General features: G+C 39.2%; 93 protein-coding genes, 3 tRNA genes and 1 riboswitch. Of the genes, 48 read left to right on the top strand and 48 right to left on the bottom strand.

Translation table 11 applies throughout. The features are described from left to right. Positions 1 to 114 precede the first annotated feature (114 nt). The 3 genes from ACYVHJ_RS15970 to ACYVHJ_RS15960 form a co-directional block, all read right to left on the bottom strand. Positions 115 to 468, bottom strand: coding sequence for a four helix bundle protein (locus ACYVHJ_RS15970; protein ID WP_460516563.1), 354 nt, complete (start codon positions 466 to 468; stop codon positions 115 to 117). A gap of 345 nt (positions 469 to 813) precedes the next feature. Continuing rightward, entirely contained in the window at positions 814 to 1,872 is a 1,059-nt protein-coding gene (locus ACYVHJ_RS15965; protein WP_460516560.1) for an aminotransferase class I/II-fold pyridoxal phosphate-dependent enzyme, read from the bottom strand. Positions 1,873 to 1,886: 14 nt separating this feature from the next. Next, entirely contained in the window at positions 1,887 to 2,897 is a 1,011-nt protein-coding gene (locus ACYVHJ_RS15960) for a dipeptide epimerase (protein WP_460516557.1), read from the bottom strand. 108 nt (positions 2,898 to 3,005) lie between these two features. Here ACYVHJ_RS15960 and ACYVHJ_RS15955 point away from each other — a divergent pair, with 108 nt between their 5' ends. Together ACYVHJ_RS15955 and ACYVHJ_RS15950 are read left to right on the top strand one after the other, a co-directional pair. After that, positions 3,006 to 4,478, top strand: coding sequence for a M14 family metallopeptidase (locus ACYVHJ_RS15955; protein WP_460516554.1), 1,473 nt, complete (start codon positions 3,006 to 3,008; stop codon positions 4,476 to 4,478). A 153-nt stretch (positions 4,479 to 4,631) separates the two neighbouring features. After that, positions 4,632 to 5,348: a class I SAM-dependent methyltransferase gene (locus ACYVHJ_RS15950; protein ID WP_460516551.1), complete on the top strand. Its 717-nt coding sequence runs from the start codon at positions 4,632 to 4,634 to the stop codon at positions 5,346 to 5,348. 76 nt (positions 5,349 to 5,424) lie between these two features. Here ACYVHJ_RS15950 and radA read toward each other — a convergent pair whose 3' ends face one another. Further along, complete coding sequence (gene radA, locus ACYVHJ_RS15945; RefSeq protein WP_460516548.1) at positions 5,425 to 6,801, bottom strand: DNA repair protein RadA; 1,377 nt, start codon at positions 6,799 to 6,801, stop codon at positions 5,425 to 5,427. Positions 6,802 to 6,864: 63 nt separating this feature from the next. Continuing rightward, positions 6,865 to 9,681 carry a DNA polymerase I gene (polA, locus tag ACYVHJ_RS15940; RefSeq protein ID WP_460516545.1) on the bottom strand — a complete coding sequence of 939 codons (2,817 nt, stop codon included), beginning with the start codon at positions 9,679 to 9,681 and terminating at the stop codon, positions 6,865 to 6,867. 321 nt (positions 9,682 to 10,002) lie between these two features. On the opposite strand from polA, the gene ACYVHJ_RS15935 reads away from it, so the two are divergent. Beyond that, positions 10,003 to 10,317 carry a hypothetical protein gene (locus ACYVHJ_RS15935; RefSeq protein ID WP_339903631.1) on the top strand — a complete coding sequence of 105 codons (315 nt, stop codon included), beginning with the start codon at positions 10,003 to 10,005 and terminating at the stop codon, positions 10,315 to 10,317. A 104-nt stretch (positions 10,318 to 10,421) separates the two neighbouring features. Here ACYVHJ_RS15935 and ACYVHJ_RS15930 read toward each other — a convergent pair whose 3' ends face one another. The 3 genes from ACYVHJ_RS15930 to ACYVHJ_RS15920 form a co-directional block, all read right to left on the bottom strand. Then, positions 10,422 to 10,868 carry a hypothetical protein gene (locus ACYVHJ_RS15930; RefSeq protein ID WP_339903630.1) on the bottom strand — a complete coding sequence of 149 codons (447 nt, stop codon included), beginning with the start codon at positions 10,866 to 10,868 and terminating at the stop codon, positions 10,422 to 10,424. Between the two features lie 72 nt (positions 10,869 to 10,940). Continuing rightward, a complete protein-coding gene (locus ACYVHJ_RS15925; RefSeq protein ID WP_339903629.1) occupies positions 10,941 to 11,393 on the bottom strand; it encodes a hypothetical protein in 453 nt (150 codons plus the stop codon). A 143-nt stretch (positions 11,394 to 11,536) separates the two neighbouring features. Continuing rightward, positions 11,537 to 12,142 (bottom strand): hypothetical protein, encoded by a 606-nt coding sequence (locus tag ACYVHJ_RS15920; protein WP_339905561.1) that lies wholly within the window; start codon positions 12,140 to 12,142, stop codon positions 11,537 to 11,539. Between the two features lie 138 nt (positions 12,143 to 12,280). Between ACYVHJ_RS15920 and gltX the strand changes: the two genes are divergently transcribed. From gltX to ACYVHJ_RS15905, 3 genes are read left to right on the top strand one after another with little or no spacing between them, the layout of a single operon-like run. After that, complete coding sequence (gltX, locus tag ACYVHJ_RS15915) at positions 12,281 to 13,816, top strand: glutamate--tRNA ligase (RefSeq protein ID WP_460516540.1); 1,536 nt, start codon at positions 12,281 to 12,283, stop codon at positions 13,814 to 13,816. A 32-nt stretch (positions 13,817 to 13,848) separates the two neighbouring features. After that, positions 13,849 to 14,043: a hypothetical protein gene (locus ACYVHJ_RS15910; RefSeq protein ID WP_303614068.1), complete on the top strand. Its 195-nt coding sequence runs from the start codon at positions 13,849 to 13,851 to the stop codon at positions 14,041 to 14,043. Between the two features lie 45 nt (positions 14,044 to 14,088). After that, the gene (locus tag ACYVHJ_RS15905) at positions 14,089 to 14,727 is read left to right on the top strand and encodes a porin family protein (protein ID WP_460516536.1); all 639 of its coding nucleotides are present in this window, start codon (positions 14,089 to 14,091) and stop codon (positions 14,725 to 14,727) included. On the opposite strand, the gene ACYVHJ_RS15900 is transcribed toward ACYVHJ_RS15905, so the two are convergent. From ACYVHJ_RS15900 to ACYVHJ_RS15880, 5 genes are all read right to left on the bottom strand, one after another. Beyond that, the gene (locus ACYVHJ_RS15900; RefSeq protein ID WP_460516533.1) at positions 14,703 to 15,461 is read right to left on the bottom strand and encodes a hypothetical protein; all 759 of its coding nucleotides are present in this window, start codon (positions 15,459 to 15,461) and stop codon (positions 14,703 to 14,705) included. The two genes, ACYVHJ_RS15905 and ACYVHJ_RS15900, sit on opposite strands and share 25 nt — an antisense overlap. A 73-nt stretch (positions 15,462 to 15,534) precedes the next feature. Further along, the gene (locus tag ACYVHJ_RS15895) at positions 15,535 to 16,362 is read right to left on the bottom strand and encodes a tetratricopeptide repeat protein (protein ID WP_339905886.1); all 828 of its coding nucleotides are present in this window, start codon (positions 16,360 to 16,362) and stop codon (positions 15,535 to 15,537) included. Then, positions 16,359 to 16,763: a membrane protein insertion efficiency factor YidD gene (gene yidD, locus ACYVHJ_RS15890; RefSeq protein ID WP_460516529.1), complete on the bottom strand. Its 405-nt coding sequence runs from the start codon at positions 16,761 to 16,763 to the stop codon at positions 16,359 to 16,361. Before yidD ends, ACYVHJ_RS15895 begins: the two co-directional genes overlap by 4 nt. Next, positions 16,714 to 17,409 (bottom strand): hypothetical protein, encoded by a 696-nt coding sequence (locus ACYVHJ_RS15885; protein ID WP_460516526.1) that lies wholly within the window; start codon positions 17,407 to 17,409, stop codon positions 16,714 to 16,716. The genes yidD and ACYVHJ_RS15885 overlap by 50 nt, the downstream gene beginning before the upstream one ends. Next, complete coding sequence (locus ACYVHJ_RS15880; protein ID WP_460516523.1) at positions 17,409 to 17,855, bottom strand: hypothetical protein; 447 nt, start codon at positions 17,853 to 17,855, stop codon at positions 17,409 to 17,411. The genes ACYVHJ_RS15885 and ACYVHJ_RS15880 overlap by 1 nt, the downstream gene beginning before the upstream one ends. A gap of 767 nt (positions 17,856 to 18,622) precedes the next feature. Here ACYVHJ_RS15880 and ACYVHJ_RS15875 point away from each other — a divergent pair. Then, entirely contained in the window at positions 18,623 to 19,216 is a 594-nt protein-coding gene (locus tag ACYVHJ_RS15875) for a hypothetical protein (RefSeq protein ID WP_460516520.1), read from the top strand. Positions 19,217 to 19,222: 6 nt separating this feature from the next. Here ACYVHJ_RS15875 and queG read toward each other — a convergent pair whose 3' ends face one another. Continuing rightward, positions 19,223 to 20,149 (bottom strand): epoxyqueuosine reductase, encoded by a 927-nt coding sequence (gene queG, locus ACYVHJ_RS15870; protein ID WP_460516517.1) that lies wholly within the window; start codon positions 20,147 to 20,149, stop codon positions 19,223 to 19,225. Positions 20,150 to 20,180: 31 nt separating this feature from the next. Next, positions 20,181 to 21,218 carry a Holliday junction branch migration DNA helicase RuvB gene (gene ruvB, locus ACYVHJ_RS15865; RefSeq protein WP_460516514.1) on the bottom strand — a complete coding sequence of 346 codons (1,038 nt, stop codon included), beginning with the start codon at positions 21,216 to 21,218 and terminating at the stop codon, positions 20,181 to 20,183. Positions 21,219 to 21,375: 157 nt separating this feature from the next. Between ruvB and ACYVHJ_RS15860 the strand changes: the two genes are divergently transcribed. After that, positions 21,376 to 22,434 (top strand): FAD:protein FMN transferase, encoded by a 1,059-nt coding sequence (locus ACYVHJ_RS15860; RefSeq protein WP_460516511.1) that lies wholly within the window; start codon positions 21,376 to 21,378, stop codon positions 22,432 to 22,434. A gap of 24 nt (positions 22,435 to 22,458) precedes the next feature. Continuing rightward, positions 22,459 to 23,193, top strand: coding sequence for a ZIP family metal transporter (locus ACYVHJ_RS15855; RefSeq protein WP_339903082.1), 735 nt, complete (start codon positions 22,459 to 22,461; stop codon positions 23,191 to 23,193). Positions 23,194 to 23,707: 514 nt separating this feature from the next. On the opposite strand, the gene ACYVHJ_RS15850 is transcribed toward ACYVHJ_RS15855, so the two are convergent. The 5 genes from ACYVHJ_RS15850 to ACYVHJ_RS15830 all read right to left on the bottom strand — a co-directional run bounded on the left by ACYVHJ_RS15850 (position 23,708) and on the right by ACYVHJ_RS15830 (position 30,412). After that, positions 23,708 to 25,219, bottom strand: coding sequence for an ArnT family glycosyltransferase (locus tag ACYVHJ_RS15850; protein ID WP_460516508.1), 1,512 nt, complete (start codon positions 25,217 to 25,219; stop codon positions 23,708 to 23,710). A gap of 345 nt (positions 25,220 to 25,564) precedes the next feature. Then, positions 25,565 to 27,988 (bottom strand): alpha-glucuronidase family glycosyl hydrolase, encoded by a 2,424-nt coding sequence (locus ACYVHJ_RS15845; RefSeq protein WP_460516505.1) that lies wholly within the window; start codon positions 27,986 to 27,988, stop codon positions 25,565 to 25,567. 58 nt (positions 27,989 to 28,046) lie between these two features. Continuing rightward, positions 28,047 to 28,655 (bottom strand): DUF6134 family protein, encoded by a 609-nt coding sequence (locus ACYVHJ_RS15840; protein WP_460516502.1) that lies wholly within the window; start codon positions 28,653 to 28,655, stop codon positions 28,047 to 28,049. A 93-nt stretch (positions 28,656 to 28,748) separates the two neighbouring features. Continuing rightward, positions 28,749 to 29,525: an alpha/beta fold hydrolase gene (locus ACYVHJ_RS15835; protein WP_460516498.1), complete on the bottom strand. Its 777-nt coding sequence runs from the start codon at positions 29,523 to 29,525 to the stop codon at positions 28,749 to 28,751. Positions 29,526 to 29,782: 257 nt separating this feature from the next. Beyond that, positions 29,783 to 30,412, bottom strand: coding sequence for an SGNH/GDSL hydrolase family protein (locus ACYVHJ_RS15830; protein ID WP_460516496.1), 630 nt, complete (start codon positions 30,410 to 30,412; stop codon positions 29,783 to 29,785). Between the two features lie 101 nt (positions 30,413 to 30,513). On the opposite strand from ACYVHJ_RS15830, the gene ACYVHJ_RS15825 reads away from it, so the two are divergent. Both ACYVHJ_RS15825 and ACYVHJ_RS15820 read left to right on the top strand, forming a co-directional pair. Beyond that, the gene (locus ACYVHJ_RS15825) at positions 30,514 to 31,359 is read left to right on the top strand and encodes a UbiA prenyltransferase family protein (protein ID WP_460516493.1); all 846 of its coding nucleotides are present in this window, start codon (positions 30,514 to 30,516) and stop codon (positions 31,357 to 31,359) included. Positions 31,360 to 31,408: 49 nt separating this feature from the next. Continuing rightward, a complete protein-coding gene (locus ACYVHJ_RS15820; RefSeq protein WP_460516490.1) occupies positions 31,409 to 32,062 on the top strand; it encodes a class I SAM-dependent methyltransferase in 654 nt (217 codons plus the stop codon). Here ACYVHJ_RS15820 and ACYVHJ_RS15815 read toward each other — a convergent pair. The 6 genes from ACYVHJ_RS15815 to ACYVHJ_RS15790 form a co-directional block, all read right to left on the bottom strand. After that, entirely contained in the window at positions 32,011 to 33,339 is a 1,329-nt protein-coding gene (locus ACYVHJ_RS15815) for a neutral/alkaline non-lysosomal ceramidase N-terminal domain-containing protein (RefSeq protein WP_460516487.1), read from the bottom strand. The genes ACYVHJ_RS15820 and ACYVHJ_RS15815 overlap by 52 nt on opposite strands. Positions 33,340 to 33,362: 23 nt before the next feature. Beyond that, positions 33,363 to 34,532, bottom strand: coding sequence for an AIR synthase family protein (locus ACYVHJ_RS15810; RefSeq protein WP_460516484.1), 1,170 nt, complete (start codon positions 34,530 to 34,532; stop codon positions 33,363 to 33,365). A gap of 45 nt (positions 34,533 to 34,577) precedes the next feature. Next, positions 34,578 to 36,527, bottom strand: a complete 1,950-nt coding sequence (locus tag ACYVHJ_RS15805; RefSeq protein WP_460516481.1) for an OmpA family protein — start codon at positions 36,525 to 36,527, stop codon at positions 34,578 to 34,580. Between the two features lie 21 nt (positions 36,528 to 36,548). Then, positions 36,549 to 37,037: a hypothetical protein gene (locus ACYVHJ_RS15800; protein WP_339903061.1), complete on the bottom strand. Its 489-nt coding sequence runs from the start codon at positions 37,035 to 37,037 to the stop codon at positions 36,549 to 36,551. 179 nt (positions 37,038 to 37,216) lie between these two features. Then, on the bottom strand, positions 37,217 to 38,011 hold the full coding sequence (locus ACYVHJ_RS15795; RefSeq protein WP_460516478.1) for a (Fe-S)-binding protein: 795 nt from the start codon (positions 38,009 to 38,011) through the stop codon (positions 37,217 to 37,219). Between the two features lie 12 nt (positions 38,012 to 38,023). Next, positions 38,024 to 39,355, bottom strand: coding sequence for a 4Fe-4S dicluster domain-containing protein (locus tag ACYVHJ_RS15790; protein ID WP_339906204.1), 1,332 nt, complete (start codon positions 39,353 to 39,355; stop codon positions 38,024 to 38,026). Positions 39,356 to 39,443: 88 nt separating this feature from the next. Here ACYVHJ_RS15790 and ACYVHJ_RS15785 point away from each other — a divergent pair. The 12 genes from ACYVHJ_RS15785 to ACYVHJ_RS15730 all read left to right on the top strand — a co-directional run bounded on the left by ACYVHJ_RS15785 (position 39,444) and on the right by ACYVHJ_RS15730 (position 51,085). Continuing rightward, positions 39,444 to 39,516: transfer RNA gene (locus ACYVHJ_RS15785), tRNA-Phe, on the top strand. 323 nt (positions 39,517 to 39,839) lie between these two features. Next, entirely contained in the window at positions 39,840 to 40,325 is a 486-nt protein-coding gene (locus ACYVHJ_RS15780) for an RNA polymerase sigma factor (RefSeq protein ID WP_460516474.1), read from the top strand. After that, complete coding sequence (locus ACYVHJ_RS15775; RefSeq protein WP_460516471.1) at positions 40,315 to 40,737, top strand: hypothetical protein; 423 nt, start codon at positions 40,315 to 40,317, stop codon at positions 40,735 to 40,737. Before ACYVHJ_RS15780 ends, ACYVHJ_RS15775 begins: the two co-directional genes overlap by 11 nt. Before the next feature lie 2 nt (positions 40,738 to 40,739). Further along, a complete protein-coding gene (locus tag ACYVHJ_RS15770) occupies positions 40,740 to 41,270 on the top strand; it encodes a DUF4252 domain-containing protein (RefSeq protein WP_303614096.1) in 531 nt (176 codons plus the stop codon). Between the two features lie 25 nt (positions 41,271 to 41,295). Continuing rightward, the gene (locus tag ACYVHJ_RS15765) at positions 41,296 to 41,784 is read left to right on the top strand and encodes a DUF4252 domain-containing protein (RefSeq protein WP_460516467.1); all 489 of its coding nucleotides are present in this window, start codon (positions 41,296 to 41,298) and stop codon (positions 41,782 to 41,784) included. A 221-nt stretch (positions 41,785 to 42,005) separates the two neighbouring features. Then, a complete protein-coding gene (locus ACYVHJ_RS15760) occupies positions 42,006 to 42,614 on the top strand; it encodes a superoxide dismutase family protein (protein ID WP_339903297.1) in 609 nt (202 codons plus the stop codon). 421 nt (positions 42,615 to 43,035) lie between these two features. After that, positions 43,036 to 44,190, top strand: coding sequence for a N(5)-(carboxyethyl)ornithine synthase (locus ACYVHJ_RS15755; RefSeq protein ID WP_460516463.1), 1,155 nt, complete (start codon positions 43,036 to 43,038; stop codon positions 44,188 to 44,190). Positions 44,191 to 44,271: 81 nt separating this feature from the next. Then, complete coding sequence (locus tag ACYVHJ_RS15750) at positions 44,272 to 45,345, top strand: class I SAM-dependent methyltransferase (protein WP_460516460.1); 1,074 nt, start codon at positions 44,272 to 44,274, stop codon at positions 45,343 to 45,345. 258 nt (positions 45,346 to 45,603) lie between these two features. Then, positions 45,604 to 45,969, top strand: coding sequence for a VOC family protein (locus tag ACYVHJ_RS15745; protein WP_460516457.1), 366 nt, complete (start codon positions 45,604 to 45,606; stop codon positions 45,967 to 45,969). Between the two features lie 180 nt (positions 45,970 to 46,149). Then, entirely contained in the window at positions 46,150 to 49,302 is a 3,153-nt protein-coding gene (locus tag ACYVHJ_RS15740; protein WP_339903293.1) for a DUF3427 domain-containing protein, read from the top strand. A 327-nt stretch (positions 49,303 to 49,629) separates the two neighbouring features. Next, on the top strand, positions 49,630 to 50,103 hold the full coding sequence (locus ACYVHJ_RS15735; RefSeq protein WP_460516454.1) for a DUF7000 family protein: 474 nt from the start codon (positions 49,630 to 49,632) through the stop codon (positions 50,101 to 50,103). 349 nt (positions 50,104 to 50,452) lie between these two features. Continuing rightward, positions 50,453 to 51,085: a hypothetical protein gene (locus ACYVHJ_RS15730; RefSeq protein WP_460516451.1), complete on the top strand. Its 633-nt coding sequence runs from the start codon at positions 50,453 to 50,455 to the stop codon at positions 51,083 to 51,085. Between the two features lie 816 nt (positions 51,086 to 51,901). Here the strand turns inward: ACYVHJ_RS15730 and ACYVHJ_RS15725 are convergent. Together ACYVHJ_RS15725 and ACYVHJ_RS15720 are read right to left on the bottom strand one after the other, a co-directional pair. Next, entirely contained in the window at positions 51,902 to 53,146 is a 1,245-nt protein-coding gene (locus ACYVHJ_RS15725; RefSeq protein ID WP_460516448.1) for a PQQ-binding-like beta-propeller repeat protein, read from the bottom strand. A gap of 108 nt (positions 53,147 to 53,254) precedes the next feature. Next, on the bottom strand, positions 53,255 to 55,243 hold the full coding sequence (locus tag ACYVHJ_RS15720) for an alpha-amylase family protein (protein WP_460516445.1): 1,989 nt from the start codon (positions 55,241 to 55,243) through the stop codon (positions 53,255 to 53,257). Positions 55,244 to 55,515: 272 nt separating this feature from the next. Between ACYVHJ_RS15720 and ACYVHJ_RS15715 the strand changes: the two genes are divergently transcribed. From ACYVHJ_RS15715 to ACYVHJ_RS15705, 3 genes are all read left to right on the top strand, one after another. Continuing rightward, the gene (locus ACYVHJ_RS15715) at positions 55,516 to 55,857 is read left to right on the top strand and encodes a TfoX/Sxy family protein (RefSeq protein ID WP_460516442.1); all 342 of its coding nucleotides are present in this window, start codon (positions 55,516 to 55,518) and stop codon (positions 55,855 to 55,857) included. Positions 55,858 to 55,983: 126 nt separating this feature from the next. Next, positions 55,984 to 57,111: a DUF922 domain-containing protein gene (locus ACYVHJ_RS15710; protein ID WP_460516439.1), complete on the top strand. Its 1,128-nt coding sequence runs from the start codon at positions 55,984 to 55,986 to the stop codon at positions 57,109 to 57,111. Between the two features lie 225 nt (positions 57,112 to 57,336). Beyond that, entirely contained in the window at positions 57,337 to 59,109 is a 1,773-nt protein-coding gene (locus ACYVHJ_RS15705; RefSeq protein ID WP_460516436.1) for an alpha-L-rhamnosidase-related protein, read from the top strand. Positions 59,110 to 59,214: 105 nt separating this feature from the next. Here ACYVHJ_RS15705 and ACYVHJ_RS15700 read toward each other — a convergent pair whose 3' ends face one another. Both ACYVHJ_RS15700 and ACYVHJ_RS15695 read right to left on the bottom strand, forming a co-directional pair. Then, positions 59,215 to 61,611, bottom strand: a complete 2,397-nt coding sequence (locus ACYVHJ_RS15700) for a ribonucleoside-diphosphate reductase large subunit (protein ID WP_460516433.1) — start codon at positions 61,609 to 61,611, stop codon at positions 59,215 to 59,217. 29 nt (positions 61,612 to 61,640) lie between these two features. Beyond that, complete coding sequence (locus tag ACYVHJ_RS15695; protein WP_460516430.1) at positions 61,641 to 62,621, bottom strand: ferritin family protein; 981 nt, start codon at positions 62,619 to 62,621, stop codon at positions 61,641 to 61,643. 594 nt (positions 62,622 to 63,215) lie between these two features. On the opposite strand from ACYVHJ_RS15695, the gene rplU reads away from it, so the two are divergent. The 3 genes from rplU (at position 63,216) to ACYVHJ_RS15680 (ending at position 64,256) form a co-directional block, all read left to right on the top strand. Next, entirely contained in the window at positions 63,216 to 63,527 is a 312-nt protein-coding gene (gene rplU / locus ACYVHJ_RS15690) for a 50S ribosomal protein L21 (RefSeq protein WP_041935086.1), read from the top strand. 33 nt (positions 63,528 to 63,560) lie between these two features. Further along, positions 63,561 to 63,821 carry a 50S ribosomal protein L27 gene (gene rpmA, locus ACYVHJ_RS15685; RefSeq protein WP_014020187.1) on the top strand — a complete coding sequence of 87 codons (261 nt, stop codon included), beginning with the start codon at positions 63,561 to 63,563 and terminating at the stop codon, positions 63,819 to 63,821. Positions 63,822 to 63,947: 126 nt separating this feature from the next. Continuing rightward, a complete protein-coding gene (locus ACYVHJ_RS15680) occupies positions 63,948 to 64,256 on the top strand; it encodes an HPF/RaiA family ribosome-associated protein (RefSeq protein WP_339902905.1) in 309 nt (102 codons plus the stop codon). Between the two features lie 58 nt (positions 64,257 to 64,314). Here the strand turns inward: ACYVHJ_RS15680 and ACYVHJ_RS15675 are convergent, their stop codons facing one another. From ACYVHJ_RS15675 to lipB, 6 genes are all read right to left on the bottom strand, one after another. Further along, the gene (locus ACYVHJ_RS15675) at positions 64,315 to 64,944 is read right to left on the bottom strand and encodes a rhomboid family intramembrane serine protease (protein WP_460516425.1); all 630 of its coding nucleotides are present in this window, start codon (positions 64,942 to 64,944) and stop codon (positions 64,315 to 64,317) included. A 4-nt stretch (positions 64,945 to 64,948) separates the two neighbouring features. Further along, positions 64,949 to 65,935, bottom strand: a complete 987-nt coding sequence (locus tag ACYVHJ_RS15670) for a polyprenyl synthetase family protein (RefSeq protein ID WP_460516422.1) — start codon at positions 65,933 to 65,935, stop codon at positions 64,949 to 64,951. After that, on the bottom strand, positions 65,925 to 68,102 hold the full coding sequence (rnr, locus tag ACYVHJ_RS15665) for a ribonuclease R family protein (RefSeq protein ID WP_460516419.1): 2,178 nt from the start codon (positions 68,100 to 68,102) through the stop codon (positions 65,925 to 65,927). The genes ACYVHJ_RS15670 and rnr overlap by 11 nt, the downstream gene beginning before the upstream one ends. Before the next feature lie 81 nt (positions 68,103 to 68,183). Next, positions 68,184 to 68,918 carry a 3'-5' exonuclease gene (locus ACYVHJ_RS15660; protein WP_460516416.1) on the bottom strand — a complete coding sequence of 245 codons (735 nt, stop codon included), beginning with the start codon at positions 68,916 to 68,918 and terminating at the stop codon, positions 68,184 to 68,186. Between the two features lie 5 nt (positions 68,919 to 68,923). Next, entirely contained in the window at positions 68,924 to 69,325 is a 402-nt protein-coding gene (locus tag ACYVHJ_RS15655) for a hypothetical protein (protein ID WP_339902899.1), read from the bottom strand. Beyond that, positions 69,322 to 70,056, bottom strand: a complete 735-nt coding sequence (gene lipB / locus ACYVHJ_RS15650) for a lipoyl(octanoyl) transferase LipB (RefSeq protein WP_460516413.1) — start codon at positions 70,054 to 70,056, stop codon at positions 69,322 to 69,324. The genes ACYVHJ_RS15655 and lipB overlap by 4 nt, the downstream gene beginning before the upstream one ends. Before the next feature lie 41 nt (positions 70,057 to 70,097). Between lipB and ACYVHJ_RS15645 the strand changes: the two genes are divergently transcribed. Further along, the gene (locus ACYVHJ_RS15645) at positions 70,098 to 70,454 is read left to right on the top strand and encodes a YraN family protein (protein ID WP_339902901.1); all 357 of its coding nucleotides are present in this window, start codon (positions 70,098 to 70,100) and stop codon (positions 70,452 to 70,454) included. Here ACYVHJ_RS15645 and ACYVHJ_RS15640 read toward each other — a convergent pair. Next, complete coding sequence (locus ACYVHJ_RS15640) at positions 70,448 to 71,302, bottom strand: toxin-antitoxin system YwqK family antitoxin (RefSeq protein WP_460516409.1); 855 nt, start codon at positions 71,300 to 71,302, stop codon at positions 70,448 to 70,450. The two genes, ACYVHJ_RS15645 and ACYVHJ_RS15640, sit on opposite strands and share 7 nt — an antisense overlap. A 244-nt stretch (positions 71,303 to 71,546) precedes the next feature. On the opposite strand from ACYVHJ_RS15640, the gene ACYVHJ_RS15635 reads away from it, so the two are divergent. From ACYVHJ_RS15635 to ACYVHJ_RS15610, 6 genes are all read left to right on the top strand, one after another. Beyond that, positions 71,547 to 72,749, top strand: a complete 1,203-nt coding sequence (locus ACYVHJ_RS15635; RefSeq protein ID WP_339902903.1) for a pyridoxal phosphate-dependent aminotransferase — start codon at positions 71,547 to 71,549, stop codon at positions 72,747 to 72,749. Positions 72,750 to 72,800: 51 nt separating this feature from the next. After that, the gene (locus ACYVHJ_RS15630; RefSeq protein ID WP_460516405.1) at positions 72,801 to 73,511 is read left to right on the top strand and encodes a glycosyltransferase family A protein; all 711 of its coding nucleotides are present in this window, start codon (positions 72,801 to 72,803) and stop codon (positions 73,509 to 73,511) included. A 746-nt stretch (positions 73,512 to 74,257) separates the two neighbouring features. Then, positions 74,258 to 75,274: a DUF4421 domain-containing protein gene (locus ACYVHJ_RS15625; protein WP_460516402.1), complete on the top strand. Its 1,017-nt coding sequence runs from the start codon at positions 74,258 to 74,260 to the stop codon at positions 75,272 to 75,274. 463 nt (positions 75,275 to 75,737) lie between these two features. Next, on the top strand, positions 75,738 to 79,169 hold the full coding sequence (locus tag ACYVHJ_RS15620; RefSeq protein WP_460516399.1) for a SusC/RagA family TonB-linked outer membrane protein: 3,432 nt from the start codon (positions 75,738 to 75,740) through the stop codon (positions 79,167 to 79,169). A gap of 32 nt (positions 79,170 to 79,201) precedes the next feature. Continuing rightward, the gene (locus ACYVHJ_RS15615; protein ID WP_460516396.1) at positions 79,202 to 80,860 is read left to right on the top strand and encodes a SusD/RagB family nutrient-binding outer membrane lipoprotein; all 1,659 of its coding nucleotides are present in this window, start codon (positions 79,202 to 79,204) and stop codon (positions 80,858 to 80,860) included. A 119-nt stretch (positions 80,861 to 80,979) separates the two neighbouring features. Then, entirely contained in the window at positions 80,980 to 82,056 is a 1,077-nt protein-coding gene (locus tag ACYVHJ_RS15610; protein WP_460516393.1) for a DUF6340 family protein, read from the top strand. Between the two features lie 53 nt (positions 82,057 to 82,109). Here the strand turns inward: ACYVHJ_RS15610 and metE are convergent, their stop codons facing one another. From metE to ACYVHJ_RS15590, 4 genes are all read right to left on the bottom strand, one after another. Beyond that, positions 82,110 to 84,437: a 5-methyltetrahydropteroyltriglutamate--homocysteine S-methyltransferase gene (gene metE / locus ACYVHJ_RS15605; RefSeq protein ID WP_460516390.1), complete on the bottom strand. Its 2,328-nt coding sequence runs from the start codon at positions 84,435 to 84,437 to the stop codon at positions 82,110 to 82,112. A gap of 183 nt (positions 84,438 to 84,620) precedes the next feature. Next, a riboswitch (cobalamin riboswitch) is annotated at positions 84,621 to 84,812 on the bottom strand. A gap of 95 nt (positions 84,813 to 84,907) precedes the next feature. Further along, complete coding sequence (locus ACYVHJ_RS15600; protein WP_460516387.1) at positions 84,908 to 85,972, bottom strand: NHL repeat-containing protein; 1,065 nt, start codon at positions 85,970 to 85,972, stop codon at positions 84,908 to 84,910. Positions 85,973 to 85,981: 9 nt separating this feature from the next. Further along, entirely contained in the window at positions 85,982 to 87,445 is a 1,464-nt protein-coding gene (locus ACYVHJ_RS15595; RefSeq protein ID WP_460516384.1) for a DUF1501 domain-containing protein, read from the bottom strand. A 5-nt stretch (positions 87,446 to 87,450) separates the two neighbouring features. Beyond that, on the bottom strand, positions 87,451 to 90,714 hold the full coding sequence (locus ACYVHJ_RS15590) for a DUF1553 domain-containing protein (protein WP_460516381.1): 3,264 nt from the start codon (positions 90,712 to 90,714) through the stop codon (positions 87,451 to 87,453). Between the two features lie 186 nt (positions 90,715 to 90,900). Here ACYVHJ_RS15590 and ACYVHJ_RS15585 point away from each other — a divergent pair, with 186 nt between their 5' ends. Next, positions 90,901 to 91,584 carry a hypothetical protein gene (locus ACYVHJ_RS15585; RefSeq protein ID WP_460516378.1) on the top strand — a complete coding sequence of 228 codons (684 nt, stop codon included), beginning with the start codon at positions 90,901 to 90,903 and terminating at the stop codon, positions 91,582 to 91,584. Positions 91,585 to 91,746: 162 nt separating this feature from the next. On the opposite strand, the gene ACYVHJ_RS15580 is transcribed toward ACYVHJ_RS15585, so the two are convergent. The 4 genes from ACYVHJ_RS15580 to ACYVHJ_RS15565 form a co-directional block, all read right to left on the bottom strand. Further along, positions 91,747 to 92,313, bottom strand: a complete 567-nt coding sequence (locus ACYVHJ_RS15580; RefSeq protein ID WP_460516375.1) for a transposase — start codon at positions 92,311 to 92,313, stop codon at positions 91,747 to 91,749. Between the two features lie 98 nt (positions 92,314 to 92,411). Continuing rightward, on the bottom strand, positions 92,412 to 93,569 hold the full coding sequence (locus tag ACYVHJ_RS15575; RefSeq protein WP_460516372.1) for a DUF4221 family protein: 1,158 nt from the start codon (positions 93,567 to 93,569) through the stop codon (positions 92,412 to 92,414). A 119-nt stretch (positions 93,570 to 93,688) separates the two neighbouring features. Then, positions 93,689 to 94,843 carry a DUF4221 family protein gene (locus tag ACYVHJ_RS15570; RefSeq protein ID WP_460516369.1) on the bottom strand — a complete coding sequence of 385 codons (1,155 nt, stop codon included), beginning with the start codon at positions 94,841 to 94,843 and terminating at the stop codon, positions 93,689 to 93,691. Between the two features lie 102 nt (positions 94,844 to 94,945). Further along, complete coding sequence (locus ACYVHJ_RS15565; protein WP_460516366.1) at positions 94,946 to 96,085, bottom strand: DUF4221 family protein; 1,140 nt, start codon at positions 96,083 to 96,085, stop codon at positions 94,946 to 94,948. A 157-nt stretch (positions 96,086 to 96,242) separates the two neighbouring features. Here ACYVHJ_RS15565 and ACYVHJ_RS15560 point away from each other — a divergent pair, with 157 nt between their 5' ends. Continuing rightward, entirely contained in the window at positions 96,243 to 97,340 is a 1,098-nt protein-coding gene (locus ACYVHJ_RS15560) for a transporter substrate-binding domain-containing protein (RefSeq protein WP_339903492.1), read from the top strand. Positions 97,341 to 97,382: 42 nt separating this feature from the next. Here ACYVHJ_RS15560 and ACYVHJ_RS15555 read toward each other — a convergent pair whose 3' ends face one another. Beyond that, positions 97,383 to 97,919: an RNA methyltransferase gene (locus tag ACYVHJ_RS15555; RefSeq protein ID WP_339903491.1), complete on the bottom strand. Its 537-nt coding sequence runs from the start codon at positions 97,917 to 97,919 to the stop codon at positions 97,383 to 97,385. A 186-nt stretch (positions 97,920 to 98,105) separates the two neighbouring features. Between ACYVHJ_RS15555 and mutS the strand changes: the two genes are divergently transcribed. The 3 genes from mutS to ACYVHJ_RS15540 all read left to right on the top strand — a co-directional run bounded on the left by mutS (position 98,106) and on the right by ACYVHJ_RS15540 (position 101,090). Next, positions 98,106 to 100,706: a DNA mismatch repair protein MutS gene (mutS, locus tag ACYVHJ_RS15550; protein WP_460516361.1), complete on the top strand. Its 2,601-nt coding sequence runs from the start codon at positions 98,106 to 98,108 to the stop codon at positions 100,704 to 100,706. 135 nt (positions 100,707 to 100,841) lie between these two features. Then, positions 100,842 to 100,914, top strand: a tRNA-Gly gene (locus ACYVHJ_RS15545). Between the two features lie 92 nt (positions 100,915 to 101,006). Further along, positions 101,007 to 101,090: transfer RNA gene (locus ACYVHJ_RS15540), tRNA-Leu, on the top strand. Between the two features lie 83 nt (positions 101,091 to 101,173). Here ACYVHJ_RS15540 and ACYVHJ_RS15535 read toward each other — a convergent pair. Then, entirely contained in the window at positions 101,174 to 103,330 is a 2,157-nt protein-coding gene (locus ACYVHJ_RS15535; RefSeq protein WP_460516358.1) for a ligand-binding sensor domain-containing protein, read from the bottom strand. A gap of 322 nt (positions 103,331 to 103,652) precedes the next feature. Here ACYVHJ_RS15535 and ACYVHJ_RS15530 point away from each other — a divergent pair, with 322 nt between their 5' ends. Continuing rightward, complete coding sequence (locus ACYVHJ_RS15530) at positions 103,653 to 104,933, top strand: sensor histidine kinase (RefSeq protein WP_460516355.1); 1,281 nt, start codon at positions 103,653 to 103,655, stop codon at positions 104,931 to 104,933. 141 nt (positions 104,934 to 105,074) lie between these two features. Here the strand turns inward: ACYVHJ_RS15530 and ACYVHJ_RS15525 are convergent, their stop codons facing one another. Then, positions 105,075 to 105,458: a hypothetical protein gene (locus ACYVHJ_RS15525; protein WP_460516352.1), complete on the bottom strand. Its 384-nt coding sequence runs from the start codon at positions 105,456 to 105,458 to the stop codon at positions 105,075 to 105,077. Positions 105,459 to 106,172: 714 nt separating this feature from the next. On the opposite strand from ACYVHJ_RS15525, the gene ACYVHJ_RS15520 reads away from it, so the two are divergent. From ACYVHJ_RS15520 to ACYVHJ_RS15495, 6 genes are all read left to right on the top strand, one after another. After that, entirely contained in the window at positions 106,173 to 107,612 is a 1,440-nt protein-coding gene (locus ACYVHJ_RS15520) for a helix-turn-helix domain-containing protein (RefSeq protein ID WP_460516349.1), read from the top strand. 699 nt (positions 107,613 to 108,311) lie between these two features. Next, the gene (locus tag ACYVHJ_RS15515) at positions 108,312 to 108,998 is read left to right on the top strand and encodes a 3-keto-disaccharide hydrolase (protein WP_460516346.1); all 687 of its coding nucleotides are present in this window, start codon (positions 108,312 to 108,314) and stop codon (positions 108,996 to 108,998) included. Positions 108,999 to 109,030: 32 nt separating this feature from the next. After that, a complete protein-coding gene (locus ACYVHJ_RS15510; RefSeq protein ID WP_460516343.1) occupies positions 109,031 to 112,207 on the top strand; it encodes a PVC-type heme-binding CxxCH protein in 3,177 nt (1,058 codons plus the stop codon). A 154-nt stretch (positions 112,208 to 112,361) separates the two neighbouring features. Then, the gene (locus ACYVHJ_RS15505; RefSeq protein ID WP_460516340.1) at positions 112,362 to 112,661 is read left to right on the top strand and encodes a Dabb family protein; all 300 of its coding nucleotides are present in this window, start codon (positions 112,362 to 112,364) and stop codon (positions 112,659 to 112,661) included. Positions 112,662 to 112,675: 14 nt separating this feature from the next. Continuing rightward, complete coding sequence (locus ACYVHJ_RS15500) at positions 112,676 to 113,890, top strand: Tm-1-like ATP-binding domain-containing protein (RefSeq protein WP_460516337.1); 1,215 nt, start codon at positions 112,676 to 112,678, stop codon at positions 113,888 to 113,890. Positions 113,891 to 113,931: 41 nt separating this feature from the next. Beyond that, complete coding sequence (locus tag ACYVHJ_RS15495; protein WP_460516334.1) at positions 113,932 to 114,789, top strand: phosphoenolpyruvate hydrolase family protein; 858 nt, start codon at positions 113,932 to 113,934, stop codon at positions 114,787 to 114,789. Positions 114,790 to 115,343 lie beyond the last annotated feature (554 nt).

Genomic DNA, 115,343 nt, shown 5'->3' with positions numbered 1-115,343 from the left:
AATTCTTAAATTATAAATTATTAATGAAAATAACCAATATCGGTAATAACAAAATGGGTTCCTTTACGATATCCCTAATTAACAATTAACCATTACCAAATTAATCATTAATTATCAACCATTATTTTTCGTTGTTTTTAATATACTGGTAATTAATTTAATTAGTTCTATTGCATCAGTATAAATGATAATATATTGTTCTTCACTCAGATAATTGGTTTCTTTTAGGAGGTCGATCCAATAGATGGTTTCATTTATTTCTTTTTGGGCAATAGCTAGTTTATGTATAAAATCTTTTCTGGACTCAGCATGTTCGCTTTCTCGAATCATAGCACCCACACTTGTGCCACTTCTTAAAAGCTGTTTTGAAAGAATAAACTCTTTCCTTTGCTCACATAAAAATTGATAAATCCTAACTGTTTTGACAGCGAATGTAAAACTCTTGGATTTAACAATGTTCTCTTTCATTCTAGTTTAAACATTAACAATTATTAATTCTTTAATTATAAATTGTTAATGAAAACACCCAATATCGGTAATAACGAAATGGGTTCCTTTACGAAGTCAAATCATTAACAATTAACCATTAACAACTATTAACCATTAATAAAAACCCCCGATATAGAGAATAACAAAATGGCCTCCTTTACGCTATCCTTTTAATTAACAATTAACCATTACCAAATTAACAATTATAAATTCTTAAATAATAAATTATTAATGAAAACACCCAATATCGGTAATAACAAAATGGTCTCCTTTACGCTATCCTTTTAATTAACAATTAACCATTATCAAATTAACAATTATTAATTAATCATCAACCATTTCCTCAACCGCTTTTACCAGGGTTTGCAAATCAGTGGGCAGATGCCAGGCGGACAATATAATTCTATTTATTGGTGGGCTGTCCGGAGAAGGATAAGGAAAGGAAGAGACTATAAACCCTTTTTGGTGTAATTTATCCACCCAAGATGTAGATTCAAAAGAAATAACAGGATATTGAGGCACCATCTTAAAACCTTCTACCTTAGCTATGGCGGAGTACATATAGCTCATGTGTTTGCGCAGGATTTTCTGTTGTTGAAAATAAATATCCTGGCCTTCAATAAATGTATTCAGGAAGGCGGGAGCAGGGGGAGAGGAAGTGCGGAAAACTGCATTTTCTCTTACTTTTTGTAGTAGGGATTGATTGCCTAAGATAATTCCTGCAGGTAAGGCAAGCGCTTTTCCGAGTGAACCGCAAATCATTAACTCAACCGGTAGGTTTTTCCATAATGCAAAAGTGCCGTAAATACCTTTACCAAGCAGCCCAAATGCATGGCTGTCATCTATCAGTAAAAAGTATTTATTGCTGGGAGAAAGCAATTTTGTCCATGCAAAATCATGGATTTCAGGAATTAGTGGATTGACAGCATTGGAAAGGAGAAGAATTTTTTGCCCTATTAATTCATGGGATTTGGCGATGCATTTTTGTTGCCATTCTTGATGGGACAGTCCTATTGGCGATGAGATTCCACTACTGATGGCCGGATGGGTGTCTGGTGCCGTCCAAGTGAGATCTACCATGGGATTTAAAGTGTTATAGGCAAGTTGACCGGCCATAAAGCCACTGCTGAGAAGGGCCGCAGCCTCAGCTTCTGCTTCCGCAGCAAAATGTGCTTCAAAGGTCTCATATACCGGCAACTGTACATTGCTATTTCGGCTAGAGCCATGATTTGGTCCATGCTTTAATATACTATCAACGAGTAGTTGTCTTAATTTCGGATGGCTTCCCATGCCCAGATAAGAAGTGCCACAGAAGTGAAGATAGCCTTTCCCTTCAGAATAAATTTTTCTGTCCGGAAGCTCAGTAAAATAGGAGTAGCTCATAGCAAATTGCTGGTTTACAATAGTAAGGCACCTGTACCGTTTCTGTTGGGAAATGTTACATGGTCATCAAAAATTTTAACTCCATCCGCGATATCTTCCGACAAAAGCATGGCTCCATCCATGTCAACATAGTCAAGTAAGGGGGCAATATGAGCGATGGCAGATATTCCAACTGAGGACTCTGTCATACAACCTACCATTGTTTTCATACCCAGAGTCTTCGCCTCCTTAAGCATTCTAAGCCCGGGTGTAATACCTCCAGCCTTGACCAATTTAACATTGATTCCATGAAAAAATCCATAACATTTTGCCACATCAGCTTCGGTAATACAGCTTTCATCTGCTATGACCGGTAAAGCACTCTCTTGGTAAACTTTTTTCATACCTTCAAAGTCATCTTTAGCAAGGGGTTGCTCCATAAATTCAACATTTAAATCAGCAAGTTCATGGGAATAAGCAATTGCCTGTTCGGCATTCCAAGCACAGTTGGCATCAATTCTAAAAGCTGAGTCTGTGTGTTTTCGAAGCTCCTTAATTATTTCCATGTCATGCTCAGTGCCCAATTTAATCTTATATAGGGGCCATTGCTGCTCCTTCATTTTTTCTATCATTTTGCTGACAGGAGCAATACCAATGGTAAAGTTGGTTATGGGTATATTTTGTGGGGCAAGATCAAGCAATTCATACAGTTTTTGACCTTGCTGTTTTGCATACAAGTCCCAAGCGGCCATGTCCAGCGCACATTGTGCAAATGGATTGCCTTCAAAGAAGGGTTTGACGATTTTCCATAACTCTTCCGGATGGATGGCATCTATTGTGGAAAGTTTAGCTTTAGTTTCTTCCAAACATGCCTGCATATTCTTCAGAGATATTCCGTAAAAAGGATTGGTTGTAGATTCCCCCAGCCCATATTTATCTCCGGAGCTTAACCTAACAATTAAGGTGTCTTGTACATCCCTGCTTTGGTGAGCAATGGTAAAAGTATGCTTGAGAGGTAATTTAAAAGGAAGAATTTCTAGTTTCATATATTGGTAGCGGTTTAAATATTTTTCACCTTGGCTGTTTGTTTAACCAGAACTTGAAATTAATTAAAATTCACCATATTTACATGGTAACCAATTTTCTGTAAAGCAATGAAATCGTCCTTAGGAATTCCAGTGATTTTTATATTTCTCTCTGTTGGCCTTTACTGTTGCCAAGAAAAAGAAGGAAAGCCATCAGCTATTAATCCTGAAATTCTGGAAAGTGCTTTTGCGAAATACAAAGAACCGTCAATTGATAACAGACGCTTTGGCTATCAGCATATTGCCCCTCTGATTTCAAATAGAAATGCGCAGTTTGAAACAAAAGTGGTAGGTAAATCTATAGAAGGCAGACCCATACATTCACTTAGCTTTGGTGAAGGAGCGCGCAAAGTCTTGCTTTGGTCCCAGATGCATGGCAATGAAAGTACAGCAACGATGGCCCTGTTTGATCTTTTCAATTTTCTCGAAGGTTCAGGAGAAGATGGGTTTGAATCTATACGGCAGGCAATTCGAGAAAATTTGCGTCTACGGTTTATTCCCATGTTGAATCCCGATGGAGCAGAAAGATTTAAAAGAAGAAATGCACAGCAAATTGATATCAACAGGGATGCCGTTAGACAAAGCAGCCCTGAAGGCATCATTCTGAAAAAGGCAAGGGATGAATTTAGTCCCGATTTTGGCTTTAATCTGCACGATCAGAACAGGTATTATAATGTGGAGGGGAGTTCTCTTCCGGCCACCATTAGTTTTCTAGCTCCAGCTTATAATAAAGCAAGAGAAGTGAATGCTGTGAGAAGTAAGGCCATGAAGGTGATTGTTGGAATGAACCGCTTGTTGCAGCAACTTATTCCGGGGCAGGTAGGTAAATATGACGATAGTTTTGAACCCAGGGCTTTTGGTGACAATATCCAGAAGTGGGGGACGAGCACTATATTGATTGAATCTGGAGCTTATCCCGGGGATCCCGAAAAGCAATTTATTCGTCAGTTAAATTTTATGATTTTATTGGATGCCTTGTATGGTATTGCCACAGAAAATTACCTTAAATACACAGAGGAACAGTACATAGCGATTCCTGAAAATGATTCCAAGCTGATGGACTTGTTGATTAGAAATGTAGAAACTGTGGCCGGTGATAATAGTTATCGTACCGATATAGGAATTAAAAGTAGTGAGCGATTCCTTGATAGCCTAATTCTAATGAAAGGTAATATTGTGGATTGGGGAGATTTATCGGTTTATCATGGATACAAAGAAATTGATGCAAGTGGTATGGTTTTGGAGAAAGGAAAAATTTGGAAAGAGGAAATTCCTATGGAAAAGTTGACTCAAGGGAAGGCCATGGATCTACTTTCAGAAGGTTATTTAGCTGTTGCAACTAATAAAGCCAACCAAGGGCAAGTCCACCAATTGCCCATTGTGGTGTTTACGGAAGGAAATGAGCCAAACTTTACTACTACTTTAGATGAACCTCCATTGTTTTATCTGACCGAGGAAGGAGAGCGAAAGATTGCCATAGTAAATGGTCAAGTTGTAATGTTGGAAGAAGAAGATTTTTCTTTTTGGCAATTGATTCGATAAAAAGTTGTAAGATTTAAAATGTTCATATACAGGTATATATGGGGTCTTGTTTTCCTTTTGGATTTGTAGAATGTTGAAAAAATGTTGTTATTGTAGCTTTTAATGGCTAAAATCAAGAATGTTTAGTTTAAATAAACCCCTAAAAAATAGACCATGCAACACAAGTCTAGTGTAAAGGAAATTAAAGAAAGATTTGATCAAGATGTAGAACGTTTTTCCAATTTAGACACAGGCCAACAAGCGACAATGGATGCTCCATTGTGTATGAATTTGATAGCACATGCGACCAAAGTTTCAAACCCAAAAGCCAAAAATTTATTGGATATTGGCTGTGGTGCCGGAAACCTAAGTCTAAAGATTTTGGAAAATTTCCCCCAGATTAATAGTGATTTGCTGGATTTAAGTAAGCCCATGCTAACCAAAGCCAAAGACAGGGTGACATGGGCAACAACAGGACAGGTAAATACCATCCAAGGAGACCTACGGCACGCAAAGTTAGAAGAAGGGAAATATGATATAATTGTGGCTGCTGCAGTGCTGCACCACCTTAGAGAAGAAAAGGATTGGGAAAAAACCTTTAAAAAGATTTTTAGCCTGCTGGCACCCGGTGGTACATTTTGGATATCAGATTTGGTGCACCATGATGTTCCTGAAATTCAGGAAATGATGTGGTATTGGTATGGTAGCTATTTGGAAAAGCTCAAAGGACCTGAATACCGAAAAGATGTATTTGCGTATATAGAAAAAGAAGACAGCCCAAGATCTTTGCTTTTTCAACTTAATCTCATGGAAAAAGTAGGGTTTACCGGCATAGAGGTGCTCCATAAAAATTGTTGCTTTGCAGCTTTTGGTGCTAAGAAACCTGAATAAAATAGTTTTTTTTAAGAAAAGACCCTCTTTAGGGCTGTTGAATAATATAAAGAAAAACGAAATCATCATGTACCGACTATAGAAATATATGTCGGTACATTTCTTCCAATTTACTTACAGCAAGCACTTCTATAGGGTATTTGCTTAATTCCAGCCCTTTAATGGCATATCTGGAAAGCATGATTTTTTTGAATCCCATTTTAGCCGCTTCCGCGATTCGGTTTTCAATTCTATTAACTGCCCTTACCTCACCACCCAAGCCAATTTCTCCGGCAAAACAAATCCCCGGATCGATCGCTTTGTCTTCATAGGATGAAATGATAGAAGCCACCACAGCCAAATCAAGCCCCGGGTCATCCACCCTCAAGCCACCAGCAATATTTAAAAACACATCTTGCTGCCCCAAGCGCATGCCACCTCTTTTTTCCAATACTGCCAGCAACATATTTAACCGCTTGGCATCATGTCCTGTACTGCTCCGCTGAGGAGTGCCATAAGTGGCCGGGCTGACCAGTGATTGAATTTCAATTAGCAGAGGTCTATTCCCTTCCAGCATGGCGCCAATCGCCACGCCGTTTAATTGCTCTTCTCTTTGGGTCATCAATATCTCTGAAGGGTTGGTAACAGGCCTAAGTCCGTTGGCATGCATTTCATAGATGCCCAATTCATTGGTAGATCCAAATCTATTTTTGGAGGTGCGGAGGATTCTATAACTTAAATGCCTGTCTCCTTCAAACTGCAGGACAGTATCTACCATATGCTCAAGGATCTTAGGACCGGCGATCGTGCCATCTTTGGTAATATGTCCGATTAAAAAGACGGGGGTTCCCGTTTCCTTAGCAAATTTCATCAATTCAGCCGTACATTCCCTCACTTGGCTAACTGAGCCGGCAGCGGATTCCACATATTGGCTATGGAGCGTTTGTATGGAGTCTATGACCAGAAGTTCCGGTTTGAGCAATTCTATTTGCTGAAATATTTGTTGGGTTTTAGTTTCTGAAAGTACATAACAAGATTCTGAATGGTGTTGCATCCTATCACTTCGCATTTTAATTTGCGTTTCACTTTCTTCACCTGAAACATACAGCACCTTGGTTTTTGAAAGCATTAGTGCGATTTGCAACATCAATGTGGATTTCCCTATACCCGGTTCTCCACCGATAAGCACCAAAGAGCCGGGTACGATTCCTCCACCCAGCACCCGGTCTAGCTCAATATCTCCTGTAATCAAGCGAGCTTGTTCTTCAAAAGTTATTTCTCCCAGCGTTTTGGGTTGATTGGCCTTTTTAGTGCTTTTATTATTTGCTTTCCAGCTCCCTCTTTGGGCTTCTTCTTTCTGTACGACCTCTTCCACAAAAGTGTTCCATTCACCACAGGAAGGGCATTTTCCGGTCCATTTTGGGCTTTCTACACCGCAATTTTGACAAAAAAAGGAAGTCTTTATTTTAGCCACAGATATTTTTTTTGAGCTTTTACTGATTCATTCTTATAAATGCTGTTGTTCGCTGATAGGTTATCAATGTGCTTCCAACCAATCTTTTCCCACCCCTACTTCCACTTCCAGTGGCACTTCAATTTTAATGGCATTGCCCATAAGTTGAGGGATTTCTTTTTTCAAAAGGTCTACTTCATCCTTGTGTGCATCAAAAACCAATTCATCATGAACCTGAAGTATCATTTTGGATTTTAGTTTTTCCTTAATCATCCAATTTTGCACATGGATCATGGCTAATTTAATCATGTCTGCAGCAGAACCTTGAATGGGGGCATTGATGGCATTTCTTTCAGCAAAGCCTCTCATGGTAGCATTTCTGCTATTGATGTCTCGCAAGTATCGTCTTCTACCCAGGATGGTTTCCACGTATTCATTTTTTCGTGCTTTTTCAATGCATTCGTCCATATAAGCCTTTACAGCGGGGAATTCTTTGAAGTAGGCATCTATAATCTCTTTGGCCTCCCCTCTGGGGATTTTTAGTCGCTGGGACAAGCCAAAGGCAGAAATACCATAAATGATTCCAAAATTGGCCGTTTTGGCTTTTCTCCGCATGTCTCCGGAAACTTCCTCCAGCGGAACCTGGAAAATTTTAGCAGCAGTGGTGGCATGGATGTCACGGCCTTGTTTAAATGCCTCTATCATTGAGTCGTCCTGAGAGAATGCAGCCATTATTCGCAACTCAATTTGACTATAATCTGCTGCGAGGATAAGGTGGTTTTCGTCCCTGGGAACAAAGGCTTTCCTTATTTCTCTACCTCTTTCTGTACGGATAGGGATATTCTGAAGGTTGGGGTTGATGGATGAGAGTCTACCAGTAGCTGCCACAAATTGATTGTAAGTGGTGTGGATTCTATTGGTTTTGGGATTGATTAAAGCAGGAAGGGCATCTACATAAGTAGACTTAAGTTTTACCATCTGCCTGAAGTCCAGAATGGCCTGTGCAATTTCATGCTCTCCGGCCAGTTTGCTAAGCACCTCTTCCCCGGTAGCGTATTGACCGGTTTTGGTCTTCTTGGCTTTTGCATCCAATTTGAGTTTGTTAAAAAGTACTTCTCCAAGCTGTTTAGGGGAAGCAAGGTTAAAGGTTTCTCCTGCCATTTCATAAACCTTGGCTTCAATTTCTTTGCTTTCCTTTTCCAAGGATAAGGACATTTCTTTTAAGCTTTCCGTGTCTATTTTAACTCCCTCAAACTCCATGGCTGCCAAAACATCGATCAAAGGACTCTCTACTTCCAATAAAAGCTTTTCCAGTTTGTTTTCTTTGATGATTGGATCGAACTTGGTTTTTAATTGAAGGGTAATGTCTGCATCCTCAGAGGCATAAGGGGCCACTTCATCCGGATCCACATCTCCCATATTGCCTTGGTTTTTACCTTTTTTACCAATAAGACTTTCTATAGAAACAGGCTTATAGTTAAGGTATTGCTCCGCCAACCAGTCCATGGAATGTTTCCCTTCGGGCTCTATAAGGTAATGCGCCAACATGGTATCATAAAGCTTTCCTTTGACAGCAATACCATAGTTCATCAATACCAAGATGTCATATTTGATGTTTTGCCCAATCTTCAAAATATGTTCTGCTTCGAATACCGGCCGTAGTTGAGTCAAAATAGCATTTACCTTTTCTTTATCCTTAGGAAAAGGGATATAGTAAGCTTCTGAACTAATATAAGCAAAGGAAATCCCTACCAATAGGGCATTATTGGGATTGAGGGAGGTGGTTTCGGTGTCAAAGCATAGCTCTTTTTGCTTCAATAAGTATTCCACCAGGTCGGCTATGGCTGCCTCTCCTTCTACCTTATGATAATCATGAGGGCGACTGAATATGGTGTCCAGCGCTTCTGTCTCCGTGATGGGAGGGGCTTGCTCAGCAATTTCAGTAGTTGTATCTGCCTTGCTATCATTCCCTGTAAACAAACCCAATTGTTCGTCTACTTTTACCTTTGACTTTTTAACACCCTCACCAAAAACTCTTTTTGTCAAAGTTTTGAATTCAAGTTCTGCAAAAAGGGCCTTGAGGTTTTCTTCATCCGGAGGCTCAACAGTAAAATCATCCGCATGGTATTCAATGGGCACATCTTGGATAATGGTCGCCAACTCCTTAGACAATATTCCCTGCTCCCCATATTTTTCGACATTCTCCTTTTGCTTGCCTTTCAATTGGTCGGTGTTCTTAACCAGCTCCTCTACGCTTCCAAATTGCTTGAGTAGCTTTACTGCTGTTTTGGCTCCAATTCCCGGTATTCCGGGAATATTGTCTACAGCATCACCCATCAAACCCAAAATATCTCTAACCTGATCAACGTTTTCTATGTCCCATTTTTCACAAATCTCTTTGGGGCCCATCACATCTACAGCATTACCCATAAAAGCAGGTTTATAAAGGAAAATATGATCGTCTACCAGTTGCCCGTAATCTTTATCCGGGGTCATCATGTATACAGTATAAGAACTTTTTTCAGCTTGCTTTGCAAGGGTGCCTATGATATCATCGGCCTCATAACCGTTCAATTCAAGGGTAGGAATGTTGAAGGCCTTTACGATTTGTTTGACCCATGGGATACCTATGCTGATGTCCTCTGGCTGTTCTTGTCTATTGGCTTTGTATGCCTCAAATTGCTTGTGTCTAAAGGTGGGTGCCGGGGTGTCAAAAACTACAGCTATATGTGAGGGTTTTTCTTTATCTAAGATTTCCAACAAGGTGTTGGTAAAACCCAACATGACTCCTGTATTTAATCCTTTGCTATTGATTCTTGGATTTTTGCTGAAAGCAAAATGAGCCCTGTAAATCAGAGCCATAGCGTCCAGTAAGAATAATTTTTTATCGCCTTTAGACATTTTCAGGTAAGTTTTTGATTTTCACGCTTCGTATGGAGAGCAAATATACCAACAAATTTAATCCAAGTTAATGAATTTTAAGCCGGAATCCCCAAGAGACTTGTTACCACTTGAGCTGTTTTACTAATAAGTGGCAAAGCACCCAAATAATATCAAAAAGGTTTGAAACTATTGTTTCCTTGATAAAAAGTTTATTTACCAGCCTAAGTTTGGCTGTGCAATTTGATAAAATTGGTAAGATTATTGGTATTAAATATTTTTCATCGGTTTAACATTGTTAGACTTGGATGAAAAGTTAATGTTTAATCCAAATTATATAAAATGAAAAAAATTGCCTATTCTTTGTCCGTATTGATGCTCTTTGTCTCGTTTGTTCCCTCAGCCATTGCCAAAGAGGAAGGTCCGGAACCCAACAAGAAAGAGTTAAGTCCTGAAGACCAAGCAAGATTGGATCAGTTGGAAAATCGCTTTTTGGAAATCAAGGCCATGGATTTTAGTTCTATGGAAAAAAGTGAAAGAAAGGAAGTCCGAAAAGAATTAAGAGAGATAAATAAGGAGTCAAAAGGTTTAGGGGGAGGAGTGTACATTTCTACCGGCGCCATAATTATTATTCTTTTGTTAATCCTTATTCTATAGTTGGAGTCAATCCAATAGGGTTGGCTTTTTTGTTTCAATTAACCCATCCCTATTGGTTTGATAAGACAGAGAAATAGCAATTGAAAAAAGCTTAATTTAGTTTCTTAATCAGGGAGCGTTGCCAAGTACTTTTTTACTTTCCATGCTTTCCAGAGCATTGCTGCTATTAGGAGTAAAAATAGTGACTCATTGAAGAATAAATGAAATCCAATTCTTTTGTTCCATTCCAAATTTGGCAAATAAACCAATAGAAAAGAAATGATGGAAATAAGTTTCCCGGTAAGACCAATTGCTAATAGATAAATCCAGCTTACAGGATAGAAAGCGGAAAGAAAGAGGAGTACACCGGCAATGATTCCTATTGTTCCATACCATCCGGTATTCATCATGGTGTCGAAATCGCTTTGCATGGCTAGCCAAGAAAATAAAGCAGGGCCAAACCATTTAAAAAGTCCGGCCCATGCAATGGTATAAATACCGCATAAAAGCAGGATGCCTCGGTTGGCCATTGTAAATATTGGAAAGTTATTTTCTTCTTTGGTATTGTTCATGCTCAAAGTTAAAAAGTATCCCTTGGTAAAATTTTATTTTTCTTAAATTTTATTAAAAATAGCCTCCTCACTTTAGTTTTTGATGGTATTTGAGAAGTACCTGAAGGACCAAAGGGTTTCACAAATAAGGTTAATAGGGGAGCTGGTATCTTTGATGGTTTTTGGAATAAATGGTTCCAGCGTAACCCTAATGTTTTTAAATCGATCTTTTTCTACTACGAAAGAAAATCTAGAGGATAAAACAAGTAATTCCTTAGGGAAAAATATACGTTGCTGTAGATTAACAGGAGAGGGAAGACCAAATCTTTTTTGGCTGGCAGCATAGGTTTCCACAGCCATTTCAAAGTTTTCCGGACCAATGCTTAAATTTGAATGTGCTGTAAAGTTTGGGTTAAAGGAATGCAATAGTTTGATCTTATTTTTTTTAAATACATAAAGCACCCTTGTATCAATTTCTTTTTTCAGAAACAATTGATTCTGGGTTGCAAAGAAATGCCAGATATTGTCGATTCTTTTTAATTCCATAGGTCGTCACTTTGGGTCAATAGAATAGGTCTTTTTATTTAAAAAGTTATTTAAATTAATAAAATTTGTTGCCATTCGCAATTCAGGATAAAGAAGCTATTTGCTGGGCATACATAAAGGTTCTTTACATTTCATTTACCAAATCATTGCCGGCCCGTAATTTTTAGAAAGTCATTTAAGGTATGTAAAAATGCCTGTTTTTCTCTTTCCCCTTCAAATAAGGGTAGCCATTTATTTTCCGATAATACCTGTACAGTACCTGACTCTTGTTGGAGCCAATAGCCAATTGTTCTTGCATTTTCCAAGTGCGTTTGCCTGTTGGAAGCATTTGGCAGCAGGGTTAAGTGATCTTGCTTTTGACCCTCACCGTTTCTTAAAAGCATTTTCCTGTCCAAGTAATTTCCCTGAGATTTTAAGAACAGAAAGGCCGTTTGATTGTTTTTATTGACAATGATGTCTAAACGGACGGTGTTAAAGGTGCTGTCTTTTTGAAAGGATTTGTGGGTATAAATTTCCAGTTTGGCTTCAGCCAATCGCTTGGTACGATAATCAATTCTTCGGACATTATAGAAGAACAAAAGACCTGCATCTTTAATCGTAAAAGTAGGGTCTTCTCCAGAATTGTTGGCCCTATGCCCATCGAAAAAAGAAAGGATTAGTACCAAGGCAAGGGATGCTAGGCCAAAAATTTTAATTAGGCGAAACATTTCTGCTTGAGAGGGATCATTATGGGATACACTTTTCGGCATGTTAGGCTATTTAAACATCGAACAGTGATTTATAGTTTTGGATCTGCCTAACATTGGCAATACTTTGGGCTAGATTCAGCCAATTTCGTTTATTATTGATTATCTTTGCCCACTTAAATTGAAATTTATTGCTGTTTTATGAGTAAGGAAGTACGCGTTAGATTTGCTCCATCACCAACTGGAGCTTTACATATAGGCGGTGTAAGAACTGCATTGTACAATTATCTTTTTGCCAAAAAGAATGGCGGAAAATTTTTGTTAAGGATTGAAGACACGGATCAAAACAGGTATGTACCGGGAGCCGAAGAGTACATAAAGAATTCATTGGAATGGATAGGAATTACTCCTGATGAAAGTCCATGGAAGCCTGGAGAAGTTGGCCCATACAGGCAATCTGAGCGGAAGCCTATGTACATGGAATATGCCCAATACTTATTGGATCAAGGTCATGCGTATTATGCATTTGATACTCCTGATGAGCTGGATGAAATGAGAAAGCGCCTTACTGCTGCAAGGGTGGTATCTCCGCAGTACAATTCCATCACCAGAACTCAGATGAAAAACTCCCTTACTTTGCCTGCGGACGAGGTGAAAGCGCGTTTGGAATCAGGTGATCCTTATGTGATACGTATCAAAATCCCAAGGAAAGAAGAGGTTAGGTTAAATGACATGGTTCGTGGCTGGGTCATGGTGCACTCCAACTCATTGGATGATAAAGTACTGATGAAATCAGATGGCATGCCTACCTATCATTTGGCCAATATTGTAGATGATCATTTAATGGGAATAACACATGTCATCCGTGGTGAAGAATGGCTGCCTTCTGCTCCACTTCATGTTTTGTTGTATAAATTCTTGGGCTGGGAAGATTCTATGCCCCAATTTGCTCACCTTCCATTATTACTGAAGCCTGATGGCAATGGCAAATTGTCTAAGCGAGATGCTGAGAAACATGGTTTCCCAATTTTTCCATTAAATTGGACTAGTCCTGAAAATGGAGAGTTGGTAGACGGATTTAAGGAAGCGGGTTATTTGGCCGATGCCTTTTTAAATTTCCTTGCCTTTTTGGGTTGGAATCCCGGGGACCAACGTGAAATGTTTACGGTTGAAGAATTGATTGAAGCTTTTTCCATAGAACGTATAGGTAAGTCGGGCACTAAATTTGATATAAATAAAGCTAAATGGTACAATGAACAGTACCTTAGAAAGAAGAGTAACGCAGCATTGTCTGATTATTTACTAGCGGATATTGCAAAAGAAAATGTAACAATAAGTAAAGAAAAGGCTGAAAAGATAGTTTCTCTAATGAAAGAAAGGGCTACTTTTCCCGCAGACCTTTGGAAAGAAGGTCGATTTATGGTGTTTGCACCAAAGGAGTTTGATGAACGCATCGTGAATAAAAAGTGGAATGAGAATGTTGTGATCGTGCTAACTGCATTTAGGGATAAACTTAAAGCTAATTCTATTGAGCTTACCGCCGAGGTGGCCAAAACCATGTTGGGAGAAACTGCGGAGGAGAAAGAAATAAAGTTAGGAAAAATAATGCAAGCCGTAAGACTTGCCATTACCGGAGTAGGCGCAGGTCCGGACCTTATGCAGATATTTGAAATATTAGGTAAAGAGGAACTAATCTTAAGAATAGATTTTGCGTTAGAGAATATAAAAGCCTCTTAACTGGCACAAAACATACCTAAACCCCTTGAGTCATGGCAAAAAATTCAAAAAAGAAAGATATTCCAAAAGTAAATGAAGAATTGGAAGGCTTCAAAATGAATATTAATTCATTTGGAGAGATTTCAAGCTCATTTTCTATTGATAAAATCAATGCGTTTTTGAACAAAAATGTGGATGACAAGAAATTGAGAGATAGGGAAGAAGATATAGAAGAGAAGAAAAAATAGGTTAATGGCCCATTAGATTTGAGTCAGCAGTCCGATTATCACCTTATGAAACCTTCCTTTATCCTATTATTTCTTGTGAGCATTTTTTCTGGGGAATTAGTTGCCCAGACTAGCATTGGTATAAAAGCCGGATATACTCAGTCAAGTGCAACATACAGGACATCTCTGGGAACTTATCCCAGAGATGTTACTGGTTTTAGGGCTCCAAGTTATTCCTTGGTCATAGAACAATTTTTTGAGAAAAATGCAGGAGGACAAATAGAATTTCAGCTTTTGACTACCGGCTATCATGCTACAGATACCATCAATACCGGCAATAAAACCAGTTTCAATTATTTGAAAGTTCCTATTTTATCTAATTTCTATTTGGGTAATTCCGGACGCTTTCATATTAAGATAGGACCGCATCTGGGTTATTTAATGAATGTAGATGATGAGCTAAGGGTAATAGAAGGCGACCTCGTAATCCCCACCTATGGACAGGAAGGGGATAAGCCCAGAAAATTAATGTATGGACTTACTGCAGGGGTAGGTTTGTCTAAGTTATTTGGCAATCATACCATTCAGGGTGAAGTAAGGTACTCTTATGAATTTGGAAACCCCGAAGCTCAAGAAAGAATTTTTGACCTGAATTTTACCCAACTGGAGTTTTCTTTGTCTTATTTGTTTCGGGTGCTAGATTGAGCAAAGGCCACTGTCACAATAATTTCCTCGAAAATTTCCGCTGTCTTGTTTCGTATTTTTTCATGAGCAGCTTCTTCTGCCCGATTGTATCCACCCATATGATACCTTTGGTACCAAGGCAATATAGAAATTGCAGCATCCCATAAAGAATAATTAAACATGGTCTGTAAAGTAAGGTAAGCAAAGCCCCCATTAAGCAACAATGAGTTTATCCCATTTCTTACATCTCCGGCATAAATATGTCCCAAACCCGGGATAATCATACTCATCACTCTGGCTTTTTTGGGATTTATCTTTTCCACCTTTTTAAGTTTAGAAAAGGACTCCAATACGGCCTTTTTTTGATTTTCTTCCGATACAAGGATTAAAAAACTTTCTTTTGAGGCTTCGTAATCGCCTAAACCATAGTAAATAATGCCCTCGTAGAGGCTTTTTTTCTTGGCTAAAGGGGGAGCCAGTTTATCAGGTAAGTTTAATATTTCTACTTTGGCGAAAAGAAATGATTTTTCTCGAATGAGGCTTTCAATTTTTTTAAAAGTAAAATCTGTTTTGGCCGTATCAGTAGTTGCCGCAAAGTAGGCGAGATCATAATACCTAGCCGCTGAGGAATAATTACCCAGTAAAAAATAGCACTCAGCAATATTTGGAAATACTTTTTGTTGAAAATCTTCATCCCCAAAAAACAGTACACGCTGAAAGGCTGCGATGGCTTTTTCAGGTTGATTCAATTGCATGAGTTGCCGCCCAAAATCGAATGTTTGATGAATGGATTGGGCATAGCTCAAAAACGGCGCAAGGCAACAAAAGCTAAAAATTAGAGTAAAATAGATGCTCGATTTTATTTTGATGGAATTCATCCTTTTTAAGATTAATCAATTTTGCAGACTTGTGTGATCCAAAAATATTACCAATATGGAAGCCAAAAGAGATAGAGGCAAAGATCCATCCTCTGACACTTTTTACACCTTGTTTTTGGAAGGCTCTTTGAGCTTGCCATGCAGTGGTGCCAACAAAAAGAAGTGCTACTAAGCCATCCTTCCAATCTCCGGTATAAATTTTCCCTGAACCTGGAATGATGGTGGACATTACTGCTGCCAGTGCAGGGCTTTTTCTTTTTTCTTCAAGAGCTAGCCTAGATATTTCCATGTATTTTTGAGCAGACTGAAAATTACTGTTTTCAAGCAGACTGTAGTTTTCATAGGCAGATTTCCATTGAAATCTCAGGGCATCAGTGGTGCCGGAATAAAAATATCGCTCTTGGGCTTTGAGATTGGAATTATTTTCTGAAAAAGATTTTGCCTCATTGAACTGCTTGTTTTTAAATAGCAAAGCCAAGTATTCAAAAGCCAGTTCACTCGGCATATTATTTTCATTTGGGTAAAGATTTATAGCCCTGGTTATTCCTGTTTCCCATAATTCTGCTTCCCAATAAACTGTTAATAAGTCTTTTTCCAAAGATAAATTGCCCGGTTTCATGAATAAAAGCCTTTCATATTCGGGAATGGCAAGGTCATATTGATTGGTTTGCCTTAGATAACTTGCAAAAGCTGCTGAATTATCGAAATCGTATAAATTTTGACTATAACCGGAGAGAGCAAACAAGGGCAGTACGATTACTGCTAACAAATACTTCATTTCAATTCGTCTATCATTAAGGTTCGGTCTTCTGTCCAAGCATATTTTTCAGGGCTTAAACCATTGCACCTTGTCAACCTATCCATTGTATTTGCTGTCCCTAGCAACACCCCATATTTTTTCACTGCCAATAAGCCGTATTCAGAGCATGAGGGGTAGAACACACAATTTGATCCATCTTGAGAAGAGATAAAATTCTTGTAAACCTTGAACAATCCCGAGAATACGGTTTCAATCTCATTCTTGTTTTCATCAGCTGCTTTATAATGAACTTTCTTCTTTTTTTCAGCCAGTAAATCTTTGTATGCCAACACTTCATTATTGGATTGAGCTAAGGTTACTCCAATACAACTAAAGATCAGGAAGCATGTAATCGTAAATAACTTCATTTCCTTTTTCATTGATAACCACATTTTTATAAGAAGTGATCTGGTAATTTTGTCCCTTCTCATGATAATTTATTTGGGTGATTTCTGTTGGGACTTCACAACCTGAAACATTAATATAATTTTTGTAAAATTGCTTGCTTAACAATTCATTGTTGGGATTATAAAAAGCTATGGCTTGTAATTTTTTGTCCGAATTTGACATGATAACCTGACCCAAGGAGCTTTTCACTTTTTCTTCTTGTGGTTCCCAGGTGGTTAAAATTTGTTCTTCTTTTTTGGACACATCTATAATGGTATAACCACTATTTTTTAACCCGAAATTGGCCAATTGTCCGGACAAGGTAAAGTGGAAAAAAGAAGAGGCAGGGATAATAAAAGAAGATGTTTTGTCCAATAATTCATTGGATTGAAATCGATACAAGGTAGTGTCCTTTAAAACCCAAGTTTCCGGTTCAGGAAAGGAAATGTCATAAATTATTTTTTCTGCCGAAAGATCATAATAGACCTTCCCCATAATTAATCTGGAAGTCCCATCTGCAATTTTTTCCTTGATTGAAAAGTCGGCACTTATTCTAAAAAACTGTTGCCCAAAATTAATTTCGGGCAACAGTGTTAATATCAGTAGTATTAGTATAGGTTTTTTCAGAAGGATACTCATTAAAATGGATAAGCGGAGAAAGTAAATACTAAGGAAGCAATATATAAGAGGGCATAAACACCACCTAAGGTTACACAACCCCAAATTGCTTTTCTAGTTTGATCTTTGTCTTCAGCATCTAAATGTACAATGGCTACACCTATGGGGCCCAATACACATCCCCAAAGGAAAGAGGGTATGCCGGCCACTGGGTGGTCACCTGCATTTACAGCAAAGTTGTTCAACATGTCTGCATCAAGGTTTACATTCAAACCATTGTTTTGAGCAATCACTTCTTTCAATGTGACCCCTTCATTAGAAAGAACATATTCTTCCAGTTGATCAAGATCTGAAAATTGGGCCTCAATCAGTGCTGAATTAAAATCCAGGACTTCGGGCTTAATTTCTTCCCCAAAGGAGATGCCCGTTATCAAAAACGGGACAAGGAATGCGATAAGTTTTTTCATAATATAGATTTATTAAAGATTTGGATTATAAAGATATTAAAAAATCTAAATAATAGGCAGTATTTGAGAAATATTAAACTAGTTCATTTATTGGTAATATATTTCTACTATAAACAGGTCGGTATTTAATCTTTTCAATTTATCAGATCCCTAGAAGGATCTTGTACCGATCATTTATTAATCTTCTTCATCAATTAATATTAAATGTTTTGCTGTATCTTTTTTATTTGAAATTAATGCTTGTTGCACTAGTGGTGACTACCCTGATTAATAAATATCCTATCTTAGAAAGATTGACTGAGCTTTTTATTTGCTGAGGGCTAATGGTGTATCTATACTGAAATGAGTTTAAAGTTGTATTACTAAATGGTATTTAATTATGATTTATTAATGAAAAGATAACAATGTACAAAATTTATATAAATATATACTATTTGGGTTTAACCTATAAGAAGTTAAATTTTGGTTTGATAGGCAATTTTTTCTCATCCTCAGGCAAGAGGTTTTGACAGTTTCTACCTGGGTATTTGTTGTTTTTTATCGGCATAAGATTTTTTTGGTTTGCCAAAAAATCTTGTGTCTTTAGCTTGTCTTTTGTTATCTTGATTGTTGCGGGTTAAAGTTATTCCCTGCTATACATAAAGGTCATTATTAATTTTTAAATCTTTTTAGTTAACATTGTTTCAGTAATTTAAATTAATTTTTAGCAACTTTTAAAATTCAAATATTAGAATTCATATTATTGTGTGTACTACCAAAGAAAAATCATGAAAAAACAACAAAATTATCATTACTTATTATTTACATTATTGGCCATATTGGTAAGTAGCTGTATCGTAATTGACGATTTGGATGACGATGATGATGATACCAAGGTAGAGTCTATAACTGCAACCATAAATGGTAGTAAATTTAGTGCTACTAAGGATGGATTTTCTTTGAGTGATTTGGGGGATGATGTTGATGGAGACTTGGATATTGATGGGGATACTTATGAACTAGGTATTACTGGTGTTGATTTAAAGAACGGCATCTTTACAAGTTTAACCATTATTCTTTATGGTGAGGATTTTTCTTCATTAAATGTTGGGGACGAATTCGGCGCTATAACAGAAGAAAGCTTGTCCAATGGTTTTGGGTTCATTGGTGCAGTTGGAACTGTAGCAAGTGGTTCATTAATAGGTTCAGAAGATGAATTAGGTGGAACAACCTTAGTGAAAGGAACTATGAATGTTAAGATTACCAAGATGGACAGGGAAAATGAACTTATATCTGGAACGTTTTCTTTTGTGGCCTTTGACGGGGATGATGAACTTGCTGCAACGGTAACAGATGGTGAATTTAAAAACGTTGAATGGTAGTAGGATTTAATTGGTATTTAGAAAAGTAATGTTCCTTTGAAATCCTTCCCATTTGGTTCTTTTTAAAGCTGAGCGCTTAAAAACCTTATTAAAAGTCTCTTTTGTCATTTCTTCCCATGCTGATTTTTCTAAATCAGGATGAGGAAGAAATGCTTCTTCTTTGTGGGGTTTTGAAAACCTATTCCAAGGACATACGTCTTGGCAAATATCACAGCCGAATACCCAATTCTCCATTTTTCCTTTAAATTCTTCCGGAATGGCTTCTTTGAGCTCAATGGTCAAATAAGATATGCATTTGGAGCCATCGATTAAATTGTCCTGAAGGATAGCATCTGTTGGGCAAGCATCCAGACACCGGGTGCAAGTTCCGCAAAAATCTTTATTGGATGGATTGTCATAGACCAAAGGTAAATCGATGATTAGCTCCGCTAAAAAGAAAAAGCTACCTGAAGATTTGTTTAGTAATAGGCTGTTTTTACCTTTCCAACCTAGCCCAGCCTTTTCAGCCCATTGCCTTTCCATCACAGGAGCACTGTCTACAAACACCCTTCCATTTACTTCACCGATCTCCTCCTGTAAGCATTTTAAGAATGCTTTTAATTTGTCTTTGATTACGAAGTGATAATCTTCCCCATAGGCATATTTTGCTATTTTGAGAGAATCCCTGCGCTCATCCAGGGTTTGCTGTGGGTAATAGTTAAACATTAGGCTTACAACAGATTTTGCACCCTCTACTAGTTTTCTTGGATCTAGTCTTTTGTCAAAATGATTGGCCATATAGGCCATCTTTCCGTGGTAATTTTTGTTTAACCAATTTTCCAGCTTGGGGGCCTCCTCTTCCAAAAAAGTAGCTTCAGCAATTCCACAATAGTCAAAACCGAGTCTTGATGCTGTTTTTTTGACTATATGTGTATGCTTTTCAATCGTACTCAAGGCTTGTGGTAATTAATTGCTGTATGATGACCTAGCTTTCAAATAAATTTCCTGACTGTCCACCGGGCTTGGGTTTTATTTTAAGGTGGGTGTAAGCAAGGTCAGTTGCTGCTCTTCCTCGGCTGGTTCTTTTGAGATAGCCTTCTTTTATTAGAAAAGGTTCGTATACTTCTTCTATGGTTTCCGCCTCTTCTCCACAAGCTGTGGCAATGGTAGAAATACCAACAGGGCCTCCAGAAAATTTATTGATAATGGTAAGTAAAATTCTGTTGTCCATCTCATCCAAACCATTCTGATCCACATCCAAAGCATTGAGCGCCATTTCAGCAATTTTTAAAGTAATTCTACCATTGCCTTTTATCTCTGCAAAATCTCGGGTTCTTCGCAATAGGGTGTTGGCAATCCTCGGGGTACCTCGGCTTCTCCTGGCAATTTCAAAGGCTGCTTCGGGATCCAAGGGGGTTCCTAAAATGGCAGCAGATCGGGTAACGATGGTTGATAGTAAATGCGCGTCATAATATTCAAGCCGAGCATTGATGCCAAAACGAGCCCTTAAAGGAGAAGTAAGTAAACCAGACCTTGTGGTGGCTCCTACAAGCGTAAATGGATTCAAATTTATTTGAACTGTCCTTGCGTTGGGGCCAGAGTCAAGCATGATATCAATACGAAAATCCTCCATGGCAGAGTAGAGGTATTCTTCCACAATTGGATTCAAACGATGGATTTCATCTATAAACAACACATCCCCTTCTTCAAGGTTGGTGAGCAACCCTGCGAGATCTGAAGGTTTATCCAGAACCGGTCCGGAAGTGATCTTTAGCGTGGATTCCAATTCATTGGCGATAATATGACTCAAGGTGGTCTTTCCAAGGCCGGGAGGTCCATGAAGTAAAACATGGTCCAGGGACTCCCCTCTTTTTTTGGCAGCCAAAACAAAAATTTGGATGTTTTCCACAGTCTTTTTCTGACCGGTGAAATCATCAAAACTCAGGGGTCTTAGTGCTTTTTCTATTTCCTTGTCTCCAGGGCTTAAGCCTTCCTGGTCACCACGCAGATATTCTTCTCTCATATGAACCTTCTATGTCCCACAAATATAGAAAAATCATTGAAGCTTTTCAGGTTTTGAAGGGTTTCCACTGAAACACCTACCAAGGTTAATGACCAAATGTAATGAGCAATTGAAAAAATAGAATTAACTTTCGGAAAATTAAAACTGGCATTGTTTTATGCGAAAATCAGCCAAAAAAAATATCATTTACAGCATTTTGTTACTGTTGGTGGTGTTTATGGTTTACCTCTACAGGCAAAATAAAGAAACTGCAGTTTCTACAGATACAACCCATCCCAAAATGGTTGTAAGTGGAAAGACCATGGGGACCACTTATAGGATTGTCTATTTAGATCCGGGGGGACGAAATTTTAAAAAAGAAATTGATTCTATTCTTGTTGATTTTAACCAGTCTCTTTCTACCTATATTCCGGATTCTGAACTTAGTAGACTCAATAGGTATGATTCTCTTGTTTTTGAATCTGACTATTTTTATCCGGTTTTGAAAACCAGTAAGGAAGTGTTTTCAGTTACCGATGGTGCTTTTGACCCTACCATTGGACCCTTGGTTAATGCTTGGGGTTTTGGTCCGGATGGTCCCTCCTTGCAAGATAGTTTGGGTGTGAAACAGTTATTGGAGCAGGTAGGCTTTGAGAACTTAGATTTTAATGAAAAGGGAGTTAAGAAATCCAATACTGATGTTTACCTTGATTTTAGTGCCATAGCAAAAGGATACGGGGTTGATGTAGTTGCCGATTTTTTAAAAGAAATGGGTATAGAAAATTTCCTTGTAGAGATTGGTGGTGAATTGGTAGGAAATGGAGTGAATGATAAAGGTGAATTATGGAAAGTGGGCGTGTCTCACCCTGATGAAGAAGGCCTGGCCAATGAAATCTATAGTATAGTTGCTCTTGAAAACAAAGGCTTGGCCACTTCAGGCAATTACCGTAATTTTTATGTCAAAGACGGCATAAAATATTCTCACACAATCAGCCCATTTACAGGCTATCCTGTGGTGCATCGTTTGCTTAGTGCTACAGTGGTGGCAGATGATTGTATAGTGGCCGATGCCTATGCTACTGCCTTTATGGTTTTGGGGATGGATCGAGCAAAGGAAATACAAAAATCGGTGGAAGGTATAGAGATCTTTCTTATCTTTAATGATGACCAAGGCCAAATTCAATCCTACGTTAGTGATGGTCTCGCGCCATTTTTGACTACTGTTGGGGCTAAATAACCCAAATAACCCAAGTTATAATATATGTTGTATGTACTTTTACTTTTTTTCGCTGCCTTGGGTGCAGGATTGGTTGCAATCGTAGTGCCCGGTTGGGATGAGAAAAGCTTTAAGCTGGCATTGATATTTGCCGGTGCCTATCTGTTTGCCATTACCATATTACATATTTTCCCTGAGCTTTTTGCCAATAAAGAGTCAGCCTATTTTATGGGCTTGTATATTTTGCTTGGTTTTTTATTGCAGCAAGTGCTTGATTTTATGTCCTCGGGAATTGAACATGGGCATATTCATGACCATCATGGACATGGGGCTAGTAATACTGTATGGACTTTGATGATTGGCTTGTTTTTGCATGCATTTTTGGAGGGGACTTTACTTTCAAAACAACCCATGCTTACAGGACACCACCATGGCAGCGAAACCCTACTTATAGGGATGATCATGCATAAGATGCCCGAAGCTTTTGCCTTGGCAGCTGTTTTATTGTCTCGGCTAAATAAAACACATACAATTTTATTGTTAATCCTATTTGCCACGGCCTCACCTTTAGGTATGCTATCTACAGATTTCCTTTTTGATCGGTCATTGATAGGAAGAGAAACACTAGATATTTTGTTTGGATTGGTAGCAGGTGGCTTTTTGCATATATCTACCATCATTTTTTTTGAAAGCTCCCCACAGCATAGATTTCAATTGCATAAATTGTTAATCATATTGCTGGCGTCCGTATTGGCTATTTTGACTGAGTTTATTGCATAGGTAAGGAATTATAGGGAGGAGTCTCTTGCCTTTTAGAGGGTGAAATAATTAATACTATTACATGGTTTGGTTTTGGAATTGGTTAAAAAAAAATGCCAGGGTTTTATCATAAATAAAACCCTGGACAAACCCTACATTAAAAAATAACCAACTTCCGCTACGGATTCCAACTTCTCCAATCAACACGTTCCGCTTTCATTTTTTTTGATAGTATAAATGTACTAAAGATAAATTTATAAAACCAATTATTATTAAAGTAAATACGCGTTATACTGTACAAAGATTTTTTAATTGTATGAAATACATTATTATAAATATTAATAATTGAGAAATACAGTTTTTTGTATTTTATAGTATGAAAAATCGATCTTATTTGGTGGATCGCATGAAAAAACTGAGTTAAGAGGCTACCAATAAGCTTTTTATGTGTCGTTTTTTAAAATTTCTATAAAAACTTATATAGTTGTTTAAGTCATTATTCTTTTTGGTCATAGATAATTAAAAAAATAATGTTTCAGTAGGAAGAAGGAGTTGAAGGTGTATATTCTATTAAATTCCTACAGAACTTTATATTGATCGGCCTCCTTGGAATACCTTTAAAGGTAGTGACAAAAGTCTCTTCATAAATAAGTTCTTGAAAGACTGCCTTGCTTTTAAAATTATCAAAATTCCAGCTTACAAAAACTCCAAATTTTTCCTTTCCTAAAAATTGATCCATGCCTGGCCACAGGTCAAATTGGTTTTTACGAGCCCCCATATTTATTACATAAGTTTGTGGATTTCCGGAAAGGTAAAAGGAAAGTTCAGAAGCTGTGTGGTAAGAATCTGAGAACACGAAGGGAAGATCAATAGCCAAGCTATCAGCTAAAAAATCAATTCTATCCGCAAGTTGTTCATGCCCTAATAACCTTTTGATTAAGTTTTGCTCTGTAATAATTAATAGGTTTGAAGATTTAAATCCCAAATAATCAGGTGATAAGAAAACAACCGGAATAAATATACCGAGAAAAACCCCTGAGATTGTGATCGTTTTCCAACGTCTAGATTGCTGATCCATCCAATTTGCTAAAACAATTGCCAAGCCTATGTAAGCAAAGGCCGGCCAATTTATCATGGCCTCTTTAAAAATGCTTAAACCTGCAAATGTTAAAAAGGCTAATAATCCAGGAAGAATGAGGTAAATGGATTCAGCACCTTTACTCTTAATGGTATACAGGAAAGCTGCAACCCAAGCAGGAAGGAGGAACAAAGAAACAACTGCTATTTGACTTAGTATAAATTCTATAAAACTTCTGCTAGCTATGGATAAGTTGGTAGGTATATTATTTATACCTTCCGTACCTGATAATGCAAATAAATGTCTGAAGGTGTCAAAGTTATTTTGCCAGTTCCAAACCAATGCAGGGATGAATCCCAATAAACTCACCAAAATGAATTTCAAAAAATTTTCCTTATGGACATTAAATTTTCCAAGGTAAATTAGGTAAATAATCAAAACTGGGAATATCAAAATTATAACAACTTTTGCCATTAGCCCCATTGCAGTGGCTAATCCGGCAAGTAGCCACCACTTGGTACTATTTTCCTTAATCCCTCTGTAGCCTAGATAAATACTTAATGTCCAAAACAGGGTAAGAGAAGAATCCGTCATATGGAAGGTGGAAGCCAGCCACCATACAGGCATGGATTGAACGATTAAAGCTGCCCAAAAACCTACTTTTCTTGTATATAGATAGGATCCGAATAAAAAAGTAACCCATGCAATGCCAACTCCACTCAATATCGCATTTATTCTAACTGCCATTTCTGTATTGCCAAGTACAGAGGTACTTAAAAAGTTAATTACAGCTACCAACGGAGGTTTTGAATAATAATGCCAAGCCATGTTCTGAGACCATAGCCAATATTGTGCTTCTTCGGTAAATAAATTTACTTCCGGCCTAAGGGTGAAAAGGATTTTCGGTACCGCTAACGAAATCGTTATTATGTAGAAATAGAAAGAATATTTTTTCTGGCTAAGAACCATAAAAAATCAATTTAAGTAAATTTATAACCCCGGTTAAGAAAACTATTAAAACTAAAAACCTGTTTTTTCTCGATTAGTTCATTACGTACTCAATTAGCTAATCGAAAAAAAACGACTCGCATGGTTCAAAAATACGCTTTCTTGAAAACATATAACTTTGCTAACGGAAAGGAAGATAAGTTGTTTGTTTATTCGGCACTACTTTCGAACCGGGTCTGGAATAGGGGAGGTATTTGAATTCACATAAAATGGAATAGGTGTAATTAATTAAAATTTAATTGGAGAGAGAGGAGAATCCTCAAGTATAAATTTGTTTATTAGATTCTATTATAGACAATAAAATATTTACTCCGGATTGGGAATAATCCAAATTTCAGCCACTTGGGTCCCTCGTTCCCCTTCACCACATGTCCAGTGGAGTACCAAGTCTCCATCAGCATAGGTGCTTTGAGGCAATTCAAATTCATACAATGGTTTGGCACCAGTCTGGATGAAATCGTGAATCAACAAGCCGTCGTCTGTGGTTAATTTCATTTTTGACCTGAACCTGCCGGTATAGGCTATTTTAATTGTATAAATTTTTTTTGGATTCAGTTCTTGATATTTTATGATCAAGGGGGTGTCATAGAGGGAGGTTATTTGGTTCATCCAAGCCAGGGGAGTGGCTGTCCCTCCAAAGCCTACAGCCTGTATTTCATGTACCCATTCCTGACCTTTCAGGCCTACACCGAAGCTTTCTCTAGGACCATATAGACCTCCAGGGTCTTGACTCCATGCTTTGGTTTTAACAACTCTCTTCCAGCTTTTTCCTAGTCCGAAGTTGTCATAAAAACCACCGGGACCCGGATTGGTTCGGTTGAGCAATTGCTTTATTTTATCGTTTCTTTGTTTTTCCTCCGGTACTTGTTGAATGGCTTTGAGATTGGCCAAAAGCCAAGGAGCATCATTAAGGGTTACGGCTAGATTGTCAATAAAATTCCCTCTTCCAGAAGCTGCACCATGTGACTCAACGGTAAGCTGTGCTCCTATGCTGTTGAAAAGTGCATCAGCCAGTTCCAAACATCTTTGCTTCAAACGCGCGATATAAGGGTCTGAGATAGGCTCAGTAAGTATACTTGTAGCCTTGTCTATACTTTTTAGGCTACCAATTTTTTCTGATTCCTGCAGAATATTCATGGCTATTTGTTCCTGCTGGGTCTCGAATAGCAATTTCTGCTGAATATAGGCATCAAAATAAGCACGTATTAAGCCCATTTGAAATCTAAAATTCCCCATTAATTTATTGTCAGCTTTATCTTCCATGGCCTGCCATTGAGCCAGGGCTTGAGGAACACTGGAATTGTTAATCAACCTACCACGTAGATTTTCCTCCTGTGCCAAAAAGCCATTTGTGGCGGCATCTACCCATTTCGGGCCGAAGAAAAAACGGGAATAATCTCTTAAAGTTTCCAAGACTTTTGTTTCCGGATTCCATTCTTGATCTGTCCATATAAATTTATTTACATCGTCATTGGTTCCTTCAGAATAGCTTAAGCTCCCATTGGCATAGTGTGCCAAAGAATTGTGAATGGCCTTTTGATCCTCAGGTCGAGGATTGATAGACTCCCTTCCCAAAGTCATGGCCATGGCCAAGTCCCATTCGGGAATAGGGTACTGGGAACTTAAATTATGGGTAATGTCAGGATACCTCCGAATAGGAATAGAAGCGGCAGTTAACTCCCTTAGCTCCGGTAAGGGTATTTTAACCCAAGGTCCGAAAACCACGCCTCCAAACCATTCGTACTTTTGATTGACGTGATAGAAGAATTGGTCAAACCAAGCCTTTGTGGGCCTAAATACTTGGGGAGATACCCATATTTTTGCACTCGGGTGGAATCGGTGAAGCACTGTTGCCACTTCTTCTAGCCAATTGAACAATACATCCGGCTCAAGGTCACCGGGATCTCCACCGGGAACAAATAAATGATCCAGCCTTGGGATGGAGGCGAATACATCTTTGCGCTGTGTTAGTTCTATGGTTCTTGTTTTGGAATCCTCATAATCTTCAGCCATATTGGGATACCACATCCACACATCCAAATCCAATTCATCAGCTATCCGTGATTGTTTGCCAATCATATCAATGGCGGGAATAGTCATATGAGGGGAAGTGAAGTCATCATCTGTCCGAGGTGGCATTATTTCGATGCTGTTGGCGCCAAAAAGTGCCAGCTCTCTGATATATTGGTTAAAACGATCTACGGTAAAGGCGTCGTAGGCGTTTGTTTTGGGGCGGTAGCCCAGTTGATGTCCTCTAATGGCATATGTCGGTGAGCTTGTCTTTTCAATGGCCTTATTCAATAGTAATTGATTTTCCGACCAATCCATTTTTCTCAAAAGATGGCCTATACCAAATAACAAGCCCCTGTCATCTTGCCCTATGATAATGGCCTTAGGCTTAGCGAATGTATCATCGATGATCACCGTGTAGCCTTCAGCGGGCATGGCTTCGATGTCCTGTAATCTTTTCTTCCATTTTTTTGGAAGATTTTGGATGGCATCGAATTGAGTTAAGAGAATGCTGGGGGACTTTTTCTCCTCTTTTTGATTAATGGGAAATGTCGTATCAATCCGACTTTCCAGCTCTTCTTTCAGTATCTTGGCATAGGTTGGTAAGCGCTCACTTTCTCCATAAGGGACAATTTCTGCTCCCTTAAAGTTAAAGTCTTGGCCATAGGAAAGACCACTTACTAGAAAAATTGTTGCAATTAATAGGTGTCGTAGCAGCATCGTTTTTTGGGTTATCTTTCAATATACCCATTGTACGCGTTTAAGGCTACTTCGAGACTTATTCTCTGCGTTTTACTTCGTAATTTTTTATGGGATTGTGCATGCTAACTTTTAGCATTTTCCCATTTTGATAGTAATATTTGTTTTCATCACCTTCTATATGGGTGGTATAAATACCTTCACCATGGGATCTTATTTCCGAGAATTTACCTAAATTTTCTGCCATCATCACTTTTATCCCTTTGGGTTCCTCAAAAAATAACCTTACCGCACTATGGTGAATAAGATCTTTGATGATGTCTTTATGTTCATATTTATAACCATTTGCATCAATTTTATATTCATCCCCTTCCAGCCATATTTTACTGATAAAATTTCCCCGATTTGTTTTTGAGCTTACTTTAGAATTAATGAAAACATCTTCGTGGTATTTTACCTCCGTGTGGTAGTCTACTTTGATGGTACCGAATAACCAGAAACTAACCTTGCTGTCTAGCCTGTAAGTGGTGGTATCCTGTGCTAAGGTTTTAGTAGCTTTCATTTGTCCGATGGTGAAACCGGCCAGTTTGATATCGAAATCAATCACTTCTTGGGCTTTCAATGAGCTTGAAAGGAGAAAAAGTACGGTGGTAAAAAGAAAGGTTAAAGAAGACACATTTATGGGCATTTTCTATTGGTTTAATGGATTCTGCTGTCGGTAAGGTATTAAAAAGAGAATTCGTGCGCAAATCCCCTTAGGCGCGGCAAAGCTTTACATGGCTTAATTGGATTTTAAAAACTTTAAAGCGATGCTGTTGAAAGCTTCAGGCTGTTCTACGTTGACCACATGTCCGCAAGATGGAACTACCTCAAGCCGTGCAGATTGATGGGTTTTTACCAGTTTAGTGATGGTGGGCAGAAACATATAATCTTCCTCGCCCATAAGATATAGGGTGGGAACAGGGGTTTCTTTTATCCTGAATAGACTCAGCAAAGGGTTGACTCTGGAAGCAAGGCTAAACCATCTTATAAACTCTTTTTGATAAAGCTTTTTTGCTTCCTTAACAAATAAGTACCTAGATGCCTTGTGATTTTTTCTTGGCATTATAATAAAAGCAAAAAGCTTATATAGGAGTAAATACGGGATAACAGATTTCAGTAAAATCCCTAGACGCATCAGTACCTGCCCGCGAAGGTTAAGCTTCATAATGGCTCCTGCCAACACCATGCTTGACACCCTTTCCGGGTACCTTTCTGTTATTTCCCGAATAATAATTGTACCCAACGAGATGCCTATGAAATGAGATTTTTCAATCTTTAGGTGATTTAATACCTCCATTACTTCATCAGAAATAACAGGGAAACTGTATTTTTTTAGTTTCTCGTAAACCTTGTCTTTTGATTTTCCATGCCCTCTTAAGTCCACCAACAGTACATTATATGATTTCTTGAAATCTCTAATTTGTTTAAACCAGATGGCACTGCTGCCTCCTGCGCCATGGACAAAGGTTACCCATGGGGCATCCGGCTTTAATAGATATGTGGTGTAATGCAACATGAGGGATTATAACACGGAATTACCCTATATGGTTTAATCCCAATTTAAAAATATATATAATTGGCTAGATACCAATCTTTTGTCTGTCTGTCTATTGAAAGATTCATTGGCCTATTCAGCCGGTTTGTCTAGGGGCAAGTTAGCTTTAAAAATCTGCCAAAGTAAGGTTGGTTACCATTCAATGGGAAGGCAAATCCGGCCCAATATTATAAAGGGCCGGCTTTGCCTAATGAATTTAAATAACAGCTTTACTAAAATTATTTGATGGCTTTAGCAACCAATTTTGCCATGATTTTATTGCCTTTGGTATTGGGATGTACCCCATCAGCAAACAACTTCCCGTATTTTTCCATAGGCCTGTGTAAATCAATAAGTGTGGCTCCGGTTTGTTCAGCTGCCTGACGGATTAGCGGCACCATCTCATTGACAATTATTTCTTCAGTGATATCAAAATTGGTTTTGAACACAGGAACCGGTATACATACATAAACTTTTCCGCTAGCCGGCATACTTGCTTTATAGGTTTCTATCATTTCCACATAATCGTCAAGAAACTCATCTTTGTATTTCCAGTTCTGTGGTTTAGAATCATTGGTTCCTAATTTTATTACCAACACATCAGGTGCAAATTTTTTCACCGCTTGGAATTGTGGCTCTTCCCAATATGGGTGATCTCCCTTTTTCAATAAAGTACGTCCACTTACTCCAAAGTTGATCACCTGGTATTTATCCCCTAACCGCTCCTGCATTTGAAGGGGGTAGCTGTCGGGATTGTCTCTGCCGGGGCCTTGGGTGATACTATTGCCCACACAGGCAACTTTAATGGGTTCTTGGGCAAAAACTTGTTGACTGACAATTAACAAAAGAATATAAAATAACTTGTTCATGAATAGTAGATTTTCTTAGAAAATGGAAATTACATAATTTTTAAATGTTTTGATCCTTTCATTTCTTTAAATTGCATGTTACTAGGAATTTTTCTGTTACAATGAAATTGAAGCATTTGCTTATTTACGAAAAGTTTAACCTCCTTTCTTTGGATGTGGTGGCAGGGGCTTGTTCAGGGATGTATTTTTTTGCCGACCTTATGAAAGTGGATTTGTCCTGGAAAATTTATTTACTTCTGGCTTTGGCTGTTTGGTGTATTTATACCTTTGACCATTTATTGGATGCCAAAAAAGTGGAGGGGCCTGCCTTATCTCAAAGACATAGATTCCATCAAAACCACTTTAAATTTCTGATGGTATTGATGCTGATTGCCATTATAACGGGTTTGATTTTGGCTTTCCTGTTTTTGCCTTCCATTAAGATGCTTGGCTCGGGACTGGCACTTGCGCTGGTAATCATGCTTACCATGACTTTTTTGCGCATTGCAGGTAAGAAAATGGCTGCCGTAAAAGAGTTTTCTACAGCTTTTTTTTATGTGGCGGGATTGGTGTTGATCCCGATATTAAATCTTGATCATGCTTTCTCTTCTGCCAATTGGGCCTTTTTCTTGGCTGCGTATTTTCTGTTGGCTTGGTACAATTTGATTTATCTATCCTACAGTGACGGAGCCCAGGATCTGGCTGAAGGACAAGCTTCCATCAGCACAGTTATTGGTACGAAACAAACTAGAAAGTTACTCTGGGGGCTTTCTATTATAGGTTTGGTTTACCTTGTGGTTCTTTTCTTGATTTTGCCCTCTTATTTTCATATTTACACTTTAATTTGGGGATTGATGCTGCTGATGCATGTCATCAGCTTTATGGAATCTCCGGCTAGTAACACTATGAAAACAAGAAAGCGCCTTGAACTCAGCTTTTCTTTGCCAATCCTATTGTTATTGTTTTAATAAGGACTAAAAAACAAGTTATAAACACAAGAGGTAGAAGGAACATTTTATGAATGCTTATAATTTTGTTGCCCCATTTTATGATGCACTGGCCACTTTGGTATTAGGGCCAAGGTTTCATGGGAGCAAGTGGGCATTTTTAGATATTATTCTGCCGGGAGACACTGTTTTAGTAGTAGGTGGAGGAACTGGAGCCAATTTGCCGGATATTTTAAAAAGGTGTGGGAAAAAAGGTAAGGTAATTTATATGGAGGCTTCGGAAAAAATGCTTGAGAAAGCCAAAAAAAGAATCCCTTCAGATCAACAAGACCGTGTGGAATTTATTTTCAGGGCTGATTTTAAGCTTCCGGAAAAATACAATTTTGATATAATAGTCACGCAATTTTTATTGGATGTATTGATAAATCAAGACATCACTGCACTATTTGAGGAGGTAAACCAAAAGGTAACTTCCGATTCCAAGTGGTTGTTTTTGGATTTTTTTCCAGTGAGAGATAAAAAGTTTTTGATTCGATTGATGATCACCAGTTTTGGTTTTTTGACCCAACATCCAAGAAAAGAATTACCTGATTACGAGGGGTTTTTCACCAAGGGAGGTTGGGTAGCGGCAAAAGAAATGTCCTTTGAAAAAGGGTTTTACCAAGCAAAAGTTTATTTACCGGCACCAAAAGATATCAAATCCGATACAATTTCTTTAAAATAATCCCCATTGTAAGGACCATAGAAATTCATGTCTCTGGCTTCATAATAATCACCTGAATAGTATTTGTCAGGCGTAATATAGCCTATATATCCGCCATTAAAGGTGGTAATGAACAAGGAGAGACCAAGAGCTTGGGCTTGTTCCTCCCATGCCTTATAAAATACCCCTGAAACTTCACCGGAAGAAGAGATAAACAAGGCATTGCCTATTCTGACGACATCGAAATATGCCGGATTATCCCCAATAGCCCAGTTAAAAAGCCAAGGTCGAAGCCGAATGTTATCACTGACCCTGTAATGAGGGGAACGAAGTTTTAATGGAAGCCTTGTGGCCAAGACCTGCTTGCCTGCAAGTGCCTTTTCGCTTTTATTCTCATTGACTACTGAGTCCAATGTAGAAGCATACTGTTTGATGCTTTTGATATCATTTCCGGGTGCTTTGGGGCGGTGGCTGCCTACTGCACCTGCCGCAAAAACGGCAAAGTCATGCCTTTCTTCCATAAATTCAGAAAGGTAGTAAGGGTAGTCTCCTGAAAGCCCCATAAACTTGCTGCTAAGGCAGGTAGCGTGGGCACTGTAGGTCACCAATGAGCAGCTTTGTCCATCAGTGTTTTCCAAAATCAACTGTCGGATAAAAGGATCTATGGGGTCGGTTGCAATGAGTCTGTTGGATACAAAGTCTGCAGCTTCAGATCTTTTGGTGCGCAAGCTTACTGTGTCCATATTGGCCAGGGCTTTTTCCAGTGCCTTTAAGGTGCCGTTTTTAATGGTATTTACCAAAGGTTCATCCCATCCTCCCATGGCGATTTTTCCCACAGGTCCGGGTATGGTTCCACCCATTCCGCTATGGGTATGTGTGGCTGTAAAATAAATCTGGTCTATAGGTACTTGCTCTTTGGCTAAGGCTTCTCTTAAAGTTAGGGCAAGCTCAGGGTGGACAATGAGTAACTCATAATTTAAGAAAGCCACCTTAAATTGCGCATTGCCTATTATGATGGCCTTTACAAAGCTACTGTCTGCCACGAATTCATAAGGCCCGCGAGGTTTATAAGCCACCAAGTTGGCGGGTTTGTCAGGGGTTATATTCGCCTTGGCCCAGCCTCCCAAAAAATAGCCTTTATCAGACCCCTTAAAAGCCAGCTTGCCAACTGCTTGCTTGGTTTCTTTGTAATAAGTAGTCTCTTTATATGGCGTCCAATCAACCGTTGTGAGCGTCAGTAATCCTAAGGCCAATAAAAAAATGAAACATCCAAGGATTATTTTTAATAGGATTTTCATTGGCTCAAAGTTGGTTGGATACCTTATCCATCATAGGTGAAGGTGCCATGTTGGCTATTGACTGTAACTTTTTTCCCTTGGTAATCTGTTACCCGACCAATTACTTTGGCTTCTACACCAAAATTGGCAGCAATGGCAATGGCTTGGTCAGCATCCTTTTCATCCAAATAGACTTCCATTCTGTGGCCCATATTGAAAACCTTGTACATTTCTTTCCAATCTGTACCACTTTCTTCCTGAATGATCTTAAAGAGCGGAGGAGTATCAAATAGGTTGTCTTTGATAACGTGAAGATTGTCTATAAAATGAAGCACTTTGGTTTGGGCCCCACCACTACAATGGACCAATCCATGTATGGCGGCCCTGTTTTCTTTCAGTAAAGCGGCCATAATTGGCGCATAGGTTCGGGTAGGAGAAAGCACCAATTTTCCCATATCCAAGGGAGTGCCCGGTGCAGGGCTTGTGAGGTCATGGCTTCCGGAATATACCAGGTCTTCTGGAACGGAAGGGTCAAAACTTTCAGGATAGGCAGACATCAGCCGCTTTGTAAAGACATCATGCCTGGCAGAAGTAAGTCCATTGCTTCCCATTCCTCCGTTGTATTCAGATTCGTATGTGGCTTGACCGAATGAGGTCATGCCCACAACCACATCTCCCGCTTTTATATTGTCATTGGAAATGACTTCATTTCTTTTCATTCTGCAGGTAACCGTACTGTCCACTATAATGGTACGGACCAAATCACCTACATCTGCCGTTTCTCCACCGGTTAAAATAGCATTTACACCGTGGTCTCTCAGCATCTGCAATACCTCTTCCGTACCATTGATAATGGCAGCAATCACTTCCCCGGGCACAAGGTTTTTGTTTCTACCGATGGTGGAGGAAACCAAAATATTATTGACGGCACCCACGCAAAGCAGATCGTCTATATTCATGATGATTGCATCTTGGGCAATTCCTTTCCATACACTTAGGTCACCGGTGGCTTTCCAGTAAAGGTAAGCCAGGGAAGACTTTGTTCCTGCACCATCCGCATGCATAATGTTACAATAGTCAGGATCATTGCCCAAAACATCTGCTACAATTTTGCAGAAGGCTTTAGGATACAGGCCTTTGTCCAGGTTAGAAATAGCTTGGTGTACGTCTTCTTTGGAGGCCGAAACCCCACGCTGCATGTACCTATCGTTCATAAACTCAGATTTGGAAAAAACAGATAAGAGGCAAAGGTAAGCATTTTACTCCGTGATTTCTATAACCTTAAACTCCGTTCTTCTGTTGATTTGATGCTCTTCTTCTGTTTGGGCATTTTCTATGATCAATTGCCTTTCTCCATATCCCTTGGCTTCCAACCTGTCTGCAGCAATACCTTGGGATACAATATAAGCTACTGCAGATTCAGCCCTTCTTTGAGAAAGATCATCATTGTAGGCATCTGTGGCCCTTGCATCGGTATGGCTACTTAACTCAATGCGTATGCCCGGGTTGTCCTTAAGAATTTTCACCAACTTGTCCAGTTCAATGGCTGCATCAGGTCGGATATCAGCCTTATCCAAATCGTAATAAATGTTTTCAAGCACAATGGCTCTTTCCAGAATTAGCTGATCCAAAACTATGGTGGTATCTAGGGAAATATTGGTCACATCTTGAATTAGATCCTCTTCTGCCGGTGTTTTTCCGATGGTGGTATAAGGGATGCTTTTGGTGAAATAACCGGTTTTTGAGGCAATGATTGAATAGTTTTCATCGGGTTCTAGAGGGAATCTTAAGCGCCCTGATTGACTGCTGAGGTCACCGTCTACCGTTTCATTTTTATCATCATAAAGCATTACCCGCACTTGAGGAAGTATCTCTTCCTCACCGTTTTCAGCAATGGTTTTGGTGACTACATTTAGCATTACATTGACCACTTTTGGTGCGGGGGTCATATCTTTGAAGAAATAAATGTCATCATCCCCTTTGCCACCTTCACGGTTGGATGTAATGAATCCTTCTTCAGGATATTTGGTGAAGAAAATCCCAAAATCATCTGCAACGGAATTAAAATTGGGTCCAAGGTTTACTATTTTGTTTTGCCCTTCCACTTCTTTATAAACGAAAAGATCTAACTTACCAAAGCCGGGATGTCCGTCTGAGGAGAAATAAAATTCACCATTGGCCAAAGGTCTGGGGAACATTTCATTGCCGGGAGTATTGACTTCCGGACCGAGATTTACTCCGGCCCCAAAGTTACCTGAAGCCATCTTGGTGGCTTTATAAAGATCCGTTCCGCCATAACCTCCGGGGCGGTTGGATGCAAAATAGAGGGTTTCTCCATCCGGACTAAAAGCCGGAGTAGAATTCCAGTACTCGGGTTCTCCATTCACCCCCATAAATGCCGGCTGAGTAAATCCACTGCCGTTAAATGTGGAAGAAAAAAGGCTAACTTCAGGCAGGTCACCTTTGCGGTTACTGTTGCCACGGGCATAAACGATCCTATTTCCGTCGGGGCTTATGGCAATGGCTCCTTGATTTAGGCCCGATTCATTTTGAAACTCTGTTAGGGTTTGTACTCCTTGCACATCCACATTAATGCCGTCTGCCCTGGTTTTAAATAAACGAGTATAGCCTTGGCCTGAGCCGGTATACATGCCTCTGGCTCCTCTGGAACTGGTGAAAAACAATTGGTTTTCACTTAGCACAGGTGCGTAATCCAATCCGGATGTATTCAGTAAGGTAAAATTCTCCAATTCATGATTGGGCCAGATGGGAGTAATGTTGGCAATTGCATCAATGTTTTGTATTTCCTTATTGGCAAGTGCTATTTTCTCGTCGTCCATTGTCAGCGTCTTGGCTGCTTCAAAGGCTTCCTTAGCCGCCTCATATTCACCCTTCCCTTTCAGGCTCTTTCCCTTATGGTATTGACTGTCGAAAGTAGCATCTGCTTCATTGACTTTTTCATAGTATTCTGTGGCTTTCTCTATTCTGTTGGAAAGCCTATAGCTTTCTGCGATATAAAAATTGGCTTCACTGTTGTCCGGCTCGTTTTCTAACAGTTTGGAATAGGAAGCAATGGCCAGTTGGTATTCACCGGTGTTGAACTGGGTCTGGGCTTTTTGTTGCAAACTGGTACAAGATGCTTGTAGCACAAGCAATAAAACAGGAAGTAAACAGCGGCTTACAGGGAGGGTGAACTTTATGTTTCTCATACTATTATTTCTCTGGCAGTATTAATGAGCAAAGTATTTTTTTAGCCAACTGTTATTGGCTTCAATAAGCCATTGTTCATTCAAGTCCGAAATTTTATTGACACTGGGATTAAACATTTTGCTGGTAGACTTTAATGAACCGGCTGAAACGTGATTTTTAATTTCAGGCAAAAAGGCCACCCTAACATTTTCTCCATCCATATAGGCCACCTTGCCACTGTCTAGCAAATTCAGATTTAATTTAACTTCTATCTCCCGAATGATCCTAACAGAGCTGTCTATGGAGCATCCGCTTGCCCCCAACTTGCTTTCATCTACAGAAAGAATAATAAATTGGTCAAGCCTAATGTCAAAAGAACTTGGCATCTCTGCACCATGGGTGTTCCATTGGTTACAGAAGGCAACGAGTTTAGAAATGATCCAAACTTTCTCCTTCTCCTCAAAAGGTCGGTCTGCTTGGTAGACCCAAATTCTCGCATCTTTTGGCATATCATCAAATGGTACGTACATAATTGGCTCTTTTAATTTATTATCAGAATCAAATTTATAAATTTAACAGGCATAGTTGCTGTTTTACTATTAAACGAAGATACATTCATTATGATACAAAATCTTTTTTAAGTTCCCTCAAAAAAAGTATAAAACCTAAAAACTCATCCTGTACAAGACGAACAATATCCTTTTTTTGTCTACAATTGTTGGTCTTTTGCAATCAATTCAGCCAAATCAAGCACATTTACCTCTGCCTCTTTTTCCTTGTTTTTTACCCCATCAGTCATCATGGTCAGGCAAAAAGGACAACCTACTGCAATGGTTTTGGCCCCTGTTTGCAAGGCTTCTTCAGTGCGTTCCACATTGATGTCTTTTTTTCCGGCTTCCGGCTCCTTAAACATCTGCGCCCCACCGGCGCCACAGCAAAGCCCTTTTGATCGGCATCGCTTCATTTCCACAAGCTCCATGTCCAAGGCTTTGATGACTTCCCTGGGGGCTTCATATACATCATTGGCCCTGCCCAGAAAGCAACTGTCGTGAAAGGTGATTTTTTTACCTTTAAACTCACCCCCATCTTTCATCACAATTTTGCCCTCATTGATCAACTCTTGTAAATACTGGGAATGATGGACTACCTCGTAATTACCTCCCAAAGCCGGGTATTCATTTTTTATGGTGTTGAAACAGTGTGGGCAGGCAGTTACGATTCTTTTTACCTGATAGCCGTCCAATACCTGAATATTGCTCATGGCTTGCATTTGGTAGAGAAATTCATTTCCTGCTCTTCTGGCCGGATCACCGGTACAGGTTTCTTCGTCTCCAAGTACGGCAAAGTTTACGCCCACTTTATTTAATATTTTGACAAATGCCAAGGTTACTGCTTTGTAGCGGTCGTCAAATGAGCCGGCACAACCCACCCAAAATAAAATCTCCGGAGTATCTCCGGAAGCCATTTTTTGGGCCATAGTTGGGGCTTTATAGGTATCACTCATAATATCGTTCGTTTACTTTTCTTCTTTGTTTAAATCTGCTGCCCAGTTAAATCGGTCCGTTGGAGGGAATTTCCATGGGGCAAAGCTGGTCTCAATATTTTGGAACATGGCATTCCACTGTGCAGGGCTGCCACTTTCTTCCATGGCTGTATATCTTCTCAATTCGATAATAATGGCCAATGGATCGATGTTTACAGGACAGGCTTCTACACAGGCATTGCAGTTGGTACAGGCATTGATTTCTTCTTGGGTAATATAATCACCCAATAAAGATTTACCATCATCCAGCCCTTTTTTTCCGGCAAGCAGGTTTTGGCTCACTTCTTCAGCCCTGTCTCTGGTGTCCATCATTATTTTTCGTGGAGACAATTTCTTGCCCGTAAGGTTTGCCGGGCATTCTGCAGTACAGCGGCCGCATTCCGTACAGGAAAAGGCATTCAATAGGTTTACCCTAGACAAGTCATTGACATCTTTGGCACCAAAGCGACCTATCTCCGCCGCTTCATTGGCAGCTGGTTCTGCGGCCATGCCCAACATCATTTTGACCTCTTGGGTGACGCTATCCATATTGTCCATTTTTCCTTTCGGCTCCAAGTTGGAATACCAAGTGTTTGGAAAAGCAAGGAATATGTGCAGGTGTTTGGAGTAAGTGACATATATCGCAAATGCTAAAATGCCAATGATGTGAAACCACCAGGCAAATCTTTCTATCAATACCAGCGTTCCGGACTCTAGCCCCTCGAAAATTCCCTGGATGCTTCCGCTTATCCAAAGGCCTCCCAGTGGGATATAGCCTCCAATGCCTCGATAGGCCAAAATCTGATCAGTAGCATTCATGGTCAGGATGGCCAGCATTAAGACAATTTCAATGATGAGGATAAGGTTGGCATCCAACTTTGGCCATCCCTTTAACTCAACCATATTTAGCCTAGGCACCTTGGTGATGTTTCTGCGTACAAGAAAGACCAGGCAGGAGAGGAGTACTCCAAGGGCCAAGAATTCAAAGAAATTCATGGCAATGGAATAAAAGCCGGCCAGGAAAGGGGCAAAAACCCTATGGGTTCCTGCGATACCATCGATGATAAACTCCAAAACTTCCAAGTTGATGATCACAAAAGAAACGTATATCACCAAGTGAAGAAGGGCCGGAATTGGGTTTTTGAACATCTTCTTTTGCCCAAAGGCAACCAGCAACATGGTTTTCCATCGTTCACCGGGATTGTCATTGCGCGCTATGGGTTGACCCAGTTGGATGGTTTTTCGGATATAATTTATTCTCTTGTACAAAATATACCCTGCTGTACCTAAAACCAATAAAAAAAGCACTTGTGGTAAGCTACTCATATTGAATGTGTTAATAATTTTCCACGATTTTTTTAATTAAATTGCTTGTACAAAAGTAACAAATACCTACCTTTGCATCACTTTCAGCGGTGATGTAGCTCAGTTGGTAGAGCATCGGACTGAAAATCCGTGAGTCGGTGGTTCGAGCCCACTCATCACCACAAGCCCCGGTTTTACCGGGGCTTTTTTTTTGTCCTTTATTTCTTGTCGTTGATTTTCGCTATTATGCATGCTTATTTTTTATCTTTCCTTTGAGTAGGCAAATTAATAAATTGTTAGGAGGCAAACTATATTTTTTATTTTTAACAGGGATAATCCCTCGGATTTGTAGGGAATGCTTAGCACTGTGTTGCTAGTCTAACAAACCCTGAAACAAGGCGCTTGTTTGGATAGGTGTCTTGTAATTTCCGCCTAATGCTTTAATTTTTAAAAAATAATTTCTGAAAAGTGTAACCTTTTTGTTTTTCGATCATCATCTTACTACATGAAGTCCTTTTTTGAATCTCATTTATGGCCCTTAAAAAACCGCCTCTATCGATTTGCCTTGCTATGGTTAAAGGATCGGGATAAAGCGCAGGATGCGGTGCAGGATACCATGTACAAGGGGTTTATGCAGCAGGATTACCTTGCTACCATAGAAAATCCTACAGGGTGGATGGTGAAGACCTTAAAGCATGAAGCCCTGCAGCAAATTAGGGAAGCAGGAAGGTGGGGAGCACTGGAGGAAATTGGTGATTTGCCTATGGAAGAAGTGGAAGCAGTTGATTTCAGCAGGAAAACCCAAATGGTTTTTAAGTTTATCGAAAAACTTCCTGTGCGACAAAAAGAAATCTTCTTTCTCCGAGAGGTTGAAGGGCTGACACATAAGGAAATGGCCACTTATCTGGAGCTGAATGAAGGACAGGTAAAGGTGGAATTGCACCGGGCTAGGAAAAAATTGAAATCATTTCTGGAAAATTATGGAAAATAAGCACAAGGATTTGTGGGAAAAATACTGGAAAGGAGAAACCTCAGTTGCGGAAGAAAAAATACTTTTCGAGGCACTTGAGGAAGCGCCGGAGGATGGAGGGCTAAAAACCTTCTATTCGGGGATTCAATCCTTACGCGCAGAGCGACCAAAAGGAATTCACCTGCCTTTACAAAACTTCCCCTGGCAGAAAATGGCGGCGGTTATGCTGGCTTTTCTTACAGTGGCAGCTTGTTGGTGGGGTTACCGCAGCTATGAACAGGAGCAAGAAGCCCGCGCCTACCGGCAAGTGGTGGAGGTAATGGGTAAAATTCAGTTTAACCTCAAGAAAGGCACCAGTCACCTGGAAAGCATGGAAAAGATCAAATACCTCAATTCAGCTGCGAATTGGTATGAAAACGATAAAAACAATTAGCGATGAAAAAGACAATACTCTTGGCACTTTGCCTATTGCCCTGCTGGCTACAGGCACAGACTGAAGTGATAGAAAAGTTTTATGAGAAATACCGGCAGGATGAACGTTTTTCTCGGGTATACATCAGCCCCAAATTGATGCAAATGGCCGGAGGGTTTCTCAGTTCCAATATGGAGCAAGAGGATGAAGATGCCGAAAATCTTATGGAATTGATCACCAGAATCAAAGGAATAAGAATCCTCTCAGCAGAAAAAATAGGCGGCTTGAGCTTGTTTGATGAAGCCATGGGAGAACTGAAAAAGAACCTTTACGAGGAACTGATGGATGTGAGAGACAAGGAAAGTTCCCTGAAATTTATGGTCAGAGAAGAAGGAGGGAGGATCAAGGAATTGCTTATGGTATCGGGGTCCACCAGTGAATTTACCTTTATAAGCATGCTGGGGGATTTTACTTACCAAGACCTTAACATGCTTTCTGAAAATACTAATTTGCCTGGAATGGAAGAGTATGGCCGGGCAAAGAAACAAAAATAAACAATCAACATTTAATCACTGTATCATGAATCGAATAGCAATTATAGCAGTATTGATGCTTTGTATCGCCCTTCCTAGCGCAGTACATGCGCAAAGCAAAAGTGTAGACCAGCTTTACAAGCAATACAAGGGGCAAGAAGATTTCTTTCATCTGGATCTTGCCGGAAACATTTTGGATTTTGCCAAAGGTTGGAATCTGGAAATAGAAGAGGCCAATCTGGATGCCATTACTGAAAGCATAGAGCGGGTGAAATTCTTTAAGCTTCCAGTGAGTGGTTCTCGCGCACTGGCAGATTTCCGCAAGCTAAGCAAAGGGCTGGACAGGGAACGCTATGAGCTGATGATGGACGCCACAGACAAGGACAGTGGCTTGTCAATTTATTCCAAAGGAAAGGATGCTGTCGATGGCTTGGTATTGATGATCAGGTCAGACAATGACAAGCAATTTATGGTCATTGAGCTGGAAGGTCGTTTTGACCAAAAAACCTTGGCCAAGGTGGGCAAAGCCATTTGATTGCTCTTGGGACTGGCGCAGCCGAGCTTTTTAAGGGCCAAATGAAAGCTGCAAATTTCCCCCAAGTCCCCTTGTATGGATTATAGAGGGGATTTTCCCCCGGATGTAATCCGGTATTAGTTTTATTGTATCTGCTTATTGTTATAAAATATTTGAAAATATCGATTTTTGGCATAGTTTTTCCTTGATAGTAGTTTGTATTGAAATAAACTACTATGATTATGAAGACACTTAATTATTTTCTCTTTATCGGGGCCTTATCTTTGGCAGTTGCCTGTGGACCCGGAGCCAATAATTCCGAGGAAAGTGCTACCGATAGAATAGAAATTACAGAAAATCAGATGGACAATATGGAAAGCGAAACCGATACTGCCGAGCAGTCAGCCATGGCTGTGCTCTCAGGGGCAAATGGTAGTGAGGTTTCAGGAACGGCCACCTTTAACCAAACAGCTGAAGGAAAGGTCAAGTTGGTATTGTCAGTAAATAATTTGTCAACTGGAAAGCATGCGGTTCACCTGCATGAAAACGGAGATTGCAGTGCTGCAGATGCTACTTCAGCCGGGGGACATTGGAACCCTGAGGGGGAAGAACACGGCAAAAGAGGTGAAGGTGAATTTCATGCCGGTGATATAAATAATTTGACCGTTGGTGAAGATGGTCTGGGATCGCTTGTGATGGTGGTAGACGGATGGTCTATCGGTGATGGACAGGATTCAGATATCCTAAACAAGGCGGTAATTATACACGCTGAGGCCGATGATTTCACTTCCCAACCTTCCGGTGATGCCGGATCAAGGGTAGCCTGTGGAGTAATACAGGAATCCACCTAAACAATACCATTTAAATTAAGAAGAAATAAGCAGAGCATAAAAAAGCCCGATGGAGCAATCCATTGGGCTTTTTAAATTAATTGGTATTTCTTTTTTAATAATTTTAGATTAACGTTGTAATGGATTTAATTAAAGTACCTTTGACCAAGTAATATTGATCTTAAGTCATTTACCTACCTTTCCCAATTTTATACTGGGCTGATATTATACTTTTTTCAGTTTCTAATCCCATTGATAGGAGGTGGGATACCTTAGGATGACACCGCAGTATAGGTTATGAGGCCTATAGTTTGCCTTTTTTTACTTAACACTAGAAGCCAACTTAATGCCTGGAAGCTAGAATTACGATTGAGGAGTAATTTAAATCCAGCGTTTTGCACCTGTCATTGCCTTGCAGTTCGCTAATAAGCTTAAAAATTATATGGCGCTATTAAAAATAGGAGTAATAGGAACTTCAAAAAAAGAAGATGAAAGACGTGTACCAATTCATCCGGAACATTTAGAAAGACTTCCACAAAAAACTCGGAGACAACTTGTATTTGAGAAAGGTTATGGATTACCATTCAATAAATCTGATCAGGAGATTGCTGCACTTTCAGGTGGTATTGCTACTAGAAGTGAATTACTTTCAGATATAGGGTCTGTCATTATTGCAAAACCAATACTTGCAGACCTCGAGGAGCTCAAAACAGGTGGTCTACTTTGGGGGTACCCCCATTGTGCACAACAAAAACAGGTTACTCAAACTGCTATAGATAAAAAGCTGACTCTAATTGCTTTTGAAGACATGTATGTGTGGAGTCCAAGCGGGCAAATTGGAAGGCATACATTTTATAAAAATAATGAGATGGCTGGTTATTGTGCAGTGATTCATGCCTTGCAGCTGAAAGGCATAGATGGGCACTATGGTAACCAGAGAAAGGTAATTATTTTGAGCTTTGGGGCGGTAAGTAGAGGAGCCATATATGCCTTAAAGGCCCATGGATTCCGAGACATTACCATTTGTATCCAAAGGCCCGATCATGAAGTAAGAGAGGAAGTATTGGATGTACATTATACTCGCTTGCGAAAAGGGGAAGAAGGGGAGGCAAGATTAATTGTGGTGGAACATGATGGCAAAGAAAGGCCTTTAATTGAATTAATTAATGCCTCCGAAATTATAATTAATGGAACTTATCAGGATACTGATGATCCCATTAATTATGTGCTGGAAGAGGAAAAATCAATGCTCAACCCGGGTTCACTATTTATTGATGTCAGTTGTGATAAGGGTATGGGGTTTTATTTTGCAAAGCCCACCACTTTTAAAGATCCGATGATCAGTATTGATGGCATAGATTATTATGCTGTTGACCATACCCCTAGTTATTTTTGGGAAAGTGCTTCAAGATCTATTTCAGCTGCTTTAATTGTTCATTTACCCATTGTGGTGGAAGGTAGAGAAAATTGGGATAGGAGTAGCACCATAAAAAATGCCATCAATATAGACAAAGGAATTATTGTAAAAGAGCACATTCTTAGGTTTCAGAACCGCCAATTTTCCTATCCACATATAATTGATCCGGCTCTAGAATAACCATAGGAGAATCATAATTTTCCGCGAGCCTTAAAAATTTAACCACTATTAAATAAGCCTATACGTAAAAGAACAAAAAATATGAATAAAGCAATTCATCCTAATAAACCCGAACCCTTTGTCTTGGCAAGGGCATGTGCCAAATTTAATGAAGAGACAGATGTTTTGCTTACTATTCAATTATTAGAGGCCGGTAATCCGGTGTTGATTAGTGGGCGCTATAGCAATGGGCTAATGCTGCTAAAAGCCCTGAAAACCCACTTACAAAAAAGATTCACTCAAAAGTCATTTCAAGACCAGTGCGAGTACCGTTCTGCTTACCAGAAGCTTTCCAGCCTTGTTTTGATAGAAATTGCTGCCAACAAATTGGCACTTAAAAAGGCCCCTTTTATAGGCTGGTTGGAAGAATTGTACCCCGACAATAGTGATTTCTTGCTGACTTTTCCTCAAGTGCAGGGACTAAACAGTTCTTGGGAATGGTACAAAAATGGGATTTCCATTCCTGTACTAAGGAATAAATTGCACCCTTATTATGGCACCTATTTCCCTACACGTTTTGATCATTTGGCACAGTTTGACCAGTGGCTAAAACGATACACAGGGCCTAAAAAAACAGCCATAGACATTGGTGTGGGAAGTGGTATTCTCTCCTTACAAATGGTACAGTGTGGTTTCCAAAAAGTTTTTGGAACCGACACGAACCCGAATGCGATCCTGGGGCTAAAAGCCTATATGGGAGACACCAAATTGTCAAGGAAAATAGAATTGGATCAAGGACACCTTTTTGGAAAATGGGATAAACAAACTGAGCTGATCGTTTTTAATCCTCCATGGCTACCTTCCTCCAATGTTGTGAAAAACCTGGATACAGGCATCTATTACAATGAAAAACTATTCCCTGAATTTTTTTTAGAGGCGAAGAAACACTTGCTGCCTTATGGTAAACTGCTGCTTTTATTTTCTAACCTGGCTCAAATCACGGAGCTGACCAAAGAACATCCCATAGAAAAAGAGCTGGCTGAAGGCGGTCGTTTTCAGTTGGTAAGATGCTTTAAAAAATCCGTGAAACCAGCCTCAAAGAAAACAAAGCGAAACCAGAACTGGCGTGAAGAGGAAGTAGTGGAGCTTTGGGAGTTGATGCATAAGGAGGTATAGGTTGTTGCTTGGCTGATTCGAAAGTTGCGACCAAATGGTACAGACAATTGATGAGCGTAGGTTAAGCTAATAAACTGCTTATTGAATATCTCTTTAAAGTGAATGTTAAAGCTTAAGAAGAAAAACGCTCATCAGGAAATTACACTCCATCTATACCGAAAAAACCAAATGGAATTGACCCATTTGGTTTTTTTTAAGCTATTTCATATTATAATAATTATCTTCATTAATTCTTTCTTGGATTAATAAGCATAATTTATGGAACATACAATCAAGTCAATTCGGCCATTTATTGGGGCTAAGGATTATACCATTTCCCGGCAATTTTATCAGGACTTTGGATTTGAGGAGCTGGTGCTTTCCGAGAAGATGTCTTATTTCAAGTCCGGTACTTTTGGCTTCTACCTGCAGGATGCCTATGTCCAAGACTGGGTAGACAATACCATGGTTTTTATGGAGGTGGAGGATTTGGCCAAGCATTTGGAAAAAACAAAAGCCCTCCAACTTCCCCAAAAATACAAAGGCGTCCGCCTTTCCGAGATCGTCACCAATGATTGGGGCAGCGAATATTTTCTACATGACCCTTCAGGGATTTTATGGCATATTGGGGAGTTTTTGGGGTAGGGGGTAATGAAATGACTGAATGACAAAAGAGTTTGTCGTAGTTATTTTCAGTGGTTATAATGATTACAAATGAATTTTTTAAATTCAAATTTACTTTACTCCCCCCTTTGGGGATGTGAAAAAGTAGTTGTTTTTATTTCAAATCCTTATTAATTGTTTTATGAAAAAGTATAAGGTCTTATGAATCAGGGTATTTACGAGGAGTTAGTAACTCAGTTAGTTACTCAAAAAATAAATGAGTTAGATAATGGTGACTTTTATATCAACAAAACAAATATTGATAAAGGAGAGGCTTCAAGTTTACTGGCACAACATATCTCTCGAACCATTAAAAGTGCCCTTGATTTTGTAAAGAGTGAGAAAGACGGGGAAAGCAAGTTAGAAATACAAATTAAGATAGCCAATAAAATTATCCTTTTCTTGAAAGAAGAGCTCAAGGAAGAGGAATTTGTTAAAGATCTGATTGAAGTAGAAGGTAAGATTTTGAAAGCAGTATTTTCAAAAGTAGACTTTCATTTTTCTGACCTTAATTTACGTCTAAAGGAAATTACACCTTATACTCGATTAATTCATAGCGAACTTTTTACAGGAGGGAATACTGGGTTGTCACTAGAAAGTGAATTGAAAAAAGAAATCTTATCATCTGATAGAATTGATCTATTGGTTTCCTTCATAAAATTTAAAGGGATAATAATTCTTGAAAAAGAATTAAAAGAATTTACCCAAAGAGGAGGTCAATTGAGAGTGATTACAACGACATATATGGGTGCCTCAGATTATAAGGCAATTCAATTATTGTCAAAATTAGAAAATACCCAAGTAAAAATTTCCTATAATACTGGAAATGAAAGGTTACATGCCAAAGCCTACTTGTTTTACAGAAATACGAGCTTTCATACAGGATACATCGGATCTTCTAATTTTTCACGATCCGCTCTTACTGATGGTTTAGAGTGGAATATTAAAGTCACAACAAAAGAGGTTAGTCATATAATTGATAAGTTTCAAAAGACATTTGATTCTTATTGGCAAAGTGAAGATTTTGAATTGTTTGATGGTGAGTCGGGGAAGGAAAAACTTATTTTAAATTTAAGCCAGGGTAAAAATTCTCAAAATACCAACATAAATATTTCGTTTTTTGATGTTAAACCTTACCCTTTTCAGTCTGAGATATTAGAAAAACTTGAAGTTGAAAGGTCGGTTCATGGTCGTTATAGAAATCTAGTAGTTGCAGCTACCGGAACAGGGAAAACGGTGGTTTCAGCATTTGATTATAAGCAATTTAAAACAGAAAAAAAGTCAAGTAAACTTTTGTTTTTAGCTCATAGAGTTGAGATATTATCTCAATCACTTTCAACCTATAGAGGAATACTTAGGGATAATAATTTTGGCGAGTTATGGGTTGGTGGTCAGGTTCCTAATAGTTTTGAACACGTTTTTGCATCAATTCAAACTATCAATAATAGCTTAGATTCAATTAATTTATCTCCTGACTATTATGACTATATTGTAATAGACGAATGTCATCACCTCACTGCAAATACCTACAGAGGGATAATCAACTATTTTAATCCCAAAGTACTTTTGGGACTAACTGCTACTCCGGAGCGAATGGACGGTGGGGATATTCAAGAAGATTTTCATAACCGAATAGCTGCAGAAATAAGACTTCCTGAGGCTTTAAACAGAAAATTACTTTGCCCTTTTCAATATTTTGGAATTACAGATAATATAGACTTATCGAATGTTGGATGGGAAAAAGGAAAATATAAGGTAAGTGAGTTGACTAATATTTATACTTCTTCCGACAGAAGAGTTAGGGATATAATTAATTCATTGGAGCATTACACAAAAGATTTAAACAATGTTAGAGCCATTGGTTTTTGTGTGTCAATAGAGCATGCGAAGTTCATGGCTCAAAAGTTTTTGATTGCAGGACTAAAAGCAGCATACTTAACGAGTTTAAACAACGAACAACGAGATTCTTTAAGAAATCAAATCTTAAATAAGGAAATTAACTACTTGTTTGTGGTTGATATATTTAATGAAGGGGTGGATATTCCTGAAATTGATACAGTGTTGTTTTTGAGACCTACTGAAAGTTTGACGCTATTTCTTCAACAATTAGGTAGAGGCTTACGCCTATCAAATGATAAGGAATGTTTAACAGTTTTAGATTTTGTTGGAAATTCCAGGCCAGAGTACAATTTTGAGAATAAGTTTCGAGCATTAATTGGTAAAACTTCGACATCCGTTATCAAAGAAATTGAAGACAATTTTCCGCATTTGCCCTTAGGGTGTTCAGTCAATTTAGAAAGGAAGGCTAAAGAAATAATTTTAAAGAATATAGCTTCAGCGACTTCTTTAAACAGGTTACAACTAATACTTAAAATTCAAAATTTCAAGCATCAAACAAAACTTCCGTTAAATCTTAGAAACTTTTTAGGGTTTTATAATATCCCTATTCAATCTATTTACAAGAGAGGTAGCTGGAGTCGGCTTTGCCAAATAGCCGGAGTTGTGGAAGAATTTGATGATTTAAATGAAAAACCTATAGTCAGTGCTATTTGGAATAAATGGTTATCAACAAAATCCACTAGTTATTTTAAATTTATTCTCGATTTAGCGAGAAATAATTTTCAGGTAAATCCTGAAGAAGTGACAAAAGAAAAGCATCTCATGTTATTGATGTTGCACTATGATATTTGGCAAAAAGAAGGTGGTTTTAAATCTCTTAAGGACAGTATTTGTGAAATAGGGAAGAACAAAGTTCTCTTGAATGAAATCATTGAAGTATTAGAATTTTTGATTGATAAAATCGATTTCAAGGAGCTAAATATTTCCTTACCTTATAAACAGCCGCTTAAGGTTCATTCTAGATATACCAGGGATCAGATTTTAGCAGGATTCGGTTTAAGTACTTTTGAAAAAAAATCTTCAAGTAGGGAAGGGGTGGCCCTAAATACAGAATTAAATACAGAGTTACTTTTTGTTAACTTAATTAAGTCAGATGAAAACTTTTCATCTACCACCATGTACGAAGATTATGCAATCAATGAATATTTATTTCACTGGCAATCCCAAAATTCTGCCGGTCCTGAAACAACTAAAGGAATTTCTTATATCAAGCACCGTGAAATCAATAGGCGGATACTTTTATTTGTAAGGGAAAAGGTAAAAGATGAATATGGTAATACCATGGGGTATGTTTTTATTGGCGAAGGAAGTCTGAACGATTATTATGGATCAAAACCAATGAGTGTGAAGTGGGAATTGAGCGAACCCTTGCCACATTATTTATGGAAAGACGCTGCTAAACTAAGAGTGGGATGATAATATTTGTATTTTAATTTATTAATATCTTTAGGGGATAGTGGATCCAATTATGTATACCTATGCTAGGTTAACTTTAAATTTCAACCAATAAACCCCAAAATCCCATTTCTTTCCCATTTCGCATTGTACCTTTAGGCCGTGAAAATTTCAATCCTCGAAGACAAAACAGCATTAAGGTAGCGCGTAATGCGGAATAGTCCCTTTTTGACTGGAGGTAGGTTGATTTTGAAGTGATATCCGCGCCTAAAAGCATATCTATTTTGGCTTATAAGGTTTTGCCTATTAAATTCAATTTCATTAAACGCTTCAATAGAGAAGAAATCGATGCACGATGGTTTTTCTGAATACCAAAAACTAGTTCAAACCGGGGATATAGTGAGGGTTTACAAAGGTATAATAGACTATATGCAGTCTCTGAGAAGGCATTTAAGGGATAAACATCGGGAGTATAAAATGGGTAGTTTCAATCAGGGGGCTATGGATTTCACCTATTTTTCGCTTTCTACCAAGGAGTTAAAAGCAGAACAATTAAAACTGGTCATTATTTTTAATCATCAAAAGGCAAGTTTTGAAATTTGGCTGGCAGGACAAAATAAGCAGGTACAAAAGCAATATTTAGCCTTAATGGATGAAAAAGAAATGGGGGCTCATTACAGGGCTTCTACCCATCCCCATTCCATTTTGGAGTGGGAGGTTTTGAAAAATCCGAATTTTAATGACCTGGACACAGTCACCACTAAAATGGAACAAAGTGTAAAAGTATTTTTGCAGGACTTGAGCAAAAATGGCGACCAATAAAAAGAAAGGGCGGTGTAAAATTTGGGATGGGTAGTAGCCCATCCAAGATTAGGCAAAACTCAACCGCCTAAGGTCTGAATGGCTGTGGTAAATTTTTTTGCCATTGTTTTTGGAAGAGGGTTGAGCAAATAAATCCTAGTACCCAAGAATGTAATATTCCCTATTACCCACCTGAAACAGATCCCATAATAGGATATCCTTTTGTTTACTAAGGGATTGATCAAATAGGACCTTCCTTTTAGGAATCAAAATAAATCAAGCTTAAAGTATATTAAAAATGATTTGCCATTAGTTTTAATTGCCCCTATAATATGTTTAAATTTGGTAAGATTTTTAACTTAAAAAAACCATGAAAAACTTAAAACTAATTGCCTTAAGCCTTTTATTGCTTGCTAATTTTAGTTGTAACAATGCCAATAAAAGCACCGAAACTGAATCAGAGGTTGTAGTTGAGAACAACTTTAGTTTGGTGGAAGATTCTACCAAGGTAAGCTTTGTGGCTTATAAAACCACAGAGAAAGTACCTGTGGGTGGTCAATTCACCAAAATTAATATTAGCAATTTTGGACAAGGAGCTACCGCCTTGGAAGCCATGAATGGTACGGAATTTAGTATTCCTGTAAGCAGCTTGTTTACCAATGATGCCACCGGAACAAGAGATCCTAAAATCTTAGAATTCTTCTTTGGTGTAATGGAAAATACAGAATTGATCTCAGGCGTGTTTAAAGTAGAAGGTGGTAACAAATGTTCTATTGACGTAACCTTGAACGGATCCACTCAAAATATCCCTTTGGAGTATTCTACAGTGAATGATACCCAGTTTATTTTTGATGGTGTGATGGACTTGGAAAACTGGGATGCGCTTGATGCCGTGGCTTCTATCAATAAGGCTTGTGAAGCTTTACATACCGGTAAAGATGGTGTAAGCAAAACATGGAGTGAAGTAGCAGTACATGCAGAAGTGCTTTTGGAGAAAAAATAAATTTCTACGATTAACAGTACATACCCCCTAACAAATTTAGATTTGTTAGGGGGTTTTTTGTTTAGTTCGGATTTGTAAATAGGGTTAAATGTCGTGGAGATTTTGTCAGCATTGTTGCAGAAAAAAGCAACAATACCGCCAAAATCAATTGACGTTCAAACGCATTGACACGGGTTTTCACCCGTTTCTACAAAAGTTTCACCCCTGCCGGGGTTGCGTTTTATTTTAGGATGTAATACTTTTCAGCGATAGCCATCAAAAACTATTAAGCTTTAGTTTGAATTGTAAGGTCTCGGGGGAAATACCGTAGACAAGCGAACTAACAGAGATTTTGTCAGCATTGTTGCAGAAAAAAAGCAACAATACCGCCAAAATCAATTGACGTTCAAACGCATTGACACGGGTTTTCACCCGTTTCTACAAAAGTTTCACCCCTGCCGGGGTTGCGTTTAATTTTAGGATGTAATACTTTTCAGCGATAGCCATCAAAAACTATTAAGCGTTAGTTTGAATTGTAAGGTCTCGGGGAAATACCGTAGACAAGCGAACTAACAGAGATTTTGTCAGCATTGTTGCAGAAAAAAAGCAACAATACCGCCAAAATTATCCTGCGTTTTTAACATTTCCAATGGCGAAAGCTCTGGTTATTGGAGTTCTTCAGACTTATTTATTTACCCTACAATCAATCAGGTCTAGGCTTACCTGAAATCTATGAGATTTTATATAGATAATCACTAATAGACGTGGAGGAATTTACTTTCCGGTATATTAAAACGCGTCCCCTGAGCTTGTCGAAGGGAACGCATCAAGTAAATGTTAGTCTAACCGGGCTGAAACCAAGAGGCTTTGTTCAGTGGTGTAATAAATTTCATCTCCATAGATTCTAAAATACTTTTCACCAAAATAGTCTTCCAGGCGATTGATGGCAAAGGAAATGCTGGCGGTTTCAAATGGATAGAGTTCCTTTATTTCACGTTCCGAGATGGTCTGACCATTGTCTACATCGATCTCGTATAGAAAATTATTCTTCGTATAAAGAAAGAGTCTTTCCTTGACCAGAAATAACTGCCCAATATCCCTATTTTGAATTTGAGATTCCCATGTTTTGGATTGGGAAGACCAGTTGATGGCCACTACTTTTCCGGATTCATTGTCGTGGTAGATCAAGGACTTCTTGCTCTCCAAATGAAGCATTTGCGTCAGGTCGAGGGTATTATTATTGAAACCTTCCGGGTATTTCCATTCTGCTGCTCCTGTAGTAGGAGAACGCAAGATGAAATTATCACGGCTGACACTTAGAATAGTGCTTCCAAGATCCACGGCAAATGAATAATAGTTGAGGTGACCATAGTTGGGTTCGTCATAATTGAAAACTTCCCAGTATTCATTACAGGTATTGGGATCTATGGAAAGTAAATTCCTGCCTCCACGGATCACCATCAGTACCAGCTGCTCATCTTTAAAAAGGAAATTTCTAATATTGTCTACTGTCAGCTCCTCACAGGCGACCTCGTCATTCCCTGTTTCCAAGCTTACCTGATATAGGGAGGTTTCCCTTTTTCTTAAGCCAAACCAATTTCCATCTACCTGACCGGAGGGGAATGTTCCGGAAGGCTTTTCAAAGAGCACATTGCCATCTGAAGGATCCACTTTGATTACCGTGGGATTGTTGATATCGTAGGTCATGGCCCAAAGGTGATCCCCAATTGTTTTCATGACGTAGGGAACGCCTATACTGGCTTTTTCAATGTTCCAATTGGCCTCTTGGCTGTTTTTGTTCATAGATACAATGCCCTTGCCACTATAGGGACTGTACAAGTAAAGGTCGTTTTCAGTCAGGTGTAAAAATGGAGAAAAGGATCCTCCAATTTCATCACCTTCTTTGTTGATGGACCATTGGACGGTAAAAGGCAGGTCAGTGGGATCTTCCAGTACTACCTCTTCCTCCTCTTCTTCTTCCTCTTCGTCGTCAATGGTCTTGTTGACATCTTCCGGGGAGATGCAAAATTGAAATAGTAGCAATAACAATAGCGGAAAATAAGTGCGTAGTAAAAACTTCATGTTGGTTTAAATGTATGGTTGTAGGCGTTTTATACCTGCAAAATATAAAAAAAGACCATAAGGTTCAGGTAAACAGTATTTTAAATTTAAAAGTATTAATTAGGAGGCTTATAAAGGGTGAACGCGAAAGAGAACCGTGGATAAGCTATCCATCCTGACATTGATTAGCTTGGTGGAATCTGACATTACTTTGTTAGTCAAAGGATCAATGACTTGGGCATAATAGGGGAGTTGGATGCTTTTGTCCCCACCAGCGACACTGTGTACGCTCAGCCAATTTCTGCCCACATAAAAGATGTCTTCTGTAGCAATGTATTGGTGCACACCGGCCTTCTTCCAAATTTCCCTTAACTCGGAAGGGCTCCATTGGAATTTTTCAGGGATTAATTGGCCGGCTTTTCCCGGAAAGTATAGGCTTGTTCCTTTATCGTTTGTCCATAAAACAGTTGTTCCCCTTTCTTGCCACATTTTAATTTTAGCCTCTTCATCAGGGCTTAGCCGGAGCATGCCCATTAGCCAAATTACTTGGTAAGATTGTGCATTAATTTCAGGTAAATCACTGCGGAGAAAGAGGTCATAAACACTTCCTGTTTTGGCAATAGGATAGCGGTTGGATAGTATTTTTTCCGTAAGCCGTCCATAACTTTTGTCCCAAAAGGAAAGTTCTTCATCCACCACCAACAAAACAGATGAGGCCATTTTCTCAGGGTTTTGAGGGCTGTATTTATTGTAAAATGTCTGGGTTTTCTCCAATACTTGAAGCATCTCTGGGTCACTGAACCAGCCTCCCCACATATCAAACCACCAGCCTCCATAGCCATAGGCCAACATCCGTGCTGCATTTTTCCATAATAAAGCCACAGAAGTTTTGAGGCTTTTTGGGCCAAGCCAAACCCCTCCTTCATATTGTCCCGGAGGAGCTATTCCTTGAGATTGGTCTTTTAGCAAAGTAGTTTTTGAAGTCCGCGTATCATTTTCTGCCAACCAAAGTTTGCCATGTTTATGCACAGAATTAATGGCGACCATGGCCGGCCAGTCTTCTCCTACCACCCTGTTGTAGACATTTGGGCTAGACAAGTAATCCAAGTCCGGGCTTTCCAATAATTTGGACAAGGCTCCATGTCCCCGCCTTGGATCAGTGACAAAATAATGGTAACCATAAAAAGCCCCTGTTAATAAATTTCCCTCGCTTTTCTCTTTGACAACCTTACAGAAATAGGCAATATTATCTGCCATTACTTCCGTATGAAATCGATAGGTATCAATATAGTTGATGTCTTTGGCAGGATTTCTCCATGAGACATTGTCAACAGCCTCATCAATATTGGTCAATTGGGCATTGGCAAAAGTAATAGTGGGCTTGTTCCAGGCAATTCTTAAGGAATGGACCGTAGTATATTTTTTCTTTAACCAGTCTCGGAATGCTTGCAATCGAACCGGATTTTGGTCTTGGTACTGCTTTGGATGATAAAACCATTCTTCTGTAAAACCGCTGGCCACATGGATGCCTGCCAAGTGATTACGGTATTTGGATGTTAGCAACCAATCTAAACAATCCTCTAAGGCTACTTTGGTTTTTTCCCTCCATTCATCGGAGGCAAAGCATTGGCGATACAAGCTTCCATCCGGCAGTTGTGCTGCAGCAGAGGGGTTGGCCAAAGTCCACCAGCGAGGAGGATCCAAATATAGGCGAATGACTATCTTGGCATTTGGGTCTGCACCAAGTATTTTTTCAAAATCGGTCACTATACTTGAAAAATCATATTGACTTTCCCCTTTCCAGATCGCATTTCTAAATGCGCCTATACCTGAGGAGGTATTGATGCCTCCTTCTCCCAAATATGCAGGGAAATTGTACAGATGGATCCCTGTGGCTGCTATTTCCCTGTAGTATTTCTCTTCCCCTAAGTAAGACATATAAGCAAATGGCGGGTGGTTTTCTCCATCGATAAGTAGAGACGGGCTACCATTTTCCCAGCGGACTTCGGTTTTAATTTGAGCCCTAATAGGATGCGTAATTATAAGTAGGGAAGTAAGGACAATGAGGTGGTGAAGCTTTTTCAAGGTTTGGGTTAAAATAGGGCAATAGTTTGTCATATTAAATGAAGTAGGAATCCGGCCAAAGTGAGTAATTGTCAAAGCTTCTATTGAAAAGGTTAGCCTTGGGGATAAGTGTAAAACGATTGATTGGTTAAAAATAACTTGAAAAGGATGGTTATTCTAGAATTTATCTTCAAAATATTAGGCTTTTTGTGTAAGGTGAAAAATTATAAGGCATTATTCTCTTACTTTATTCATAGAAAAGTTTAGTATAAAGATGTGCTTCTGATCCTATTTTGGTAATTTGAGGAACACAAAAATAAAGGACCATGGCATATGATGAACAACTTGCAGATAGGGTTAGGGAATATCTTTATGAAGTTGGGCAAATGGAGGTTGAAGAAAAAAGGATGTTTGGAGGGCTAGCATTTTTAGTCAATGAAAAGATGTGTGTGAATGTAAGCGGCCCAAGGCTTATGTGTAGATTTGACCCTGAAAAACTAGAAGAGGTGGCCGAAGTAAACGGTTTCCAACCCATGCATATGAAGGGGAGGGTATATAGGGGATATTGTTATGTTGGTGAAGAAGCCCTTAGAACCAAAAGGGACTTGGCGTACTGGATAGACCTCTGCCTGGACTTCAATGTTAAAGCCAAATCATCCAAGAAATAGGACAGGGAAATCCTGTAATTGAATGGTTTAATAGAACCTGTGTCTTCCATTGTTTTTATTTTGACAACATTAATCTTGCAATCCATAAAACCTGTTGAGGAGCTTAGGGGTTAAAGGTTTATAGATATGAAACTAAAAAGTTGCTATATAAGAAATTATTTATGGCCAATTAAACTGTGTATTGCTTTCCTGGCTATGCTGTTGTTAAGTAAAGAAGGGAATGCTCAAAAAGTCAATCTAGAACCCATACCTCTACGTGTGGCTGCTCAGGTTTTTAGTCCGGATGAATATTATATTGCTCGGGTCATTGATGAAAGAGCGGACCAAAACCCTACGGCATTTGTGGTTGTTGACCTGGAGCGAGGGAATAACCTGGAAACGGTAAACTTAAAAGGCGGAACCATAGCTGCATTGGAAGGGTATATTTTGAAAGCTTATCCGGGAGATAAAAATTTGCGGCCTATAGTGATTCGGGTTAAAGACTGTAAAATTATAGAAAATCTCAAAAACCCTAAGACAGGGGCTGTAGAAGGAGACATTCACCTGGATTTTACCTTTGCCATGGAGAAAGGGGATGAACTTGTAGATTTGTTGGATTTTCAAGGGGGGATAAGTTACCAAAGAGGGATTAGACAAGTTAATTTATTGGAAGCCTTTCTAAGACGTTCGGTGAATTTGTCCATCAAGTATTTTGACGATTGGATAAAGAAAGACGCCGCCAATAATCAAAAACTGGCGAAGTCTGTTCGGTTAGAAATTAGTGATTACCAGGGGACGAATGATAAGGATACTGTTTTCTACTCCACTGATAGGCCACTTTCTTGGGAGGATTTTAAAGGAAGACCCAGGTTTAACAACTATGCAGCTTCCATTTTTGCAAGTATAGGTTACGAGTCCAATAGCAAGGTAGAAAATGGGGAGATTGTGGTCGATTTGGTTTTTAAAACATATATGTTAAAAAGTTCCTCATGGGTGAGGAGTGGAAACAACAGCTACGGCTTGAATCACGAGCAAAGGCATTTTGACATTGCCAAGATTGTCACAGAGCGACTTAAAAACACACTTGAGGCATTGCAATTAGAACCCCATAATTATGAAAGAAAAGTATCCTTTCACTATTTGGAAGCCTTTAGAGAGATGAACCAAATGCAGGAAGAATATGACCGGGAAACTTCAAATGGAACCAATGGCTCCGCCCAACAAAGGTGGAATGAAAAGATTGATTCTACATTGCGTCAATTGGGAGTAGATTGATATTGCGTAACATCTTTTCCTAATACAGCTAAGGGTCTATCATCAGACGCTTTAGATTTATCCTGGAGCTTCTGAATGGCTTGAATTTGTTAGCTGCACCTACCCTATTTAATATTTCGGGTTGAGGCAATAATTTTTCCTTAGGCAGGTAGCTACAGGACAGGACTATGGACTATTCATTTTATCTTGCCTTTTTAACCAAAATGACAAGATCTAATGAATGTGATGCAAAGACCCCTAAAGCTTGTTTTTTCCTTGACCCTGTTAATGGCAATTGGTTTCGATGCTTTTGGCCAGCTTCCTCCTGCGTTTAATAATGGCAAGGATTATAAAATTGCAGATGATTCCAGAACCAGGAAATACATCGCCCCGGTTAAAATATTTTGGAAATCTACCGAGGATAAGGGACTGATAAAGAATGAAAATCATCTATTGGGACAACCGATCGGGCAGGCCATTCTTACTTCCAACCAAGACTTTTTGGTCATGAGGAGTACTGCAACAGAAAAGCCCGGTATCCTGTTGGACTTTGGGGTTAACCTTCACGGAGGCATTCAATTGGTCACTGGCATGATTGGCTCCAAAGACCCGGTTCGGGTGCGCATAAGGTTGGGAGAATCTGTAACTGAGGCCATGTCTTCTATAGATACCCTTCAGGGAGCCACCAATGATCATGCGATGAGGGACTTTATCGTTTCCTTACCTTGGCTTGGTAAATTGGAAATTGGCAATTCGGGTTTTAGGTATGCCCGTATAGACCTGGTTGATCCGAACAAAGAGTTGTTGCTCAAAGAAGCCAATGCCATATTAACCTACCGAGACATCCCTTATTTGGGGAGTTTTAAAAGCAATGATGAGCGGCTGAATAAAATTTGGGAGATGGGTGCTTATACAGTTCATATGAATATGCAGGAGTATCTTTGGGATGGCATCAAAAGAGACCGTTTGGTATGGGTAGGTGATTTACATCCGGAAGTTTCTACCATCAATGCTGTATTTGGCTACAATGAAGTGGTGCCAAAAAGCCTTGACTTGATTCGTGACATTACACCCATGCCTGAATGGATGAATGGGATCAGCACTTATTCTATGTGGTGGATCATTATTCATCGGGATTGGTATTTGCACCATGGGGACAAGGCTTATTTGAAGGAACAAGAAGAATATTTAACTAAGCTTCTGCGTCATATGTCGAGCAGGGTAGAAGGGAACAAAGAAAAATTGGATGGTACACGCTTTTTAGATTGGCCATCAAGTGAAAATCCGGCAGCCATTCATGCCGGTTTACAATCCATGCTGATTTGGGCTTTTGATGCATCTGCAGCTATTTTTACTGTTTTGGAAAATTCAGAAATGGCCAAAGAAGCAGCAACCATGTCTGCTAAATTAAAGACTTATCGTCCCAAACACGCTGGATCGAAACAAGCGGCTTCCCTTATGTCTTTGACAGGAATTATGGATCCTGTAAAAGCCAACCGAGAGGTCTCCAAAAATGGAGTTGCTGATTTTTCTACTTTTTATGGCTATTATATGCTTGAGGCCAAGGCCAAGGCTGGGGATTATCAAGGAGCCATAGAAAATATTCGTGAGTACTGGGGAGGAATTATTGATTTGGGAGCGACTACTTTCTGGGAGGATTTTAATATTGAGTGGTTAGAAAATGCAGGGCGAATAGATGATTTTGTACCGGAGGGTAAAGTTGATGTTCATGCCTCTTATGGTGGGTATAGCTATGATAAGCTCCGACATAATCTAAGTCATGGTTGGGCTTCAGGGCCTACAGCTTGGTTGAGCAAGCATGTTCTAGGGGTGGAGGTATTAGAGCCTGGATCTAAGACCTTGTTAATTGATCCACACTTAGGGGATTTGGAATGGGTAGAAGGAACATTCCCTACACCATATGGCTTGGTTTATGTCAAGCATGTTAAGCAGGGTGATGGAAGCCTAAAGTCGGATGTTTCTGCTCCTAAGGAAGTCAATATTGTGTATACCAAATAAGCCGGCTGGGCTTAAGGTTGGGTCAGGGTTTCGTTAGGGGATAAAAAAAGGCAACTGCCCATTAAAATGGACAGTTGCCTTTTTACTTATGGATGGAATTGTGGATCAACTGCCACAAGCTTCACAATCATCAGGGTTGTCCAATGAACAAACAATGGCCTCCTGCTGTTGTTTTCTGCTTTCTGTATCATCAATTGCAGCCGGTTTGTCACCACCCAATTGAGATTTGTCAACAGTAAACTTAATGGCACTACTTGCCGCTTTAGAGCGTAAGTAATAAATTCCTGTTTTCAATCCTTTTTTCCAAGCATAGAAATGCATAGAGGTTAATTTACCGAAATTAGGTTCCTGTAAAAACAGGTTCATACTTTGTGACTGACAAACATAGGCACCTCTGTCGGCCGCCATGTCTATGATGACCTTTTGAGAAATTTCCCAGACAGTTTTGTACAGATCTTTCAGGTTCTGAGGAATGTCCGGCATGTCTTGAACGGATCCATTGGAAGCGATCAATCTGTTTTTCATTCCGTCGGTCCAAAGTCCTAATCTGATCAAATCTTTCATCAAGTGTTTGTTGACTACCACAAACTCTCCGGACAAGGTTCTTCTTGTATAGATATTGGTGGTATAAGGTTCAAAACACTCATTGTTACCCAATATTTGAGAGGTAGACGCGGTTGGCATAGGAGCCACCAAAAGTGAATTCCTTACGCCATACTTGTTTACCTTTTCTTTAAGTCCTGCCCAGTTCCATCGACCTGATTTAGGGGTTACCCCCCACATGTCAAATTGGAAAAGCCCTTTGGATACCGGTGAGCCTTCATAGGTCTCATAGGTGCCATTTACTTTTGCCAGTTCCATGGAGGTTTCCATAGAGGCAAAGTAGATGGTTTCAAAGATGTCTTCATTGAGTCCTTTGGCTTCTTCGGAATCGAAAGGCATTCTCAATAGAATAAAGGTGTCAGCCAATCCTTGAATTCCTAAACCAACTGGTCTGTGTCTGAAGTTTGATTTACGCGCTTCAGGAACAGGGTAATAATTGACATCGATTACCTTGTTAAGGTTTCTGGTGACCACCTTAGTGACTTCATATAATTTTTGATGGTCAAAGTGTTTTTTACCATCTTTTCCTGTGGTCACAAATTTAGGAAGAGCCAAAGACGCCAGGTTACAAACTGCTACCTCATCAGGAGAGGTGTACTCCATGATCTCCGTACATAGGTTAGATGATTTGATGGTTCCCAAATTTTTCTGGTTGGATTTGCCATTGGCTGCATCCTTGTACAAGATATAAGGGGTACCTGTTTCAATTTGAGATTCTAAGATCTCAAACCAAAGCTCTTGTGCTTTGATGGTTTCACGCGCTCTACCTTCTTTTTCGTATTTTTCATAGAGTCTTTCGAACTCTTCACCATGGCAATCACCCAAGCCGGGGGCTTCGTGTGGACAGAATAAAGACCATTCTTCATTGGCTTCTACCCTTTTCATAAAGAGATCGGATACCCAGACAGCATAGAATAAATCTCTAGCACGTAGTTCATCCTTTCCATGGTTCTTTTTCAAGTCAAGGAAGTCTTTGATATCCGCATGCCAAGGCTCAAGATAAATGGCAAAACTACCTTTTCTTTTTCCACCACCTTGATCAACATATCGGGCAGTCATGTCAAAGTTTCTTAACATGGGTACAATTCCATTGGAAACACCATTGGTGCCTCTGATATAAGAGCCTTTGGCCCTTACATTATGAATGGAAAGACCTATGCCTCCTGCAGATTGTGAAATTTTCGCACATTGTTTCAAGGTGTCATAAATTCCATCAATACTGTCGTCCTTCATCGTTAGCAAGAAGCAAGAGGACAATTGAGGTTTTGGTGTACCTGCATTAAAAAGAGTAGGGGTGGCATGTGTAAACCATTTTTGAGACAATAGGTGGTAAGTCTCAATGGCAGCATCGATGTCTTCCTTATGGATACCTATTGACACCCGCATCAGCATGTGTTGAGGTCTTTCCACCACTTTACCATCAAGTTTGATAAGGTAGCTTCTTTCCAAGGTTTTGAAGCCGAAGAAATCGTAGTCAAAGTCTCTGCTGTAATCAATTACTTGATCTAGTTTGGCAGCATGTTTTTTTACAATTCCATATACATCAGGAGCAATCAAAGCTGCGTTCTCATCTGTTTTTGGATTGATATAGGTATAAAGTCGTTTCATGGTGTTCGAAAACGACTGACTAGTAGTTTTGTGAAGGTTTGATATGGAAATTCTAGCAGCAAGTATTGCGTATTCCGGATGCTTTACCGTAAGGGAAGCACAAACCTCTGCGGCAAGATTGTCAAGTTCCGAGGTAGTGACACCATCGTATAGGCCATCAATTACTTTCTTTGCAACCTCAATGGGATGAATGTAGCGAGCATCCAAGCCATAACATAGGTTCTCTATTCTAGTTGTGATTTTATCAAATCTGACGGACTCTCTTCTACCGTCTCTTTTTATTACTAACATACTTACTGATTATAATGGTTAAAAAATGATTAAAAGTCTTCTTCAACAGAGAATTTTCCTGAAGAAGTGTCGTCTTTGCCTTTCATTACCCCGGCTTTTTGATAATCACCGACACGTTTTTCGAAGAAATTGGTTTTTCCTTCTAAAGAAATCATGTCCATAAAATCAAACGGGTTTTTACTGTTCCACACTTTAGAACATCCCAACTCAAGTAGCAGCCTATCTGCTACAAATTCAATGTATTGGCACATCAATTCAGCATTCATGCCAATAAGTCTTACAGGCAATGCGTCTGTAACAAATTCTTTTTCAATTTCCACAGCATCCATAATGATCTGTGTAACCTGTTCCTGAGGCAATTTATTTACCAAATGTTTGGTATAAAGGTGGCAAGCAAAGTCACAATGCAAGCCTTCATCTCTAGAGATTAACTCATTAGAGAAAGTCAAACCAGGCATCAAGCCTCTTTTTTTCAACCAGAAGATGGAACAAAATGAACCGGAAAAGAATATCCCTTCCACAGCAGCAAAGGCAATTAATCTTTCCATAAAATTCCCTTTATCAATCCATCGCAATGCCCATTCTGCTTTTTTCTTTACGCAGTCTAGGTGCTCGATGGCGTTGAACAATTGATCTCTTTCTTCAGGATTCTTTATATAGGTATCGATTAATAAGCTGTAAGTCTCACTATGGATGTTCTCCATGGCAATCTGAAAACCATAAAAGAACTTGGCTTCTGTATATTGTACTTCCGCTACAAAATGTTCTGCGAGATTTTCATTTACAATGCCGTCGCTTGCTGCAAAAAATGCAAGTACATGGGATATAAAATGACGTTCTCCATCACTTAAGTTTTTCCAATCATTTAGGTCTTGGCCCAAGTCGATCTCTTCAGCAGTCCAAAAACTTGCTTCTGCCATCTTATAATACTCCCAAATGTCATCGTGTTGGATAGGAAATAAAACAAAACGACTGTTATCTCCTTGTTCTAATATTGGCTCGGACTTCATTAGTAGAATTGGTTTAATCTGAATTAAAATTAATTTTAAGCAAGTTCACTATTTCTTCTTACCGTCTAAATCAAAGCGTTTTAGAGTGAATTGTTAATATTGCCTTAACAAATATGGGCAAGAAAAATGAAAAAGTAAAGCCCAATAATCCTAAAAAGCCTAAAAAACTGACCGCTGGTCAAATGGTTATAATAAACTGTAAATAAGCTATAAAACCTATTTGAACGGAAGTAAAGGTTTAATCTAAACAGACCAAATATGCAAGGTTAACTTTTTCGAAATATTTTTCAAATAATTAAAAAAAGTCAAAAATGGCCAAAAAATTGACCTTTGGTCAAAAAATAAACTTTCACGGCTGTTTGTAATTGGTTGTAAGTGAGTGAGAATCAGTTGTTAGAGTAGGATAATCACGGTTTAAAGACAGATAAATGAATATTACAGCTTTAAATTTGTGTTATGTGGACATTTATTAAATGATTTTTCGGTCAAATACAGTAAATAATTACAATTAAAATTAGGGAAATATTTTATCTATGCTGTTAATTTTCTTATATTTGCACCTCAATTTTGATAATTGTAATATATCAAACCATTATGTACGCAATAGTTAACATTTCCGGTAAGCAGTTCAAAGTAACAAAAGATCAGCACATCTTTGCACCAAAAATGCAAGGTGAAGTTGACGCTTCCGTAGAATTCGATCAGGTGCTTTTGGCAGAAGACGATGGCACTGTATCGGTAGGCGCACCCTTGTTGTCAGGTGCCAAGGTATCAGGGAAAATCCTTGATCATGTGAAAGGTGACAAAGTAATTGTCTTCAAAAAGAAGAGAAGAAAAGGTTACAAAAAGAAAAACGGTCACCGTCAGCAGTTCACAAAAATTTTAATTGAAAACATTACGCTTTAATCCTTCGGGAAGCAACCTTAAATAATACAAGTTATGGCACATAAGAAAGGTGTAGGTAGTTCCAAAAACGGTAGAGAGTCTGAAAGTAAAAGACTTGGTGTAAAGAAATTTGGTGGTGAATCAGTTATTGCTGGTAATATCATCGTTAGACAAAGAGGTACAAAACACCATCCTGGTGTAAATGTTGGTTTAGGTAAAGATCATACGCTTTTTGCCTTGGTTCCCGGTAAAGTTGCTTTTACAAAAAAGCATGATGGCAAATCCATTGTTACTGTGATACCTGCAGAAGCTTAAGCTTTCTAATCAATCATAAAAAAAGGTCATTCGAGAGAATGGCCTTTTTTTTGTGCTATGCTTTTAGACTTGCAGAAGCAAGAATTATCATTTCTCTCATTGGAGGGAGTTAACCTATCAATAACAATGAACTATACAGAAAATTACAAAGGAATTAAAGTTGATGTCCAATCAGTGAATATTGATATCAATAATGCTGTACAAGAGGAAATTCGTACATCCATAGACAAACTGTCTAAATTCACCCATGATATCAATGCTGTAGATGTTTATTTTAAAACAGAAGGGAGCGGGGGAAATGCGGTAAGCATCGTAGGTATGCGTGTGGGTATACCGGGACCGGATGTTTTTGCTGAAGAAAAAGGGGCACATTGGATTCCATTGCTAAAGGATGTAGTCGATAAATTGGTGCGACAATTAAAGAAAGCCAAATAATAAGTAAAGCTTCAGTCTCCACTCTAGATTAGAACTTAAGATCCAATGCTTAACCTGTTTAGAAAAGGCTGAAGTTTTTTACTTGCTCCCAAAAATGCAAGGCGTTTTCAGGAGAGATAACTACAATCACGAGGATTCCAAAGACCGCACCATAAAAATGGGCATCGTGATTGATATTGTCTCCACCTGTACGACCTTTATAAAAAGCATAACCTAAAAAGAGTATACCCAATATAAATCCAGGTAGGCAGAAAATCCCAAAAATGCAGATGTCTGACAAGGGCATTAGAATGATACTTGCAAATACCGTGGCAGAAGTTCCCCCAGATGCTCCCAAAGCATGGTAGCTAGGATTGTCTTGCTCCTTAAGGTAAGTGGGTATATCTGCAATAACAATGGCAACAAGATAGAAAATCACAAAAACCACTATGCCTAATTCCGGACCAAAAGCATAATTGAAGTAAGACTCTACTACATTGCCGAAAAAATAAAAGGTGAACATATTGAATAACAGGTGGGTACCATCTTTGTGGATAAAACCCGACGTTACAAATCTTCCATAGGCGCCATCAGCTTTTATAATATAGGGAGTGAACAAGTTTTTATTGATAAACTCCGGTTTTTTCCAACCGTAATAGGATGTCAGACAGGTAATGATAATAATGATTAAAGTTACAGATAAGTCCATGGTTCTATTTTTCTCTGTTGGCGAGATGCTGTGTTAAGTTTTGTAGTAATTGTAAACCTGTGGTATTTTTTACCTGCAATTCAGACAGCTGCTTGAAGCCTTTTTGGAAATAATTTTCCATTACAGCCATTGTTTTTTCTTTTATATGAAGTTGATCGTAGATAGTCGTTACTGCTTTTACCTTTTCGTCCGAGGAGAAAGATTTTGAATGAAGCCATTTTTCAAGCTCCTCTAGTGTGGATCCTTTGGCGGACTCTTTGGCTTTTACCAAGAGGTAGGTTTTCTTATTGGCAATAATATCTCCACCCACCTGTTTGCCAAATTTTTCCTTGTCGGCATAAACATCCAATAGATCGTCTTTTAATTGGAAAGCAATTCCAATGTTCATCCCAAAATCGTAAAGTCGCTTGGTGTCACTTTTGGGAGCTCCAGCCAAAATTGCACCGAGCTGAAGGGCAAATCCCAATAATACAGCAGTTTTCAAGCGGATCATGTTTAGGTATTCCTCTTCACTTACGAGTTCTCTGCTTTCAAAATTCATGTCGAGCTGCTGTCCCTCACAAACCTCGGCAGCGGTCTTGCTAAATAACTGTAAGCTTTCTTTCAAGTACTCAGGAGCAATTGACAAGAGCAGGTCATAGGCTTTTACCAACATAACATCTCCGGATAAGATGGCGGTGTTGTCATCCCATTTCTCATGGACTGTGGCTTTCCCTCTTCTCAGGGGAGCGTTATCCATGATGTCATCGTGCATCAGCGTAAAATTATGAAAGACTTCGACCGCAGCAGCAGGGCTTAGTACACTTTTATAGTCTTCCTTGTACAGGTTATAAGCCAGTAATGTGAGTAATGGACGTATCCTTTTGCCACCCAGGCCCATAAGATAGCTGATTGGGTTATAAAGTTCTTGAGGGTTTCCTTGAAGGTCAAGTTGCTGAATGTATTGCTCGAGGTTGGCTTTAATTTCCTCAAGCTGGTTTTCATTTATCATCGTTTACAAATTCCAAATCTATGGTTCTTCTGTCTATGTCGGTGCGCGTTACTCTAACCTCAACTTTGTCACCTAGGGTGATCATTCTTTTGTTCTTAGCGCCTATGAGTCGCATGTTTTTCTCATCAAAATCGTAATAGTCATCGGTTAGGTCTTGCACCCTTACCATGCCTTCACACTTGGTTTCAGAGATCTCTACGTATACGCCCCATTCTGTTACTCCAGTAATAATCCCGGCGTAATCCTTGTCTTCTGCAAGTTTCATGTATTCTACTTGCTTGTACTTAATGCTGGCTCTTTCTGAATCTGCGGCCCTTTTTTCACGTTCAGAAGAATGAACACACTTTTCCTCCCAGGCCTGGTTTTCAGGTGGCTTCCCACCATCCAGATAATGTTGCAAGAGTCGGTGTACCATCATGTCTGGGTACCTTCTAATTGGTGAGGTAAAATGCGTATAGTGATCAAAGGCTAAACCAAAATGCTGTTTAGGCTCAGTGGTATATTTTGCCTTTGCCATGCTCCTGATGGCAAGTTGTTCAAGTATGTTCTGCTCCGGTTTACCAACGATCTCATCCATCAATTTGTTCAGGCTGTTGGATACTTTCTTCTCGTCTAGGATTTTGATTTCATGACCAAATTTCTTCGCAAAGTTCGAGAATGTCGCCAGCTTTTCCAGGTCAGGGTAATCATGAACCCTATAAACAAAGGTGCTTTTGCCTTTATTTTTATCGTAAATATAGGTGGCCACTGTTTTATTGGCCAAGAGCATGAATTCTTCAATTAATTTGTGAACGTCTTTTCTCTCTTTGATGATAAGCCCGGTGGGTGTTCCGGATTCATCAAGTTGAAATTTCACTTCTACCGTTTCAAAATTAATGGCACCTTTTTTAAACCTTGCTCCTCTAAGCAACTTGGCCAGGGCATTGATTTTCAATAAATCCTTGGCGTAATCACCACTCTCAGCATCCATGTTTTCTTGTGCTTCCTCATAGGTAAACCGCCTGTTGGAATGAATCACCGTACGGCCAATCCAAAAATCCTTGACTTCTGCTTGGTCGGTCATTTCGAAAACACATGAAAAAGTAAGTTTGTCTTCGTTGGGTCGCAAGGAACAGAGTCCATTGCTGAGCCGCTCGGGGAGCATGGGGATGGTTCTGTCCACCAAATAGACGGAGGTGGCCCTATCGTAAGCCTCTTTTTCCATCAGTGTTTTAGGCTTGACATAATGAGTTACATCAGCGATGTGAACACCTATTTCCATGTTCCCATTGTCCAGATAGCGAAAGGATATTGCGTCATCAAAATCCTTTGCATCTGCGGGGTCTATGGTGAAAGTGTCTATGTCTCTAAAATCTTTCCTTTTTTTGATTTCTGCTTCCGGAATTACCTCAGAGATGTTCTCTGCTTCTGCTTCAATTTCCTCCGGATAGTCAAAGGGAAGTCCAAACTCAGCCATGATGGAATGAATTTCCACTTCATGGTCTCCGGCTTTACCCAAAACATGAATGATTTTTCCACTTGGGCTTTTGTCTCCTTCTTTCCATTCAGTAAGCTTTACCACTACTTTTTGGTTATGTTGAGCCCCTTCTAGGTCCGACTTCCTAACGAAGATATCGTGGTGCATCTTCTTAAAGTCCGGCACAACAAAGGCAAAACGAGGGGAAATTTCAACCCGCCCGACAAATTCATCCCTGCTCCGTTCCATTATTTCCAAAACTTTGCCTTCTCTTCGATTGCCTCTACCTCTTTTGGGTAAAATCATAACCCTGACTTTGTCACCATCAAGGGCAGATTTTAAATCTGCTTCTTTGACCATGATGTCGTCTTCTTTCTTTTCTTGATTGCTAGGAATGACGAATGCAAACCTTGGATTGACGAAATCTACTTCACCAATAATAAATTCAGGTTCAGCTGTGGAGGAATAAAGATTTCTGGGAGTGCAACTGATTTTGCCTTCATCTATAAGTTCCCGCAGGGCAGGGTTTAAAAGCTTTTTGGTGTGGGCATCCCTAAGCACCAGTTTTTTGATGAGTTGTTTTTCGGTATAGGCTTCGCCGAAATTGTTGTCAAAAAATTGCGTTAATTTTAATTTTAGTTGTTCTATGTCAGTGGGCTTACTGCCCTTCTTTTTAAATCCTGATTTTTTTCTTCCTGATTTTCTTCCCATAAAAATGTCTTGTAATTATAAAGGTAAGGATATTTATTCTATTTAATGGGCCTTCCTTTATTGGTAATGTTATTGTAATGTTTAAACTGCAGGTGAATCGAGGTTAATAATTTCAAAGGACAGGTCTCCCGGTAAACCTTGATAGGCAAGGTATATTCTCGCTGTTACCTCTACATCCCTTAGACAATATTTACGGATATTGTCCAAATCATCCTCTTTGTAATATACGGTATTGACCATACTTCCATCGATGCCTTCCTTAGAACTAGGGATATCAAAAATTGTTGCAAGCAAATCCAGTCTGGTATAATGTTTATAATCTCCAAACTTCCACAGTTCAAGGGTGTCTAAATGCTTGATTTCCCATGGCTTCTTCCCGGAGATTTGCAAAACTTTCGGAAGGGGAATTTTATTAATCAGCATTCTTCTGCAGATATATGGGATATCAAATTCCTTGCCATTATGGGCGCATATACACCATGACTTCTTCTCTAGTAATTCCCTAAACTCCAATAAAGTTTCATGTTCTGTTATTCCGGCATAGGACTTGGTCCTATAGATTAGTTGATCCTCTTCCCTTTTATAGGTAAAATATCCTACGCCGATGCAGATGATCTTGCCGAACTCCGCGTAAATTCCTGCTTTTTCAAAGTAGAGTTCCGCTGCATCTCTTTCGTCCGTTTTTTGTAATTGAAGGGCCTTTTTTTTCCATTCTTCCTGCCATCTTTCCGGTAAATCTTCAAGATTTTCGACTCCGGAGATTGTCTCAATGTCCAGAAAAAGAATTTCATTCAAATGTTCGAAAAAATCAGCCATAAGCTTTAGGTGTGTAATATCCCATGCATGTCGAGTTCCGGAATGTAGGTCATGTGTTTGTCTTGCACACTGCCCGCTACAAATATAAACTTTTTGTCAAATATTTGGTCGAGTATATAGTAACTTACCCAAAATTCATTGTTCAATACAAATAAAGCGGGGTCAATGGCTTCTATTCTTACAAAACTTGTAGCCTCTAACTTGGCAATCACATGTCTCAATATAGAGGTTTTCTTCACCTCTCCGGATACTGTGCCGTAACCTTTTGCTGTTATCATTAAGGTTTCTAGCTCAATCAAGTTATTGTTAATCAGGTAAACAGCCCAGCTTTCCCCTTTTTCAGTTTCCTCTTTTACAATGGCCATTTTCACACCGGTTACCGGATGAAATTTTATGTCTTTTTTCATTTTAATTCTTCACTTTCCAATAGTTCCATCCCAAATAATCGAACGATATGTGACTTTACTCTTTCCTTAACTTCGGGCATGGATATTTTTTTTCCCAGTTCCATTTCCATGGAGGTGACTGCTTTGTCACTGATCCCACAGGGGATAATATGGTTAAAATAACTGAGGTCTGTATTGACATTGAATGCAAATCCATGCATGGTCACCCATCTGCTGGATTTTACCCCTAATGCGCAGATTTTTCGTGGGTTTTTCTGATGAATATGGTCTAGCCAAACTCCGGTTAATCCCTCAATTCTGCCCGCTTCAATTCCATAATCTTCCAGTGTGGCAATTACTGCTTCTTCCAAATACCTCAGGTATTTGTGAATGTCTGTAAAGAAATTGTCCAGGTCCAGAATGGGATAGCCTACCAGCTGCCCGGGCCCATGATAGGTAATGTCGCCGCCACGATTAATGGGGTAATAACTGGCTTGAAATTTTTTCAGTCCAGCATCGTCCAAGAGTAGGTTCTCCGGACGGCCACTTTTGCCTAAAGTATATACATGAGGGTGCTCCACAAACAAGAGGTAATTGTCAGTGATTTGTGCCTGTTCAGGATCAAGTTTTCTGTTGTCAATTTTGGTTGCCACCGTTTGGGCAAATATTTTTTCTTGATAGTCCCAGGCCTCCTGGTAATCTTTGGTGCCTAAATCCCTGAAAATTATTTTTTTATTTATAAATTGATTCACCTTTTGCAATAGTTTTTTTCAAATATAGTCAATATCATACAATGGCTGAACACAATGACAAAGGAACCAAAGCCGAACAACTTGCCAAAGACTGGTTGGTGGCGAATGGCTACCAATTTATCACTGAGAATTACCGGTACAAGCATGCAGAAATAGATCTTATAATGGAGAAAGGAGGTATTCTGATCTTTGTAGAGGTAAAGTACCGCAGTGGTACAGGCTATGGATATGCTGAAGAATTTGTGGATTATCGGAAACGACAATTGATAATTAGGGCAGCAGACAATTATATATACGAGGAAGATTGGAAAAAGGATATAAGATTTGATATTGTGGGAGTTTATCAAAGCAAATCAGGAGGGATTGCTTTCAAGCATTTTGAAGATGCTTTTTATTGAGTGTGGTTATAGATCAAGTTTCCTTCCTTATCCCATTCTGCTCTAATATATGGTTTGAAGCTATTGTTTAATGCCTCATTTTGGTATTGAATTTCGCGTTTTTTTACCGTTTTATCATTTTCCCTTGGCCAGTATTCTGTCCAAATACCGATGCGTTCACCAAATTTGTATTCACCTGCTACTGCTACTTGTCCATCCGGGTAGAAGTGAAAAAAGTTACCTTCTTCTAGGTCATATTCAATAGGTGTTAGCTTTTCAATCTTACGTTCCCCTCGGTTGTAATAAGTTACTCTGGATGCTTTTGGCCAACCTTCTGAGTAATGTTTCTTGTCCAAAAGAATGTTTTTGGTGTCAAAAGTCATCCACCGGCCATGTTTGGTGCCGTACATATACATCCCGGTTTCTACCACATTGTCCCCAATCCGCTTTTCGTAAGGACCATGCAATAAATAGCCCTTTGAAGGTAAAAATCCCCCATTTTTAATGGCTTTGTTTTTGGTGTCATACCAAAATATATCTCTGATATAGGGATCCGGCTTTTTATTCCTGGTGGTGTAATTGAAAAATTGATAGGTGATTTGGTCTCTGAAGCTGCTTTTGATCAGGGCTCTACTGGTTTTTTCACCAAAGTGGAAGTTTTTTTTCTTCTTTTTCCGCTTCTTCTTTTTTTCTTCTTTGAGCTCATCTTCTGCGTCAGAAAACAAAAGGATAGGGGTGGAGGTTGGGAGAAGTCTGTTTTCTTCTACTCCCGATGAGTCTACCTCTGCAGTAGCGGATTCTTCTTGTCCAATACTTACAAAAGCATTAAAAAACAGCATCACAGAAAATAAGTAAATGAGTTTTTTCATAACAATATTAAAACGAAAATACAGTCCGGATATTACCGTAAAGTGTGAAATCCCAAAATGTTCCAAGCAGTTAGTTAAATCTTCCGCCATTCAAAACTAGTCAAAGATTTAGGAATCGTTGTCATTATGCTTATTTTTGCAAAATTAAAAATGGAGATGGAAGGCCATCACTTGAAATGAATTTATCTATTGGTCTAAAGTTCCTATTAATCTGATTATCAAACGTAATTTAAATAAAATATAAATGAATTCCATCCTATCTGATCGTATAAACAATATGGAAGAGTCAGCAACGCTGGCTATGGCAAAAAAAGCCAGGGAATTAAAGACTCAAGGGATAGATATTATAGGTCTGAGCTTGGGTGAACCTGATTTTAAAACGCCTAAACACATACAGGAAGCTGCCAAGTCTGCCATTGATGAAGGCAAGTATTTTTCCTATCCTCCCGTGGCGGGTTATCAGGACCTTAGAGAGGCAATCGCTAAAAAACTAAGGGAGCAAAACAATATTGCTGAAGCTAAGGCAGAAAACGTTGTGGTTTCTACTGGTGCGAAGCATTCGATTGCCAACATCTTTATGTGCTTAATCAACGAAGGGGATGAGGTTATCATTTTCTCTCCATATTGGGTGTCATATTCAGAAGTGATCAAATTGGCAGGTGGAGTTCCGGTACTTATAGAAGGAAACCTTGAAAATAATTTTAAGGCTACAGCCAAGCAATTAGAAGAAGCCATTACGGACAAAACCAAAGCGGTGATCTATTCTTCTCCTTGTAATCCTTCAGGTTCTGTTTTCAGTAAATCAGAATTGGAAGCCATTGCAGAGGTTATCAAAAGCAAAGAAAATTTAGTGGTCATTGCAGATGAGATCTATGAGTTGATCAACTTTACCGGATCGCATGCAAGCATTGCTTCCTTCCCTGGCATGTTTGAGCGAACCATTACTGTCAATGGATTTTCTAAAGGATACGCCATGACCGGATGGAGAGTTGGGTATATTTGCGCACCTTTGTTTATTGCAAAGGCTTGTGAAAAAATTCAAGGTCAGTTTACTTCAGGTGGAACAGGAATAGCACAACGTGCAGCACTTGCGGGGCTTATTGGAGACCAAAAGCCAACAGAAGAAATGGCAGCAGCCTATCTTAAAAGAAGAGATTTGGTGTTGGAATTGTTGAGAGACATTCCGGGAATCAAGACGCACGTTCCTGAAGGAGCGTTTTACTTCTTTCCTGATGTTTCTGACTTTTTTGGTAAATCTGCAGGAGATCAGAAAATTGAAACGGCGGATGATTTTTGCTTGTATGTGCTGAAAGAGGCAAACGTATCTTTGGTTACCGGAGCAGCATTTGGCGCCCCTAATTCTGTAAGGTTGTCCTATGCAGCTTCTGAAGCTGAATTAAAAGAAGCGCTCAAGCGAATAAAAGAAGTTTTGGCAAAATTGAAATAATTTTTAATAAATCCCCGGACTTAAATCCGGGGATTTTTCTTAATTTCCAAGATGCAGGCAATAGTAATCACTCCCGTTAAAGATGCGCTCGAAGCTACACTAGAGACAATCCAAGCCATAACAGAAGCCAATGGAAATTATGAGTATTGGGTTTTTAATGATTACTCCACTGATGAAACCAAAAAGGCTTTGGAAAAAGCCAGCAGTACCAAAGAATTTAACTTGGTAAACCTTGAAGAGGTCACATCCAACCCTTCTCCAAATTATAAGACCGTCCTTAAGATTGCCCAGAAAAAAGCCCTTAAAGCGGGGGTTCCCTTAATTATTGTTGAGTCAGATGTGAAAGTAAATCGAGATACCTTAGAGAAACTTTTACATTTTGCACAGCAAAATCCCAAGGCAGGTTTAGTCGGTGCAATTACCCATGATGCAGAAGGAAAGGTTAATTTCCCCTACCTGAAATTTAAGCAGTTAAAAAGCAAGGAGCCCACTAAAACAAATCGTAGCCTTAGTTTTTGCTGTACCTTAATCAATAACAATTTTTTAGAGAAATACGATTTTACCGATCTGGATACCAGCAAAGATTGGTACGATACACACATCAGCCAAAAAGCCATTGCCCTAGGCTTTGAGAATTTTATTCTTCCGGAGCTTCCTGTTTGGCATAGTCCGCATGCCAGCAGACCTTGGAAGCAACTCAAATACAAAAATCCAATCCTCTATTATTTCCGCAAATGGTTTTTAGGAAAGGATAAGATTTAGTAATTGATTGCTGTCCGAGTGCTACAAATATTTAAATAATTTTTTATACACTCGATCACCTTTTTCTCAAATTGGATTATAAAAAATTTATTGAATAATGGAGTTTTTTGGTTCGAAAACGAAAATCTATAGATGAATTTGCCAAAACTTTTGCTCTTGTGATTGGATTCACATTTTTTAGAAATGAAGCTTTTTTTTAGGTTTTTGAGGTAAGTTTTCATGATAAAGTGCTAATGTAATTTATATAATTATTTGAATAATAAATTATTTGTTTAATTTATAAGATTGAAGCGATGAGTAGATGATTTTCAGCCTAATAATATTTTTTATAATTAGGATCAAATGAATTTTATCGCTATCATTCCTATTTTATTGTTTTAATAGTTCAATTAAATCTCTGAATATATATAATTAGCGAATTGTAATATTTTGATAAAATTTCTATTCTAGCTAATGTTTAAGCTGATCTGAAAGGGGTTTTCAGGCGTTTCCTTAAGAGGTGAAATTTTGATTTGTAATTATTTCGTTAAAATATCGAAGTATACTAAGATTTTATTTTTGCTTTATTGCGCTAAATTATTGTATCTTTGTGATGGGTGATTAAGCAACTTTTTATACTTACTCTTTTTTTAGAAAATAATTGGAGGTTATTTCGAAATAATTTTTCCTAACCTCCCTTTCCTCTTTGATCTAATTTTCAGCTTTATATCTTGTTTTCATTAAATTGGAATAATTAACAAGTATTTATGAAATATAGCTTAGCATTTATCTTACTTGTTTCTACCCTTTATCTACCGGTATATTCTCAAAATACTGAAGACTCCACCGTGTATTATGAGACTTACCCTGATCAATTGGTGATACGAACCTATTTGTCAAGAAAGTATACCGGTTTGGGCCTTAATGTAGACGAGGTCCACTATTGGTACCGCCCAAACTCTACATTAAATATGGGAGTTGGAGCAACCTATGATGGTCTTACCTTAAATTTAGCTTATGGTTTTGGCTTTTTGAATCCCAATAAAAGTAGGGGAGAGACAAAATATTTTGATTTGCAGGCACATGCTTATCCAAAAGATTGGGTAGTAGATTTTTTTGGTCAATTTTATAACGGATATTATTTAGAAAGAGGAAGTCCTTCTGAAATTAGTAATGAGCTAAGGATTTTTCCGGAGATGAAACTAAGGAAACTGGGAGCCTCAGTTCAGTATTTATTCAATGGAGACAAGTTTTCATACAGGGCCGCTTTTCTACAAAATGAGTGGCAAAAGATTTCTGCAGGCTCATTTATGGCCGGGGTTGAAATGTATGGAGGACAAGTAAGAAATGCCGGAGGAATATTACATGCTCAGGCCAAGGTGAGAAATTTTGACCAAATTAAGTATTTTGAAATTGGTCCAAACTTGGGCTATGCTTATTCTTGGATCATTAAAAAACATTTTTTTGTTACCTTATCTGCTTCCACAAGCCTTGCTTTAGGCAAGACTAACTTAAATTTTGAAGATGGAACTGACCAAAGTAATTGGTCAGTTCGTCCCAATTATTTCATAAGAGGATTTACAGGGTATAATTCAGATAAATGGTCTGTTAATGTAAATTATGTTTACAATCAAGTCAATTTGGTTCCGGTAGAGGATTACCTGATTAACCTGGGTACCGGAAATTACCGATTGAATATTATTTATCGCATAAGCCCCAGGGAGGGATTATCAAAAAAGCTAAATTGGGTAAGTCGCCTCAAAAATAAATTGAGGGGTAATTAGAATGTTTTTTTAGTAATCGGGTTTCGTTCGCCAAACCCGATTAAATTGACTTGTGAAGTTAAATTTGAGTTAATTTTTTGGGCAATTTAAGAGTAAATTCCCCTGCACTTTTCTTAGATCAATTTAAGCTTCAGCAAATACTTCGCTATTTATCGGCTCATGCAGATGTGGTGTTCATTTTTAAGTGAGTGTAAATTAAAGTTTTATGCTGATGGTCTTGAGGCTGTTAATGATTTTAGGCTTTAATTGAATTAAATTTGGTAAACCCGGATAATGCTTGAAGGATGTCAGAATAAATAATCAGTTAATAATCTTATAACAAAATAGAAATATGTAATTGTGTTTAGCATATTGCTTGACCTTTTGATATGAAGTTTAATTGCCAATATATATTAGGTTTGAGTAGTATGTTTTGCAGTATTTTAGTATAATTAAAAAAAAGCATAAACTATAAAAATAATTTATGGTGAAGAGGTTTACTAAATTCAATAACTGGTATCATTTAATTATACTGTGTTTCCTGATAGGATCCATGGTTCCAGATGCGTTGGCCCAAAGCAGAAGGGTCACAGGTAAGGTCACCTCCACGGGAGATGGCCTAGGAATTCCCGGAGTAAATGTATTGCTTCAGGGAGGTCAGACAGGCACAGCCACAGATGTCAATGGAGAGTACTCCATAACTGTGCCCGACAACAATTCGGTATTGGTTTTTTCCTTCATTGGTTTTGAACCGGTAAATGAAGTGGTAGGTAATCGATCTGTAATCAATGTTTCACTTTCAGAAGACGCTTCTGAAATGAATGAAGTGGTAGTCACTGCTCTCGGAATAAAGAGGGAGGAAATTTCTTTAGGTTATTCCATCGAACGTGTGGAAGGAGAAGAAATGACCAGAGTGGCGCAAGAAAGCTTCCTGAATGCCATGGCCGGTAAGGTGGCCGGTGCTACCATCAGTACAACCGGCGGTACGGGTTCTTCCGTAAGCATGGTTATTAGAGGAGCCACTTCGCTGAGTACTGATAACCAGCCATTATTTGTAGTGGATGGTGTCCCGATTGCCAATACGCTAAATAATGTCTCGTCGGTTGGCTCTGAAAACAGGGTCGATTATGGAAACGCGATTTCGGGGCTTAACCCTGATGATATTGCAGATATATCTATACTGAAAGGACCAAGTGCCGCAGCTCTTTATGGGTCCAGAGCAGGAAATGGAGTGGTACTTATTACCACCAAAGGAGGTAATGTAGACCGATTAACAGTCAATGTAAGTACCAATACTGTTTTTGATGTGCCTTATAAATTTCTTAAATGGCACAGTAAATTTGGTGCAGGACAGTATTCTGCGATTCCTGTAGATGTTAGTGGTAATCCATTGACCAATCCTTTTGGCAGCTTGGTTCAAGAAAACGTAAATGCTGCCTTTGGGGCAGAGTTGGACAAAGGCTATGAGCAGGTGCAATGGAACAGCCCCTTGGATGAAAATGGAAACCCCATAGCGATGCCTTTGGTTTCCTACCCTAACAATGCACAAAATTTTGTACAAACAGGTATTACCTCTTCCAATAGTTTTTCAATTGCCAACAGCAATGATGCCATGAACTATAGGATCTCTTATTCCAATATGCGAAATAAAGGTATTATACCCAATTCAGACTTGTTCAGGAATACCTTGAATATTAATTCCAATATTAAGGTAAATGATAAGTTGAATATCAGTACCAATATTGATGTTAGCCGAAACAATTCCAATAATAGACCTGCGGGAGAACGTGGAACCAACCCTTTACAGTGGGCTTATGAAACCTCTCCACATGTTAATATTCTGGATCTGGAGGATTATTGGCTTCCGGGACAAGAGGGATTGGAACAAAAAACCATGGATGCGGCGTATGATGTGAGATCGACAAATAATCCATATTTCCTTGCCTATGAAGTGAACAATAGCTTTAAAAGAGACAGGGTTTTTGGAAATGTAAAAGCGGATTGGCAGATTTCTCCATCCTTGAACTTCTTTGCCCGGTATTCCTTGGACTTATACAATGAAACCAGAGAAAGTAAAATAGGCAGGAGTTACAGTCAGGAACCGGAAGGTGCCTATGGTATTACAGAGCTTCATGGCCTGGAGACCAACGCAGATTTCCTACTAACTTATAATAAGGATATTAATGATTTTGGTATTACCCTTTCGGGTGGTGGAAACATTAGGTATCAAAATGGTAGTAACTTATTTGCAGGAACCAAGTCCGGCGTAGGCCTGATCACCCCTGGCGTGTTTACACTAAGCAATATTGCTCCTGCCAATATTGAATATGGCAATAGTAGTTTTGAAAGAGGGATCCATAGTATTTATGGATTGGCTAACTTCTCTTATAAGGATATGCTTTACTTGGATCTGACAGCCAGAAATGACTGGTCGAGCACTTTGCCGGATGCAGACCCATACTTCTACCCATCTGCTGCTTTAAGTGTATTGGTCAGTGAAATGCTGGAATTACCTGAGCCTTTCAGTTTGGTAAAATTGAGAGGTGGCTATGCATCAGTAGGGAATGATGCCAACCCTTATCAGCTATTGGGGACCCTGTATAATGCAGGTGCATGGGGTGATATACCTAGACTTTCCTTACGAAGTGGTTTGCTGAACCCTACCTTAAAACCTGAGATTGCCACGTCTTATGAGGGTGGAATTGATTTGAATTTTTTTAATGATCGGTTAAGGTTTAGCGGAACTTACTATAAAGTACAGAATGAAAATCAAATTCTGGGTATTGATTTACCGCCATCCACAGGTTATACATCAAAAAGAATCAATGCAGGCTTGTTACAAAGTGAAGGTGTAGAGTTGACGCTTGGATCCGATATTATCCGAAATAACAATTGGGACTGGTCAGTCAATCTGAATCTTACCCGTAACAGGACCAAAATTATTGAACTGGCTGATAATATGCCCTATTACACCTTATGGGAAGATGCCAGAGGTGGCTCATGGACCTATGTGGGAGAAGAGATTGGGGATATTTATGATGCTGAGGTGGTAACTGTTAAAGATCCGGAATCACCCTATTTTGGTTATCCGATTTTGGATCAAACCGGCAAATGGCAAAGCATAGATGCGGTAAGTTCAAGAAATAAAATAGGTAATTTCAATCCGGATTTTGTATTGGGTATGCAAACTTCATTGTCTTACAAGAACTTTCATTTGAACTTGACCTTTGATTGGAGAAGTGGAGGTGACTTTGTGTCCCAAACTTACCGATTCGGTGAGGAGCATGGCAGGTCATCAGTATTCTTGGATAAGCTGATCAATCCGGGAGAATTGGAAGGAGAAGCATTGAAGAATTATCTTGTCGACAACAAGGAATCCATGGTTTTGATCAATGGCAACAATTTCCCACTAGTAGGGGGGCCGACTCCTGAATATGGCAGTTATCCATTCACTTATGGACCATTTACTTTACCGCATGGGGGAGTTTTCATACCGGGAGTGTATGCCACAGAATTTGATGACAATGGCAACCCTACCGCATATGCCGAAAACCTAGGTGAAAATATTGGCGAGCCGGGAGGAACTTTAACCTTGCCTTATGCAGGAAGTACCGCCTGGAGTTTTGCTAGGGCATTCTTATATGATGCATCTTTTGTGAAATTAAGAGAGGTTTCTTTTGGTTATGATGTGCCAAAAACTTTTGCCAATTCCCTAAAAATGCAAAACCTTAGTTTTTCTGTTTACAGCCGAAATATTATTCTCTGGACAGCAGCAAAAATTAACATTGATCCGGAAATGGCCTTTCAACCATCTTCAGGCACGCAAGCAGGGACTCAATTCAAGCAAGGGATAGAACGATGGAATGTGATGCCATGGGTGATGCCAATTGGGTTTAAAATAAATGCTACTTTTTAATTGTTAGTTTTCAACTGATAAACGAAATTACTATGATTATCAAAAATAAATTAATTTTCGGTTGGGCGCTTTTATTGCTGTGTACATTTTCCTGTAAGGAAGATCTCATAGAGATGAATATTAACCCAAACGGTGCGAGTCCTGAATCGGCCAATCCCAACCTAGTGCTCTCAACTGTGCTGACAGAGGCAGGTAAGTCTGTTCTTAACCTTGGCTATCAGAATATAGCAGGTGTAATGCAGCATACACAAAAAGATGGCTGGTCGGGTTCCCATAATTCCTATGATTGGAATCGGAGCAACAGTTGGTCAGGATATTATGCTATTCTAAGGAATAATCAATTCGTATACGAAAGGGCTGTAGAACTGGATCAAGAACTTCATCAAGGAGTCACTTTGGTGATTCGAGGAATGATGTTTGGACTGATCACAGACCTGTGGGGAGATGCTCCTTATACAGAAGCGCTAAAAGGTGCCGAAGGTACTCCTGAGGGTACTTTTCCTGTATATGACACCCAGGAATCCATTTATCGAGGCATTCTGGATGAATTAGAAATGGCAAATCAATTGTTGTCCAAACCTCAATCTGCTTACAATAGCTCCGTAGAAAGCGCAGACGTATATTTTAATGGAGACCCAAGCAAATGGCAAAAAATGGCCAATTCGCTCCGACTTAGATTTTATATGAGATTGTCAGAGAAGTTGCCTGATTTTGCTAAGCAAGGAATTGAAACTATACTGGCGGATCCGGCGACCTATCCTATTATTACCAGTGCCGGGGATGATGCTGATATGTCTTTTAATACCGAGAGTGAAGCAAGTAGCTGGCCTAATAATACCAAATTTGATGTGGATGCGAGTAATTATAGGCGATTAAAAATGTGCGAAACACTGGTTGAAGCCATGCGGGCAAAAAATGACCCTAGACTTGGGGTTTGGGCCAATCCTGTTGAAATCCCTTTGGTGGTGGATGCAAGTTTGCCTGAAGGAACTGATGTAATACAAGATGGAAAAAGATACCTTTCTCCGGATGTGTTGGAAACCAGAAATGTTGCCTTAGAAGACATCAGTCAAAACCAGGATTATGTAGGGATACCTCCCGGGATAGCAGGGGCACAAGTTTATAACCTAAGTCCGGATGCCAACCAAGCATCATTTAATCCACATGTTTCATGGTTGAATGACCGGTATAGAGAACCAAATGGACCATTGTTAAAAGCCAGACTAATTACTGCTGCCGAAGTTAATTTCATTTTGGCTGAAGCAGCATTGAAAGGTTGGGCTGTTGGAGGAACCGCTGAAGACTATTACAATAATGCAATCCAAGCCTCTTTTACCACTTGGGGCTTATCTGATCAAGCGGAAGCTTATCTTCAACAAGAAAATGTAATGTTTGATGGTACGGTAAAACAAATAATTGAGCAAAAATGGATTGCTTCCTGGACAGCCGCTGCTGAGTCTTGGTTTGATTACCGAAGAACAGGCTATCCTGAATTGGAGGCCGGGCCTTTTACCATAAGAGCTGCGATACCTGTTCGTTTTTATTATATGGTAGAAGAGCGCAATTTAAATGGAGCCAATTCAGAAGCAGCCATGAGTCGCTTGGAGACGACCAACTTTTCGGAGGTGGATGGTGCCAATAGTGCATGGTCAAAACCTTGGGTCATTCAAGGTACCGGCAAACCATGGTAAATAATGAATACAATTTTTCAGGAAAAAGGATTTTTCGAAAGAAAAGTCCTTTTTTTGCTTAAGGTTGGGCATTAGATTTGCTTATTCGCCTTAAATTGCAAAATAACCGCTCTTGCCTTATGAAGTTTCTACATTTAAATCCACCCCAAAGCATATCTATTATTTTCACTCTGCTAGTGATGGTTTCATGTACTAAAAATGTATCATTGACTAGGTTGATGCCTGCAGAAATTAATGTGCCAAACCATATTCAGCGTTTACTCATTGTGGATAGGACCAAACCTGAAAGCCAAGGGGTGGCCATTATCGAAGGAATTCTTACAGGTGAAATGCCCTTTGAAGTGAAGAATGCTATAGATGGAACCTTGGCTTCAGTGCAGCAAGAGTTAAGCACCTCCCCTAGGTATAAAATTGTAAGGGCTAATGAGCGGTTGACAGGCGGTTTATTTTCGCAGACATTCCCCAAACCCCTGGATCGTGAAATGGTGCGGGCTCTTTGTAGGCGTTACCAGACAGATGCTGTATTGACTTTGGAGAAATTCAGTTCTGATTTTGTCCTAACAGATAAAAAGATCACGATAAAAAAGAAAATAGGCAAAGAGGAAGAGGCCCGCACCATAGAAGTTCCCGGGATTTTGGTGGAAGGGGTGGCTACTGTACAGGTAGGGTTTAGGTTGTATGATCCTGAGAGTGGGTCAATTTTGGATCAGGATGATCTGGTGAAAAATAACCTTTGGTCTGCCGAGGCTGAGACCAAGACACAGGCAATGGCCTTGCTTATAGAAAAAGCTCAGGCTACCAGGTATGTTGGACAGATGGCAGGTGCAGCCTATGTCCGAAGAATTGCGCCCATGTACCTTGATATAAACCGTACTTTCTATGCTAAATCAAAGAAAAGCACCTCCTTAGAAAAAGGCGCACGCTATGCAGAGGTAGATAAATGGGGGAATGCCATCCAAAGTTGGGAAGAGGGCTTATCGCTTCCTGCTGACGAAAAAACCTATGGTAAGCTGTGTTACAATATTGCTTTGGGGCAAGAAGTGCTTGGCGATTTATTTTTGGCCAAGGAATGGGCAGCGAAAGCTTATACCCAGTATGGATTTAAACCCGGAAGGACCTATGCAGAGGAAATTGAGCGAAGAATGATGGAAGATGAATTGCTTCACCAGCAATTGAGTTCTCCTCAGGAGCAATAAAAGTAAACCCGGATTAGGTGAAATTTGATTACCTAACCCGGATTTAAATTCATTTAAGTTAAATCATTGGAAATTTTCTCTATTTCTCTTAATTCTTTGGCAGCTTCAACCATAAGTTTTAGTGCCTTTTCAGTTTCCTCCCATTGTCTGGTTTTAAGCCCACAATCCGGGTTTACCCAAAGTTTAGCTGTGGGAATTACATCCTGAGCCTTTTTTATCAATTGTACCATTTCCTTTTGGCTAGGTACTCTTGGTGAATGGATGTCATAGACGCCGGGGCCTATTTCATTGGGATACTTAAAATCTGCAAATGCATCCAATAGTTCCATTTGAGACCGAGAACATTCGATGGTAATCACATCTGCATCCATGGCGGCAATGCTCGGCATGATGTCATTGAATTCCGAATAACACATATGGGTGTGAATTTGCGTGGCATCACTTACGCCTGAAGAAGTTAGCCTGAAAGCTTGAGTCGCCCATTTGAGGTAGCTTTTCCATGCTGATTTTCTTAAGGGAAGCCCTTCTCTTATGGCAGGTTCGTCAATTTGTATGATGTTGATTCCTGCATTTTCAAGGTCTTTTACCTCATCTCTAATGGCCAAGGCAATTTGTTTACATGTGGTTGCCCTGTCTTGATCATTTCGTACAAAAGACCATTGCAAGATGGTAACCGGGCCGGTTAACATGCCTTTTACTCGTCTTTTAGTTAAAGATTGAGCATATTTAGACCAGAAAACTGTCATTGGTTTAGGCCGTGAGATGTCTCCATAAATGATCGGTGGTTTTACACAGCGACTGCCGTAACTTTGCACCCAGCCGTACTGACTGAAGGTAAAACCAGCCAGTTGTTCTCCAAAGTATTCCACCATGTCATTTCTCTCATATTCTCCATGTACCAATACATCCAACCCAATCTTTTCCTGTTTACGAATGACTTTTTCAGTAGCTTCTTTTAATAAATTTAGGTAGGTCAACTGGTCAATAAAACCTTTCTTAAATTGAGACCTCCATTTCCTTACCTCTCCTGTTTGTGGAAAAGACCCAATACTGGTGGTAGGTAAAAGGGGTAGTTTAAGAAAATTCTGTTGAAGGATACTTCTGGAGGCATACTTACTCTTCCTTTTGTCGTCTGATGGAGATATGGCATCTACCCTTTGTTTTACAGTTTTATTGTGGATTAAGCCGGAGTTTTTTCGATTAGCAATGGCGGCCTTATTGTCCTCATAGGCCAAGAGCTGATTTTTTTCCGGATTGGGTAAAGAGAGTTCTTGCAATAAAGTAACCTCTTTCAATTTTTGTTTGGCAAAAGCCATCCACCTTTTAATCTCAGGTAATAAGATGTCTTCTTGACGTTCCAGTTCCAAATCATAAGGAACATGCAATAGGGAGCATGAGGGAGCAATCATGATCTTTTCTCGCCCAAGGGTATGGCTGGCTTTTTTGATTGCTTTGAGCGATTTTTCAAAGTCATTTTTCCAAATGTTTCGGCCGTCAACGAAGCCCAAAGAAATGCTCAGATTTTCAGGGATTTGGCTCAATACTTCATCCAGTTGTTCTGGGTTTCTGACCAGATCCAGATGAAGGGCACACACGGGGAGGGACAAGGCCAATGCTGTATTGTCATTTAATCCTTCAAAATAGGTGGCCAGTAAGGTCTTTAGCTTGGGGAACGTTTTTCTGATGGTTTTATAGACCATAAGGAAAGCCTCTTTTTCCTTTGAATTGAGGTCCAAGCCTAATACGGGTTCATCAAATTGAACCCAATCCACTCCATTTTCCTCCAATTCTTTAAGAATCTCCAAATATACCGGAAGGAGTTTATGAATAAGGTCAATTTTTTCAAAACCTTTGGTTTTCTCTTTTCCTAGCCAGAGATAGGTCACCGGACCTATTAGAACCGGCTTGGCTTTGATTCCTAGTTTTTTAGCCTCCTTAAATTCTTCAACCACCTTTGAAGAATGATTACTGAAGCTTTGATCGACTGTAAACTCAGGCACCAGGTAATGGTAATTGGTATCAAACCATTTGGTCATTTCCATGGCGGTGATGTCTAATCCCTCTTTTTGATAGCCTCGAGCCATGGCAAAATAAAGATCCAGAGAGGAAATCTCCTTATTTTTTACAAGGGCTGCATACCTTTCGGGAATGGCTCCTACTGTTAAGGACATGTCCAGCACTTGATCATAAAAAGAGAAATCATTTACAGGGATAAGGTCTATTCCCTGTTCTTGCTGGGTTTTCCAATTTTGAAAACGGATTTGTTTTCCGGCCTCTTCTAATGCTGTACCGGAAATTTTGCCTGACCAATACTGCTCGCAGGCTTTTTTGAGTTCTCGTTTGCTACCAATTCGCGGATAGCCAAGAATGTGCGTTTGCATGTTCTTTTAACTTTTTAATGAATAAAATGAGTTAAAAGCCCTTTGCTTTATTTCAAACGCTTTGTAGAAATGGGAGTGGAGTTGGTTGTAGAAATTGATCAAAAAAGGCACAATTATCCCATGGCAAACAATTGTTTTAGTTGATAATATCCAACCTGACACCAGACTTTAGATCGCGAAAGCGTTGTCAATTCGAAACAGGCAGGTCTCCTGACTTGTAACATTTTTACCTTCCTTCCCATTCTAAAGATTAGAACAGTGGATTTGCTATGGGTAAAAACCTTTGTAGTTACTTACAGTTGCGCGACAGTTCGTGATTCTCACACGATTCCCTATTAATTCACGTTAAGTAAAACCTATTTCGGTTGATAAAGAAATAATAAAAGAACTTATTGCCCCCAAATGTAGGACAGATAAATTACATTTCCTGCAACAATTTCAAAAAGGAGAGGAAAAAGGTAGCTGTAAAATTATACCCGGTGTAATTTATAGGGGTAAACACCATCCGCATTCCATTGGCAAACATAGAGGTTTTTGTCCCTGTCCAAACACACATCATGACAATGTTTGAAGATGGGTTCTTCTTGAAACATCAGTTCAAGTTTACCTTTTTTATAAACAGGTTTGGTGCCTCCGGGATTAGAAACCACTTTGTTGTCTTTGTCTAAAATGGTTACAAAGCCTTTGTTTAAATGCATGTTATAATTGTCTCTTTCCATACCAAAACAGACACCGGAGTATAAATTTTCATCATCCAAAACAGGTCGGCTTATAAATGCACCGGGTAAATAAATGTCTTCCAAGTATTCCCCTTCTAAAGTAAAGCGCTTGAAAGTATTTTTTATTCTTGCAGAGCAAAGTAGGCTCGGATTGCTAGGGTCTCGGTAATCTATGGCCACACCATGTGCCTGTTTAAATTTGTCCGGTTGGAGAAAACTGTCTCCGCCAAATTTGCGAATAAATTGACCTGACTTGTCGAATTGCAAAATAAACTGGGAACCATAACCGTCGGCCACATAAATATCCCCATTGGGGCCTATGGCTGTTTCGGTGGGCCGATAAAAGGCTTGTTCGCTGTAAGCTCCTATTTTGCCCGGATGATCCAATTCCATCAGGATTTTACCGTCCATGGTGCATTTTACTACCTTTCCTAAACCGGTATCGGTGATGAACAAAAATTCTTCACCACCTTCTTTCGAAATCGACAAACCATGGGCACCTGAAAAACCTAAAGTCCAAGTGACCAAAATTTTTCCTGAAGTATCATAAACCAGGACATTGTTTTTCGGATGGTCAGTCAACAGTATCAATCTGTTCTTTCGGTCCAAAACCATTTCGTGGCAGTTATTTACAGGATGGCTGTTGCTGTTGGTTTTGCTCCATTCTCTTTCTATTCTGTATTGGAAATCACCATGGCCCAGCATGTCCTTTTGAAGCTGCGCTGCATATGAATTGATGTTGAAAAGAGGGATTCCGGCAGTAAATACTGCACCACCGGTGATGGATTTTTGGATAAATTTTCTTCGTGAATGCATGAATTGTATTTATGCCAAGAGTTCATTGACTACCTGTCCGTGGACATCCGTTAGTCTGAATCTTCTGCCTTGATGTTTAAAAGTTAATTTTTCATGGTCTATACCCAATAGGTGTAGTAAAGTGGCTTGAAAGTCATGAACATGCACCGGGTTTTCGGCTACATTATAACTGAATTCATCGGTTTCTCCATAGACCATTCCTTTTTTTACTCCAGCCCCTGCCATCCACATGGTAAAGCATCCGGGATGATGGTCCCTGCCATAGTTGGTTGCGGTAAGCCTTCCTTGTGAAAAACTGGTTCTGCCAAACTCTCCTCCCCAAACTACCAAAGTGTCTTCCAGAAGTCCTCTTTGTTTGAGGTCTTGAATCAAACCGGCGGTGGCCTGATCTGTGCTTAATGCCTGGCGCTTGATGCCACTTGGTAAACTACCATGCTGGTCCCAGCCCATATGGTAGAGCTGGATAAATTTAACATCTCGCTCTGCTAGCTTTCTGGCTTGAAGACAATTGGAGGCATAGGTGCCCGGAATTCTAGCATCCTCTCCATAAAGCTCGTAGATATAATCAGGTTCATTACTGGTATCTACAGCCTCCGGAACGGAATTTTGCATTTTATAAGCCATTTCATATTGGCTGATCTTGGACTGAATTTCCGGATCCTGCCATAAATCAAACTGTTGTTCATTCAGTTTACCGATATGATCCAGTGCCCGACGTCGGTCATGGTCATGGACTCCGTGGGGATTATTGAGGTACAAGACCGGGTCTTTTCCAGAGCGAAATTGAATGCCTTGGTGGTGGGAAGGCAAAAAACCATTGCTCCAAGCATTGGAGTTCAATGGTTGAGAACCGGGGCTTTTGGATAGTAAAACCACAAAATTGGGTAAATTCTCATTGTCGCTTCCAAGGCCATAACTCAGCCAAGAGCCGATTGAAGGCCTTCCGCTCAATTGAGAGCCTGTCTGCATAAACATGACGGCAGGTTCATGGTTGATGGCTTCAGTGATCATGGACTTGACAATGCAAAGCTCATCTACCACCTTGGCTGTGTGAGGGAAAATTTCACTTACCCAAGCTCCGGATTGTCCATATTGCTTAAAATCATAAATGGATTTCACCAATGGGAAAGTAGATTGATCTGCCACCATGCCGGAATTTCTTTGGGTGCCCTGAACAGAGGGAGGGATTTCTTTTCCATGCCACTTTTCCAGAGATGGTTTGTAATCAAAAGTTTCAATCTGAGAGGGTCCCCCGGATTGGAAAAGGTATATGACCCGTTTTGCTTTGGCCGGAAAATGGGTTCCTGTGCTAAGTCCTTGTGGTTTGTAAAGACCGGAACTGTCAGGGCTGTCTGCAAAGCCGTATTGGTTACCCATCAGACTAGAAAGTGCCATTGCTCCAAACCCAAGTGAAGTTTTTTTCAAAAAGCCACGTCTGGTTTCTCCAAATTTGTTGTTGTTTCTATCTTTCATGGCGATTATCTAATTGTGTACCCGTCTGTAGTGTTCATGATGCCATTGATGACTGTTGCCAAAGAAGCGACCCTTATCGGGTCCAGTGTGTCGTCTATAGGTTTACTGCCTGTACTTAAGTAAGCCATGGCATCTCCTTTATTTTGAGTAAATCTGTCCTCTTCCTCCTGATAAAATTGTTCAATAATCTCTAACTCATTGGCGTCAGCTTGCCTGCCGGTACTTAACTTAAAGGCCTTGGCAAGTTGCTCTTTGGGTTGGTATTTTTTGATTAATTTTTCTGCTGTCACCCTTGCTGCTTCTACATATTGAGGATCATTTAACAATACCAAAGCTTGTAAAGGTGTGCTTGTTTCTGTCCTTCTTACCTTACATTCTGCCCTGTCACCGACATCAAAAATCATCATAGAAGGTGGGCCGGATGTTCTTTTCCAAATGGTGTAAAGGCTTCTTCTGTAAAGTCCATCTCCGGGCTCCTGTAAGTATTTGTATCTCCAGGATTTGGTACTGATTTCATCCCAAAGGCCTTCCGGCTGATAAGGGTAGGCACTTTCGCTACTCGTATTATGGACGAGCAAACCGCTTATGGCAAGGGCATTGTCCCGCACCATCTCTGCTGTCATCCTAAAACTCGGCCCTCTCGCCAAAAGCAAATTGTCAGGATCTTTCTCTAACAGCTCAGGACTGTATTTGGAAGATTGCTGATAAGTAGCGGACATCACGATTAGCTTATGCATTTTCTTAATGTCCCAACCGGATTCCCGAAATTGTACTGCCAGCCAATCCAGCAGTTCGGGATGTGAAGGCATGCTGCCCTGATTCCCAAAATCATCTGAAGTAACAACAAGCCCTTTTCCAAAATGCATTTGCCAGATTCTATTGATAAAAACCCTTGCGGTCAATGGATTTTTTGGATCGAAAAACCATTTGGCGAGTCCAAGTCGGTTTTTAGGCAATTTTTTATCATAGGGTAGTACCGTTTCAGGAATACCCGGCTCCACTTGGTCTGTAGGTGCATTGTACATCCCTCGGTCTAAAATAAATGTTGGTCTGGGTTCTTCAAGATCTCCCATGACCATTATCTCTTTGATGTCGTTAGTGGTTTTAGCCCTTTCTTTCCTTAAATCTTTTAAGGAATTTTTGAGTTTTTTGGCCTGCTCATTGGAAGCATTGAAAAGGTAATCTGCAATTAATTGTCTTGCTTGGGGATCTTTGTTTTTGGAAATTAAAGCGGTGGCTTTTTCCGGGTTGACCTCATAGAGCACTTCCAATGGACTCAATTCCTGATTGTATATCTTCAATTCATCCAGTCCCCCATTCAAAAAGGTCTTCATTTTGTCTCTAACTCCTAGGACAAAGCCTCTGAAACCGTAGGTGTGAATGTCGGGTTTAAATAAAATGGATTTGTAGATATTGTCAGCAGATACTGTGACAGGAACCTTTTCTCCATTGAGGTAGATGCCAATACCGGCTGCTTTTCCCAGTCCGTCATAGGTGATGCTAAGGTTGGTCCATTCTTTTACCGGTATGGGGTCAACCGTCTTTACCTGTATGGCATTGTCAGGCCAGCTGTAAGCGATAATAAAATTGAGCTTGTTGTCCTCTAGAAATAAGGAGTATCCTTTTAATCCCAAGCGAATATCTTCACAGTGGGTAAACAGTACCGCTTCATTGTAAAGTGTATCCGGAAATACAGACAGACTTACTGAAAATGGGTCGGTTTGGTCAAACCAGCCAAGTTTTTCCGGTAGACTTAAGGTAGTAAAGTCATTGATGAATACGCCTTTGCCCTTGTGGCCTTCTTTGATCACGGGCTCTTTTATCAGAACCGATCCGGATTGTGATGGTTTTCCCGGACTTGTGAAGGTGTTTTTTTTGTCCCCCGGTATTATTTTATCAAAATCATAAGCAGCTACAAGTTTTTTAGACAGGTCTTTATTAACATTTGCTAGAAAGGCAGTAGCATTCGTTGCTTGTTGTGCTGTTTTAAGGGCTCCTTTCTTTAAATCTTCCAGATGCCCTTTTTTGGATTTAATTTGACTGTCTATGTATTCCAGTAGCTTGTCTTGTTCTTCATTTGTAAGCAATAAGGCTGGCCCGGGAACCTGCCCCGGTCCATAAACAGCGGTTCCCAGCTCATTGGTGCTGTTAAAAAAGGCCGAAAGTTGGTAGAATTCTTTTTGACTGATTGGATCGTACTTGTGGTCATGACAACGGGCACATTCCATACTCAGTCCCATTACGGCTTTGCCTACGGTGGAGGTACGATCTGCCACATATTCTGCCCTGTATTCTTCAAAAACGATACCTGCTTCTGAATTCTTTTTATGGAGGCGGTTAAAAGCAGTCGCTAAAATGCTCTCTTGCGTGGGATCCTCAATAAGATCTCCGGCCAATTGCCAGGTGATGAATTGCTCATAGGACATGTTTTTGTTAAAAGCTCGGATGACCCAGTCCCGGTAAGGGCTAAAATCCCTGTGCTTGTCATCCAAGTAACCATCTGAATCTGCATACCGGGCTACATCCATCCAGTCTGCAGCCATGCGTTCCCCATAGGCCGCCGAAGCCAAGAGTCTGTCGACTAATTTCTCATAAGCCTTTGGGTCATCACTTTCAACAAAGGTCTCTATTTCTTCCAAGGAAGGAGGAAGACCTGTCAGGTCAAAACTCACCCTGCGAATTAGGGTTTCTTTGCTGGCCTTATTTGAAGGTATTTGCTTGTGAGTTTTCAACTTGGCGGCTACAAAATGATCAATTTCATTATTGGCCCAGTCTTTATTCTCTAGGTCAGGAACATTAGGTGTTTCAGGAGGGATAAATGACCAATGAGGTTTGTATTTTGCTCCTTGTTCAATCCATTTTGTCAGCGTGGCAATTTCTGCTACACTTAGACTTAAGTTTGATTCTGGTGGAGGCATCATCAGCTCCTTGTCTTCTGTCAGTATGCGGTTGACTACCTCACTTTTGCCTGGCTTACCAGGGACGATGGCAAAATGGCTTGAATTGCTTTTCAGCGCTGCAAAAGCAAACTCTTCCAAGTCAAGTCTTAAATCTGCTTCCTGATTGGCAGCATCGGGACCATGACAAGCAAAGCATTTATCGGAAAGAATAGGTTTAACATGGTAATTGAAATCTATGGCCTCCGGCAAGTCTTCATAGGCTTTTTCAATAGCTTCCGGTCTCTCCCAACCACAGCCAATCAGGAGCGGGAAAAGTAAAATTATAGGAAGGACCTTCTTGTATGTTATATTGGGTATGACTTGTGTCATTTATTGTAAATTAATAATTTTATATGACAATAGATATGCCAAATGTCATTTGCGTTCAGCGTAATTTAACGTGTATTTTTTGTCAATAGTTAACCTTAAAGTTATTGAATATCTTTAAGAAATAAAAGAATTAGATTGATAGCATCGAGGCGGGAATAAAAACAATTCCAGGAGAACTTAACCTTTGTGGTCTTTGAGATCGCGAAGGTTTTTAATGACTTTGTTTACGAAAAAGACCTTTGTGGTTTTGGAAACCCCAAAGGTCAGGGGAACTTAACCTTTGTGGTCTTTGAGACCGCGAAGGTTTTTAATGACTTTGTTTACGAAAAAGACCTTCGGGGTTCTGGAAACCCCAAAGGTCAGGGGAACTTAACCTTTGTGGTCTTTGAGATCGCGAAGGTTTTTAATGACTTTGTTTACGCAAAAGACCTTCGGGGTTTTGGAAACCCCAAAGGTCAGGGGAACTTAACCTTTGTGGTCATTGAGATCGCGAAGGTTTTTAATGACTTTGTTTACGAAAAAGACCTTTGTGGTTTTGGAAACCCCAAAGGTCAGGGGAACTTAACCTTTGTGGTCATTGAGATCGCGAAGGTTTTTAATGACTTTGTTTACGCAAAAGACCTTCGGGGTTTTGGAAACCCCAAAGGTCAGGGGAACTTAACCTTTGTGGTCTTTGAGACCGCGAAGGTTTTTAATGACTTTGTTTACGCAAAAGACCTTCGGGGTTTTGGAAACCCCAAAGGTCAGGGGAACTTAACCTTTGTGGTCATTGAGATCGCGAAGGTTTTTAATGACTTTGTTTACGCAAAAGACCTTCGGGGTTTTGGAAACCCCAAAGGTCAGGGGAACTTAACCCTTTGTGGTCTTTGAGATCGCGAAGGTTTTTAATGACTTTGTTTACGCAAAAGACCTTCGGGGTTTTGGAAACCCCAAAGGTCAGGGGAACTTAACCTTTGTGGTCTTTGAGATCGCGAAGGTTTTTAATGACTTCGGTTACGAAAAAGACCTTCGGGGTTTTGGAAACCCCAAAGGTCAATATTTTTCTAAAGTAAATTCTTCAGGTAGAAAAAGATCAGTATTTGAGTTGTGAGTGGTAATAAACCCATTTAACCCACCAAACCACTTTATAACCAGTTCTCTATTTAATTTGGATTGGCTTTTGGATAAATAGCTTCTATATGAAGAAAATTTCCACTCCGACGGAGCTCTGGTTAATCCGTGTTTTACCGGATTAAGATGAATGTAAATAACTATCCTGGTTAAATATTCCTCCGTATCAATTTTCTTGCGTTTAAATTTCCGTTGAAACAACGCGCCATTTCTACTAAATACTTTGTTATAACTTTTAGAATAGGAGTTTAAGAAATCTGAAAATCCTTTAACAATCAATTCATTGGTCGAATTTTCTTTTATGTTTACCAAAAGATGGAAATGGTTGGGAAGAAGACAGAAGGCTAAAGTATCCAATTTGTCATCAAGATAATAACAATATTTTTTTATGAAATATGCATAATTGTCATCGTTGCGAAATAGTATTTCATTTCCAATTGTTCTGGTATAGATATGATACATTCCCCCTACTTCAAATATATCGGTCATAACTTGTATTAGGTTGGTTGAATAAAAATACAAATTTTTCTATAAAACATATCCATAGACCTTCGGGGTTTTGGAAACCCCAAAGGTCAGGTTTCAGTTTACCAGGATATATCCAGCCTTACAAAACCCATCTCGTCTTCGATATTTTCAAATAGCCATAATTTGCCGTCTTTGGCAAAGTGGAAGGAGGGTGTACGATCCAATTGAGGAACAGCTCCTTCTGCCATCAAATTAAAATCCTTATCCAAGACGCTTAGATAAACTGTTGCTCCAATAGGCCGTGGAAAGAGTCGTTTCTCTTTTGGTATGTTATTTTCATCAAAAATATATTGAAAAGAAAATCGATAGTAGACCTTTCTTTTATCATCCCAAACAGGTGCCTTGTAACTGATGTCTTTCTGTATTTTTAGAGCATAGGTTATAAACTGATTCTTACTTGAAACTTCTGGTGGATAAGTGCCTGACTTTTCATTGGGAATAAGCCGGCTATTAAAAGTTATATGTCTTAGCGAGTCTGCGTCTTTGTCTAATACGTAAAGTTCACTACTTGCTTCGGTTCCCAGTATGACTTTTCCTTGCTCAATGTTTAAATAACGTTGAGGACCAACAATGGCAACTGTCCTCTCTTCTACCAATGCAACATCAAAATTTTTGGCTTTCTCAATGACTGGAATTGGGAGTTCTTTAATTGTATTATTGGCTGGTTCTATTAAAATAAAAGAACGTTTTTTATCTTCAAAATTGTGAATTAGAGAAGCAAATTTACTACCATCTGAAGCTATACTAACCGTTTTATAGGGCCTGTCACCTTCTTTTAACTGGCCTAAACTAATTCCTATTTCTTTAATACCAAAGCTTTCTATTTTTTCTCCTTGCCAGTTAAAAACACCATCGTTATAAAAAGTGCTAATAAAAAGCATGTCTTCGTTAATGAGTGAAAATGCAAGAATACTATGGCCAACTGCATTTGGGCCTTCCTTTTCTAAGCGGTACTTTTTTTCAAATGCTAAGGTATTTAGGTTGATTTGCTCAATGGTATATTCCTTGGAGTTGATGTTATATAGGTGTTTTTTATCCTCACTTAGTGTACTTAAGCCCAAATTGCTATTAAGGAATAGAAATTCTTTACCTTGATCTATCACGACGGTGTCTAAGGATATTTCTAAAGAAGGTAGTGCATCACTGTCACTGGTGGATTTTGAATGGTTACACGCAAAAAAAATAAATAGAGTAATGCAGTAAAAGCTGGATTTCATTGGCTTAAAGTTTGAGAATAAAATTTAGTGGATAGTTTTTAGTTATCCTAAATTTTTAAGGAATTCTCAAAAATCTGAAGTGATTTCCTTCCCTAGGCTCTAATTTTCTCTACAGTTGTTCACCATTTAATATCCAACCTTACAAATCCCATTTCATCTTCAATATTTTCAAATAGCCATAGTTTACCGTCTTTGGCAAAATGAAAAGGGGGACTTTTACTTAATTCAGGTACTTTCCCTTCTGTAATTAAATTGAGTTCCTTGTCCAAAACACTTAGGTAAACAATTGCCCCGGAAGGTTGTGGAAAAAATTGATTTTCATCAGTAACCTTAGATTCATCATAGGTCATCTGATAAGAAAACCTATAATAAACTTGTTTTTCCTCGTCCCATACAGGCGCCATGAAATTGATCTCTTCTTTAATTTTGATCAGGTAATTTCTAAACTGAGTACGGTCACTGACTTCACTGGGATACTCTCCTGTTTTTTCATTGGGAGTGAGTTGGCTTTTGAAAGTAATGTGTTTGAGGGAATCGCTCTCCATTTCCATAACATAAAGTTCACTACTTGCCTCCGTTCCCACTAATATTTTGTCACCTTCCTTCAATAGATACCGGTCCAGACCGGTTGCTGCACTTCCTTGCCCTTCTCTTAAAATAATCTGAAATTTTTGTGCCTTTTCGATGGCAGGAATGGCAAGTTTAATAAATGTGGATTGATCCAGATCTATCAATGCTAGTGAATTAGATTTTTCTTGGAAATTTGAAATTAAAGAAACGAATTGATTTCCACCGGGTGTCCGACTGATGGTTTTAAAGGGCCTATCTTCATCTACTAACTGGCCTTGTCCTTTTCCTAATTCAGTAATATTGAAAGTTTTAAGCTTTTTGCCTTCCCAATTAAATATACCTTCATGCTCATAGGTGCTAAAAAATAATCTATCCTCATCTATCAGAGAAAAACGGAAAAAGTATTGACCTATACCATTTGGCCCTTCCTTTTCAAACCTGTGAATTTTCTTAAATGCCAATTTGTTGAGGTCAATTTGTTCAATTAAGTACTCTTGAGGATTGACATTGTATAGGTATTTTTTATCATCACTTAATGCACTTAATCTTAATCTACTATTAAGGTATAATATTTCCTGCCCCGGATTAATTAACACAGTATCCATGGTGATATTTAAAGATGGGGAAGCTCCGTCTTCTCCTGTTTTTGGACCACTACAAGCAAGTATTAAGCAAAAAGCAAAGCAGTAAGCACTGTATTTCATAAGGTTATCAGTTTAGACTAAAAATTTAGCTGATAAAATTTTAATTTCCTAAAAAATTAGTAATTATTTTTAATTTGATCTTTTTTGGCCGGAATGAATTGATTACCAATTGATATCCAACCTTACAAAGCCCATTTCGTCTTCAATATTTTCAAATAGCCATAGTTTGCCATCTTTGGCAAAATAGTATTCAGGGGTTTGGTTCAATTGAGAAACCTGGGTTTCAGCCAACAGTTTGAAATCTTTGTCCAAAACACTTAGGAAGACCTTCGCACCCTTGGGCTGGGGAAATCCCTGCATTTTTTTTGTCTCATCAAAGAGGGATTGAAAAGAAAACCGGTAATAAACCTGTTTTTTTTCATCCCAAACCGGAGGCATGAAATTGATGTCTTCCTGAATTTGCTGATGTAATTTTGCCAATTCAGCTTGATCACCCACAACAGCAGGATAGCTACCACTTTTTTCACCAGGCGTTAACCTGCTTTGGTAAGTTTTGTATTGAAGGGAATCATTTTCAATATTCATTACGTAGAGTTCATGGCTTACCCCTGTCCCTAAAATAATTTGATCCCCCTCTTTAACAAGGTAATGAACATTTCCCAAGGCAATTTCCATCCCTCCACTGTTGAGTGTAAGATCAAAATTTCTTGCTTTTTCTATGGCCGGAATAGGCCATTTGATCATGTTTTTCTTTTGCTGGTTGATTATGGCCAGCTTACTGGATTTCTTTTCAAAATTTTGTATCAAGGATACTAGTCGAGATCCTTGATCTAAATATAAAGTTTTGTATGGCCGGTCTCCCTCTTGATGTTGGTTCAAGTCCTTACTGATTGCTGTAATATCAAAACTTTCGATTTTATTACCCTGCCAATCGAAAATATGATCTCTAGGAAAGGAGCTTATAAATACCCTTCCCTTATCAAGGATGCTCAATGCAGAAACATTGTCACCGGTTCCATCAGGCCCTTCTTTTTCGAACCCATATTTTTTCTCAAAAGCCAATGTGTTGAGATTGATCTGTTCAATGGCATTTTCCTGACTATTGAAATTATATAGGTGTTTTTTATCATCGCCTAGGGTACTTAATCTTAATTTACCGTTAAGAAATAGTATTTCCTGACCTGAATCGATAATCACAGTGTCCAATGTAATATTTAATTTGGCCAGATCACTTTTCACCTCCTTATGGTTATTGCAAGCGCAGATAAAGGTGAAAATTACCCAATAAAAAGTATTTCTCATATTTAAATTTTTTTGTAGATAATTTTTTTTTGGCAAGGCCTAAACCTACGTCTTTTAGGTGCCAAATGAACGTTTATACATCATATTGGAAGTGTTTTAAATTCAATTTATTGAAATAAATCAATAAATTAGAATGTCTTTAATAAAACATAATCACATGTTTCAAAACCATCAAGCCCAAAACTTAATCTTATCAATACTATGCCTTTTACTCCTAACCACAAGCCTTCAAGCCCGTCAATTGCGCTTAGACATTGATACTTTGCTTGTGGGAGTGGCAGGAAGTGAGCCGTTTGTATATGGTGAAGGGCAGGATGTTAGCGGGATTTCAGTGGAGATTTGGGAAGAATTGGCAGCCAAACATGGGTGGAATTATTATTTTAAGTCCTATACTACTGTAGATGCCGCTTTGCATTCCTTGGAAGAGGGGGCATTGGATTTGGTAATTGGGCCTATCAGTATTACCTCCAGCAGGGTGGAAAATTTTAGGTTTTCCCAACCTTTTTATAATTCTAGTTTAGCCATCGTTTCCCGGTCAGCTAAAATGAGTTTTTGGGACAAAATCAAACCCTTCTTTAGTGTCAGGTTATTAATTGCAGTTTTTGTGTTCTTATTTATTTTGGCCATTGTAGGCACCATGCTTTGGTTGGCTGAAAGGAAGCATTCAAAGGATCAATTTCCTGAGGACCCGGTTGATGGTATCGGCAATGGGATGTGGTTGGCCATTGTGACCATGAGTACTACAGGATATGGAGACAAGGCTCCAATTACTTTAACCGGAAGAATAATTGCAGGAAGTTGGATGATTATATCCATTATTTTTGCTACCTCCATGGTGGCCGGAATTGCCAGTACCCTGACCCTGAACTCTTTGGGAACCTCGCCAATTTCAAATATTGAACAATTGGCCAATAAGAATGTAGCGACGATAGCCAATTCCCCTTCGGAAGTGTTTATAGAAGAGCACAATGGCAATGCTTTAGGTGTCCACTCCTTGGAAGAAGCATTTTCAAGGTTGAAAAATGAGGAAGTGGCTGCCGTTTTGTACGACCGTCCCCAACTGTTGTTCCATCTCAAGAAAGTGGAAGATGAAGAATTGTTTATGGCCAAAGCAGAATATTACAAGCAGGGGTATGGTTTTGCCTTTCCTTTAGAAAGCCCTTTAATTTATGAGGTGAATCGAGCACTATTGGAGCTGGCAGAGGATCAGGAAACAGATGAAATTATAGACAAGTACCTCAAAAGAGAGGAATAATAAAAAGGTCAAAAAATTTCAATTAACATGTGTTTTACCTTTCTATTTAAAGGCTTTCATTTTGCTGACCATGTCCCAGAGTGTTATGCCAATACTTACAGAAATATTTAACGAATGTTTGGTTCCAAATTGAGGGATTTCCAACACTTGGTCTGCAGCCGATACCACATCTTCTTCCACACCAAAGACCTCATTACCAAAAATAAAGGCATATGGTTTTCCTGGTTTTGGAGCAAATTCATTGAGAGGGGTGCTGTGAGAAGCCTGCTCCAAAGCACAGATCTCATATCCTTTATTTTTTAATCTATTGATTATTTCTAATGTGCTCTCATGGTGTTCCCAGTCTACCGATTCGGTGGCGCCCAGGGCTGTTTTATGAATTTCTCTATGCGGGGGTTTACCTGTAATACCACATAGGAAAATTTTTTTCACCAGAAAAGCATCAGAAGTCCTGAATGCCGCCCCTACATTGTTAAGGCTACGGACATTATCCAATATCAAGACCATTGGATTTTTCTCGACCTCTTTGAAATCTTCTATAGAGAGCCGGTTGAGTTCATCCATGCTGAGTTTTTTCATGGTAGAAAATTTAAAATTTTTAACACGCTGATTCAATGAGTGATAGGTAAAATAATACCTTCAAGCGATCAAATTTACTTATTTAATGGCATTAAAAACAATGTCAAAGGGAAGACAGGTTTAAATTTAGGTTTTGTTTCCCTTACATTCTTAATTAAATTCATGTCCTGAAACAGAAAAAACACGATGGGCAAGACGAAAGCCAAAGAAACCCCTTTAATGAAACAGTACAATGCCATCAAGGCAAAGCATCCCGGAGCTATTTTGCTTTTTAGGGTAGGGGATTTTTATGAAACCTTTGGAGAAGACGCAGTAAAGGCAAGCAAGATCCTTGACATTGTCCTGACCAAAAGAGCCAATGGCTCTGCCTCTCATATAGAGTTGGCCGGGTTTCCACACCATTCTCTGGATACTTACCTCCCCAAGTTGATCAGGGCAGGAAATAGAGTGGCAATCTGCGACCAGCTGGAGGATCCAAAGGAGGTAAAGGGAATTGTAAAGCGAGGGGTTACAGAATTGGTGACACCCGGTTTGGCTTACAATGACAATGTACTGGATAAACGTCGGAACAATTTTTTAGCCAGTATTCAATTTGGGAAAGAACGATTAGGGATTGCGTTTTTAGATCTCTCCACGGGAGAATTTATGTGCGCCGAAGGGCACCAATCCTATATTGAAAAGCTTTTACAGAGTTTCAACCCTTCTGAGGTTATCTATTCCAAAGCTGCTAAGGTGGCTGCCGGAACTTTGTTAAAAAATGATTTTCATACCTTTCATTGCGAGGATTGGGTTTTTCAGCCTGCTTATACTTATGAAAAACTCACCAACCACTTTGAAACCAATAATCTAAAAGGATTTGGAGTGGAAAACATGGAGCTGGGCATTACTGCGGCGGGTGCCATTCTTTATTATTTGGAAGAAACGGAACACAAGCAAGTCAAGCATATTGTTTCCATCTCCCGTATCGCTGAAGAGAAATATGTGTGGTTGGATAAATTTACCATTAGGAATTTAGAGCTGGTATATCCTCAACAGGAAGGCGGCGTGCCTCTTATTCAGATTTTGGACCGCACCCAAACACCCATGGGGAGCCGGATGATGAAAAAGTGGTTGGTATTACCACTAAAAGAGAAAGCATTGATTGTAGAAAGGCAAAAATCAGTCGGCTTTTTCTATGAGCATTCAGAGTTAAGAGAAGAGCTTTTCTCCCACCTCAAGCATGTTGGTGACTTGGAGCGGTTGATTTCCAAGGTGGCTGTGGGCAGGATCAATCCCCGGGAAATGAACCATCTTAAAAAAGCCCTCAATTATACCCTGCCAATCAAGGAGCTGCTAAAGACCCAGCAAAATGGCGCTTTAAAAAAATTGTCTGACCAACTGAATTCTTGCTCCTATTTGCTGGAGAAGATTGACAAAGAGCTAATGGAAGATGCACCCATGCTAACCCATCAAGGGGGGATCATAAAAAATGGTGTGGATTCGGACTTGGATGAATACAGGAAGTTGGCCAATTCAGGGAAAGATTACCTAGTTCAAATTCAGCAAAGGGAAGTACAACGTACAGGGATTACCTCCTTGAAAGTAGCCTTCAATAAGGTGTTTGGCTATTATTTGGAAGTGAGCAATACCCATAAAGACAAGGTGCCACCGGAATGGATACGGAAGCAAACCTTGGTGAATGCAGAACGATACATCACCGAAGAGTTGAAGGAGTATGAAGAAAAGATATTGCATGCTGAAGAGAGGTTGATAGCCTTGGAGCAAAAGTATTTTCAACTTTTGGTTCAGGATGCAGGGGATTATGTAGAACAAATCCAGCAGAATGCAAGGGTCTTGGCTACATTGGACTGCCTTTTAAGTTTTGCGGAGGTGGCCTCGGAGAACAATTATAGTGCTCCAAAAATCGCCGACTCAGATGCCATTGAAATAAAAGATGGCCGACACCCTGTCATTGAAAAGCAGCTGGCCATAGGGGAGGATTATGTGCCTAATGATATATACTTGGACAATTCCAGTCAGCAGGTAATCATTATTACTGGCCCCAATATGGCGGGTAAATCAGCCCTGCTTCGACAAACAGCACTGATTGTGTTGATGGCCCAGATGGGGAGTTTTGTTCCGGCTTCATTTGCTCGGGTGGGTATAGTTGATAAGGTTTTTACCAGAGTCGGTGCCTCCGACAACCTTTCGAAAGGGGAGTCCACTTTTATGGTGGAAATGACTGAGACCGCCAGTATTTTAAATAATCTTTCTGATAGAAGTTTGGTGCTAATGGATGAAATCGGAAGAGGTACATCCACCTATGATGGGATTTCCATTGCTTGGTCCATTGTAGAGTATCTGCACAACCATCCCAAATGCAAGGCCAAAACATTATTTGCTACCCACTACCATGAACTGAATCAGCTGGCCAACGATTTCCCCAAAGTGAAAAATTTCAATGTGGCTGTAAAAGAGTTGGGGAATAAGGTGGTATTTATGCGGAAGTTGCAAAAAGGGGGAAGTGAGCATAGTTTTGGTATTCATGTAGCCCAAATGGCCGGGATGCCCAATCCCGTGGTTTTACGCGCTGCAGAAATCATGAAGTTTCTGGAGAAGGACAAGCAGCTTCAGCAGCACAAAGACAATATCAAAGATATACCCAAGAACAATTACCAATTGAGTATGTTTGAACTGGATCCAAAATTTAAACAAGCACAAGAGTTATTGGAAGCATTGGATATCAATACCATTTCTCCGGTGGAGGCGTTGCTTAAATTAAATGAGGTTAAAAAGATGCTGGAATAATTTATCCGCTTTATTGTCAGGGGAGTAGCAATAAGTTGAGAAAAATTTCTTTCGGAATATTGGACTTTAAAAATTAAGGCGTAAATTTGCATTCACAATCGCGGAAATAAACGTTTTTCTGTGTGAAAGTAACAAGCGAAAGTAGCTCAGCTGGTAGAGCACGACCTTGCCAAGGTCGGGGTCGCGAGTTCGAATCTCGTCTTTCGCTCATATAAAGCCCTTGAAGAAGGGCTTTATTATTTAGATGGCAATTATAGTGAAAATGGCTATGCTTTTTCTATATTAGTTGTCGCTAATGTTGCCGGGATGGTGGAACTGGTAGACACGCAAGACTTAAAATCTTGTGACCTCACGGTCGTGCGGGTTCGATTCCCGCTCCTGGTACACTGGTTATGCTGTTAGGCAAACATAAAAAAGCCGCTTAAATATATTTTAAGCGGCTTTTATTTTAGGTGGTTTTTAGTTTTTTACTCCCAATACTCATAATATCTCCCCATCCAGTAAGCTACGAGGTAATAAGTGCCACTTACTTCAGTTTTCCCCCCTCCGCTAATTTTCAATTGTTTTGGGTTGGTGTTCCATCTAAAGGTATTGCCTTCCGGTGAAGGGATGGCGGTGTAAGCTTGTGGGCTTCTTCCTCTGCCAGGAAATTCATCTATCCTGAGGTCCCAGCGATGGCTGTTATCGATAGACCAGGTAATCATGTCCAAAGGAAAAGTTTGGATTTCATGCAATGCGATGTTTAAATCCTTGTCTTCTTTTAATAAGGCGCTGGCAATAACGTTCCAAACAGGCATATTATCTGTTTGTACTGCTTTCCAAGATCTTTGGAGGCTTTGTAGGTAGAGTGGGTAATTGGGATCTTCTTTGGGTGTGTATTTTAGTAAATTGTAGTAAGGAAAGAAATTTAATATGTCATCAGAATGACTGATATCAAAAGGATCTGTCATCTTGGCCTGTAAGGCATTTTGTGCATAGCCTTCTTTCTCTATCAAATGCTGGTAAACTTTTTTGTATTTGGTCTTTCCTGTGAAATGATAGGCTGTTTGTAAGGATGATAGGATTTGCAATGAGTTCAAACCTTTTTCGTAATACCAATTGGAAGATCTGTTCAGGGAGTCGGGAGTCCAAATGGCCCATCTGGTAGGTTTGCCATCATAATCAATCAATTGCAGGTCATTGTCTACAATATGGCTAACGATCCTGTCAATTAAGTCAACCACCTTCTCTTTATCTGCTTCATCTGCTACGAAATCATGGTACAGGGCCATGGAGAATAGATGTCCCACAATTTCGTCTGAGCTGGTGTCGTCGAGCCATTGCCATTCTCCGTCAGGTGATGGGTGCCAGTTTTTAGGGTGAGGAGACCTGGAGGGAGCCAAAAGATCTTCTGATCTTACATAAGACCTTGCGGGATATCCTGGTATTCCTGTTACTGTTTCTAGTCTTTCCAACGCTTCAAAAGTACGTTTTGCCTTGGCCTTGGCATCTTCACTTTTGGTGACAGCGTATCTAAAGGATTCGGCAATTAAATAGCAGGAAGTCCAAAGACCATCATTGTCTTGATTTTCTAGAAAGCTACTGTTAATGTCACCGGAGATGGCTAGTTTAGACCTGTTGATGATGCCTATCCTGTTGTGTCTTTTTTCGATGATGTCTTCGATGCCATTGGCCTTTTCTTCCAAGGTCATGGCTTTTAGTCCAATTTCGGAAATGCCATTGGGTGTCGCCACCCATACTTTCCCCGGTTCGATGGCTAGGATGTCGTTGATCTGATCATCAACCAGCCATCTTTTGCTGGTATAATACCTCCAGTTTTTGCCCTTGCGAATCAGGCCTTTTGCAGTGCCTATCCATAACAAGCTGTCTGTTTCAAGAATTGTTGTTGCCGGACCGTAGGGCAGTCCATCAGCACCTCTTTTGAGCCAGTGGTTACCGTCTGAGGCAAGAGCGGCAATTGCTTTTGGGGAGCTAAATAAGATGTCGTCTCCTTTCAGTCCGGTGGTGACAGTCAGGTATTGGCTGTTATGGCCAAGTGCCAAGCCTATTTTGTCGATGTCCAGCCATTCTGTTGATTTTTCCTGCCAGAGTCCTTCGTCTGAAGCAATCCAAACGGTGCCTTCACTGTCCTGTGTGATGGCATTGATCTTTATTTCCGGGAAGGAAAGGTCTTTTTCCCAGGAACCATTCCATAGGTACAAGCCGTGGGTAGTTGCAGTGAGTAAGGAGTTTTTGTCTAACCAAAGAGTGGCGGTGATGGCTTGCCGTGCATGGGTTCGTGGAGGGTTAGGAATTCTTTCCCCTTTTTCAGACCATATCGTCTTGTCGTTGTTCATCCAAACGGTTTGCCCTTTGTCAATGCTGGCATTGATTATTCCGGAAACATAAGGTCTGCCTGTCCATTTTTCGTTTTGGTAATAAAATATGCCATGGGAGGTGATTGCTTTGATGCGGTCTTGATTTTTAAACAATTTAATTACATCGAGCCCAGCTTGTGGGGGTAGTGAAATGGTCTGGCTATATTCCTGGTAAAATTCTCCTGAATGAAGTTTTTGAGAGTAGGTATTGAAGGCGCTCAAACATAGGATGAATAATTGTAAAAGAATTAATTTTATTATTTTCATTTTTGATGTTTCTATATTTAATTATTCCGATAGGTGATATGATTGGATTTTGTATTTTTATGCTTAATGGCTAAACTCTTGATATACTACTGATAGCGTCAAAATTCAGGCTATTTTTTTTATTTCCTAAAAGGTCTTAGTTTTGTTAAATAAATAAACTGTTTAAGCCTATTTTTGTTGATTTGCCCAGAATTATATCAATTTTAATATTTACCTAATATGTGAAAATAGCCTTAAATGTGATATGCTATTCAGAATTTGATAGTAACTCTAATTTTTTATATAACACAAATGATGCAGGGATATACTAAAAGATCTAATTATGACTAAACCGCTTAATACTGCTACTACTGAAACCTTATGGAAACAAAAGCAATTGCTTTTGTTAGGGGAGGGGGCAAGAAAGTCGGTTTGGATTGGGCTTTTTACTTATTGTCTATTGGGAAGCTTAACCTTGAGGTATTACAATACCGAGATGCAGGTATCTCCATATATTTTCATTAGCCTAATTACTCCAATTGTTCTACTCGCCTCTTGGTTTATAGGCGGGAGGGTGAAAAATCCATTTATTCTTGCCTATGGGAATTCTATAGGGCTTATTTCTTGTAATGCAGTGCTTACCTCCTTGACCTTGAGTGAAAGATCTTTAGGGCCCTTAATACTTTCAAATATTCCTATTTTTATCATTCCTGCATTACTCCTCGTTTGGAAGAGCAAGCATATGTTAATTTTACTAGTTTATGGTTTGTTTACAAATTTCATACTCTTTGAATTGTATAGTTCTTTTTCAGCAAGTGATACACTTCGTTGGTGGCCGATAGCGGTAGCGATTTGTATAAGCGCCTATTTTTTGGTAGAAAATAAGTATAAGGGGACTAGGGATTATTTTGTGCTCAATCATAATTTAAAAAATAAGCAGAAAGAGCTAGAAGCCGAAATTGATACAAAAAATAAGCTGTTTTCAATTATAGCTCATGATCTGCGTAGTCCCATAGGTAATCTTTATACTTTGCTAGAATTGGCAAGTGAGTACAGTGTGCAAGGTGATAAAGAAAACCTTGACACTTTTTTGAAGGTGGCCAAAGCTTCTTCTAAAAGTTCTTTTGAATTATTGGACAATTTATTAAAATGGGCTCAGGCCCAATTGAATGCGATAGAGGTCGAACTTTTAGAGGTGAATTTGCTTGAAAAAGCCGAGAAGGTGGTTGGAATTTATGCCAATCAAATAAAGGAGAAGCAATTGAAGGTGAAAACGTTAATTAATAAGGAGGATGTGGTTTTGGCGGACAAGCCGGTATTGCAGACTGTTATCCGAAATATCATGTCCAATGCCATAAAGTTTTCTCCTGAAAAAGGAGTGATTGTTATTCATTATGCAGATAAGGTTTTAAGCATAAAAGACCATGGTAAAGGAATGACTGAGGAAAGAGCTGCTGCCTTGTTGTCCGGTAAATTCAATAAAAGTTCGGTGGGAACTAAAGGCGAACAAGGTACTGGCTTAGGCCTTTCCCTGGCCAATGACCTGATGCGAAAAATGGGAGGTAAAATAAGGGTTGACAGTAGTCCAAATGCGGGGGCTACTTTTCAATTGATTTTTAAATAAACAGAATTTTGGTCTAAATTTTAGAGGTTGACTTTAGCAAGGGTAGGCATTGTTGCTAGATACAATAAAGATAAGTGATCTTATTGCTGCAAGAGTTATTTTTTTTATTTTACTAGTTTAGGTTTGGGAAACCGGTCCGGTTTAGGTGAAGGTTATATTGTCAAAAATATGCAATTCAACCGTGTCGCCATTGTCCATGAAATAGCAATCTGCCAAGTTTTCTACAGGAAGTGTACTATTTTTTTGTTCTCCAAAGTGTCCAAGTTTCCCTCTTCCATGGTTATGATATGGAGGGTTAAAATAAAATTTAAGCGAATAATTGGTTATTTCTTTTTTTACTAACTCGTCAGGCATAACCCGATGGATTTTGAAATAATTTGCCAAATGGGACCAAATTTTTTTTTGAGCTGATTCCTCCAATAAGGGAGGTAAAAATAACCTCCGGGCTATTTTTTCACCATTAGGATCTGTTGATCCAAAAGGGTGATGATGAATGTCTAATAGATCTGCAGTAACCAATTTCATATTATAAATGGGTTTGAATTTATAGTTAATATTGTTTTACTCCATCAGACGCATTAGTTCTTGAATAACTAATCATGTAAGCTTAGGAGTAATTATAACAAGTAAATGAATTTATAATATTAATATAGGTATATATTATAAATAAACCAATGGTAAAAGGTAATAATAAATTAAAAAAATTATAAAATATTGGTAAATAGCTTGTTGCCTGACCATATACTATTGATAACTTTTTAAAAATATTGAGATAGTTTTGTCTTTCTCCTATCTAATTACTTAAAATTTAGGGGGCTTTTCTTTTGAATTTAAAAGAGGAACTTCAAGAAGTTGATCAGCGTAAATGGGGCTTACTTTGCACATAGAATGATAAATGCCATATCCTGCTTGAATGCAATTTCACTCTCATCAAATTAGTGGGAAAGAAACAAAGTTTAAGTGAGTCGCATGGAATTATTGGTTATCTTTAATATTTTAATGTTTAAGTTTAATTACCCCCTTATTGCTGATAAAATGTCGGGTTGTTGTAATAAGACGGGGCGTTCAGGTTTTTACGATTTAGAATCTTTTACAGGTTTAATAAATTGTAAATATAAAATTATTAATATTGTCCGCTTTTCTCATCTTTTTAAAGAGCAGAGAAAAAAGAACAATCGAAATAGCTTTACCTAATCAGTTGTCAATAAATAAGTTTTTAATTTAATCAGGTTGTCATTAATGAAATCCTTTTTTGTAAGGGGAAAATTGGTTTTTTTACTTTACTTATTGCAATCATGTGTTCAAGAAAATAATTTTGATATTGTATTGGAAGATTTTGAAGGTGGTTTGTTCTCTGAAAATTGGGAAATTCAGGGCACGGCATTTCATCAACCGGTAAATATCGACTCCTTACAAGATACAGTTTTTAATGTTCATGGCAAATATTTCGCCTATTCTTCAAATCAGGTTCCAGGGACTTTTAAAGGTTCTGGAAAACTAATCTCTAATAGTTTTACCATCAACAGGAATTTTTTAAGATTTCTAATAGCAGGGGATCAGCATGAAACCAGATCCAGCGTCAATTTGATCATTGATAATACTATTGTTAAAACTGCTACCGGCAAAAATGACTTAATTCTTAGAGAAATAATTTGGGACATTCGCAAATACCAAGGTAAGGAGGCCTATTTGGAAATAGTGGATGCTTTGGCTACTGATTCAGAGGAGGGTTTTGATAATAGATTATTGGTGGATCGAATAGTTTTAAGTGATGATAATTGGGATAATAAAATGGTTTTTGAGGATTTTGAAAGTGGAACCTTTAATAGCTGGAATGTAACTGGTGATGCCTTCCGAGAGCCTAATAGCAATAAAAATGTTTATTACCCAATAATAGCAAATGGCTACAAAGGGAATTATTATGCATTTAGTTTTGGGGATTCTCATGATTTACTACAAGGAATGCTTGTTTCTAAGCCATTTAAAATTCAGTATGATAAAATTCAGTTCTTGATTGGTGGGGGAAGCCATGATGGTAAAACATGTATCAACCTTGTAGTTGGTGAAAAAGTGGTTCGGTCAGCAACTGGAGATGATGATGGGAATTTGAGGAGAAAGGAATGGAATGTCAAGAACCTAAGAGGAAGCATTGCTACCATAGAGATTGTTGACCAATATTCCGGCCCTTGGGGACACATAATTATAGATGAAATCCTATTTGTCAACACTCCCTGGTATCAAAGGTATGCTAAAATAGCTGGGGTTGTTTTTGTAATTTTTTTGATAACTATATTCCTACTCCTTAAAATCAGGAAAAAATCCAAGATTGAGATTTCTGATATAGACCGTGCAGCTTTAGAGCAGTTAAAAAATCAAATAATAATCAGTAAAGAATTCACGAATCAAAAATTTAATTTAGCATCCTTTTCTAAATCTGTTGGCATGGATTCAGAAAACATCGAACAGTTGTTTTTAACCGGAGAGGGTAAAACTTTTTCATTTTTTATAAATGAGCTTAGGGTCGAAGAATTTAAAAAAGAATTGCAAGATCCAAAAAACAAAGCGTATACGATGATTTACATTGCAAATCAATGTGGATTTAGTTCCAAAACCTCTTTTTATAGAATTTTCAAGGAGGTCACTAAAATCACCCCTACTGAGTATAAAAAGCTGCTATAAAGTTACAGTAATTTGGATCCATAACACTTTTTTCGTGTAGTAAAGCCTGTTCAATCTAAGTATTCTTCATGTAAAGTTTTTGATGAAAACAATCTGCAATACTCAATTCCAGATTTACCAAATATAAAACACCCTTCACGAAGGCTTTAAGTACGTCATAGAAAAAGGTAGCGATGCAAATTTTATATATGCTTAAACTCGACTCTGCACCCGCAGGCCACCACTTAAAAATTCATAAGTGAACTTTAATAAACATTAGAAATACTTTTTCAAAGTTTGTTCAACGAGGACATCTCCAAGTTTGGCATGAGGGATTCAAGCTCAACCGATTTTTAAAATGTTTTAGAGGACATTTTGATCAGGCCATATTTATCATTTTTGGAATTTGGGATGTCCCAAAGTGCTTTTGGGACATTTTTCGCATGTTTCAGGTTCACTAGACTTTTATATGATTGTACTTTTAAGCGCTGATTATTGAAGCGCTTATGAAGGGAAAAATAATTTTTCCACGCATGTCTTTGGTATTTATTCTTAATTGTTGGCTTGGCTAGAAGGTTACTTTTATTGAGAATGGGCCTACAGAAACAGTGCTTTCATTGCATAGATAGCAACAGATGTTAATAGAAAAATTGAGTATATAAACAAAAGAATTGAAATTCAATACTATTCATAAAATGAATCCATAACCATAATAATACCATGAAAAATCATATAAAAATAGTTAGACCTAAGGAGCAAATGTGCAGCTTGTACAGCTGTACAATAATTTTGTTTTTTGTTTGCTTTGTTAATTTGAATTGCTATGCACAAAGTGAAAATCATACGATTTCGCTTTTTGAAGGAACGTCTTTAGAAGGTTGGGAAGTGGTCAACCCAGAAAACGGGAAATACTGGTCAGTAGTTGATGGTGTAATTACAGGAGGTAATGGAACAATCAATATTCCAACCAACACCTATTTGCGTACGGTTGAAAGTTTTGAGGATTTTGAATTCCGTGCTCTTTTCCGTTTAACAGGTGATCACACCACTGGCCTGATCAACAGCGGTATTCAATACCGTTCCCTCATCGAAGGCAATACTATCATTGGGTATCAGGCTGATATAGGAAAGGGGTATTGGGGAGATATCTACGACGAGCACCGTCGAGGCAAGCTTATGGGCGGAGATCTCAGTACGCTCAACAATATTTTGTACGAAGATGGCTGGAATAGTTATATCATAAGGTGCATAGGAAACAAGCATGAGCTGTATATCAATGGGGTAAAAACGACGGAATATTTCGAAATGGACGCTGAAATTCCTTCAAAAGGAGTCATAGGGATTCAGTTGCACAGTGGCGGGAATGCTAAAATTGAATTTAAAGACATTACAATTACAAAGCTTTAAAGAGCTAGTTACCTAACCGTTTAGCAATACAAATGAAAAGAGCATTCTATATATTCTTTATTCTGATAATCTTAGTTGGTATTGGCTGTAAGGAAAAGACACCTAATTCACCAACAGATGCTGCTGGTAATGAATACATTGATTACAACCATAAAACACAGTCTGCCAGAACGAAATTGTTTACTCCTGAAGAGGAGTTGGCAGGCTTTGAAGTACCTGAAGGTTTTGTAGTAGAATTGGTAGCTAGTGAAAGAGACGGAGTGGTAAACCCTATCCACATAGCTTTTGACGATGCTGGGAAATTGTGGACTCAAACCGCAGAGATGTATCCTATGGATCCGGTTTCGGATATCGCCTGGCATGAATTATTAAATTTAATGGATAATCCTGAAGCTCAGGAGAAAGATCCTAATTTCACAAGGATTTTTGACCTGTACCGTGGCAAAACCAAAGGGAAGGACAAAATATTAGTGCTTTCTGATCTTTATGGAAATAATAAGGTTAAATCCACTATTTGGGCAGATGGACTTGCCATACCCCAAAGCGTTTTGCCTTACAAAAACGGAAGCTTTGTTGCTCAAGGTTCTGAACTCTTTTTTTTAGAAGATACAGATGAAGATGGTAAAGCAGACAAACGAACACCTTTGTTCACTGGTTTTGGAATTACAGATACACATACCATGGCACATGCATTGGTACGCGCGCCGGGTGATTGGATCCATTTTAGCCATGGTGCTTTAAATAAGGGAAAGGTAAGCTCCCTTATTAGCGATGCTGAAGTGCGGATCGACTACAGTAAAATTGCTCGTTTTTCTTTAGACGCCTCAAAAATGGAGCTGGTTAATTCCGGCCTGCAAAATATCTGGGGGTATAAGCTGAGGGGAAATGGCCAATGGTATGGTATTGAAGCCAATGATTTGGGATACTCTATTGTCCCTATGGAAAAAGGGACTGGCTTTCCGGGTATTGGAAATGATCGTATTCGTCCGTATCAACCTTGGATGCCTGAATTGCATGAATTTCGTGTAGGAGGAACGGGTATCTCTGGAGTTGCTTTTGCAGATGATTTGGATGGAAGCTTCCCCAAAGAATGGAAAGATGTGGCTTTCATTGCAAATCCCATTACCAGTTCTATTAACGCTGTGAGAATCTTACGTACCAGCGATGGTTCCGTGACAGCCGAACATTTACCTGATTTTTTGACTTCTCAAGATGACTGGTTTAGGCCTGTCAACATGGAGTTTGGACCTGATGGTAGCCTATATATTGTCGATTGGTACAATAAAATAGTTTCCCATAACGAAGTGGGAACATCCCATCCAGATAGGGATAAATCACATGGTCGTATTTGGAGAGTTCGCCATAAATCCCAACCTTCTCGAGAAATCCCCAATTTTTATGAGGTAAAAACAAGTGAGCTTGTGGCCTATCTGAAATCTCCGTCGATTTGGGCAAAAAGGGCAGCATGGCACCAGATCAGTGATCGTCCTATTGAAGAAACACGGGGCCTTGCCAAGGAGCTTATCGAACTCGCTTCTGATAGTGCTCAAGATGAAATTACAAGAATAATGGCGCTTTGGTCACTGGAGGGTATAAAGCATTACGATCAAAATCTGATGAAGACTTTGTTGGGCAGTCGATTTGATAACCTTAGAAGAGAAGCTGTTCGTGCATTGCAGTCCTTTCCATTAAATGCAGCTGTACTTGCTGCCTTACTTAGAGAACCATCCTCAGATAGCAATCCCATGGTACGGTCTCAGGTATTAAGGACTTTGGAAGCAGTCAATACTGCGAATGAAGCAACTATTGGATTGCTAGTCGAGGCCTGCAAGGAGCCACTTGAAGGTAATGCAATGGGTGGTGCCTATGAAAGAAATTTTGAGCGATTTCTAGCCAGAAAAGCGCTCGAGAACTATCCAACTGAATTGTTGGATTTCTTCAGATCTCCTGTTGTAGAACAATATGAAACATCCAATTTGATCTGGGCTAGCCAAGCCTTGCCCCAAGCTAAAAAGGAACAGGTATTTATAGAACTATGGAAAAACTATACCAAAAAAGAGCTGGATGAAGTGACCTTCGTACTAGTAGCCGAAATGCTAGGTAACAGAAACGTATTGAACTTAGTATTACCAATATTAGAAAATAGGGACATGGCCGTGAAACATGTTTCACTCACTTTAAAGAATCAAGCCAGGGTACAATCAGAAGAATTGACAGAAGCGTTGAAAGCGCCAATAAGTCATTTATTAAAAAGCTCAGATGTTTCAAAACAGATGTTAGGATTGGAGGCCGTTGGAAAATTGAAGATCAAAGGCTTTCGGGCCGAGGTGGTGCCACTGGTTGATGATAATTCTCCTACCGAAATGATCAGATTGTACATGTCTGCACTTATCTTCCAGCCTAATGAAAATAAGGAGACCTTTATCAAGCTTTCAAAAATGGAAACATTGAAAGTTGAGTTAAGGGCTTCCGCTGTTCAGACTGTAGCTGTTGCAGATTTAAATGCAGCCAATGAAATTTTGACTAACTGGGTCCCTAATCTTGATTTGGAGCAGAAGAAAAAGGTCATCCAAAATTTGGCAAACGCTAAAGAAGGCATTAAACTCTTAAAGCTTTTACTTGAACAAGGGCAAACCTATGCCAATGAATTCGATCTGTCAAGTGCAGAAAAAATATATCAATCAAACACATCTGATGAAAAAGGAATGCGGCTTTATGAAGAGGTAAAGAAACGAATTAAGGAGGAAAAAAGTGACATGGAATTAAGGTTACAAACATTTATGACCATAGCGGAAAAAGGAGATGGAAACCCGAAAAAAGGAAAGACGCTTTTCCAGACCTGCCTTATGTGTCATAGTGTTGGAGACCAGGGCTTCGATTTCGCACCTGCCTTAGATGGATCCTCATTACGTGAAAATGAAGCTTTATTGACGGCTATTCTGGAACCCGATGCTGCTGTAGAAAGTAATTATTTAGTTTATCGGGTGACAAAAAATGACGGAAGCAATATAGAAGGGTATTTAGTGAAGAAGGATGAAAGAGGTACCACTTTAGGTTTTATGGGGGGGAGCAAACAGTTCATCCAAGCTTCTGAAATTAGATTTGAAGGTCATTTAGGTGGTCGTTCATTTATGCCTAAAGGACTGATAGATAACTTCTCGGAGGAGCAGGTAGCTGACTTGCTAGCTTATATAAAAACACTCAAATAGCTATAGCAATATACTCTTGAGAATTACAGAAGTTAAATTCTCAAGAGAGGACCTATTATCTGTTCTTGTAAGAAATTTTATGGGAATAGTTTCCTCTTTTTATAGGATCAGAGGTTTAGTAGAAATTTATTTAAATTTGATAATATAAATTACAATGATGACCAGACATTTTGGAATGTTTAAGTTTAAAGAAACGGTTAGTTCTGAAGAAATAGAATTTTGCTTTGTCACGATGAAGGCAATGATTGGAAAGATACCGGGCTTGTTAGGGATGGAATATGGTGCATATGATAGTGGAGAAGGACTTAACGATGGATTTACTCACGGATTTATTATGACCTTTGATAGTCCTGAATCTCGGGATGCCTACCTACCACATCCAGTTCATGAAGAAGTAAAAAACGTAGTAGTCCCAAATTTAGAACGGGTGGTTGTTTTTGATTTTAATGTTTAATAATTGAATTAGGCATGCAGGAAAAAAGTATTGTAGTTCTAGGTTGCTTTGATACAAAAGGAGAAGATTTTACATTTCTCGTAGATTTTCTTATTAAACTGAAACAACCATTAATTACTATCAACGTCGGGGTTATGGAAACGTTGGTTGACTTTGATGTACATATTGGCAATGACGTGGTTGCTGCCGCTTCTGGTGTAGGTTTACAAGCTATTCGAGAATCAGGAGATCGGGGAAAGGCGGTAGAGCTAATGGGGAAAGGAGCTGCGGAAATCCTTGCAGATCTTGTTTCCAAAAACTTAGTAAAAGGGGTAATCGGAATGGGGGGAGGAGGAGGCACCTTTATCATTTTGGAAGCGATGCAAAAAGTAACTTTAGGCATACCCAAGTTGTGTCTTTCAACGGTAGTTGCCAAGGAGCTTTCCAGACAAATTAGAGTAAAGGACATTACCATGATGTCTTCTGTGGTAGATATAGCTGGGCTGAATCGAATCAGTAGATTATTGATTCGGCAAGCTGCTACGGCAATATCAGCTATGTCAGAAGTCACAGAGGATTCTGGGTTGCGAAAAAGAAAAAATATTGCGATTAGCATGTTTGGAAACACGACCAAATGTGTTGACCGGTGTACAGAATTATTAAAGGAGAAAGGATATGAAGTGATGGCCTTTCACGCTACTGGAGTAGGCGGAGCGACTATGGAATCGCTTATTCGTGAAGATGTTTTTGATGCAATATTGGATATAACTACAACGGAACTGGCTGATGAGCTTTGCGGAGGGATTTTAAGTGCTGGGCCTGACCGATTGACGGCAGCGTCTGAAATGGGAATTCCTCAACTAGTAGTTCCCGGCTGCTTGGATATGGTCAATTTTGCCCAAATAGACACGGTTCCTCAAGAATATCAAACAAGGAAACTTTACAGTTGGGCCCCGGATGTAACACTCATGCGAACCAATATATCAGAAAATAAGGTTTTGGGGAAACAACTAGTAGAGAAATTGAAGAACACTACCGGGCCTAGGGAAATTATAGTCCCATTGAAAGGTATCTCACAAATAGATAATGAAGGTGGGGTTTTTTATGATCCAGAAGCAAATAGTGCACTCTTTGAATCAATAAAGTTGACTGCCAAAAATGAAATTCATGTAATTGAAATGGACGCTCATATCAATGATGAATCCTTTGCTAGAGCCTTGGTAGACCGATTATTGAAATTAATGAAATAGTACTTGATATTTAATCGAATTAGAACCAAAAAAAATTTAAAATGCCGAACAAATGGACAGGTAAAGGGAACCCATACACCCGCGAGGAAGTCAGACAACGATTGCAAAAAACTTTGGCTCAAAAGAAAGCCATTATTGGTGCAGGGGCTGGAACAGGAATTAGTGCAAAATTCATAGAAAAGGGTGGTGCCGATTTTCTGATTGTATATAATTCCGGACGATTTAGAATGGCTGGCCATGGCTCCACAGCTGGCCTTATGGCTTATGGTGATGCGAATGCAGTAGCCATGGAAATTGGTGAGTTTGAAGTCTTGCCGGTAGTTGAAGAAATTCCGGTATTTTGCGGCGTTCACGGATCGGATCCTCGAAGACGTATGTGGCATTTTCTGCAACAAGTAAAAGCAATGGGATTTTCAGGAGTCAACAATTTCCCAACCCATTCTATTGTGGATGGTAATTTTAGGGATATCCTCGAAGAGACCGGAATGGGGTTTTATAAGGAAGTGGAAATGGTTCGTTTAGCCTCTGAAATGGACCTGTTCTCATGTGTTTATGTGGCCACTCCAGAAGAGGCCATTCAAATGGCAGAGGTGGGAGCGGATGCTATTATTGCTCATGTAGGAACTACAGTAGGAGGATCAATTGGAGTAGTAGGAGCAACTGTTGATATGGACTTCGCTATCAAACGGACCCAAGAGATCATTGAAGCAGGCCGAAAGATCAATAAGGATATCCTATTCTTAGCTCATGGTGGACCTATAAATACTCCGGATGATGTGAAGGTAATACTCGCCAACACAGATGCTCACGGATTTGTAGGTGCCTCTTCTTTAGAGCGAATGGCTGTAGAATCTTCATTAACAGCATTGACTCAAGACTTCAAATCCCTCAAACTTTAAGTTATAAATTTCAACAATTATAAGGGCGGGTTTTTTGATCTGCCCTTAATTTATTTTTATGAAAGTTATTACTTCCAAAAGCCATTTCGGAGGGAAAATATTCCAAAACCTCCTGAATAGCTTGGTTGGTTCAACCTAATCGGTTTTTGGTATCTTTCAACTATGTGCAGCACAACAGTATGGGCCATCGTCTCCTGATCACAGATGCCTGTTATTAAAAAAATTAATGGCTGGAGGGTAAAGGGCGACCTTGCCTTAAAGCTTTGGAAAGAGGGTTATTGAAAGATATTCCTCAGTATGTTATGGTAAACCATTCAGACCGTATCATGCAATATTAAAGTTATGACTATATAGTCCTGTTGGAAAATAACAAAGTGTAGATCAATAGGTAAACGAAATAGTTCATAAAAAATGCCAGACCAGGTTATCCCAGCCTGGCTTCTCGCCGAGGTGACAGGATTTGAACCTGGGACCCTCCTGACAGCCGTCAGGATACGCTGTCTTCTTGGCTATAGCCTACCGATCCTTTAACCTCTCAATGTATCTTCGACTAC

Source organism: Cyclobacterium sediminis, assembly GCF_054781075.1.
This window is presented reverse-complemented; position numbering and strand designations above follow the sequence as displayed.

Excerpts from the sequence above, each read along its gene's own strand:
- ACYVHJ_RS15970 (WP_460516563.1), bottom strand. The coding sequence starts at position 468 with ATGAAAGAGAACATTGTTAAATCCAAGAGTTTTACATTCGCTGTCAAA.
- ACYVHJ_RS15965 (WP_460516560.1), bottom strand. The coding sequence starts at position 1,872 with ATGAGCTACTCCTATTTTACTGAGCTTCCGGACAGAAAAATTTATTCT.
- ACYVHJ_RS15960 (WP_460516557.1), bottom strand. The coding sequence starts at position 2,897 with ATGAAACTAGAAATTCTTCCTTTTAAATTACCTCTCAAGCATACTTTT.
- ACYVHJ_RS15955 (WP_460516554.1), top strand. The coding sequence starts at position 3,006 with ATGAAATCGTCCTTAGGAATTCCAGTGATTTTTATATTTCTCTCTGTT.
- ACYVHJ_RS15950 (WP_460516551.1), top strand. The coding sequence starts at position 4,632 with ATGCAACACAAGTCTAGTGTAAAGGAAATTAAAGAAAGATTTGATCAA.
- polA (WP_460516545.1), bottom strand. The coding sequence starts at position 9,681 with ATGTCTAAAGGCGATAAAAAATTATTCTTACTGGACGCTATGGCTCTG.
- ACYVHJ_RS15935 (WP_339903631.1), top strand. The coding sequence starts at position 10,003 with ATGAAAAAAATTGCCTATTCTTTGTCCGTATTGATGCTCTTTGTCTCG.
- ACYVHJ_RS15930 (WP_339903630.1), bottom strand. The coding sequence starts at position 10,868 with ATGAACAATACCAAAGAAGAAAATAACTTTCCAATATTTACAATGGCC.
- ACYVHJ_RS15925 (WP_339903629.1), bottom strand. The coding sequence starts at position 11,393 with ATGGAATTAAAAAGAATCGACAATATCTGGCATTTCTTTGCAACCCAG.
- ACYVHJ_RS15920 (WP_339905561.1), bottom strand. The coding sequence starts at position 12,142 with ATGCCGAAAAGTGTATCCCATAATGATCCCTCTCAAGCAGAAATGTTT.
- gltX (WP_460516540.1), top strand. The coding sequence starts at position 12,281 with ATGAGTAAGGAAGTACGCGTTAGATTTGCTCCATCACCAACTGGAGCT.
- ACYVHJ_RS15910 (WP_303614068.1), top strand. The coding sequence starts at position 13,849 with ATGGCAAAAAATTCAAAAAAGAAAGATATTCCAAAAGTAAATGAAGAA.
- ACYVHJ_RS15905 (WP_460516536.1), top strand. The coding sequence starts at position 14,089 with ATGAAACCTTCCTTTATCCTATTATTTCTTGTGAGCATTTTTTCTGGG.
- ACYVHJ_RS15900 (WP_460516533.1), bottom strand. The coding sequence starts at position 15,461 with ATGCAATTGAATCAACCTGAAAAAGCCATCGCAGCCTTTCAGCGTGTA.
- ACYVHJ_RS15895 (WP_339905886.1), bottom strand. The coding sequence starts at position 16,362 with ATGAAGTATTTGTTAGCAGTAATCGTACTGCCCTTGTTTGCTCTCTCC.
- yidD (WP_460516529.1), bottom strand. The coding sequence starts at position 16,763 with ATGAAAAAGGAAATGAAGTTATTTACGATTACATGCTTCCTGATCTTT.
- ACYVHJ_RS15885 (WP_460516526.1), bottom strand. The coding sequence starts at position 17,409 with ATGAGTATCCTTCTGAAAAAACCTATACTAATACTACTGATATTAACA.
- ACYVHJ_RS15880 (WP_460516523.1), bottom strand. The coding sequence starts at position 17,855 with ATGAAAAAACTTATCGCATTCCTTGTCCCGTTTTTGATAACGGGCATC.
- ACYVHJ_RS15875 (WP_460516520.1), top strand. The coding sequence starts at position 18,623 with ATGAAAAAACAACAAAATTATCATTACTTATTATTTACATTATTGGCC.
- ruvB (WP_460516514.1), bottom strand. The coding sequence starts at position 21,218 with ATGAGAGAAGAATATCTGCGTGGTGACCAGGAAGGCTTAAGCCCTGGA.
- ACYVHJ_RS15860 (WP_460516511.1), top strand. The coding sequence starts at position 21,376 with ATGCGAAAATCAGCCAAAAAAAATATCATTTACAGCATTTTGTTACTG.
- ACYVHJ_RS15855 (WP_339903082.1), top strand. The coding sequence starts at position 22,459 with ATGTTGTATGTACTTTTACTTTTTTTCGCTGCCTTGGGTGCAGGATTG.
- ACYVHJ_RS15850 (WP_460516508.1), bottom strand. The coding sequence starts at position 25,219 with ATGGTTCTTAGCCAGAAAAAATATTCTTTCTATTTCTACATAATAACG.
- ACYVHJ_RS15845 (WP_460516505.1), bottom strand. The coding sequence starts at position 27,988 with ATGCTGCTACGACACCTATTAATTGCAACAATTTTTCTAGTAAGTGGT.
- ACYVHJ_RS15840 (WP_460516502.1), bottom strand. The coding sequence starts at position 28,655 with ATGCCCATAAATGTGTCTTCTTTAACCTTTCTTTTTACCACCGTACTT.
- ACYVHJ_RS15835 (WP_460516498.1), bottom strand. The coding sequence starts at position 29,525 with ATGTTGCATTACACCACATATCTATTAAAGCCGGATGCCCCATGGGTA.
- ACYVHJ_RS15830 (WP_460516496.1), bottom strand. The coding sequence starts at position 30,412 with ATGAACAAGTTATTTTATATTCTTTTGTTAATTGTCAGTCAACAAGTT.
- ACYVHJ_RS15825 (WP_460516493.1), top strand. The coding sequence starts at position 30,514 with ATGAAATTGAAGCATTTGCTTATTTACGAAAAGTTTAACCTCCTTTCT.
- ACYVHJ_RS15820 (WP_460516490.1), top strand. The coding sequence starts at position 31,409 with ATGAATGCTTATAATTTTGTTGCCCCATTTTATGATGCACTGGCCACT.
- ACYVHJ_RS15815 (WP_460516487.1), bottom strand. The coding sequence starts at position 33,339 with ATGAAAATCCTATTAAAAATAATCCTTGGATGTTTCATTTTTTTATTG.
- ACYVHJ_RS15810 (WP_460516484.1), bottom strand. The coding sequence starts at position 34,532 with ATGAACGATAGGTACATGCAGCGTGGGGTTTCGGCCTCCAAAGAAGAC.
- ACYVHJ_RS15805 (WP_460516481.1), bottom strand. The coding sequence starts at position 36,527 with ATGAGAAACATAAAGTTCACCCTCCCTGTAAGCCGCTGTTTACTTCCT.
- ACYVHJ_RS15800 (WP_339903061.1), bottom strand. The coding sequence starts at position 37,037 with ATGTACGTACCATTTGATGATATGCCAAAAGATGCGAGAATTTGGGTC.
- ACYVHJ_RS15795 (WP_460516478.1), bottom strand. The coding sequence starts at position 38,011 with ATGAGTGATACCTATAAAGCCCCAACTATGGCCCAAAAAATGGCTTCC.
- ACYVHJ_RS15790 (WP_339906204.1), bottom strand. The coding sequence starts at position 39,355 with ATGAGTAGCTTACCACAAGTGCTTTTTTTATTGGTTTTAGGTACAGCA.
- ACYVHJ_RS15780 (WP_460516474.1), top strand. The coding sequence starts at position 39,840 with ATGAAGTCCTTTTTTGAATCTCATTTATGGCCCTTAAAAAACCGCCTC.
- ACYVHJ_RS15775 (WP_460516471.1), top strand. The coding sequence starts at position 40,315 with ATGGAAAATAAGCACAAGGATTTGTGGGAAAAATACTGGAAAGGAGAA.
- ACYVHJ_RS15770 (WP_303614096.1), top strand. The coding sequence starts at position 40,740 with ATGAAAAAGACAATACTCTTGGCACTTTGCCTATTGCCCTGCTGGCTA.
- ACYVHJ_RS15765 (WP_460516467.1), top strand. The coding sequence starts at position 41,296 with ATGAATCGAATAGCAATTATAGCAGTATTGATGCTTTGTATCGCCCTT.
- ACYVHJ_RS15760 (WP_339903297.1), top strand. The coding sequence starts at position 42,006 with ATGAAGACACTTAATTATTTTCTCTTTATCGGGGCCTTATCTTTGGCA.
- ACYVHJ_RS15755 (WP_460516463.1), top strand. The coding sequence starts at position 43,036 with ATGGCGCTATTAAAAATAGGAGTAATAGGAACTTCAAAAAAAGAAGAT.
- ACYVHJ_RS15750 (WP_460516460.1), top strand. The coding sequence starts at position 44,272 with ATGAATAAAGCAATTCATCCTAATAAACCCGAACCCTTTGTCTTGGCA.
- ACYVHJ_RS15745 (WP_460516457.1), top strand. The coding sequence starts at position 45,604 with ATGGAACATACAATCAAGTCAATTCGGCCATTTATTGGGGCTAAGGAT.
- ACYVHJ_RS15740 (WP_339903293.1), top strand. The coding sequence starts at position 46,150 with ATGAATCAGGGTATTTACGAGGAGTTAGTAACTCAGTTAGTTACTCAA.
- ACYVHJ_RS15735 (WP_460516454.1), top strand. The coding sequence starts at position 49,630 with ATGCACGATGGTTTTTCTGAATACCAAAAACTAGTTCAAACCGGGGAT.
- ACYVHJ_RS15730 (WP_460516451.1), top strand. The coding sequence starts at position 50,453 with ATGAAAAACTTAAAACTAATTGCCTTAAGCCTTTTATTGCTTGCTAAT.
- ACYVHJ_RS15725 (WP_460516448.1), bottom strand. The coding sequence starts at position 53,146 with ATGAAGTTTTTACTACGCACTTATTTTCCGCTATTGTTATTGCTACTA.
- ACYVHJ_RS15720 (WP_460516445.1), bottom strand. The coding sequence starts at position 55,243 with ATGACAAACTATTGCCCTATTTTAACCCAAACCTTGAAAAAGCTTCAC.
- ACYVHJ_RS15715 (WP_460516442.1), top strand. The coding sequence starts at position 55,516 with ATGGCATATGATGAACAACTTGCAGATAGGGTTAGGGAATATCTTTAT.
- ACYVHJ_RS15710 (WP_460516439.1), top strand. The coding sequence starts at position 55,984 with ATGAAACTAAAAAGTTGCTATATAAGAAATTATTTATGGCCAATTAAA.
- ACYVHJ_RS15705 (WP_460516436.1), top strand. The coding sequence starts at position 57,337 with ATGCAAAGACCCCTAAAGCTTGTTTTTTCCTTGACCCTGTTAATGGCA.
- ACYVHJ_RS15700 (WP_460516433.1), bottom strand. The coding sequence starts at position 61,611 with ATGTTAGTAATAAAAAGAGACGGTAGAAGAGAGTCCGTCAGATTTGAT.
- ACYVHJ_RS15695 (WP_460516430.1), bottom strand. The coding sequence starts at position 62,621 with ATGAAGTCCGAGCCAATATTAGAACAAGGAGATAACAGTCGTTTTGTT.
- rplU (WP_041935086.1), top strand. The coding sequence starts at position 63,216 with ATGTACGCAATAGTTAACATTTCCGGTAAGCAGTTCAAAGTAACAAAA.
- rpmA (WP_014020187.1), top strand. The coding sequence starts at position 63,561 with ATGGCACATAAGAAAGGTGTAGGTAGTTCCAAAAACGGTAGAGAGTCT.
- ACYVHJ_RS15680 (WP_339902905.1), top strand. The coding sequence starts at position 63,948 with ATGAACTATACAGAAAATTACAAAGGAATTAAAGTTGATGTCCAATCA.
- ACYVHJ_RS15675 (WP_460516425.1), bottom strand. The coding sequence starts at position 64,944 with ATGGACTTATCTGTAACTTTAATCATTATTATCATTACCTGTCTGACA.
- ACYVHJ_RS15670 (WP_460516422.1), bottom strand. The coding sequence starts at position 65,935 with ATGATAAATGAAAACCAGCTTGAGGAAATTAAAGCCAACCTCGAGCAA.
- rnr (WP_460516419.1), bottom strand. The coding sequence starts at position 68,102 with ATGGGAAGAAAATCAGGAAGAAAAAAATCAGGATTTAAAAAGAAGGGC.
- ACYVHJ_RS15660 (WP_460516416.1), bottom strand. The coding sequence starts at position 68,918 with ATGGCTGATTTTTTCGAACATTTGAATGAAATTCTTTTTCTGGACATT.
- ACYVHJ_RS15655 (WP_339902899.1), bottom strand. The coding sequence starts at position 69,325 with ATGAAAAAAGACATAAAATTTCATCCGGTAACCGGTGTGAAAATGGCC.
- ACYVHJ_RS15645 (WP_339902901.1), top strand. The coding sequence starts at position 70,098 with ATGGCTGAACACAATGACAAAGGAACCAAAGCCGAACAACTTGCCAAA.
- ACYVHJ_RS15640 (WP_460516409.1), bottom strand. The coding sequence starts at position 71,302 with ATGAAAAAACTCATTTACTTATTTTCTGTGATGCTGTTTTTTAATGCT.
- ACYVHJ_RS15635 (WP_339902903.1), top strand. The coding sequence starts at position 71,547 with ATGAATTCCATCCTATCTGATCGTATAAACAATATGGAAGAGTCAGCA.
- ACYVHJ_RS15630 (WP_460516405.1), top strand. The coding sequence starts at position 72,801 with ATGCAGGCAATAGTAATCACTCCCGTTAAAGATGCGCTCGAAGCTACA.
- ACYVHJ_RS15625 (WP_460516402.1), top strand. The coding sequence starts at position 74,258 with ATGAAATATAGCTTAGCATTTATCTTACTTGTTTCTACCCTTTATCTA.
- ACYVHJ_RS15620 (WP_460516399.1), top strand. The coding sequence starts at position 75,738 with ATGGTGAAGAGGTTTACTAAATTCAATAACTGGTATCATTTAATTATA.
- ACYVHJ_RS15615 (WP_460516396.1), top strand. The coding sequence starts at position 79,202 with ATGATTATCAAAAATAAATTAATTTTCGGTTGGGCGCTTTTATTGCTG.
- ACYVHJ_RS15610 (WP_460516393.1), top strand. The coding sequence starts at position 80,980 with ATGAAGTTTCTACATTTAAATCCACCCCAAAGCATATCTATTATTTTC.
- metE (WP_460516390.1), bottom strand. The coding sequence starts at position 84,437 with ATGCAAACGCACATTCTTGGCTATCCGCGAATTGGTAGCAAACGAGAA.
- ACYVHJ_RS15600 (WP_460516387.1), bottom strand. The coding sequence starts at position 85,972 with ATGCATTCACGAAGAAAATTTATCCAAAAATCCATCACCGGTGGTGCA.
- ACYVHJ_RS15595 (WP_460516384.1), bottom strand. The coding sequence starts at position 87,445 with ATGAAAGATAGAAACAACAACAAATTTGGAGAAACCAGACGTGGCTTT.
- ACYVHJ_RS15590 (WP_460516381.1), bottom strand. The coding sequence starts at position 90,714 with ATGACACAAGTCATACCCAATATAACATACAAGAAGGTCCTTCCTATA.
- ACYVHJ_RS15580 (WP_460516375.1), bottom strand. The coding sequence starts at position 92,313 with ATGACCGATATATTTGAAGTAGGGGGAATGTATCATATCTATACCAGA.
- ACYVHJ_RS15575 (WP_460516372.1), bottom strand. The coding sequence starts at position 93,569 with ATGAAATCCAGCTTTTACTGCATTACTCTATTTATTTTTTTTGCGTGT.
- ACYVHJ_RS15570 (WP_460516369.1), bottom strand. The coding sequence starts at position 94,843 with ATGAAATACAGTGCTTACTGCTTTGCTTTTTGCTTAATACTTGCTTGT.
- ACYVHJ_RS15565 (WP_460516366.1), bottom strand. The coding sequence starts at position 96,085 with ATGAGAAATACTTTTTATTGGGTAATTTTCACCTTTATCTGCGCTTGC.
- ACYVHJ_RS15560 (WP_339903492.1), top strand. The coding sequence starts at position 96,243 with ATGTTTCAAAACCATCAAGCCCAAAACTTAATCTTATCAATACTATGC.
- ACYVHJ_RS15555 (WP_339903491.1), bottom strand. The coding sequence starts at position 97,919 with ATGAAAAAACTCAGCATGGATGAACTCAACCGGCTCTCTATAGAAGAT.
- mutS (WP_460516361.1), top strand. The coding sequence starts at position 98,106 with ATGGGCAAGACGAAAGCCAAAGAAACCCCTTTAATGAAACAGTACAAT.
- ACYVHJ_RS15535 (WP_460516358.1), bottom strand. The coding sequence starts at position 103,330 with ATGAAAATAATAAAATTAATTCTTTTACAATTATTCATCCTATGTTTG.
- ACYVHJ_RS15530 (WP_460516355.1), top strand. The coding sequence starts at position 103,653 with ATGACTAAACCGCTTAATACTGCTACTACTGAAACCTTATGGAAACAA.
- ACYVHJ_RS15525 (WP_460516352.1), bottom strand. The coding sequence starts at position 105,458 with ATGAAATTGGTTACTGCAGATCTATTAGACATTCATCATCACCCTTTT.
- ACYVHJ_RS15520 (WP_460516349.1), top strand. The coding sequence starts at position 106,173 with ATGAAATCCTTTTTTGTAAGGGGAAAATTGGTTTTTTTACTTTACTTA.
- ACYVHJ_RS15515 (WP_460516346.1), top strand. The coding sequence starts at position 108,312 with ATGAAAAATCATATAAAAATAGTTAGACCTAAGGAGCAAATGTGCAGC.
- ACYVHJ_RS15510 (WP_460516343.1), top strand. The coding sequence starts at position 109,031 with ATGAAAAGAGCATTCTATATATTCTTTATTCTGATAATCTTAGTTGGT.
- ACYVHJ_RS15505 (WP_460516340.1), top strand. The coding sequence starts at position 112,362 with ATGATGACCAGACATTTTGGAATGTTTAAGTTTAAAGAAACGGTTAGT.
- ACYVHJ_RS15500 (WP_460516337.1), top strand. The coding sequence starts at position 112,676 with ATGCAGGAAAAAAGTATTGTAGTTCTAGGTTGCTTTGATACAAAAGGA.
- ACYVHJ_RS15495 (WP_460516334.1), top strand. The coding sequence starts at position 113,932 with ATGCCGAACAAATGGACAGGTAAAGGGAACCCATACACCCGCGAGGAA.